Source organism: Williamsia muralis (assembly GCF_051487485.1).
Taxonomy (GTDB): Bacteria; Actinomycetota; Actinomycetes; order Mycobacteriales; family Mycobacteriaceae; genus Williamsia; species Williamsia muralis_B.
On sequence record NZ_JAHVCV010000003.1, the window covers coordinates 1 to 115,343 of the forward strand.

General features: G+C 65.2%; 104 protein-coding genes, 6 tRNA genes and 1 rRNA gene (1 of these 111 running past the window's edge). 57 read left to right on the top strand and 54 right to left on the bottom strand.

Annotated features, from left to right (window positions below; all coding sequences use genetic code 11):
• Window positions 1-26 precede the first annotated feature (26 nt).
• Together rrf and glsA are read left to right on the top strand one after the other, a co-directional pair.
• Window positions 27-143, top strand: a 5S ribosomal RNA gene (gene rrf, locus KXR83_RS08345).
• 103 nt (window positions 144-246) lie between these two features.
• Window positions 247-1,641 (top strand): glutaminase A, encoded by a 1,395-nt coding sequence (gene glsA, locus KXR83_RS08350; RefSeq protein WP_437424476.1) that lies wholly within the window; start codon window positions 247-249, stop codon window positions 1,639-1,641.
• Here the strand turns inward: glsA and KXR83_RS08355 are convergent.
• Entirely contained in the window at window positions 1,638-2,138 is a 501-nt protein-coding gene (locus tag KXR83_RS08355) for an NUDIX domain-containing protein (RefSeq protein ID WP_437424922.1), read from the bottom strand. The genes glsA and KXR83_RS08355 overlap by 4 nt on opposite strands.
• 119 nt (window positions 2,139-2,257) lie before the next feature.
• On the opposite strand from KXR83_RS08355, the gene nucS reads away from it, so the two are divergent.
• Together nucS and KXR83_RS08365 are read left to right on the top strand one after the other, a co-directional pair.
• Window positions 2,258-2,938, top strand: a complete 681-nt coding sequence (gene nucS / locus KXR83_RS08360) for an endonuclease NucS (protein WP_062801296.1) — start codon at window positions 2,258-2,260, stop codon at window positions 2,936-2,938.
• A 13-nt stretch (window positions 2,939-2,951) separates the two neighbouring features.
• A complete protein-coding gene (locus KXR83_RS08365; RefSeq protein WP_247208429.1) occupies window positions 2,952-3,194 on the top strand; it encodes an ATP/GTP-binding protein in 243 nt (80 codons plus the stop codon).
• A 53-nt stretch (window positions 3,195-3,247) separates the two neighbouring features.
• On the opposite strand, the gene KXR83_RS08370 is transcribed toward KXR83_RS08365, so the two are convergent.
• Complete coding sequence (locus tag KXR83_RS08370; RefSeq protein ID WP_437424477.1) at window positions 3,248-4,288, bottom strand: hypothetical protein; 1,041 nt, start codon at window positions 4,286-4,288, stop codon at window positions 3,248-3,250.
• A 133-nt stretch (window positions 4,289-4,421) separates the two neighbouring features.
• Window positions 4,422-4,901, bottom strand: coding sequence for a methylmalonyl-CoA epimerase (gene mce, locus KXR83_RS08375; protein WP_437424478.1), 480 nt, complete (start codon window positions 4,899-4,901; stop codon window positions 4,422-4,424).
• 68 nt (window positions 4,902-4,969) lie between these two features.
• On the opposite strand from mce, the gene KXR83_RS08380 reads away from it, so the two are divergent.
• The 4 genes from KXR83_RS08380 (at window position 4,970) to trxA (ending at window position 8,738) form a co-directional block, all read left to right on the top strand.
• Window positions 4,970-6,157, top strand: a complete 1,188-nt coding sequence (locus tag KXR83_RS08380) for an acetyl-CoA C-acetyltransferase (RefSeq protein ID WP_437424479.1) — start codon at window positions 4,970-4,972, stop codon at window positions 6,155-6,157.
• Complete coding sequence (locus KXR83_RS08385) at window positions 6,154-6,489, top strand: DUF3817 domain-containing protein (protein ID WP_437424480.1); 336 nt, start codon at window positions 6,154-6,156, stop codon at window positions 6,487-6,489. Before KXR83_RS08380 ends, KXR83_RS08385 begins: the two co-directional genes overlap by 4 nt.
• A 50-nt stretch (window positions 6,490-6,539) precedes the next feature.
• Complete coding sequence (locus tag KXR83_RS08390) at window positions 6,540-7,739, top strand: MFS transporter (RefSeq protein ID WP_437424481.1); 1,200 nt, start codon at window positions 6,540-6,542, stop codon at window positions 7,737-7,739.
• A 69-nt stretch (window positions 7,740-7,808) separates the two neighbouring features.
• Complete coding sequence (gene trxA / locus KXR83_RS08395) at window positions 7,809-8,738, top strand: thioredoxin (RefSeq protein WP_437424923.1); 930 nt, start codon at window positions 7,809-7,811, stop codon at window positions 8,736-8,738.
• A gap of 10 nt (window positions 8,739-8,748) precedes the next feature.
• Here the strand turns inward: trxA and KXR83_RS08400 are convergent, their stop codons facing one another.
• From KXR83_RS08400 to KXR83_RS08425, 6 genes are all read right to left on the bottom strand, one after another.
• Window positions 8,749-10,206 (bottom strand): hypothetical protein, encoded by a 1,458-nt coding sequence (locus KXR83_RS08400; RefSeq protein ID WP_437424482.1) that lies wholly within the window; start codon window positions 10,204-10,206, stop codon window positions 8,749-8,751.
• Between the two features lie 28 nt (window positions 10,207-10,234).
• Entirely contained in the window at window positions 10,235-12,463 is a 2,229-nt protein-coding gene (gene glgB, locus KXR83_RS08405; RefSeq protein ID WP_437424483.1) for a 1,4-alpha-glucan branching protein GlgB, read from the bottom strand.
• Window positions 12,460-14,466, bottom strand: coding sequence for a maltotransferase domain-containing protein (locus KXR83_RS08410; protein ID WP_437424924.1), 2,007 nt, complete (start codon window positions 14,464-14,466; stop codon window positions 12,460-12,462). The genes glgB and KXR83_RS08410 overlap by 4 nt, the downstream gene beginning before the upstream one ends.
• A gap of 105 nt (window positions 14,467-14,571) precedes the next feature.
• Window positions 14,572-16,650 carry an ATP-dependent DNA helicase gene (locus KXR83_RS08415; RefSeq protein WP_437424484.1) on the bottom strand — a complete coding sequence of 693 codons (2,079 nt, stop codon included), beginning with the start codon at window positions 16,648-16,650 and terminating at the stop codon, window positions 14,572-14,574.
• A gap of 43 nt (window positions 16,651-16,693) precedes the next feature.
• A complete protein-coding gene (locus tag KXR83_RS08420) occupies window positions 16,694-17,290 on the bottom strand; it encodes an isochorismatase family protein (protein ID WP_437424485.1) in 597 nt (198 codons plus the stop codon).
• 10 nt (window positions 17,291-17,300) lie between these two features.
• Window positions 17,301-18,602 carry a nicotinate phosphoribosyltransferase gene (locus KXR83_RS08425; protein WP_437424486.1) on the bottom strand — a complete coding sequence of 434 codons (1,302 nt, stop codon included), beginning with the start codon at window positions 18,600-18,602 and terminating at the stop codon, window positions 17,301-17,303.
• A 33-nt stretch (window positions 18,603-18,635) separates the two neighbouring features.
• Between KXR83_RS08425 and clpS the strand changes: the two genes are divergently transcribed.
• The 11 genes from clpS (at window position 18,636) to KXR83_RS08480 (ending at window position 26,251) form a co-directional block, all read left to right on the top strand.
• Window positions 18,636-18,971 (top strand): ATP-dependent Clp protease adapter ClpS, encoded by a 336-nt coding sequence (clpS, locus tag KXR83_RS08430; protein ID WP_437424925.1) that lies wholly within the window; start codon window positions 18,636-18,638, stop codon window positions 18,969-18,971.
• Between the two features lie 5 nt (window positions 18,972-18,976).
• Complete coding sequence (aosR, locus tag KXR83_RS08435) at window positions 18,977-19,558, top strand: oxidative stress transcriptional regulator AosR (protein ID WP_437424487.1); 582 nt, start codon at window positions 18,977-18,979, stop codon at window positions 19,556-19,558.
• A gap of 33 nt (window positions 19,559-19,591) precedes the next feature.
• Complete coding sequence (locus KXR83_RS08440) at window positions 19,592-20,686, top strand: P1 family peptidase (RefSeq protein ID WP_437424488.1); 1,095 nt, start codon at window positions 19,592-19,594, stop codon at window positions 20,684-20,686.
• Window positions 20,687-20,711: 25 nt separating this feature from the next.
• Complete coding sequence (locus tag KXR83_RS08445) at window positions 20,712-21,122, top strand: Mov34/MPN/PAD-1 family protein (RefSeq protein WP_437424489.1); 411 nt, start codon at window positions 20,712-20,714, stop codon at window positions 21,120-21,122.
• Between the two features lie 50 nt (window positions 21,123-21,172).
• Complete coding sequence (locus KXR83_RS08450; protein ID WP_023960627.1) at window positions 21,173-21,445, top strand: MoaD/ThiS family protein; 273 nt, start codon at window positions 21,173-21,175, stop codon at window positions 21,443-21,445.
• 9 nt (window positions 21,446-21,454) lie between these two features.
• Window positions 21,455-22,426 (top strand): PLP-dependent cysteine synthase family protein, encoded by a 972-nt coding sequence (locus KXR83_RS08455; RefSeq protein ID WP_437424490.1) that lies wholly within the window; start codon window positions 21,455-21,457, stop codon window positions 22,424-22,426.
• Between the two features lie 24 nt (window positions 22,427-22,450).
• Complete coding sequence (locus tag KXR83_RS08460) at window positions 22,451-23,164, top strand: rhomboid family intramembrane serine protease (RefSeq protein WP_437424491.1); 714 nt, start codon at window positions 22,451-22,453, stop codon at window positions 23,162-23,164.
• The gene (gene murI, locus KXR83_RS08465) at window positions 23,161-23,961 is read left to right on the top strand and encodes a glutamate racemase (protein ID WP_062801263.1); all 801 of its coding nucleotides are present in this window, start codon (window positions 23,161-23,163) and stop codon (window positions 23,959-23,961) included. Before KXR83_RS08460 ends, murI begins: the two co-directional genes overlap by 4 nt.
• Window positions 23,962-24,009: 48 nt before the next feature.
• Entirely contained in the window at window positions 24,010-24,774 is a 765-nt protein-coding gene (locus tag KXR83_RS08470) for a cyclic nucleotide-degrading phosphodiesterase (protein WP_437424492.1), read from the top strand.
• A 74-nt stretch (window positions 24,775-24,848) separates the two neighbouring features.
• Window positions 24,849-25,634, top strand: coding sequence for a ribonuclease PH (gene rph / locus KXR83_RS08475; protein WP_437424493.1), 786 nt, complete (start codon window positions 24,849-24,851; stop codon window positions 25,632-25,634).
• A complete protein-coding gene (locus KXR83_RS08480; protein WP_437424494.1) occupies window positions 25,634-26,251 on the top strand; it encodes a non-canonical purine NTP pyrophosphatase in 618 nt (205 codons plus the stop codon). Before rph ends, KXR83_RS08480 begins: the two co-directional genes overlap by 1 nt.
• 19 nt (window positions 26,252-26,270) lie before the next feature.
• Here the strand turns inward: KXR83_RS08480 and KXR83_RS08485 are convergent, their stop codons facing one another.
• Both KXR83_RS08485 and KXR83_RS08490 read right to left on the bottom strand, forming a co-directional pair.
• Window positions 26,271-26,627: a DUF3817 domain-containing protein gene (locus KXR83_RS08485; RefSeq protein ID WP_023960620.1), complete on the bottom strand. Its 357-nt coding sequence runs from the start codon at window positions 26,625-26,627 to the stop codon at window positions 26,271-26,273.
• Window positions 26,624-27,088: a transcriptional regulator gene (locus tag KXR83_RS08490; protein ID WP_437424495.1), complete on the bottom strand. Its 465-nt coding sequence runs from the start codon at window positions 27,086-27,088 to the stop codon at window positions 26,624-26,626. The genes KXR83_RS08485 and KXR83_RS08490 overlap by 4 nt, the downstream gene beginning before the upstream one ends.
• 59 nt (window positions 27,089-27,147) lie before the next feature.
• Between KXR83_RS08490 and KXR83_RS08495 the strand changes: the two genes are divergently transcribed.
• The 4 genes from KXR83_RS08495 to KXR83_RS08510 all read left to right on the top strand — a co-directional run bounded on the left by KXR83_RS08495 (window position 27,148) and on the right by KXR83_RS08510 (window position 29,101).
• Window positions 27,148-27,232 (top strand) — tRNA-Leu (locus tag KXR83_RS08495).
• A 191-nt stretch (window positions 27,233-27,423) separates the two neighbouring features.
• Entirely contained in the window at window positions 27,424-27,750 is a 327-nt protein-coding gene (locus KXR83_RS08500; RefSeq protein ID WP_437424496.1) for a hypothetical protein, read from the top strand.
• 55 nt (window positions 27,751-27,805) lie between these two features.
• Complete coding sequence (locus KXR83_RS08505) at window positions 27,806-28,765, top strand: serine hydrolase (protein WP_437424497.1); 960 nt, start codon at window positions 27,806-27,808, stop codon at window positions 28,763-28,765.
• Between the two features lie 168 nt (window positions 28,766-28,933).
• Window positions 28,934-29,101 (top strand): hypothetical protein, encoded by a 168-nt coding sequence (locus tag KXR83_RS08510; protein ID WP_400730701.1) that lies wholly within the window; start codon window positions 28,934-28,936, stop codon window positions 29,099-29,101.
• 112 nt (window positions 29,102-29,213) lie between these two features.
• Here the strand turns inward: KXR83_RS08510 and KXR83_RS08515 are convergent, their stop codons facing one another.
• Window positions 29,214-31,004 carry an AMP-dependent synthetase/ligase gene (locus KXR83_RS08515; RefSeq protein WP_437424498.1) on the bottom strand — a complete coding sequence of 597 codons (1,791 nt, stop codon included), beginning with the start codon at window positions 31,002-31,004 and terminating at the stop codon, window positions 29,214-29,216.
• A gap of 187 nt (window positions 31,005-31,191) precedes the next feature.
• On the opposite strand from KXR83_RS08515, the gene KXR83_RS08520 reads away from it, so the two are divergent.
• From KXR83_RS08520 to KXR83_RS08530, 3 genes are all read left to right on the top strand, one after another.
• Entirely contained in the window at window positions 31,192-32,967 is a 1,776-nt protein-coding gene (locus KXR83_RS08520) for a DEAD/DEAH box helicase (RefSeq protein WP_437424499.1), read from the top strand.
• Between the two features lie 225 nt (window positions 32,968-33,192).
• Window positions 33,193-33,534, top strand: a complete 342-nt coding sequence (locus KXR83_RS08525) for a rhodanese-like domain-containing protein (RefSeq protein WP_062801248.1) — start codon at window positions 33,193-33,195, stop codon at window positions 33,532-33,534.
• A gap of 128 nt (window positions 33,535-33,662) precedes the next feature.
• Window positions 33,663-37,826, top strand: coding sequence for an AAA domain-containing protein (locus KXR83_RS08530; protein WP_437424500.1), 4,164 nt, complete (start codon window positions 33,663-33,665; stop codon window positions 37,824-37,826).
• Here KXR83_RS08530 and KXR83_RS08535 read toward each other — a convergent pair.
• Together KXR83_RS08535 and KXR83_RS08540 are read right to left on the bottom strand one after the other, a co-directional pair.
• Window positions 37,823-38,593 (bottom strand): SIR2 family NAD-dependent protein deacylase, encoded by a 771-nt coding sequence (locus KXR83_RS08535; RefSeq protein WP_437424501.1) that lies wholly within the window; start codon window positions 38,591-38,593, stop codon window positions 37,823-37,825. The genes KXR83_RS08530 and KXR83_RS08535 overlap by 4 nt on opposite strands.
• Window positions 38,586-39,020, bottom strand: coding sequence for an HIT family protein (locus KXR83_RS08540; protein WP_437424502.1), 435 nt, complete (start codon window positions 39,018-39,020; stop codon window positions 38,586-38,588). The genes KXR83_RS08535 and KXR83_RS08540 overlap by 8 nt, the downstream gene beginning before the upstream one ends.
• A gap of 456 nt (window positions 39,021-39,476) precedes the next feature.
• Here KXR83_RS08540 and KXR83_RS08545 point away from each other — a divergent pair, with 456 nt between their 5' ends.
• Together KXR83_RS08545 and acpS are read left to right on the top strand one after the other, a co-directional pair.
• Window positions 39,477-48,698: a fatty acid synthase subunit beta domain-containing protein gene (locus KXR83_RS08545; RefSeq protein ID WP_437424503.1), complete on the top strand. Its 9,222-nt coding sequence runs from the start codon at window positions 39,477-39,479 to the stop codon at window positions 48,696-48,698.
• Window positions 48,695-49,105 (top strand): holo-ACP synthase AcpS, encoded by a 411-nt coding sequence (gene acpS / locus KXR83_RS08550; RefSeq protein WP_062797664.1) that lies wholly within the window; start codon window positions 48,695-48,697, stop codon window positions 49,103-49,105. Before KXR83_RS08545 ends, acpS begins: the two co-directional genes overlap by 4 nt.
• A 16-nt stretch (window positions 49,106-49,121) precedes the next feature.
• Here the strand turns inward: acpS and KXR83_RS08555 are convergent, their stop codons facing one another.
• Window positions 49,122-49,820 carry a TetR/AcrR family transcriptional regulator gene (locus KXR83_RS08555; protein WP_437424504.1) on the bottom strand — a complete coding sequence of 233 codons (699 nt, stop codon included), beginning with the start codon at window positions 49,818-49,820 and terminating at the stop codon, window positions 49,122-49,124.
• A gap of 18 nt (window positions 49,821-49,838) precedes the next feature.
• On the bottom strand, window positions 49,839-50,312 hold the full coding sequence (bcp, locus tag KXR83_RS08560; RefSeq protein ID WP_437424505.1) for a thioredoxin-dependent thiol peroxidase: 474 nt from the start codon (window positions 50,310-50,312) through the stop codon (window positions 49,839-49,841).
• Between the two features lie 144 nt (window positions 50,313-50,456).
• Here bcp and KXR83_RS08565 point away from each other — a divergent pair, with 144 nt between their 5' ends.
• On the top strand, window positions 50,457-50,678 hold the full coding sequence (locus tag KXR83_RS08565; RefSeq protein ID WP_437424926.1) for a DUF3618 domain-containing protein: 222 nt from the start codon (window positions 50,457-50,459) through the stop codon (window positions 50,676-50,678).
• 14 nt (window positions 50,679-50,692) lie between these two features.
• Here KXR83_RS08565 and KXR83_RS08570 read toward each other — a convergent pair whose 3' ends face one another.
• On the bottom strand, window positions 50,693-52,102 hold the full coding sequence (locus tag KXR83_RS08570) for a chloride channel protein (RefSeq protein WP_437424506.1): 1,410 nt from the start codon (window positions 52,100-52,102) through the stop codon (window positions 50,693-50,695).
• A gap of 339 nt (window positions 52,103-52,441) precedes the next feature.
• Here KXR83_RS08570 and KXR83_RS08575 point away from each other — a divergent pair, with 339 nt between their 5' ends.
• Entirely contained in the window at window positions 52,442-53,263 is an 822-nt protein-coding gene (locus KXR83_RS08575) for a tyrosine-type recombinase/integrase (protein ID WP_437424507.1), read from the top strand.
• On the opposite strand, the gene KXR83_RS08580 is transcribed toward KXR83_RS08575, so the two are convergent.
• The 22 genes from KXR83_RS08580 to KXR83_RS08685 form a co-directional block, all read right to left on the bottom strand.
• The gene (locus tag KXR83_RS08580) at window positions 53,260-53,751 is read right to left on the bottom strand and encodes a hypothetical protein (protein WP_437424508.1); all 492 of its coding nucleotides are present in this window, start codon (window positions 53,749-53,751) and stop codon (window positions 53,260-53,262) included. The two genes, KXR83_RS08575 and KXR83_RS08580, sit on opposite strands and share 4 nt — an antisense overlap.
• Complete coding sequence (locus tag KXR83_RS08585) at window positions 53,748-54,533, bottom strand: phage upper tail fiber protein (protein WP_437424509.1); 786 nt, start codon at window positions 54,531-54,533, stop codon at window positions 53,748-53,750. The genes KXR83_RS08580 and KXR83_RS08585 overlap by 4 nt, the downstream gene beginning before the upstream one ends.
• Window positions 54,534-54,544: 11 nt before the next feature.
• Window positions 54,545-55,975 carry a hypothetical protein gene (locus KXR83_RS08590; RefSeq protein ID WP_437424510.1) on the bottom strand — a complete coding sequence of 477 codons (1,431 nt, stop codon included), beginning with the start codon at window positions 55,973-55,975 and terminating at the stop codon, window positions 54,545-54,547.
• A 7-nt stretch (window positions 55,976-55,982) separates the two neighbouring features.
• Window positions 55,983-57,914, bottom strand: a complete 1,932-nt coding sequence (locus KXR83_RS08595) for a hypothetical protein (RefSeq protein ID WP_437424511.1) — start codon at window positions 57,912-57,914, stop codon at window positions 55,983-55,985.
• A gap of 132 nt (window positions 57,915-58,046) precedes the next feature.
• Window positions 58,047-58,502: a hypothetical protein gene (locus KXR83_RS08600; RefSeq protein ID WP_437424512.1), complete on the bottom strand. Its 456-nt coding sequence runs from the start codon at window positions 58,500-58,502 to the stop codon at window positions 58,047-58,049.
• Window positions 58,503-58,506: 4 nt separating this feature from the next.
• Window positions 58,507-58,872, bottom strand: coding sequence for a hypothetical protein (locus tag KXR83_RS08605; RefSeq protein ID WP_437424513.1), 366 nt, complete (start codon window positions 58,870-58,872; stop codon window positions 58,507-58,509).
• 7 nt (window positions 58,873-58,879) lie between these two features.
• Window positions 58,880-59,344 (bottom strand): hypothetical protein, encoded by a 465-nt coding sequence (locus KXR83_RS08610; protein ID WP_207779592.1) that lies wholly within the window; start codon window positions 59,342-59,344, stop codon window positions 58,880-58,882.
• A 9-nt stretch (window positions 59,345-59,353) separates the two neighbouring features.
• Window positions 59,354-59,683 (bottom strand): hypothetical protein, encoded by a 330-nt coding sequence (locus KXR83_RS08615; protein WP_116915577.1) that lies wholly within the window; start codon window positions 59,681-59,683, stop codon window positions 59,354-59,356.
• Window positions 59,680-60,039 carry a hypothetical protein gene (locus KXR83_RS08620; RefSeq protein WP_437424514.1) on the bottom strand — a complete coding sequence of 120 codons (360 nt, stop codon included), beginning with the start codon at window positions 60,037-60,039 and terminating at the stop codon, window positions 59,680-59,682. The genes KXR83_RS08615 and KXR83_RS08620 overlap by 4 nt, the downstream gene beginning before the upstream one ends.
• Window positions 60,039-61,721, bottom strand: a complete 1,683-nt coding sequence (locus tag KXR83_RS08625) for a hypothetical protein (RefSeq protein WP_437424515.1) — start codon at window positions 61,719-61,721, stop codon at window positions 60,039-60,041. Before KXR83_RS08625 ends, KXR83_RS08620 begins: the two co-directional genes overlap by 1 nt.
• Window positions 61,718-62,107: a hypothetical protein gene (locus tag KXR83_RS08630; RefSeq protein WP_437424516.1), complete on the bottom strand. Its 390-nt coding sequence runs from the start codon at window positions 62,105-62,107 to the stop codon at window positions 61,718-61,720. The genes KXR83_RS08625 and KXR83_RS08630 overlap by 4 nt, the downstream gene beginning before the upstream one ends.
• Before the next feature lie 109 nt (window positions 62,108-62,216).
• Window positions 62,217-62,915, bottom strand: coding sequence for a M15 family metallopeptidase (locus tag KXR83_RS08635; protein ID WP_243404337.1), 699 nt, complete (start codon window positions 62,913-62,915; stop codon window positions 62,217-62,219).
• Window positions 62,916-62,959: 44 nt separating this feature from the next.
• A complete protein-coding gene (locus tag KXR83_RS08640) occupies window positions 62,960-64,042 on the bottom strand; it encodes a phage portal protein (protein ID WP_437424517.1) in 1,083 nt (360 codons plus the stop codon).
• A 219-nt stretch (window positions 64,043-64,261) separates the two neighbouring features.
• Window positions 64,262-65,671, bottom strand: a complete 1,410-nt coding sequence (locus tag KXR83_RS08645) for a hypothetical protein (RefSeq protein ID WP_437424518.1) — start codon at window positions 65,669-65,671, stop codon at window positions 64,262-64,264.
• The gene (locus tag KXR83_RS08650; RefSeq protein WP_437424519.1) at window positions 65,646-66,041 is read right to left on the bottom strand and encodes a hypothetical protein; all 396 of its coding nucleotides are present in this window, start codon (window positions 66,039-66,041) and stop codon (window positions 65,646-65,648) included. The genes KXR83_RS08645 and KXR83_RS08650 overlap by 26 nt, the downstream gene beginning before the upstream one ends.
• Window positions 66,034-66,360: a helix-turn-helix domain-containing protein gene (locus tag KXR83_RS08655; RefSeq protein ID WP_437424520.1), complete on the bottom strand. Its 327-nt coding sequence runs from the start codon at window positions 66,358-66,360 to the stop codon at window positions 66,034-66,036. The genes KXR83_RS08650 and KXR83_RS08655 overlap by 8 nt, the downstream gene beginning before the upstream one ends.
• 184 nt (window positions 66,361-66,544) lie before the next feature.
• Window positions 66,545-66,817 (bottom strand): HNH endonuclease, encoded by a 273-nt coding sequence (locus KXR83_RS08660; protein ID WP_437424521.1) that lies wholly within the window; start codon window positions 66,815-66,817, stop codon window positions 66,545-66,547.
• Between the two features lie 20 nt (window positions 66,818-66,837).
• A complete protein-coding gene (locus tag KXR83_RS08665) occupies window positions 66,838-67,140 on the bottom strand; it encodes a WhiB family transcriptional regulator (protein ID WP_437424522.1) in 303 nt (100 codons plus the stop codon).
• 154 nt (window positions 67,141-67,294) lie between these two features.
• Window positions 67,295-67,549, bottom strand: coding sequence for a hypothetical protein (locus KXR83_RS08670; protein ID WP_437424523.1), 255 nt, complete (start codon window positions 67,547-67,549; stop codon window positions 67,295-67,297).
• Window positions 67,546-67,923 carry a hypothetical protein gene (locus KXR83_RS08675; protein WP_437424524.1) on the bottom strand — a complete coding sequence of 126 codons (378 nt, stop codon included), beginning with the start codon at window positions 67,921-67,923 and terminating at the stop codon, window positions 67,546-67,548. Before KXR83_RS08675 ends, KXR83_RS08670 begins: the two co-directional genes overlap by 4 nt.
• 768 nt (window positions 67,924-68,691) lie before the next feature.
• Window positions 68,692-68,898 (bottom strand): MerR family transcriptional regulator, encoded by a 207-nt coding sequence (locus tag KXR83_RS08680; protein WP_116915564.1) that lies wholly within the window; start codon window positions 68,896-68,898, stop codon window positions 68,692-68,694.
• 370 nt (window positions 68,899-69,268) lie between these two features.
• Window positions 69,269-69,341: transfer RNA gene (locus tag KXR83_RS08685), tRNA-Lys, on the bottom strand.
• 236 nt (window positions 69,342-69,577) lie between these two features.
• On the opposite strand from KXR83_RS08685, the gene KXR83_RS08690 reads away from it, so the two are divergent.
• A complete protein-coding gene (locus KXR83_RS08690; protein WP_437424525.1) occupies window positions 69,578-70,756 on the top strand; it encodes a L,D-transpeptidase in 1,179 nt (392 codons plus the stop codon).
• Window positions 70,757-71,223: 467 nt separating this feature from the next.
• Here the strand turns inward: KXR83_RS08690 and KXR83_RS08695 are convergent.
• The 7 genes from KXR83_RS08695 to KXR83_RS08725 all read right to left on the bottom strand — a co-directional run bounded on the left by KXR83_RS08695 (window position 71,224) and on the right by KXR83_RS08725 (window position 76,550).
• Window positions 71,224-71,299, bottom strand: a tRNA-His gene (locus KXR83_RS08695).
• A gap of 85 nt (window positions 71,300-71,384) precedes the next feature.
• Window positions 71,385-71,984 carry an oligoribonuclease gene (gene orn, locus KXR83_RS08700; RefSeq protein ID WP_023960479.1) on the bottom strand — a complete coding sequence of 200 codons (600 nt, stop codon included), beginning with the start codon at window positions 71,982-71,984 and terminating at the stop codon, window positions 71,385-71,387.
• A gap of 64 nt (window positions 71,985-72,048) precedes the next feature.
• Window positions 72,049-72,852 (bottom strand): mycolate reductase, encoded by an 804-nt coding sequence (gene cmrA / locus KXR83_RS08705; RefSeq protein ID WP_437424526.1) that lies wholly within the window; start codon window positions 72,850-72,852, stop codon window positions 72,049-72,051.
• Window positions 72,853-72,879: 27 nt separating this feature from the next.
• The gene (locus KXR83_RS08710) at window positions 72,880-73,386 is read right to left on the bottom strand and encodes a nitroreductase family deazaflavin-dependent oxidoreductase (protein ID WP_437424527.1); all 507 of its coding nucleotides are present in this window, start codon (window positions 73,384-73,386) and stop codon (window positions 72,880-72,882) included.
• 24 nt (window positions 73,387-73,410) lie between these two features.
• Complete coding sequence (locus KXR83_RS08715; protein WP_437424528.1) at window positions 73,411-75,456, bottom strand: FAD-dependent oxidoreductase; 2,046 nt, start codon at window positions 75,454-75,456, stop codon at window positions 73,411-73,413.
• A 42-nt stretch (window positions 75,457-75,498) separates the two neighbouring features.
• Complete coding sequence (locus tag KXR83_RS08720) at window positions 75,499-76,056, bottom strand: PadR family transcriptional regulator (RefSeq protein WP_247208461.1); 558 nt, start codon at window positions 76,054-76,056, stop codon at window positions 75,499-75,501.
• Between the two features lie 95 nt (window positions 76,057-76,151).
• On the bottom strand, window positions 76,152-76,550 hold the full coding sequence (locus KXR83_RS08725; RefSeq protein WP_437424529.1) for a DUF6188 family protein: 399 nt from the start codon (window positions 76,548-76,550) through the stop codon (window positions 76,152-76,154).
• Window positions 76,551-76,651: 101 nt separating this feature from the next.
• On the opposite strand from KXR83_RS08725, the gene KXR83_RS08730 reads away from it, so the two are divergent.
• Window positions 76,652-78,016 carry a hypothetical protein gene (locus tag KXR83_RS08730; protein ID WP_437424530.1) on the top strand — a complete coding sequence of 455 codons (1,365 nt, stop codon included), beginning with the start codon at window positions 76,652-76,654 and terminating at the stop codon, window positions 78,014-78,016.
• Window positions 78,017-78,037: 21 nt separating this feature from the next.
• Here KXR83_RS08730 and KXR83_RS08735 read toward each other — a convergent pair.
• Window positions 78,038-78,111: transfer RNA gene (locus tag KXR83_RS08735), tRNA-Arg, on the bottom strand.
• A gap of 89 nt (window positions 78,112-78,200) precedes the next feature.
• Between KXR83_RS08735 and KXR83_RS08740 the strand changes: the two genes are divergently transcribed.
• From KXR83_RS08740 to KXR83_RS08760, 5 genes are all read left to right on the top strand, one after another.
• On the top strand, window positions 78,201-80,327 hold the full coding sequence (locus KXR83_RS08740) for a cytochrome c oxidase assembly protein (RefSeq protein WP_437424531.1): 2,127 nt from the start codon (window positions 78,201-78,203) through the stop codon (window positions 80,325-80,327).
• A gap of 141 nt (window positions 80,328-80,468) precedes the next feature.
• Window positions 80,469-80,912 carry a single-stranded DNA-binding protein gene (locus KXR83_RS08745; protein ID WP_437424927.1) on the top strand — a complete coding sequence of 148 codons (444 nt, stop codon included), beginning with the start codon at window positions 80,469-80,471 and terminating at the stop codon, window positions 80,910-80,912.
• Window positions 80,913-81,069: 157 nt separating this feature from the next.
• Complete coding sequence (gene ettA / locus KXR83_RS08750; RefSeq protein WP_030163760.1) at window positions 81,070-82,743, top strand: energy-dependent translational throttle protein EttA; 1,674 nt, start codon at window positions 81,070-81,072, stop codon at window positions 82,741-82,743.
• Window positions 82,744-82,795: 52 nt separating this feature from the next.
• Window positions 82,796-87,634 carry an NAD-glutamate dehydrogenase gene (locus tag KXR83_RS08755; RefSeq protein ID WP_437424532.1) on the top strand — a complete coding sequence of 1,613 codons (4,839 nt, stop codon included), beginning with the start codon at window positions 82,796-82,798 and terminating at the stop codon, window positions 87,632-87,634.
• On the top strand, window positions 87,634-88,326 hold the full coding sequence (locus tag KXR83_RS08760) for a hypothetical protein (protein WP_437424533.1): 693 nt from the start codon (window positions 87,634-87,636) through the stop codon (window positions 88,324-88,326). The genes KXR83_RS08755 and KXR83_RS08760 overlap by 1 nt, the downstream gene beginning before the upstream one ends.
• A 15-nt stretch (window positions 88,327-88,341) precedes the next feature.
• Here the strand turns inward: KXR83_RS08760 and KXR83_RS08765 are convergent, their stop codons facing one another.
• On the bottom strand, window positions 88,342-89,925 hold the full coding sequence (locus tag KXR83_RS08765) for a glycoside hydrolase family 13 protein (RefSeq protein WP_437424928.1): 1,584 nt from the start codon (window positions 89,923-89,925) through the stop codon (window positions 88,342-88,344).
• Between the two features lie 129 nt (window positions 89,926-90,054).
• The gene (locus tag KXR83_RS08770) at window positions 90,055-90,507 is read right to left on the bottom strand and encodes a globin (protein ID WP_051721101.1); all 453 of its coding nucleotides are present in this window, start codon (window positions 90,505-90,507) and stop codon (window positions 90,055-90,057) included.
• 298 nt (window positions 90,508-90,805) lie between these two features.
• Between KXR83_RS08770 and KXR83_RS08775 the strand changes: the two genes are divergently transcribed.
• The 3 genes from KXR83_RS08775 (at window position 90,806) to KXR83_RS08785 (ending at window position 92,138) form a co-directional block, all read left to right on the top strand.
• Entirely contained in the window at window positions 90,806-91,333 is a 528-nt protein-coding gene (locus KXR83_RS08775) for an HNH endonuclease (RefSeq protein ID WP_051721100.1), read from the top strand.
• A gap of 93 nt (window positions 91,334-91,426) precedes the next feature.
• The gene (gene ctaJ, locus KXR83_RS08780) at window positions 91,427-91,678 is read left to right on the top strand and encodes an aa3-type cytochrome oxidase subunit CtaJ (RefSeq protein WP_437424534.1); all 252 of its coding nucleotides are present in this window, start codon (window positions 91,427-91,429) and stop codon (window positions 91,676-91,678) included.
• Window positions 91,665-92,138, top strand: a complete 474-nt coding sequence (locus KXR83_RS08785; protein WP_030163749.1) for a DUF5130 family protein — start codon at window positions 91,665-91,667, stop codon at window positions 92,136-92,138. The genes ctaJ and KXR83_RS08785 overlap by 14 nt, the downstream gene beginning before the upstream one ends.
• Window positions 92,139-92,204: 66 nt before the next feature.
• On the opposite strand, the gene pepN is transcribed toward KXR83_RS08785, so the two are convergent.
• On the bottom strand, window positions 92,205-94,772 hold the full coding sequence (gene pepN, locus KXR83_RS08790) for an aminopeptidase N (RefSeq protein ID WP_437424535.1): 2,568 nt from the start codon (window positions 94,770-94,772) through the stop codon (window positions 92,205-92,207).
• Window positions 94,773-94,939: 167 nt separating this feature from the next.
• On the opposite strand from pepN, the gene KXR83_RS08795 reads away from it, so the two are divergent.
• Window positions 94,940-95,551, top strand: coding sequence for a mycothiol-dependent nitroreductase Rv2466c family protein (locus KXR83_RS08795; protein ID WP_062797686.1), 612 nt, complete (start codon window positions 94,940-94,942; stop codon window positions 95,549-95,551).
• On the opposite strand, the gene KXR83_RS08800 is transcribed toward KXR83_RS08795, so the two are convergent.
• Window positions 95,539-96,585, bottom strand: a complete 1,047-nt coding sequence (locus KXR83_RS08800; RefSeq protein WP_437424929.1) for a M48 family metallopeptidase — start codon at window positions 96,583-96,585, stop codon at window positions 95,539-95,541. The two genes, KXR83_RS08795 and KXR83_RS08800, sit on opposite strands and share 13 nt — an antisense overlap.
• A gap of 88 nt (window positions 96,586-96,673) precedes the next feature.
• Here KXR83_RS08800 and KXR83_RS08805 point away from each other — a divergent pair, with 88 nt between their 5' ends.
• From KXR83_RS08805 to sthA, 4 genes are all read left to right on the top strand, one after another.
• Window positions 96,674-97,147 (top strand): ribose-5-phosphate isomerase, encoded by a 474-nt coding sequence (locus tag KXR83_RS08805; protein ID WP_437424930.1) that lies wholly within the window; start codon window positions 96,674-96,676, stop codon window positions 97,145-97,147.
• 15 nt (window positions 97,148-97,162) lie between these two features.
• Window positions 97,163-97,960, top strand: a complete 798-nt coding sequence (locus KXR83_RS08810; protein WP_437424536.1) for an Fpg/Nei family DNA glycosylase — start codon at window positions 97,163-97,165, stop codon at window positions 97,958-97,960.
• 64 nt (window positions 97,961-98,024) lie between these two features.
• Window positions 98,025-98,873, top strand: coding sequence for a PE-PPE domain-containing protein (locus KXR83_RS08815; protein ID WP_437424537.1), 849 nt, complete (start codon window positions 98,025-98,027; stop codon window positions 98,871-98,873).
• A gap of 105 nt (window positions 98,874-98,978) precedes the next feature.
• Window positions 98,979-100,415: a Si-specific NAD(P)(+) transhydrogenase gene (gene sthA / locus KXR83_RS08820; protein WP_437424538.1), complete on the top strand. Its 1,437-nt coding sequence runs from the start codon at window positions 98,979-98,981 to the stop codon at window positions 100,413-100,415.
• A gap of 66 nt (window positions 100,416-100,481) precedes the next feature.
• Here sthA and KXR83_RS08825 read toward each other — a convergent pair whose 3' ends face one another.
• Window positions 100,482-101,159, bottom strand: coding sequence for a L,D-transpeptidase (locus tag KXR83_RS08825; protein ID WP_437424539.1), 678 nt, complete (start codon window positions 101,157-101,159; stop codon window positions 100,482-100,484).
• 260 nt (window positions 101,160-101,419) lie between these two features.
• A tRNA-Gly gene (locus tag KXR83_RS08830) sits at window positions 101,420-101,493 on the bottom strand.
• A gap of 180 nt (window positions 101,494-101,673) precedes the next feature.
• Here KXR83_RS08830 and KXR83_RS08835 point away from each other — a divergent pair.
• The 5 genes from KXR83_RS08835 to clpX all read left to right on the top strand — a co-directional run bounded on the left by KXR83_RS08835 (window position 101,674) and on the right by clpX (window position 106,096).
• Window positions 101,674-101,747: transfer RNA gene (locus KXR83_RS08835), tRNA-Pro, on the top strand.
• A gap of 31 nt (window positions 101,748-101,778) precedes the next feature.
• On the top strand, window positions 101,779-103,143 hold the full coding sequence (tig, locus tag KXR83_RS08840; protein ID WP_437424540.1) for a trigger factor: 1,365 nt from the start codon (window positions 101,779-101,781) through the stop codon (window positions 103,141-103,143).
• 161 nt (window positions 103,144-103,304) lie between these two features.
• A complete protein-coding gene (locus KXR83_RS08845) occupies window positions 103,305-103,910 on the top strand; it encodes an ATP-dependent Clp protease proteolytic subunit (RefSeq protein ID WP_062798500.1) in 606 nt (201 codons plus the stop codon).
• A 73-nt stretch (window positions 103,911-103,983) separates the two neighbouring features.
• Complete coding sequence (locus tag KXR83_RS08850; protein WP_030163730.1) at window positions 103,984-104,613, top strand: ATP-dependent Clp protease proteolytic subunit; 630 nt, start codon at window positions 103,984-103,986, stop codon at window positions 104,611-104,613.
• Between the two features lie 205 nt (window positions 104,614-104,818).
• Window positions 104,819-106,096, top strand: a complete 1,278-nt coding sequence (clpX, locus tag KXR83_RS08855; protein WP_437424541.1) for an ATP-dependent Clp protease ATP-binding subunit ClpX — start codon at window positions 104,819-104,821, stop codon at window positions 106,094-106,096.
• 9 nt (window positions 106,097-106,105) lie between these two features.
• On the opposite strand, the gene fdhD is transcribed toward clpX, so the two are convergent.
• Window positions 106,106-106,927: a formate dehydrogenase accessory sulfurtransferase FdhD gene (gene fdhD, locus KXR83_RS08860; protein ID WP_437424542.1), complete on the bottom strand. Its 822-nt coding sequence runs from the start codon at window positions 106,925-106,927 to the stop codon at window positions 106,106-106,108.
• Window positions 106,928-106,994: 67 nt separating this feature from the next.
• On the opposite strand from fdhD, the gene mobA reads away from it, so the two are divergent.
• From mobA to KXR83_RS08895, 7 genes are all read left to right on the top strand, one after another.
• Window positions 106,995-107,624 carry a molybdenum cofactor guanylyltransferase gene (gene mobA / locus KXR83_RS08865; protein ID WP_437424931.1) on the top strand — a complete coding sequence of 210 codons (630 nt, stop codon included), beginning with the start codon at window positions 106,995-106,997 and terminating at the stop codon, window positions 107,622-107,624.
• Window positions 107,625-107,676: 52 nt separating this feature from the next.
• Window positions 107,677-110,352 (top strand): valine--tRNA ligase, encoded by a 2,676-nt coding sequence (locus tag KXR83_RS08870; RefSeq protein WP_437424543.1) that lies wholly within the window; start codon window positions 107,677-107,679, stop codon window positions 110,350-110,352.
• A complete protein-coding gene (gene folC / locus KXR83_RS08875) occupies window positions 110,349-111,761 on the top strand; it encodes a bifunctional tetrahydrofolate synthase/dihydrofolate synthase (protein WP_437424544.1) in 1,413 nt (470 codons plus the stop codon). Before KXR83_RS08870 ends, folC begins: the two co-directional genes overlap by 4 nt.
• Window positions 111,758-112,174 (top strand): DUF4233 domain-containing protein, encoded by a 417-nt coding sequence (locus tag KXR83_RS08880; RefSeq protein WP_030163723.1) that lies wholly within the window; start codon window positions 111,758-111,760, stop codon window positions 112,172-112,174. Before folC ends, KXR83_RS08880 begins: the two co-directional genes overlap by 4 nt.
• 139 nt (window positions 112,175-112,313) lie before the next feature.
• Window positions 112,314-112,700: a hypothetical protein gene (locus KXR83_RS08885; RefSeq protein WP_023960389.1), complete on the top strand. Its 387-nt coding sequence runs from the start codon at window positions 112,314-112,316 to the stop codon at window positions 112,698-112,700.
• 35 nt (window positions 112,701-112,735) lie between these two features.
• On the top strand, window positions 112,736-113,149 hold the full coding sequence (gene ndk, locus KXR83_RS08890) for a nucleoside-diphosphate kinase (protein WP_030163720.1): 414 nt from the start codon (window positions 112,736-112,738) through the stop codon (window positions 113,147-113,149).
• A gap of 342 nt (window positions 113,150-113,491) precedes the next feature.
• Window positions 113,492-115,343: the 5' portion of an Rne/Rng family ribonuclease gene (locus KXR83_RS08895; protein ID WP_437424545.1), read on the top strand. Its footprint extends 1,595 nt past the window's final position; the window shows 1,852 of its 3,447 coding nt (coding positions 1-1,852); it begins with the start codon at window positions 113,492-113,494; its stop codon lies beyond the right edge, outside the window.

Genomic DNA, 115,343 nt, shown 5'->3' on the forward strand with positions numbered 1-115,343 from the left:
AGACGTGTGTACTGGTTTCATAAAGTTACGGCGGCTATAGCGGAGGGGAAACGCCCGGCCCCATTCCGAACCCGGAAGCTAAGCCCTCCAGCGCCAATGGTACTGCACCCTAATCAGTGTGGGAGAGTAGGACACCGCCGAACACAACTTACTGAAGCCCCCCGCTTACGCGGGGGGCTTCAGTGCTTTCTGGGTACATCCACGTCGAGCAGGCTCCGTGGAGACGGTCTTTGCTTAGATGAGTCCATGGCATCCCTGGTCACCGGCCCGTCGCTGGTCGAGTCGTATCTCCAGCACATCCACAGCTCTTGCTACGCCGGCGGCGGCGGCGAGCTGGCGGATTACATCCCGGAACTGGCCCAGGTGGACCCGAACCGGTTCGGGCTGTCCCTGGCCCTGCACGATGGCTACGTCTACTCGATCGCCGACGCAGATGTCGGCTTCACCATCCAGTCGGTGTCCAAGCCGCTCACGTATGCGCTTGCGTTGACCCACAAGGGTTTTGATGCGGTCGACGAACGAATCGGTGTCGAACCCTCAGGTGAGGCGTTCAACGAGATCAGTGTGGATTCTCGTCGGCGGCCGAGGAATCCGATGATCAATGCCGGGGCCATTCTCTCCGCTTCTCTGCTTCTGGAGACTCAACCGGACGTGGACAAGGCGTTCACCGAACTACTCGAGTTCTACTCGGCGTGTGCAGGCAGGCAGCTCGCACTCGACGCCGACGTCTACGCGTCCGAGATGCGGACCGGCGCACGTAATAGGGCAATTGCCTATATGTTGCAGAGTTTTGGCATGCTTCGGGCGGCGCCCGAGGACGCGATTGATCTGTACTTCAGGCAGTGCTCTTTGATAGTGACGACCGACGACCTCGCGACGATCGGGGGAACGCTTGCCAACGGCGGCGTCAATCCGCGCACGGGTCGACGGGCAGTCGGGCAGGCGGTTGTTCAGCGGGTACTGAGTGTGATGACCACCTGCGGAATGTACGACGGAGCCGGCGACTGGGTGACCACCGTAGGGCTACCTGCGAAAAGCGGTGTCGGGGGCGGAATCATGGCCGTCCTGCCCGGACAGTTGGGGATCGGTGTCTACTCGCCTCTGCTCGACGAGCACGGCAACAGCGTCAGGGGAGTGAGCGCGTGCAAGCGCTTGTCGTCCGACCTCGGGTTGCACATGTTCAACGTCGCTCGGGAAAGCCGGGTGACCATCCGTTCGTTCTATTCGGCGCGGGAGATCGACATCTTGTCCGACAGGTCCGACCACGAACGGCGATATCTGAACGGGCAACGAGATCGCATCCGGATATACGAGCTCCAGGGTGACCTGACCTTCTCGGGGACGGAGAGCGTACTGAGGCGACTGCGTTCAGCAGTCGCGGAGTTCGAGGTCGCGATCCTGGACATGAGCCGCGTCGACCACGTGGACCAGGTATCCCGCTCGATGCTCTCCGGTGCCAGCGAGAACATCAAAGGTGTCGCGCGGACGGCAGTGATCGTCGATCCCGACGGAGTGGTGGTACGGCGCAATGCGCACGTGGCCGAGCCGAGTCCTGGCGCGGAGTATGTGGTGACCACGATGAGTGAGGCAATCGCGCGCGCGGAAGATTTCCTGCTGAAGGTCGCGGTCGACCGTACCTAGGCGGTGGTGTCTCCCGAATCATGCAGGGACAGCAAGGTGAGTGCCGCGAGAGTCTGTCCATCGCAGATCTGGCCGGCTCTCACCGCTGTCCGTACCTCGGCGACTGTCCACCATCGCGCGTCCATGTCCTGCTCTTCGTGCTCTCGCGCGGCTGCTCCCGCGTGTAGGCCCTCGGCGAGAAACACCACTTGCCGCTGACTGCTGAATCCTGGCGCCACGTCCAAGACCCCGATCTGGGTGAGCCTGTCGGCCACCAGACCCGTCTCTTCCGCGAGCTCGCGAGCAGCAAGATCCGGCGGCGGAACGTCTGCTCGATCCGGTGCGGTACCCGCGGGGAACTCCCAACGCCGCGCGCCGACCGCGTACCGGAATTGTTCGACGAGAAAAAGCCGGTCGCCATCCCGGGGGATCACCACAACGCCTGTCGGCTTGTCGACCACGCTGTAGATCCCAGGGCTGCCGTCGGCCCTGAGTATCTGATCCTCTCTCAACGACATCCAGGGGTTGGCATAGATCTCCGAGGAGGAGACTCGTTTGATCGACACATGAACCACAATATGGCCGACCCCGGCACGGCGTGGAGGACGTGCGCTCGTGCGCGCCTAAGGTGGACGTCGTGCGTCTAGTTATCGCGACATGCCAGGTGGACTATGTGGGCCGGCTGACAGCCCATCTTCCGATGGCCCGTCGGCTCCTGCTGATCAAATCCGACGGGTCGGTGAGCATTCATGCCGACGATCGTGCGTACAAGCCACTCAACTGGATGAGTCCGCCGTGCTGGCTGGTGGAAGAAGATCCCGCCACCTCTGAAGGGCCGCGGCTGTGGGTGGTGACCAACAAAGCCGGTGAAGAGCTCCGGATCACCATCACCGACATCGAGCACGATTCCAGTCATGAACTCGGTGTCGACCCCGGTCTGGTCAAGGACGGCGTAGAGGCGCACTTGCAGGAGCTTTTGGCCGAGCACGTGGAAACGCTCGGCAGCGGGTACTCCCTGGTGCGGCGCGAGTACATGACCGCGATCGGTCCGGTCGACCTGCTCTGCCGAGACGCCGACGGTGTGTCGGTGGCAGTGGAGATCAAACGCCGCGGGGAGATCGATGGAGTGGAACAACTGACCCGCTATCTGGAGCTGATGAATCGCGACCCGCTGCTCGCTCCCGTGCAAGGGGTGTTCGCTGCCCAGCAGATCAAACCGCAAGCGCGGACGTTGGCCACCGACCGCGGTATACGGTGCGTCACACTCGATTACGACAAACTCCGGGGGACCGAGAGTACCGAGTTCCGGCTGTTCTAGGACAGGCGCGACGGTGCTGGAGCGGATCGAACCCGGGCCTGATGGCACCGACTATTACGTGCGGCCCATCTCCGGGCAACGTGCGGTCAAGGACTATCGCTGCCCGCACTGCAGTCAGGTGATCTTCGTGGGTACACCCCACGTGGTTGCCTGGCCGGTCGACGACTATGGCGGGCCGGACCGCATCGATGACCGCCGCCACTGGCACACCGGATGCTGGCGCAGACGCATCCACAGGCGTCGTCCAGCCAGGTGAAGAGCAGTGGTCGGGAAAGTCGCGCTGGGCTGACCTCGTCAACCGTCACGTGATCAGCGGTACGAGGCGCTGACCGTGTTGTTGTCGGCGGTTGTTGACCCGTCTGTGTCGCCATCGTGCTCGGCGGCGTCGGCGGTGTCCGCGGACTCTTTCGAATCCCGTTCGCCGGCAGCTTGATTCGGCTGATCGAGCCGCGCGTTCTCGGACAGGTCTTTGTTCAGCAGGCCCTTGGTATCCGGGTCGAGTAGTTCGGGCTCGTTCTCGACCTCGGCGAGCAGCTGTGGCACATCGTCGAGTTGGCTGCGCACCTCGGCCAGCTGCGCCAGCATGCGAGCCCGCAGTGTCCGGATCTGCTCGGTGACTTCCTGTGCCCGGGTGATCCTTTCGGTGGCCGCCGAGGCTGCACGCTGACGGGTGCTCTCCGCTTCTGCTCGCGCGGTGTCCAAGCGCTCTTTCGCCTCTGCCTTGCTGGTGGCTTCGAGCTGCTTCGCCTGCTCGAGGGCTTCCTTGCGGCGGGCGGCCATCGTTGTGTCGAAATCTTCTTGGATACGCTCGCGATTGCTCTGGGCCCGGGCATCGAGTTCCTCGGCCTTGGCTTTGGCGTCGGCGACGATGCGCGCTGCCTCCTCGTGCGCGGCATGCATGGTCCCCTCGTGCTCGGCGTTCATCGCCTCGCGACGCTCGTTCATCTCCTGCGTCTGCCTGGCGATCTCTTGGCGATGTTCTTCGGCTTCTTGCCTGGCTATCGAAAGAGTTTCCGCCGCTTCGGCTTCCGACCGCGCGCGGATCTCGGACGCCTCATCGGACGCAAGTCTCAACATGCTCGAGACGCGCTCGCTCATGCCTTGCACCGTGGTCGGGGGTACCGAGAGCTTGTTCACCTCACGGCGAAGCTCTTCGATCTCCTCGCGTGCCAGTTCCAGATTGTCGGCGAGTTCGCGCGCATTTGCGGTGGCAGCGTCACGATCTGCGGCTATGACTCGCATCTCGGCGTCGAAACGACGAAAGAAGTCGATGACCTGATCACGGTCGTAACCGCGCATGACCGTGGCAAAAGGCAGTCCGGACGCAGATGTGGCCTCGTGAGATGGCATGGCCGCAATTTTACGCTGCACCGACGCCAAAGCGGTTCAAGCCGGCGGGCAGCGTGAACTGTGTTACCGCACTGCAACGCTGGGCCACTGCCGGCCAGGCGAGCCAGTCGTGAAGGTGAAGAACGGGACCGACTCAGTGAGCGGCTGCAGGCTCCACCAGTTCGAGGAGGACACCACCGGCATCCTTGGGATGGATGAAGTTGATGCGGGAGTTCGCGGTGCCGCGGCGGGGTGCGTCGTAGAGCACCCGCAACCCGTTGGCGACGAGCCGCCGGGTGACCTCTTCGACATCGGTGACACGCACGGCCATCTGCTGCAACCCCGGGCCGTTGCGGTCGATGAACTTGGCGATGGTGGAGGTCTGGTCGATGGGGGAGAGGAGCTGGATCAGTGCGTGCGACTTCTCGGCGCCGGCAGGCCCGACCATCGCTTCGACGACGCCCTGGGCTTCGTTCGTCTCCTCGTGCAGGCACACCAGGCCGAGGTTGTCGAGATACCAGGCCTTGGCTGCCTCGAGGTCGGGGACGGCGATACCTACATGGTCGATTGCGGTGACCAGTTCGCCGATGGATGTCAGTACCGCTGACTGGGGGTTCTGTTCCGGAGCACTCATGGTCTAAAGGTAGCGTTGTGAGTGGTTGCGCCACCATTCAGCCAGCTTTGACGAGAGGTCAGAAGTAGATGTCGACATCGGTAATAGTATCCGGAGCCCGCACCCCGATCGGACGATTGATGGGTTCGCTCAAGGATTTCAGCGCAGTGGACCTGGGCGCGATCGCCATCCGCGGCGCCCTGGAAAAGGCCAAGGTTCCTGCCTCCGAGGTCGAGTACGTGATCATGGGCCAGGTTCTTGGCGCCGGAGCCGGTCAGATGCCCGCCAAGCAGACCGCCGTCAAGGCCGGGATCGGCTGGGACGTCCCGGCCCTGACCATCAACAAGATGTGTCTGTCGGGGATCGACGCGATTGCACTGGCCGATCAACTGATCCGCGCCGGTGAGTTCGACTGCGTGGTGGCCGGCGGCCAGGAGTCGATGACGCAGGCGCCGCACATCCTCCCGGGTAGCCGTGGCGGGTTCAAGTACGGCAACACCGAGCTGGTCGACCACATGGCCTTCGACGGTCTCCACGATCCGTTCACCGATCAGCCGATGGGCGCGCTGACCGAGCAGCAGAACGACGTCGAGTCGTTCACCCGCGAACAGCAGGACGCGTACGCGGCAGAATCCCACCAGCGTGCGGCCGCGGCTTGGAAGAACGGCCTCTTCGCCGACGAGGTGGTCCCGGTGAGCATCCCGCAGCGCAAGGGCGATCCGATCGAGTTCGCCGAGGACGAGGGCATTCGCGCCGACACCACCGCAGATTCGCTCGCGCGGTTGCGTCCGGCGTTCCGTAAGGACGGCACGATCACCGCAGGCAACTCGTCGCAGATCTCGGACGGCGCCGCAGCGGTCGTGGTGATGAGCAAAGACAAGGCAACCGAGCTGGGACTGGAATGGCTGGCCGAGATCGGGCCCCACGGCGTGGTCGCCGGACCGGATTCCACGCTGCAACACCAGCCGTCGCGGGCCATCCTGAAGGCCTGCAAGCGTGCCGGCATCGAACCTGCCGACCTCGATCTCGTCGAGATCAACGAGGCGTTCGCCGCAGTGGGCCTGGCGTCCACCGCCGAGCTGGGACTCAGTGACGACAAGGTCAACGTCAACGGCGGTGCGATCGCCTTCGGTCACCCGATCGGTGTGTCCGGCGCACGGATCACCTTGCACCTTGCCTTCGAACTCGCCCGCCGCGGCGGCGGCACCGGAGTCGCAGCGCTCTGCGGAGCCGGCGGTCAGGGCGACGCGCTGATCATCAAGGTGCCCGCGAAATGATCTCCACCGACCTCACCGCAAAGATCTTCCGTGTTGTCGCCATCGCTGAGGCCGTGACCTGGCTGGCCCTGCTGATCGCCATGTTCTTCAAATGGGTCCTCGGCCATGAAGAGGCGGTAGCCATTCCGGGCATGACGCACGGGGTGGTCTTCGTGGCCTACATCGTGGTTGCTCTGTTCACTGCGTGGCGCCTGCGGTGGAGCCTGGTCACGACCGGGCTCGCCCTCGTTGCGAGCATCCCGCCATTCGGCACCCTGATCTTCGAGATCTGGGCCAAGCGGAACGGGCATCTCGACGGGACCGGCGCCCAGACCAGGGCCGCCACCTCCTGACAACGCACACCGCCGCCACCGTCCACGCGTCACGTGCCGTACGCGTGGCGGTGTCCGGCATCTTTGCTTTGAACGGACTGTTGGCATCGATGTGGGTCGCCCACATCCCGGTGATCCAGGACCGGACGGGCGTCGACAACGCGACTCTCGGTGGGTTGTTGCTGGCGTTGGGCGCATCGGCGTTTGTCGGCATGCAGTTGCTCGGACCGCTGATCGACCGTTTCGGTTCGCGAGGCCCCACTGTGATCAGCGCGATCGCGCTGGCTGTTGCGATCGTTCTGCCGGGCCTGGCCACCGGACCGATCACCCTCGCGGCGGCAATGGTGATTTTCGGATTCTGCAATGGTGCCCTTGATGTCTCCATGAACACGCAGGCCGTGCTCATCGAACGGATCTACGGTCGCCCGATCATGTCCTCGATCCACGGGTTCTTCTCGATCGGCGGATTGGTCGGCTCAGGGGTGGTCGCCGCCACCCTCGCGCTCGACGTACCGCTGCTGGCCACGTTGGGAACCTGCTGCGCACTGGCGATCTGCTGCGCCCTGTTGTTGTCGAACACCCTGATCACCGGCTACGCCGACGACGAGCCAGGCGAATCCGGCGAGACCGGGAACGCCGCCGCGTCGCGGCCGTGGGGAAGGATCGCCCTGCTGGCCGCGGTTGCCTTCGGTCTGATGCTGGCCGAAGGAACCGCCTACGACTGGAGCGCGCTGTACCTGGTGGAACGTTACGACCAGCCCGAGGCCGTCGGAGCAATCGCGTTCGGCGCGTTCAGCGCCACGATGGTCGTCGGCCGGTTCTCGGCCGACACGGTGAGTGCACGGCTGGGACCGGTTGCGGTGGTGCGCCTGGGATCTGCGATCGCCATGGTCGGTATGACGTTGGTGATCTGTTCGCCGACACCGGTGCTCAGTGTCATCGGTTGGGCGATCTTCGGCCTCGGGGTGGCAGGCGGGGTGCCGCAGCTGTTCACCGCGGCAGGCAACATCTCCAGCCGGTCCAGTGGCCAGACCATCTCACTGGTTGTCGGGTGCGGGTACGTCGGAATGCTGGCCGGACCCGCGGTGATCGGTCCGGTGAGCAGTTGGTTCTCCCTCGGCACCGCGCTCTGGATCGCTGCAGCCGGCATGGCGTTCGCGTTCGTGGCGGCGCCGGTGGTCCGACCGCGTGCGGGTGACGCCGGGTCTGTGCAGAAAGCTGCGTCCGCTGCTGGCGAACGCGGGCGGACCGGGGCACCACACGGTCTCTGAGCGTGCCAGACTGGACGGGTGAGCAGACCGCAACCACGTCAACAGGCTGCTGCCCGAGCTGCAGCGGCGATGTCCGGGGCAGTGGACCTGTCCGTTCTCAAAGAGCGGGCCGATGCCCAACGCGCACAACCCAACCGGCCGGCGACGCCGCCCGCGTCGGGCCCGCCCACCTCGGCGGCACCCGTGCCGGCAGGTGGCGCCTTTCCTGCCGTTTATGACGTCACCGAAGCCGATTTCGAGTCCGATGTAGTCGCACGTTCGGAACAGGTGCTGGTACTCGTCGATCTCTGGGCAACTTGGTGCGGGCCCTGCAAACAGCTCTCTCCGACGCTCGAAGCCCTTGCCCAGCAGTCGGGTGGCAAGTGGGTGCTGGCCAAGGTCGACGTGGACGCCAATCCCCGCATCGCGCAGCTGTTCGGCGTTCAGTCGATCCCGACCGTGGTGGCGATCGCCGGTGGCCAGCCGGTGTCGGCGTTCGCCGGCGCACAGCCGGCCGCCCAGATCCAGGGGTGGGTCGACGATATCTTGGCCAAGTACGGACACACCTTCACCGGAGCTCCGGCGGACGACTCCGATGAGCCGCAGCCCGAACCGGTCGATCCACGGATGGCCGCGGCCGAAGACAAGCTGAACAGTGGCGACATCGATGGTGCTCTCGCCGACTACAAGGACATCGCGGCGTCCGAACCCGACAACGTCGAGGCCGCATCGCTTGTCCGCAACCTCGAGTTCGTATCGAGGGCACAAGGCCACGATCCCGCGTCGCTGACGGACCTCGAGGCCGACGACGTCGATGGCCATCTGGCGGCCGCGGATGTCGAACTGCTGAATCAGCAGCCGGAGGCAGCCTTCGACCGCATAGTTGCGGTGATCGCGAAGACCAGTGGCGACGAGCGAACCAAGGCAAGGACCCGGCTGCTGGAACTGTTCGAGCTGTTCGACCCGGCGGAGCCGTTTGTGGTTGCGGCCCGGCGCAAGCTGGCGACCGCCCTGTACTGACCATCGAGACCTACGGGTCGTAGCGGGCGCAGCCCTTCTCGTCACCGAAGTAGCCGGCCGAGAAGGCTGCGATCCGCGAGAACCCGCTCGGCAACGACCGACCTTCCACATCGCTGGCGACCGCGCCACTCACGAGTAGACCCGACACCAATTCATCGAGGTCGCCTCCGCGCAGCGTGAACGTGCCGGAGTCCGCTGTCGACCGTGCCCACCGGCCGGTGAAACAGGCAGCCCGGGCCGCGGTCACCGGCTGATCCAGCACTTGGCCTCGCGCGCGCTGTGTAGCCAGTGAATACCGCGAGGCGACAAGCGAATACGCACTGAAGTCCCCGCCGATGAAGCTCGGCAGGCCAGACGGCCCGCTGGTTCCGTTGGTCGCGATCAGGGCCAGTTCATCAGGGTCCATCGAGACGGTGTTGGTGTCCGGGCAGAAGGCGACAGGCAGCGCGGCCTGTTGGTCGGGCGTCCCACTGCACGGTTGCTCGATCCGGTCGGTGACCACCGACGGCCGGGCGGTGTCCGGCAGGTCGAAGAATGCCTCGACCGACTGCACCACCGACTCCAGGCCGGCTTCGGTGAACGGGGAGGTGTCGATGGCCCCGGCATTGTCGAACCTCGGCGGCATCTGGTCACGTAGGTCGTCGATCGTCAGTTCAGTGATCGCTGCACACGTTGCCGGGCCGGACCGAAAACCCTTCTCGAACGCGAGGGCCCGCTCGAAGGCGGTGCCGTGATCGGATCGGCCCCGGCGGCTGTCGCGTGCGGAGATCAGCGCGGCCACCGCGGTGTTGAGCCCGTCCCCGGTGTTGATCTGAAGGAACTCGCCGTTGCCTTCGGCGATCCATCGGATGAAGTTCCCGGAGAGACAGTCGGCCTGCTGCTCGCTGACAATGGGCGAGGTGTCTTTGTCGAAACCGCCGATCATCTGGATGTAGTGGCCGTATTCGTGCGCGATCACCGTGACGGGCGCCATCGGGCCGAATGCGTCCGCCAACGCCGGCATCAGAACTCCCCGGTCCCAACCGATCTCATCGCGGGTGGGGCAGAAGGCTGCATTGACCTGGCCGAAGGTCGGCTCGTTGCAGAACAGCACGGACCGGCTCTGGGGAGACTCGGCATCCCACGAGACGAAGGACAGGCCGGTTTTGAAACTCGTCTTGAAGGCGGGCTCGAATGCCTGCTTCCAATACGTCTCCAGGTCCGCCAGCGCGGCAGCCATCAGGTCGTCGATCTCGCCGTCGTCGCCCCCGCGGATGTCGAGCGCGGTGTCCGCCGCGTCATCACGGAGTCCGTTGGGCCCGTCTGTGACGGGAAGCCCGGCGACGGTGAACGGGTCGGAGTACGCCGACACCGCTTCACCGCTGACCACCTGACGCTCCTCGCGCGTGGCGCACGCCGAAACGAGCAGCAGGCAGGCTCCCACCAGCGCACCGATCAGAACCGGCGTTCGCCGGGAGCTATGGGCCACGACCAAACTCTAGCCGCGCCGATCCGTGCTAGTCGGTGGCGGCTGCCGGAGTGAGCCAGATGGCACCGTTCGCCGGAAGCGTCAGGCGAGCACAGGCCGGCCGGCCATGCCACGATTCTTCCTCGGCGATGACCTGCCCGAGGTTGCCTTCCCCGCTGCCGGCGCAGGACGGCGCATCAGTGTTCAGCACTTCGTCCCACGAGCCGGCCAGCGGTAGCCCCACCCGGTAGTCGGTGCGAGTGGTACCGGAGAAGTTGAACACGCAGGCCATCACCGAACCGTCGGATCCCCACCGCAGGAAACTGATGATGTTACCCGCGGTGTCGTTGGCGTCGATCCAGGAGTACCCGTTCGGCGTGATGTCCTGGCTGTACAGAGCCGGGTGGCGTTTGTAGACGCTGTTGAGGTCGGAGACCAGTGACTGGACTCCGTTGTGCAGCTCACCTTCCCAGCCCTCGAGCTGCTCCCAGGCCAGGCTGCGTTCTTCCGACCACTCAGGGGTCTGAGCGAACTCCTGACCCATGAACAACAGTTGCTTGCCCGGGTGGGCCCACATGTACGCGAGCAGCGCGCGGACCCCTGCGGCCTTGGTCCTGGAATCTCCCGGCATCCGCGACCACAGTGTGCCTTTGCCGTGTACCACCTCATCGTGGCTGATCGGCAGCACGAAGTTCTCGCTCCAGGCGTACATCAGCGAGAAGGTGATCTCGTGGTGATGGAAGCTGCGATGGATCTGGTCACGCCCCAGGAACCCGAGCGTGTCGTGCATCCAACCCATGTTCCACTTCATCGAAAAGCCGAGCCCACCGAGGTTGGTGGTGCGGGTGACGCCGGGCCACGACGTCGATTCCTCGGCGACGGTGACCACACCGGGGTGATGCTTGTGGACGGTGGCGTTCATCTCCTGGATGAACTGCACGGCCTCGAGGTTCTCGCGGCCGCCGTGGATGTTCGGCGTCCAGCCACCCTCGGGCCTGGAGTAGTCGAGGTACAACATCGACGCGACCGCGTCCACCCGTAACCCGTCGATGTGGAATTGGTCGAACCAGTAGAGCGCGTTCGCGACCAAGAAGTTGCGGACCTCGTTGCGCCCGAAGTCGAACACGTAAGTGCCCCAGTCGAGCTGCTCGCCCCGCTGAGGGTCTCCGTGTTCGTAGAGCGCGGTCCCGTCGAAACGGGCCAATGCCCAGGCGTCCTTCGGGAAGTGGGCGGGCACCCAGTCCACGATGACGCCGATCCCGAGCGAATGCAGGTGGTCGACGAAGAACCGGAAATCGTCGGGACTTCCGAAACGTGACGTGGGGGCGTAGTACGAGGTGACCTGGTAACCCCATGAACCGCCGAACGGATGCTCCGACACGGGTAGCAACTCGACGTGTGTGAAGCCGAGTTCGACGACGTAGTCGCCAAGTTGTTCAGCCAGCTCACGATAGGTGAGGCCTTGTCTCCACGAGCCCAGATGCACCTCGTAGACACTCATCGGTTCGATGGTGGCGTCGGACTCTTCACGCTGGGCAACCCATGTGTCGTCGGTCCATTCGAACGACGTCTCGGGGATGACAGATGCGGTCTTGGGCGGGATCTCGGTGGCGCGGGCCATGGGGTCGGCCTTCTCGCGCACCACTCCGTCGTTGCCGGTGATCCGGTATTTGTAGGTGGTACCCGGTCCGATGTCGGGGATGAACACCTCCCACACCCCGCTGGACCCGAGGGACCGCATCGGCGCAGTGTGACCACGCCAGCCGTCGAAGCTCCCGATCACTGTGACGCCCTGGGCATTGGGTGCCCACACGGCAAAACTCGTCCCGGTCACCTCGCCGTCAGGTGTGGAGTACACACGTGATTGCGGTCCGAGGATCTCCCAGAGCCGCTCGTGGCGGCCTTCGGTGAAGAGATGGATGTCGAGTTCGCCGAGACTCGGCAGGAATCGGTAGCCATCGGCGACCACGAACTCCCGGTCGGCCACACCCGACTCGTCGGCGGGATAGCTCACGCGGTATCGGTAGTCGATCAGGTCGGTCAGCGGCACAGCCGCGACAAACAATCCCGATTCCTGGTGTGTCAGTGGGTAGTCGACGCCACCGATCACCGCGCTCACCGACACGGCGTCGGGTTTGAGTGTGCGCAGGATCGTGTGATCGCCGGCCGGGTGCGCGCCCAGTAGGCCGTGCGGGTTGTGATGGGTTCCCGACAGAAGTCGATGCAGATCGCCGTCGGTGACGGCTGCGTCCGGGGCCTCGGAGGCGGCGGCGCTCATGACGGAGTCCGAAACGACAGGGCCGCGCGGGCCTCTTCGGGCATGGGGGGCAACGCGACTACATGGGCCACCTGTCGCCATGGTTCGAGCCGGACGTAATTGGCTTGTCCCCAGTGGAAGTTCTCGCCGGTCACCTCGTCGACTCCGCTGAAGCGGTCCTGCCAGTCATAGCCGAGTGAGGGCATGTCCAACCACAGGGTGGATTCTTCTGCTCCATAAGGATTGATGTTCACCACGACAACCACCGTATCCCCGGTCTTCGGATCGAACTTCGAATATGCAATCAGTGCGTCGTTGTCCAAGTGATGGAATTTGAGGTACCGCAGCTGTTGGAGCGCCGGGTGCCGCCGGCGGATCTCGTTGAGCGAGCGGAGCCAATTCTCCAACGACTCACCCCGGCTCGCGGCACCTTTGTAGTCACGGGGCCGGAGCTGATATTTCTCCGAGTCCAGGTATTCCTCGCTGCCCTCGCGAACAGCCTGGCCCTCGTACAACTCGTAACCGCTGTAGACACCCCACGTCGGTGACAGCGTTGCCGCCAGCGCGGCACGCAACGCGAACATCCCGGGGCCGCCGTGCTGCAGACTCTCGTGCAGGATGTCGGGCGTGTTGACAAAGAGATTGGGCCGCGCAATGTCTGCGTTCGAAGCCAGTTCGTTGCCGAACTCGGTCAACTCCCACTTGGCGGTCCGCCACGTGAAGTAGGTGTAGGACTGCGTGAACCCGAGTTTCGCCAGGCCGTAGAGGCGGGCGGGCCGGGTGAACGCCTCGGCCAGGAACAGTACGTCGGGGTCGCGTTTCTTCACCTCGATGATCAGCCACTCCCAGAAGTCTGGTGGCTTGGTGTGAGGGTTGTCGACCCGGAAGATCTTGACGCCCTGGGCAACCCAGTGCAACACCACCTTGAGGACGCCCCGGAAGATCCCGTTGCGGTCGTCGTCGAAGTTCAGAGGGTAGATGTCCTGGTACTTCTTGGGCGGGTTCTCGGCGTAGCGGATGCTTCCATCGGGTTCGATCGTGAACCAGTCGGGGTGCTCGGTGGTCCACGGATGGTCCGGAGCGCATTGCAACGCCAGGTCGAGAGCCACCTCCATGCCGAGCTCCTCGGCGCGGTGGCGGAAGTAATGGAAGTCGTCGAGGGACCCGAGGCGGGGATGGATGGCATCGTGGCCACCGTCTGCCGACCCGATTGCCCACGGGGACCCGACATCCTCTGGTCCAGCGGTGACGGAGTTGTTCGGACCCTTGCGATTCACCTCACCGATCGGGTGGATCGGGGGCAGGTAGACCACATCGAACCCCATATCGGCGATGCGGGGAAGGTCCTCGGCCGCAGTCAGGAACGTGCCGTGAACTGGATGTCCCTCGTTGTCCCATCCGCCGGTGGATCGAGGGAACAACTCGTACCAGGACCCGAACAGTGCCCTGGTGCGGTCGACCCAGACCCGGTGGGTGCGGCTCTTGGTGATCAATTCCCGAACGGGGTGGTCGGTGAGCAGTTGAGCCATCTCGGCCGAGAGTGCCGGGCCGACACGATCGGGCAGAGCGGCATTGCCATCACGTAAGGAGGCCGATGCGCCTGCGACGACGTCGCGATCGCTCGGGGGGACGAGGTCGAGGGCCCGATCCAAGAGGCGGGCCCCGCGCTCGATATCGTTGGCCAGCTCCGCACTTCCCTGACCGGCGGCGAGCTTCTTGTCCATCGCGTCGCGCCAGGTGCTGAACGGATCACTCCATGCGTCGATGCGGTACGTCCAATATCCGATGCTGGTCGGACTGAAGACGGCGTTGAAGGTATCTGGTTCTGCTGCCGGGACCATCCGGACGTCGATGGTTCCGCCGCGGGCGGGACCTTCCACGTGCAGAGTGGCCGCCACCGCGTCATGGCCTTCGCGCCAGACTGTTGCGGTGACTGGAAAAGTCTCTCCGACAACCGCTTTCGCGGCAAACTGTCCAGAAGAGACTACCGGGGCAATGTCATCGATCCCGATGCGCCCTATCAATGAGTCCGCCACCTTTCGAGAGTGTTGTCGCCCAACGCTGTCATGTCGTCGCGTGCACCACCACCGTAGGCGACCCGGGCCCGATCGGCTCGGGCTCGGACACCCTCACCCGGCGCCGGCGCCCTGCAATCGGGTCAGTGCACCCCGTACCAGCTGGGCATCGGTGGTCCGCCAGAAAGGTGGTAACGACGCGAGTAGGTAGTTTCCATAGCGCGCCGTCGCCAAACGTGAGTCGAGCACGGCCACCACTCCTCGGTCGGACGTGGACCGGAGTAGACGGCCCGTACCCTGCGCCATCAACAGCGCCGCGTGGGTGGCAGCGATGGCCATGAAGCCGTTGCCTCCTCGGGCCGCGACCGCACGCTGACGCGCCATCAGCAGGGGATCGTCGGGTCGTGGGAAGGGGATCCGGTCGATGAGGACGAGGTTGAGCGATGGGCCCGGCACGTCGACTCCCTGCCACAACGAGAGAGTGCCGAACAGGCAGGTCTTCTCGTCGGCGGCGAACTCTTTCACCAAAGCCCCCGTCGCGCCGTCGCCTTGGCAGAGGACCGGGAGCTCGATCCGGGTGCGCACGGCCTCGGCCGCCTCTTTGGCGGCGCGCATCGAGGAGAACAGCCCGAGCGTGCGGCCACCTGCGGCGGTGATCAATTCCACCATCTCGTCCAGCGTGCGGGTGGAGATGCCGTCGCGGCCCGGTGCGGGCAGATGCTTTGCGACATACAGAATTGCGGCCTTCTGGTGGTCGAAAGGGGAGCCGACGTCGAGCCCGTTCCACCGCATCTTCTTCTCGTCGGACGGCGGCGGCTTGCCGATAGCGGTGATGCTCTGCGCCGATTTGGTTGCCTCGGACTCGACGTCGGATCCGGCGTCGCCGCTGCGGTGTGGCGGCAGTCCCCAGCCGGCCGCCAACCCGTCGAACGAACCGCCGACGGTCAGGGTGGCCGACGTCAGGATCACCGTCGCCTTGGCGAACAGTGAGGCACGCAAGAGCCCGCCGACCGACAATGGGGCCACCCTGAGCACGCGTTTGCGTTCACCTCGCACCAGGTCGTCCCCGACCCAGACGACGTCCAGGCGGCGCGATTCGTCGGGATCGTCGAACGCGGCCAGAATCCGTACGGCGGTGTCGTGCATCTCTTCCAGAGACGTGAGCGCAGCCGAGCGGGCGGCACTGGCGTCGGCGTCCACCTCGCCACTTCGCTTCGCTGGCCCGATGGCGGTGTGCGCCTTCCACAGACGGTCACGCAACGACGCGAGCGCCAGCGGCGCGCCGTCGGGGAGCCCGCTCCATCGACCGGGTTCGAGCTGCTCGAGGAGGGACTCGATCAGCTCGCCGCTGCCCTCGATGTCGTCGGCGATCTCCTGGTCGATCAACTTCCCGCAGCGCCGGGCCACACCTGCGATGGAGGTGCCCGAGATCTCGGCGGTGGCCACGGCAGTGATCCGGTCGGCGAGTTCGTGGGCCTCGTCGACCACCACCACGTCGTGGTCGGGCAGGATCGTGGCCTGGCTCATCGCGTCGATGGCCAGCAGCGCGTGGTTGGTCACAACGAGGTCGGCCGCGCCCGCCTTTGCCTTGGCCTTCTCGGCGAAGCAATCGGCCCCGTACGAGCAATTGGTTGCTCCCAGGCACTCTCGCGCACTGACACTGACCTGACGCCAGGCCCGGTCCGATACGCCCGGCTCGAGGTCGTCGCGGTCACCGGTATCGGTGTCCGACGACCATTCGCGCACTCGGGTCACCTCGCGTCCCATCCGAGATGCGGTGAAAGCGTCGAAGAGTTCCCCGTCGGGTTCCTCGATGGTTCCGGCATGGATCTTGTTCAGGCACAGATAGTTTCCCCGGCCCTTGAGGATGGCGAACTCTGGTGCGCGGCCGAGGGGTTTGGTGAGCGCTTTTGCGGTGCGCGGGAGATCGCGGTCGACGAGCTGGCGTTGCAAGGCGATGGTCGCGGTCGACACCACCACCGTGTGCCCGGTGTCCACGGCATGGCGCAGCGACGGCACCAGGTAGGCGAGGGACTTACCGGTTCCGGTGCCGGCCTGCACGGCCAGATGTTCCCCGGAGTCGATCGAATGTGCCACGGCCGAAGCCATTTTGAGCTGACCATCGCGTTTGGCGCCTCCGAGCGCCTGCACCGCGGAGGCGAGCAGTTCGGGTACCTCGGGTATGGACGTCACCGTGATCGTCCACGGCGGCTCAGGTCTGTGTCATGCCACCAGATCATGCGGGACGGTCCGCCGCGGACACACCGGTGATCACGCCGATACCGGCCTCGGTCATCCGGGCTATTGCCGTCTTGGTGGTGTCCGGGCTGACACCGGCGGTGTAGCGCAACAACACCCGTGTGGTGAATCCGGAGGCCTGTGCGTCGAGCGCGGTCGCCACCACGCAGTGGTCGGTTGTCAGTCCCACGATGTCGACGGCGTTGATCTGCTTGTCTCCCAACCAGTCCGCCAATCCGGCACCGGAATCGTCGAATCCCTCGAATCCGGAGTACGCCGCGCTGTACTCACCCTTGCTGAACACGGCATCGAGTGCGTCGGTGGCAAGCGAGGGGTGGAAGTCCACTCCCGGCGTACCCTTGACGCAGTGCCGTGGCCAGCTGTCGACGAAGTCGGGGTTGTCGGAGAAGTGGCCGCCGGGGTCGATGTGATGGTCGCGGGTGGCCACGATCGCGTGGTACCCGTGATCGCGACTGATGTAAGCGGTCACGGCCGCGGCAACAGCACCGCCGCCCTTGACGGCAAGAGATCCGCCCTCACAGAAATCGTTCTGCACGTCGACGATGAGCAAGGCGGTGCGGATGGGTTCGCTCACATCATTCCCCTCACGGTGCGATGAATCGGGTCGGGATGGCGGGATCCCCATGCGAGAGTCCCAGACCTTCCCACGGCAGCGAGACCAGGCCTGCGGCGAGGTGGTCACGCGATTGGGTCAGTGACGGTAGGCCTTCCACCGGTTTACCGCCCCTGACGAGTGGGATCTGAAGGGGGCGGGCAGGCAGATCGAGAATCGGTTCAGAGCTACCGCTCGGGTAGATGACCTCCTCGACGATGGTGCCGGACTGTTTGGCGGTACGGACCGCGGTCTTGGCCCCGCCACGAGATTCCTTGTGACTGGCACGTTTTGCGACCGGGAGTCCATCGACCTCCACGAGCTTGTAGACCATACCTGCTGTCGGCGCACCGGATCCGGTGACCAGTGATGTGCCCACCCCGTAGACGTCGACCGGTTCGGCGCGAAGCGACGCGATCGCGTATTCGTCAAGGTCTCCCGAGACCACGATGCGTGTGCCGGTGGCACCGAGGTCGTCGAGTTGCTTGCGGACCTGCCGGGCCAGCACCCCGAGGTCACCGGAATCGATACGGACGCCACCGAGCTGGGGCCCGGCGACCTCGATCGCGTTGGCGACGCCCTGCGTGATGTCGTACGTGTCCACCAGCAAGGTGGTGCCGACACCGAGTTTGGCGACCTGTGCCGCAAAGGCGGTCTTCTCGTCGGGTCCGTCCGCGGTGGTGTGCACCAGGGTGAACGAGTGTGCGCTGGTGCCGGCGCTCGGTACACCGTGGCGATGGGCGGCTTCGAGATTCGACGTGGCCGAGAGGCCGGCCAGGTACGCGGCTCGCGATGCGGCGACGGCCGCCTCCTCGTGGGTGCGTCGTGACCCCATCTCGATGATGGGCCGCGACCCGGCCGCGGTGACCATCCGGGCGGCGGCCGACGCGATGGCGCTGTCGTGGTTGAGCACGGACAACGCCAACGTCTCGAGCATGACGGCCTCGGCGAATGTGCCGCGGACGGTGAGGATGGGCGAGCCGGGGAAGTAGAGCTCGCCCTCGGCGTACCCGTCGATGTCGCCGGAGAACCGGTAGTCGGCGAGCCACGAGAGCGTCTCGTCGTCGAGGAACTTCTCGACCACCGCGAGCTGTTCGGGTCCGAAGGTGAAGTTGGTGAGCTGGTCGATCAGACGGCCGGTACCTGCGACGACGCCGTAACGACGCCCATCTGGGAGCCGCCGCGCGAAAACTTCGAACGTGCACGTCCGATGGGCGCTCTGGTCTGCGAGTGCTGCGGCGACCATGGTGAGCTCATATTGATCGGTCAGCAGCGCTGTGTTCGAAGCGGTCACTATCGGTACCCTAGGGCCATGCGCGGACAGATGATGACCGCACTTCACCACTTCGGCCCTGTGTCGGCAGCGGGCGACGGTCAGCACGAGGCTACCCCGTCGAGTACCGCCGTCGCCGAACGTGACCAGGCAGTTGATCGGCCCTGGGTGACCATCGTGTGGGACGACCCGGTGAACCTGATGCGATACGTCACGTACGTGTTCCAAAAGCTGTTCGGATACAGCGAGACACGGGCGTCGGAACTGATGATGCAGGTGCACACCGAGGGCAAGGCGGTCGTGTCGACCGGTGACCGCGACAAGGTCGAACTGGATGTCCAGAAGCTCCACGCGGCAGGTCTGTGGGCCACGATGCAGCGGGACAGCTGAGCCGCGTGCGCAATTGGAAGCGGCGTGGTTCCGGCGAACGGCTCCGGATCACCACTGAACTGGACTCTCACGAGTCGGATCTGATCGCATCTCTGGTCACGTCGATGACCGAGTTGCTCGACGAACGGCAGTCCACGGCACCGTCCGACGAACTCGCCGATCTCACCGGGATCGAGGCGGGACACTCCGAACCGCCGTCAGATGTGACGCTGGGGCGCCTGTTCCCAGATTTCCATCGACCCGATCAAGACGAGTCGACGTCGGTGGACGCGGTCACCGGCGATCTGAACGGCGCCCTGCGCAGTCTGCACGAACCGCACATCATCTCGGCCAAACAGCTGGCGGCACAAGCAGTTCTGGACTCGCTGCCCGATGGCGGCGGACCGGTGTCGCTCACCGAGGCCGAGGCCGATCAGTGGCTCGCGGCGATCAACGACGTACGGCTCGCACTCGGCGCGATGATCGGGATCAGCGAGTCGACTCCCGATCAGTTGCCCGAGGGCGATCCGATGGCTGCTCACCTCGACGTCTACCACTGGCTGACGGTTGTCCAGGAACTTCTTGTTGTCGCTCTGATCGGGAAATGATCTCGATGCGGGCCCGTACGTGAGGAACCAGCCATGATCCCGGGGCCGACCGACTCGATCGCCGACGTGCACGGCGTACGAGTCGGACACCATCAGAGGGTCGACGACGAGGTCAGCGTGGCCACCGAGGATCAGGCCGGCGCGGGCTGGGCCACGGGCACCACCGTCGTGCTGCTGCCGGACGGAGCAGTCGCGGCCGTCGACGTACGCGGCGGGGGTCCCGGTACCCGCGAAACCGACCTCCTCGATCCCACCAACACCGTGCAGCAAGCGCATGCCCTGGTCCTCACGGGCGGGAGCGCCTACGGTCTCGCCGCCGCCGACGGGGTGATGACCTTCCTCGAGGAGCAGGGCACAGGTCTGGTCATGGACACCCGCGGGTCGGTGGTCCCGATCGTTCCCGCCGCGGTGATCTTCGACCTCGCGGTCGGCGATTGGTCGGCGCGGCCGGATCGCGAGTTCGGGGAACGGGCGGCCGCAGCGGCGAGCACCGATGTGGCATCCGGTTCGGTGGGCGCAGGAGCCGGGGCGCGCGCCGGCGAACTGAAAGGTGGCATCGGATCGGCGAGTATCCGCATCACCAGTGGGCTGGCCACGGGCATCACGGTGGCGGCGCTGGTGGTGGCGAATCCGGTCGGCGCAGTGATCGACCCTTCCACCGGTGTGCCCTGGGGCGCGGGACCGTCAGAACTCGACTATTACGGGCTGCGTCCTCCCGCACTCGAGGAGATTGCTCAACTGCGTTCGCTAACAACCAAATCGACGGCACTGAACACCACGATCGGGGTCATCGTCACCGATGCCGCCCTGGACCCTGCATCAGCCACACGGGTTGCGATGACAGCGCACGACGGTCTGGCACGAGCCATTCGGCCCGCGCACTCGCCGCTTGACGGGGACACATTGTTCGCGGTGGCCACCGGCGCCGTGACGCCCACCCCGGCGGAGGGCGAGAAACCGGCGATCCCGATTGGGATGAACCAGCAAGCTGCCCTTGTCGCCGTGATCGGGGAAGCAGCTGCCACTGCCGTTCAGCGGGCCATCGTCAAGGCTGTCCTGTCAGCTGATCCGGTTGCCGGAATACCGTCCTACCGCCAGACGTTGCCTTCAGCATTTGCACCTCGGTGACGGGTGCACGACTACGGAGGTGGGAGTGCTCAACATCAGTCGATCGCTGGTGGACCAGATGGTGGCCCACGCACGCGCCGACCACCCCGACGAGGCATGCGGGGTGATCGCCGGACCGGAGGGTACGGACCGGCCCGAGCGGTTCATCGCGATGACAAACGCCGAGCGCAGCCCGACGTTCTACCGCTTCGACTCGGGTGAGCAGCTCAAGGTGTGGCGCGAGATGGACCGGGCCGACGAGGAGCCCGTGGTGATCTACCACTCGCACACCGCGACCGAGGCCTATCCGAGCCGAACCGACATCTCGTTCGCATCCGAACCGAACGCCCACTACGTGCTGATCTCCACCCGCGACGCCGACGGCGAGGAGATTCGCAGTTACCGGATCGTCGACGGCTCGGTCACCGAAGAACAGATCACGATCGACGACCACTAAGCGTGTGCCACGACGCACACCACAGCTCGGCCACACAGAAGGAGTTCGCCATGGCAGTAACCGTTTCCATCCCGACAATCCTGCGTACGTACACCGACGGCAACAAGCGGGTCGAGTCCAGTGGGGCGACGCTCGGTGAGTTGATCGACAACCTCGACGCCAGCCACGAAGGGCTCAAGGACCGTCTGATCGCGTCCGGCAAACTCCACCGCTTCGTCAACGTGTACGTCAACGATGAAGACGTACGATTTTCCGGCGGCCTGGACACCTCCGTGGCCGACGGCGACGAGGTCACCATCCTGCCCGCCGTCGCCGGCGGCTGACCGACCTCGATGACCCGTTACGAATCGCTGATCGACTCTGTCGGCGGCACCCCGCTCATCGGGCTGCAACGGCTGTCGCCGCGCTGGCACGCCGACGACAGCGGGCCGGCAATCCGGCTGTGGGCCAAGCTCGAGGACCGCAACCCGACCGGGTCGATAAAGGATCGACCGGCGCTGCGCATGATCGAGCAGGCCGAGACCGACGGCGTCCTCAAGCCAGGGGACACCATTCTGGAGCCGACCAGCGGCAACACCGGCATCTCGCTTGCGATGGCCGCAAAACTCAAGGGCTACAAGCTCATCTGCGTGATGCCCGAGAACACGTCGATCGAACGACGCCAGCTGCTGACCATGTTCGGGGCGGACATCATCTCCTCACCCGCGGCCGGCGGGTCGAACAAGGCCGTGGCGATGGCGAAGGAACTCGCGGTGGGCAACCCCGATTGGGTGATGCTCTACCAATACGGCAATCCCGCGAATGCGCTCGCGCATTACGAGGGCACCGGCCCCGAGATCGTCGCCGACCTGCCGGAAATCACCCATTTTGTTGCCGGACTCGGCACCACCGGCACTCTGATGGGTGTCGGACGGTATCTGCGCGAGGCCCGTCCCGAAGTCCAGATCGTGGCTGCCGAACCGCGCTACGGCGACGAGGTCTATGGACTCCGCAACATCGATGAGGGTTTTGTGCCCGAGCTGTACGACGAGACGATCCTGTCGATGCGGTATTCGGTCGACAGCTACAACGCCGTTCGCCGCGTCCGGGAGCTGATCGAGACCGAAGGAATCTTCGCCGGCATCTCGACCGGGGCCATTCTGCACGCTGCCCTCGGCGTCGCGCGCAAGGCCGACAAGGCCGGTGAACGCGCAGACATCGCCTTTGTCGTCTGCGATGCCGGATGGAAGTATCTGTCGACGGGGGTGTACGAAGGTAGCCTCGACGAAGCAGGTGAAGGGCTCGAAGGCCATCTCTGGGCCTGATCATCGGACATCGATCGGAGACACATGACCGGATCACTCGGCCCGTACGGCGGTGCCGGTGGCGGACTCACGCCATCGGGTTCCGCTGAGGCCAAGCGAACCTCCTGGCCGTTGTGGCTACGGTCCGCGGTTGTCATCGTCGCGTTGACCGCCCTGCTGTACGTCGTCGAGGCGATCGACGCGGTGAGCGATCACGACCTGGACAGCGCGGGCATCGAGTCGCGTGAGACGGACGGTCTCTCGGGCATCGTGTTCTCGCCGTTCCTGCACGATGGGTGGGAACACCTGCTGGCCAACACTATTCCCGGGATGGTGCTCGGCTTCCTGGTTCTGATGGCCAAGCGGTTCATCGTCACCACACTCATCGTGTGGGTTGTGTCCGGTCTCGGTGTCTGGCTTTTCTCGCCGTCGTATGTCGTCACGGTGGGCGCCTCGGGCATCATCTTCGGCTGGCTCACCTACATCCTGGTTCGCGGCTTGTTCAACCGCGACATCTGGCAGATCCTGCTGGGCGTGGTGGTGTTCTTCGTCTACGGCGGTGTGCTGTGGGGCGTGGTCCCCACCGACGGCCGCGTCTCCTGGCAGGGCCATCTCTTCGGGGCGATCGGGGGAGTGCTGGCCGCCTGGTACCTCTCCGGCAAGGACCGTAAGCGTGATCACGCCACCGCGCCGACTCCCTACGGCGCCAACGGCTTGGGCGCCAACGGCTTCGGGAACAATCGGGGCTCAGCTCTGTGAGCGCGGATGTGGACGCGCCGATCGGCATCTTCGATTCGGGGGTGGGCGGTCTCACCGTGGCGCGTGCGGTCATCGACCAGTTGCCGTCCGAGAACATCATCTACATCGGCGACACAGCCAATGGGCCTTACGGGCCGTTGACCATTCCCCAGATCCGCGCGCATGCACTCGCCATCGGTGACGAGTTGGTCGATCGCGGTGTCAAGGCCCTTGTCATCGCCTGCAACACCGCATCCGCGGCCTGCCTGCGTGATGCGCGCGAGCGCTACCCCGTGCCCGTCATCGAGGTTGTGCTGCCCGCCGTTCGCCGTGCAGTGGCGGCCACGCGATCGGGCCGCATCGGTGTCATCGGCACCGAGGCGACCATCGCGTCACGTGCCTATGAAGACTCTTTCGCTGCTGCCCAGAACGCGGTGATCACCTCGGTGCCCTGCCCACGATTCGTCGACTTCGTCGAACGGGGGATCACCAGCGGTCGGCAGGTTCTCGGCCTCGCCCAGGGATACCTCGAGCCGCTGGCCCAGGCGGGCGTCGACACGGTGGTGCTCGGCTGCACGCACTATCCGATGCTTTCGGGTGTCATTCAGCTGGCCGTGGGTGACGAGGTCACCCTGGTCTCGAGCGCGGAAGAAACGGCCAAAGATGTGTTGCGGGTGCTGACTTCCACCGACCTGCTGCGACCGCCCTCTGACGTGCCCGCCGACAGGGTTTTTCAGGCCACCGGTGATCCCGAGATGTTCGCCCGGCTGGCCACACGTTTCCTCGGCCCGGCCATCGGCGCAGTTCAACACGCCTGATCGCCCGTCCGCCGACGGCAAGGTGAGCCGGCGTGGCAGCATGGCTGCATGCGTTTGACCGTGCTGGGTTGTTCGGGCAGTTTGGCGGGCCCGGATTCGCCGGCGTCCGGATATTTGCTGACGGTCCCTGGCTGCCAACCGGTGGTGATGGACTTCGGCCCCGGCGTCCTGGGTTCGTTGCAGCAGCATGCCGACCCCAACGAGGTCGCGGTGATGCTGAGCCATCTGCACGCCGACCACTGTCTTGATCTGCCCGGTCTGCTGGTGTGGCGCCGCTACAACCCGATTCCCGCCATCGGCAAGGGAACACTCATCGGACCTCCCGGAACAGCTGCCCGGATCGGCGCTGCATCGTCGGAGTATCCAGGGAAGATCGACGACATCAGCGACACGTTCGACGTGTCCACATGGACCGACCAGGAGGAGATCGAACTGGGCGGGATGAGGATCCTCGCCCGGAAGGTGAACCATCCACCTTCGACGTTCGGGCTTCGCATCACCGGCCCAGGCGGAGAGGTGCTGGTCTACAGCGGTGACACAGGCGTCTGCGATGAGCTCGTCGAATTGGCCGAGGGCGCCGATGTGTTCCTCTGCGAGGCGTCGTGGACCCACGACCCGGAGAACAGGCCACCGAACCTGCACTTGTCCGGCAGGGAGGCGGGCGAGGCCGCGGCAAAGGCAGGCGTCAAGAGCCTTGCCCTGACCCATCTTCCACCGTGGACCTGGCCCGACGACATGCTTGCCGAGGCCCGCGAGGTGTACGACGGCCCGATCCGCGTTGTGCGTCGCGACGACCAGATCGATATCGGCTGACGAAGTCCCGGGGTGCTCGGACTAGATATCGGGCACCCGCCCACGGTGCCGGGCGGTGTCGATAGGGTGTCGGTGTGAGTAGACGTGCTGATGGCCGAGTAGACGACGAACTGCGGAAGGTCACCATCACCCGCGGATTCACCAACCACCCCGCTGGATCTGTGTTGGTGGAATTCGGACAGACCCGGGTGATGTGTACGGCCAGCGTCACCGAAGGCGTTCCGCGGTGGCGGCGCGGCTCGGGATTGGGCTGGCTGACCGCGGAGTACGCGATGTTGCCCGCCGCCACCCACGATCGGTCCGACCGCGAGTCGGTCAAGGGCAAGGTCGGCGGACGCACCCAGGAGATCAGTCGCTTGATCGGCCGGTCGCTGCGTGCATGTATCGACCTGGCGGCGTTGGGGGAGAACACCATTGCCCTCGACTGTGATGTGCTCCAGGCCGACGGCGGCACCCGCACCGCGGCGATCACGGGCGCGTACGTCGCGCTCTGCGACGCGGTCACCTATCTCAACGCCGCGGGCAAGCTGGCCGACCCCCAACCGATCTCGTGCGCAATCGCTGCGGTGAGTGTCGGCGTGGTGGACGGCCGGGTGCGGATCGACCTGCCGTACGAAGAGGATTCGCGCGCCGAGGTGGACATGAACGTGGTCGCCACCGACACCGGCACCCTCGTCGAGATCCAGGGCACGGGCGAAGGCGCGACCTTCCCGCGATCGACCCTCGACCGCCTTCTCGACATGGCGATGCTCGGTACCGAGAAGATCTTCGAGGTCCAGCGCGAGGCTCTGGCCCTGCCGTACCCCGGCACGTTGCCCGAACCCGAGGTGCCCGGCAAGCGCAAGGCTTTCGGTAGCTGATGGCTCAGCGTCTCCTGGTCGCCAGCCGTAACAGCAAGAAGCTCGCCGAACTCAGACGAGTCCTCGAGCGTGCGGGCATCAGCGGTCTGGAGGTCGTCGGCCTGGACGAGGTGCCTGAGTACGACGAGGCACCCGAGACCGGCGCCACGTTCGAAGAGAATGCCCTCGCCAAGGCTCGGGACGGGTTTGCCGCCACCGGATTGGCCTGCATCGCAGACGATTCGGGCATCGAGGTGGATGCCCTGCGTGGTATGCCCGGGGTGTTGTCGGCCCGGTGGTCGGGGCGCCACGGCGACGACGAGGCGAACACCTCGCTGCTGCTCGGCCAGATGCGCGACGTACCCGCCGAGCGCCGAGGTGGGGCCTTTGTCTCCGCGTGCGCACTGGTGACGGCCACCGGGGAGGTGGTGGTCCGCGGTGAATGGCGTGGCCGCATCATCGATGCGCCCCTGGGCGACAACGGTTTCGGCTACGACCCTGTTTTTGTACCCGATGACGAGTCGGCGGGTGGGCGGACAGCGGCCGAGCTGTCTGCGTCCGAGAAGGACGCGCTCAGTCACCGCGGTCGTGCACTGACACAACTCGTGCCCGCTCTGCAGGAACTGGCACGGAGCTAGCCGCTCCTGGCCCTAGGGCTCAGACCCCGAACTGTGCCTTGATCTCTTGGGTGCGCTTGTGTTCCACCCAGAACGACAGGAACGGGATGGTGCCGGCGATCAGGGTGTAGACGGCCTTGCCCAGAGGCCAGCGGACCTTGATACCGAGGTCGATGGCCATGATGAGGTACACGAAGTACACCCAGCCGTGAACGATCGGCACGAAGTCGAGCGCGTCGACGTCGAAGCCGTATTTGAGGACCAGCTCGGCCACGAGGAGAAGCAACCAGAGGCCGGTGACCCATGCCATCACCCGGTACCGCAGCAACGCGCCTTTGATCTTGCTCGGCGTCGCCGTGGTTGCAGGCGCGGTCTGTTCGGCCGGGGTCTCGGTCACTGATTGCTCCGTTGCGTGTTGTTCGTGTTCGGGTCGGTGTCGACCATGTCGGGGTCGGGGTCGGTGTCGGGGCCGGTCTGGCGCGGGTCGTTGCCCGCGAGTTCGGCGAGTATCTGGTTGTATTCGGCCAGCTGGCCGCTCTCGGGGCTGTCGTCCGCCGGGGGACTGGCCGGGGCGGGTCGAGGCGGCAGGACTCCTTCTGGAATCTCCGTCATGCCCTTGTTCGATTGCAGCTTCAGGACTTCGACGGGGTCCGACTCGAGCACCACAAATCTGCGGTACGCGTAGACCACGAATATGGCGAAGGCCGGCCACTGGAGTGCGTACCCCAGGTTCTGGCCAGTACCCGAACTCGATTCGAAGCGATCCCACTGCCACCACGCCAGCGCGAGACATGCCAGCGCGGCGACGATCACCAGCACGATGAGTGCTGGTCGATGCCGGTGTTTGATGGGAGCCATATCTTGACGGTACCTAAGTACTGCAACGCGCTGGTCAGCCGGTACGCTGTGCTCTGCACGCGCGAGTGGCGGAATTGGCAGACGCGCTGGATTTAGGTTCCAGTGTCTACGGACGTGGGGGTTCAAGTCCCCCCTCGCGCACCACAGATCTATGCGACCGCTGCCCGGAGTTCCTACGCAAAACACCGGCGCCCGAACGCAGACCGCAGCGAGTTCGCCCACAGCCTCTCCGTTGCCGATAGACAGGGCGGCTCCTCCATGTCCGAAATCCACGTCCACAGGTGACCGCCCCGCCGGGCTTGAGACTAGCACCGATTCGAACGTATGGTCGAACCATGAAAACGGCCGGAATCGGAGGAGACAGCGGACAACCGCGCCGTCCGGCCTTCGTGAAAGTCGACCACATGGCTGTCACGGTCGACCTGATCACGCTGTACGCCTATCAACCCCACCACTCGGGGTCCTATCATCCCGATGGACTCCAATTCCGAAAAAAGACGATGGGAGTGCTCACCGAGTGGGGCATGACCGAATGGGGTGAATGGTTCGGCAAGGTCACCTACACCATCCCGGCCAAGGGGCGAGAGGAGAAGGTGACCCACTGGGTCCCTGGGTGGGCGCTTCGACCCGCGGAAGGGGTTGCCGGCGAACGTAATACGTGAGCACCGCCGTCGCGGGTGGCGGGCCCGGCCGAACCCGAGGACTCTGGAGTGCAATATGTCTGCGCGTCCGTCGACTCTGACCTCCACGCGGCCCGTTCGCATCGTCGTCGCGGTCGCGATGATCGCTGTGCAACTGGTTTTGACGGCATCTGTCGGTGCCTTTGTGTGTGGTGTGGGCAGCGCACGGGATGTGGACCGCCATACGCCGGCTGGATCTGCTGACCGCACCGGTATGGTCGGCGGCTTTGTCGGCAGGGCGGTTGCGGCTGCCGAATCCATTGCGTTGGGCCGGCCGGGGCTCGAATTGGGAATGGCGGTACTAGACACCGGCACCGGGGAGTTGTCGGGTTCGGCCAGTGCCACACCGATGTATGCCGCCTCGCTCACGAAGTTGGTTGTGGTGGTCGACACCGTCGAACGTCGACGTGCTGAACAATTGCCCGTGACCGACTCGGATGTCGCTCTGATCGGGCGCGCACTCGGTCCCAGCGACGACTTCGCGATGAACGAACTGTGGACACGGTTCGACGGGCACGGCGCGGTGTGGCGGGTGATTGAACGACTTGGACTCTCCGAAACCCAACCGCCGCAAGATCCTTCGTACTGGGGCGAGATGGTCACCTCGGCTGCCGATGTCGTTCGGCTCTACGCGCACGTGTTGACAATGCCGGAGTCCGACCGTCAGTTGATCCTGGGCGCCCTGGCGTCGGCACCGGCGGTGGCGGCCGACGGCTTCTCTCAAGACTTCGGTCTGCTCGCCCCCGGCGCGGTGAACACCCCTGTCGTCAAACAGGGGTGGATGTGCTGCTTCGAGCAGACGGCCTACCTCCACAGCGCCGGGTTCGTCGGCCCGGATCACAGATTCGTGGTTGCGCTGCTGAGCCGCCAGCCATACGAGGAGAGTTGGGCGACTTCGCGCGACGGCCTGACTGCCGTGGCGTCGGCGGTCGGCTCCGCGTTGTCTCTGGCAGACAACGACACGATGCAACTCAACTCACAAGGGCAGCTCCACTGATGTGTCTTACAGCGCAACATCTTTCGGCCAGGTCGTGACTGCCGCGGATTGAGCGCGAGGCGTCGGCCAAGGCTGTGGTGTGACGTCGATCGCCACCGGGAACGAAACCGCCGGCGCGGATCGTTTGCCCCACAGACCGAAAAGTGCAGTCTTCGAAAGGTGTTTGTTGTGAGTCCGTTTCCGCCCCCGCCGCCATGGACAAGTGGATTCCGTGCACTCAACAGACCAGAGCCTGAACGGAAGAACAGTGGAGACAAGAACGGCGGCGACAAGTGGGAGTGGCTCATCCTGGCCGCGATCTTGGCGGTTGTCGTGCTGGTGCTCGTCCTGAAGTAGCTGTCGACACGTAGACCTCGGCTGCCCGAGCCATCCAAGAAACGCTCCCGAAAAAACAACGCGAGCGGTTGGCACCTGTGGGTGCCAACCGCTCGCGTTGTTGTTGCTGCCGCTACTTGCTGTAGAGGCCCTCGATCTCGTCGGCGTGGGAGTCGTGGATGACGTTGCGCTTGAGCTTGAGGGTGGGCGTCAACTCGCCCGTCTCGATGGTGAAGTCGTTCTCGATGATCCGGAACTTCTTGATGGCCTCGGCCTTTGACACCTGATCGTTGGCGGTCTTGATGGCCACGTCGATGTCGGCGATCAACGTCTTGTTGTCGACGAGATCCGAGACCGCGGTGTCGGCGGGAAGGTTGTTGCGCTCGAGCCAACCGGGCAGCGCTTCGGGATCGAGGGTGACCAGTGCGGCGATGAAGGGCTTGTTGTCACCGACGACCAGGGCCTGGCTGACCAGCGGATGCGCGCGGATTGCATCCTCCATCTGTGCGGGAGAGACGTTCTTGCCGCCGGCTGTGACGATGAGTTCCTTCTTGCGGCCGGTGATCGACAGGTAGCCGTCATCAAGCGTCCCGATGTCACCGGTGTGGAACCAGCCATCCTTGATGGCCTCGGCCGTGGCCTGCTCGTTCTTCCAGTACCCACCGAAGACCACGGGGCCCTTCAGCAGCACCTCGCCGTCGTCGGCGATGGCGACCGATTGTCCGTACACCGGACGGCCGACTGTTCCGATCCGTTGTGCGCCTTCGGCATTGACCGTGACCGCGGCCGTGGTCTCGCTCAGACCGTAGCCCTCGTAGATGGGGATCCCGATGCCGCGGAAGAAGTGACCGAGTCGGGCGCCGAGTGCGGCTCCGCCGGACACCGCACTCGTGCACTCGCCACCGAGCGCAGCGCGGAGTTTGGAATAGACGAGCACATCGAAGACCTTGTGCTTGGCCTTGAGGACCAGCCCCGCTCCGCCGTTCTCCAGTGCCTTCGAGTATTCGATGGCGGTGTCGGTGGCAGCCCCGAAGATCTTGCCCTTGCCGCCGTCTTCGGCCTTCTGCTTGGCGCTGTTGTACACCTTCTCGAACACGCGGGGGACCGACAAGAGGTAGCTGGGCTTGAACGCCGCGAGATCATCGAGCAGCGTCGGGCCCACGGTGGTGTGGCCGAGCTGTACGAGGTGCACGATCGAGGCGACCGAGATGATCCGGGCGAACACGTGCGCGAGCGGCAGGAACAGCAGGGTCGAACTGCCTTCGGACATCAGGTCGCCGAGCGTGACGCGCACGCCGTGGCATTCGTGCAGGAAGTTTGCGTGGGTGAGGGCGACGCCCTTGGGCTTACCCGTGGTTCCGGATGTGTAGACCAGAGTGGCGATGTCGCTCGACAGGGTGTTGGCGAGACGCTGATCGAGCTCGGAATCGTCAACGGATTCGCCACGGCGAACGAGTTCGTCGATGGCGCCTTCGTCGATCACGAGGATCTCTTTGAGGTCGGCGCTGTCGGCGAGTACCGAGCTGTGTTGCTGCTTCTGGGCGGGTGTCTCGACCAACAGAAGGGAGGTCTCGGAGTTCTCGACGATGTACTGCACCTGCGACGGGGCGGAGGTCTCATAGATGGCGACCGTGGTTCCCGCGGCGCGCCACACGGCGTAGTCGAGGACAGTCCACTCGTAACGGGTGGCCGAGCAGATCGAGACCCGGTCGCCGTGGTTGATGCCGGACGCGATCAAACCCTTGGCGACCTTGTCCACCAGGTCGGCGAACTCTTTTGTGGTGATCGGAGTCCAGGAGCCGTCGTCACCGCGACGCTTGAACAGCCCCTTGGTCGGTGACTCGTCGCGGTGCCGCAACATCGAGTCAACGATGGACGCCTTTTCCGGAACGACGAAGTCGGACGGCACTGAAACTTCTTGCACAAGGGCCTCCTGCGGCAGGGGAGTGTCGGAGAGGCGGGTAACCGAGGCACTCGGAACCCGTCAACTGTGGGTTAGGTTACCTTTCGAACCTACTCGTCAGTAGGGCACCCTGACAGCGATTCCCCTGTGGTGGGGTTTTGTCCTGCGAATAACGGATTTGAGCTGTTCACGGCTACAGTAGGTAGTAATGACAGACAGTATTGATGGGCCCCCTGTGCGTGACGCGGCCCTTTTAAGCGAAGACACCGTAACGTTCGCCGACCTCGGGATGGATCCCCGAGTGTTGCAGGCACTCACGGACGTGGGCTACGAGACCCCCTCTCCGATCCAGGCGGCAACCATCCCGCCTCTGCTCGAAGGTCGCGACGTCGTCGGTTTGGCGCAGACCGGCACCGGCAAGACCGCCGCATTCGCCGTTCCGATCCTTTCGGGCATCGACTCGTCGGCACGCAAACCGAAGGCGCTCATCCTGGCCCCGACGCGTGAACTCGCGCTGCAGGTGGCCGAGGCGTTCGGCCGCTACTCAGCACATCTGCCCGGTGTGAAGGTGCTGCCGATCTACGGGGGCCAGAGCTACACCGTGCAGCTGTCGGGACTTCGCCGTGGCGCGCAGATCATCGTCGGAACGCCGGGCCGTGTCATCGACCACCTCGACAAGGGCACCCTCGACATCTCCGAGTTGGACTACCTCGTCCTCGACGAGGCCGACGAGATGCTGAACATGGGTTTCGCCGAAGACGTCGAGCGCATCCTGCGCGATACGCCGGAGTCCAAACAGGTGGCGCTGTTCTCGGCCACCATGCCCAAGACGATCGGCCGGCTGTCGCAGAAGTACCTCAAGAACCCGGTCGAGGTCACGATGAAGGCCAAGACCGGTACCGCGTCGAACATCACTCAGCGGTATCTCCAGGTGTCTCACCAGCGCAAACTGGACGCGCTGACCCGTGTCCTCGAGGTTGAGCAGTTCGACGCGATGATCGTGTTCGTGCGCACCAAGCAAGCCACCGAAGACTTGGCCGAGCGGCTGCGGTCGCGTGGGTTCTCGGCAGCTGCCATCAACGGCGACATCGCCCAGGCGCAGCGTGAGCGCACCATCGCGCAGCTGAAGAACGGTCAGGTCGACATCCTCGTGGCCACCGACGTGGCTGCGCGCGGTCTCGACGTCGACCGGATCTCGCACGTCTTGAACTACGACATCCCGCACGACACCGAGGCATATGTGCACCGGATCGGTCGCACCGGCCGGGCGGGTCGATCGGGTACTGCGTTGTTGTTCGTCTCACCCCGTGAGCGGCACCTGCTCAGGGCCATCGAGAAGGCCACCCGTCAGCCACTCGACGAGATCGGGTTGCCCAGCGTCGACGACGTCAACGCGCAGCGGGTCACCAAGTTCGCCGAATCGATCACCCAAAATCTGAGTTCGGACAACCTCGACCTCTTTCGCAAGCTGATCGAGGACTACGCCCGCGAGAACGACGTGACGATGGCAGACATCGCCGCCGCGCTGGCTCTCGAGACGCGGGACGGCGGGTTCCTGATGTCGCCGGATCCGCCCGCGGGCGAGCGCAAGGAACGCGACCGCAAGGAGCGTTCGGAGCGCTCAGGTCGCGGCGGTGACGTCGAGTTCGCGACGTACCGTCTCGCAGTCGGCAGGCAGAACAACGTGACCCCGGGAGCGATCGTGGGTGCCATCGCCAACGAGGGCGGGCTGTCCCGCGGCGATTTCGGTCACATCAGCATCCGTAACGACCACTCACTCGTCGAACTGCCCCGCAACTTGGATCGCGAGACGCTGACGCGGCTTCGCGGCACGCGGATCAGCGGGGTGCCCATCGGCATCAAGAAGGACGACGGCACACCGCGGCAACGTTCGTCATCGTCCGCCCCGCGTGGTGGTAGTGGAAAGTCGTTCAGCCGTGAACGTCGCGGATCGCAGAAGGTCGCCGGGCGCGCTCGCCCCTGATCATCACTGATCACACGCCTGACCTGCTGGTCTCACCCGACTACACCATGACCTGTGAGCTGCGCAAATCTCGAGTGGAACATCACGTCGATGGCCAGTAACATCCGGCATCGGCGTGACTCTGCGGGGGTCGTGTTCGATTCCCGGCCACCTTCCCGTAACGCCTACGTTGCGGGCGGCGACGTACCAGAGGGACGAGTAGCAGAAAGCATTTAGGAAACGGTGATGAGTCCAGTAGCGATGGCTGATCCGATCTCGGCACAAGAAGCGGCCGAGCATCGCGATCGCGGCGAAGCAGTTGTAGTCGACATGCGGCCCCAGGTGGTCCGACACCAGGGCAGTCTGCCCGGGGCTGTGGTGGTGGAGCCGAGCGAGCTCGCCACCGCATTCAGCCCGGATTCCGACAAGCGAATACCTGCCATCCGCGGACTGGACACCGAAATCGACGTGGTCTCGGTCAATTCGCAAGCTGCGCGCATCGCCCAGCAGATCGCCGCGATGGGCTACACCAACGTCCACTATGTCGACGGTGGATTCAGGGCGCTGCAGTCGGCCCTCCCGCGCTGACCCGTCCGGTTTACATGCCACCGAGATCTGTCCGGGACAAACGACGCTCAAATTGTGAAGCTCGTGGCCGCAACGGGTAGCGTTCACGTGAACAAGAGTGTCAACCTGAGGCTGAACTCGAGGACGTGATGACCGAATCGGTGCCCGGCGACGACCGGCGTGCGCGAGTGCTGCGCCTGCTGCAGTTCCTGCACGAGCTGATTCGCGCCAAATCCACGGTCATCCGTGATGTGTCGGACCATGCCGCCACGGTCTGGCTCGGCGATGACCACGACATCCCGATCATCCGTGACGCCGCGGTCGGCCAGGTGATCGTGGAACTCTCCCGCGACAACGCGTTGCAGAACAGCGGATACGACGCGCTGGCCCAGGCAATCGACGAACTCGCCGAACGCCCCGAATCGCTTGAGCTTGTCATCGCATCTGGACTACTCGCCGTGCAGGCGCCGGTATCGATCCGGGAGCACCTTGTCACTCAGGCGGTCGTCGCCGAACACGATCACGCCGCGGGCATCATCCGGGTGACACTCGCGGGCGAATCGCAACCCGAGCTGCACGCGGGACACCTTCTCACCGGTGTCGACGGTTTTGACCTGGCTAATTCGGCCGATTTGGCCGAGCAACTCGCAACCACGCGGTCCCCGGTGGCCGATTCCATCGAGAAGTTCTTCACCAAGTGGCGTCGCGGGGTGGTCGACGACCCGGCTTCGGTCTCCATCGACCTCGCGCCCGCCCTGGTGCTGCGCCGCCGTGGCTCAGCACCGCTGCTCGACTACTACGAGGCGATGATGGCCGCCGTTCGCGACGAAAAGAACGACATCCCGATCGGACTGGCGCAGCTGGTCGAGCCTGTCGAAGCCTCCGAGCGTGTGCTGCGATTGCACGAGAGTGGCGCGATGTCGGCAGAGGAACTCGTCGAGGACGCTCTGTACCCGTTGCCGTCCAACGTCGAACAGCGCGACATCCTGGCTCAGCTGGGGCTCGACAGCGGTGTTGTGGTCGAGGGCCCACCCGGCACCGGCAAGACGCACACGATCGCCAACCTGATGTCTGCGCTGCTGGCCAAAGGGCAGCGCGTGTTGGTGGTCTCGGAGAAGGCTCAGGCGCTGCATGTCTTGCGGGACAAACTGCCCGCCGAATTGCAGGAACTCGCGGTATCCATCACCGATGTGACCAAGGACGGTTCGCAGTCGCTCATCGACAGCGTCGAAGCGATCGCGAACCGCAAGGGCAGTTTCCAGTCCCGGGTCGCGACGAGCGAGATCAAGAACGTGCGGTCCAAACGCGATCAGGCGAGAGCCAAGCGGGAGCAGATCCTTCGCGAGATCTGGCAACTGCGCGAGTCGGAGACCGAGAAGCACGAGTGGGTTGCCGCTGGGTACAGCGGGACGGCGGCCGAGATCGTCCGTCAGTGCAATGACGTTGCCGCGGAATATGATTGGCTGCCGGGGCCGTTGCACAGCGCCATCTCGCCGCTGGAACCGAGCGAGTTCGAACGGCTCCTGGACCTCCTCCGCAAACGTGGCAAGAACTGGTCTGACCGACTTGCCCAGCATCTGCCCGACCTCGACGACGTGCTGCCCGACACCGTCGAGCTCGAACGGATCTGCACGCGCGTCCGTGACCGTCCGTCGGAGGAAATGGTCGGCAGTGGTTCGCTACTGGCAATTCTGGCCGACGTCGACAGCGCCCGCCTGCTGCGGGTGAAGACTCGGTGCGACCGGCTCGGTGCCGCCGTCCGCGAGGTGCGCACCTTTCCGCCACATCTGCAGCAGATGGCCCAACGGCTGCTCTCTGGCGAGGCGTCGTACCTGTGGAACAGGGTGACGGCGCTGTCCGAGGTGATCGACGACGCGACCGAACGCGACAAGAGGATCGGCACCCACACGGTCGAGGCGACCGGCGCGAACACCGGTGACTCGTTGGTGTTCGAGAAAGCTGCCGACTACCTCGATGCGGGTGGTCAGTGGCGCGGTCGCTTCCGGAAGGCGCCCGAGCAGAAGGCGGTCGAAGAGCTGCCTGGACAGTACCTGGTGGACGGCCGGCCTCCGACCGACGCCGCGTCGATGCGCCTGGTCGCCGACCACCTCGGTGTACTGGACGCCGTCGCACGCGTACAGGCGATCCTTGCCGAGGTGAACGTACCGATGGACACCACCGGTACCCGTTCGGTGCAGCTCGGTCGACTCGTGCAGCTCGACGGTCAGCTCGCCTGGGTGTCCGAATTGCTCACCGGCCGCGACCAATTGGTCCGGGAACTCAACGCGATCAGTCCCGGGGGTCCGCGACCGAAGAGCATCGACGAAGTCGAGGAGGTCGCCCGGCAGGCCGGTGCCATCGCCGCAGCCAACGACGGCACATTGGCCCGTCGCGAACTCGACGACATCGCCCGAGCGCTCTCCACCGAGATCGAGAAGGGTCCCTCGCCGGAAGGCGATGCGCTTCTGGCCGCGGTGCGTGCCGCCGACCCCGACGCAATCCTGGAGACCCGTCGCGCCTGGCACACCGCGAGTGCCGAGCGGGAAAGTCAGGGCGCGCTGGATCTGCTGGAGCTTCGGCTCAAGCAGAAGGCGCCCGCTCTGGTCAAGCTCCTCGAGGAAACAGCCGACGACCCGGTCTGGGACGAGCGGCTGGCCGAGCTGGACGCGGCGTGGTCGTGGCGACGCGCTTATCAGTGGGCGCAGGACCGCAGCGACCCCCACCGGGAGACGCGGCTCGAAGCCGACCTCGACGAGGTCGAGGCAGACATCACCCACTTCACCGCCCGGCTCGCCGCCGCCTGTGCGTGGCGTGAATGTCTCGAGCACATGACGGTGAGTCAGGTGCAGGCACTGCAGTCCTACCGCGACCACATCACCAACATCGGCAAGGGTTCGGGTAAGCACGCCGAGCGGTTCAGGCTCGCGGCCCGATCCGCCATGGCGCAGGCACAGACCGCGGTCCCGGCGTGGATCATGCCGATCTCCCAGGTACTCAGTTCGGTTGCGCCGGCGCAGAATTCGTTCGACGTGGTCATCGTGGACGAAGCGAGCCAGGCGGACATATCGAGTTTGTTCCTGCTGTGGCTGGCGCCACGGGTGATCGTGGTGGGCGACGACCGCCAATGTGCACCCGGAGGTTTCGGCGGTTCCGGGATGGACGAGGTGTTCACCAAACTCGACACCTACCTGCCGGACATCCCGCAATACATGCGGGACAGCCTCACGCCGCGGTCGAGTTTGTTCTCGATGCTCCGGACGCGATTCGGCCATGTGGTCCGGCTTCGCGAACACTTCCGGTCGATGCCCGAGATCATCGAGTTCTCCAGTCGGCAGTTCTACCCCGATTCACCTCTGATCCCGGTTCGTCAGTTCGGCGCGGACCGCCTGCCGCCGTTGCGTACCCACTTCGTCGAAGGTGCACGCAGTTCGGGATCCAACTCGTCGTTGGTCAACGCCGACGAGGCCGGTGCATTGGTGGGACTGCTGGCCGGATGTATCGAGGACCCCCGGTACGACGGGATGTCATTCGGGGTGGTCGTGCTGCAGGGCCAACGTCAGGTGGAGCTGATCTCCCAGGCCCTTCGTGAGGCGCTGGATCCGCAGGTCTGGCGTCACCGCAATCTGCGCGTCGGAACACCCCCGGATTTCCAGGGCGACGAACGGCACGTCATCTTCTTGTCGATGGTGGTCTGTCCCGACACCAACGTGAACGCGTTGACGCGCAGCGAATCCCAGCGACGCATCAACGTCGCGGCGTCACGGGCCATGGAGCAACTCTGGCTTGTGCATTCTGTGCAACCCGATGACCTCAAGACCAACGATCTCCGGTACTCACTGCTGACCTACATGCAGAAAACCGAAGGCGCGCTGGTGGATCCGGTCCCAGTCAACGTCAGCACCACCTCTCGTACCGAACCCTTCGATTCGCTGTTCGAGCAGCAGATCTTTGTCGAACTGGTGGATCGCGGGTACTACGTGAACCCGAAGGTGGTGGTGAACAACCGCACGATCGATCTGGTGGTCACCGGTAGCGACGCAAGGCTGGCCGTGGAGTGCGACGGTGACGAGTTCACCAGCACCCCGGAGCAGGCCCGTGCAGACATGGAACGCGAACGCGAGCTCCGCCGGTGTGGGTGGCGTTTCTGGAGGGTGCGCGAGTCGGAGTATCTGCTCGACCCGGTACATGCTCTCGACGGTCTGTGGGAAGAGCTCGATCGGCGAGGGGTGCAGCCGAACTCGGTCGGTCCGGACTTGGCGGGCCAGGAATCTGCTGAGCCCTGGACGCCGGTGGCTTTGTCCGGCGCGGACTAGGAGTCGTCTGCGATCACACCCAGTAACGCGGGCAGTCCCACCGCCGCGGTTGTCTGAAGGAAATGAGTGACGTTGCGGCTCAACGGTGTTGGCGCAGGGTTGATCTCGATCACCGGAATCCCCGCTGCCAGAGCGCGTTCGGGGAGTGAAGCTGCCGGATACACCATGTTCGACGTGCCCACCACGATGAGGAGGTCGCAACCGGCGCTCGCGTCGGCTGCCCGCTCCCATGCGTCCTGGGGTAGTGACTCGCCGAACCAGACCACTCCGGGTCGGACGGGGGAGAGGCAGTTGGGGCAGATGGGCGGTTCCACCCGTAGGGTCTCGGTGGCACTGTCCGGATCGGCATCGGTACCGGCGTAGGGCAGTCCGCAATGCGAGCAGCGGGGTTCGAAAAGGCTGCCGTGCAGATGGGCGGTCACGTCGCTGCCGGCCCGTTCGTGTAGATCGTCGACGTTCTGGGTGACCACCATCACTGTTCTGTGCCGACCCCATTCGGCCACCGCGTGGTGCCCGGGATTGGGGAGCGCGCGCCGCACGAGATGGGCACGCCACTGATACCAGGCCCACACGAGAGCCGGGTCATCCGACCACGCTTCGGGGGTTGCGAGAGTGGTCGGATCGAAACGTTCCCAGAGGCCCGTTTCGGCGTCGCGGAACGTCGGCACATCACTCTCGGCGGACATGCCCGCCCCGGAGCACACGGTCACCCACTCGGCGCTGCGCACCAAGGCCACCAAATCGCTGTGCAGGTGGAGGTCACTCATCGGCGGCGTGGTCCTTCAGCTGTGCCCGCAAGATGGCCGCAGTGCCGGGCAGATCGTTGTCGCGCCTGGTGAGGAGGCCTTTTGCCAGCGTCAGCTTGTCTCCGTGGTGCCGCGGAACCACATGAAGATGGGAATGGAACACAGTCTGGAATGCGGCACGGCCATCGTTGACCAGCAAGTTCACGCCGTCGGCGGCAATGGTGGATGCGCGCTGAGCGGCTGCAACGAGTTGGCCCGCCCGGAACAGTTTGGCGCCCTGCTCCGGTGCGAGTTCCGACAGGTCAGCGGCATGACGCTTGGGTATGAGCAGTGTGTGGCCGGGCCGGACCGGGCGGATGTCGAGGAAGCCCAAGATGTCGGAGTCCTCGTAGACGACATGGGCCGGTGAGGTCCCAGCGACGATGGCGCAGAAAATGCACTCGTTCATGCGGCAAGCGTAGTGGGCGCGCAAGAGTCGGCCAATTTGAATGTAACAATTCCATAACGACTCAAATCGGTTGCTCAACGCTTGGGTGAGCGTTCGTTCGGGGCGTCTGAGCAGGCGTTTGGCGGCGAGGCGTCACGAAGTGGGAGTTCGGTGTTGCGGCGGCTCCGGGGGTTACTCGCCGGTATACCCGCGGGTCACCTCGAAACATGAGGAAAACCTCATTTTCGTGTGCAAACATGGTCATCGTGCGCATCAGGAGACCGCGGCATCGACGCCGCGCGTCCGGGGATGAAAAGGAGTGCGTCGCAGCGTGATTCGAAAATCGGATCACCGCGACCGCCAACGGGTGGACTCCAGACGTCCACGCGCCGCCACAGACATCGAGTGGCCGACGAAGACCTACCGCGGTGTCACGCCCGCCGACCGACGAACACCACAGCTACATGAGGGAGCCTCGTGACGATTCACCAGTTCCGCACCGGATCCGAAGAAAACTCAGCGTGGGCCGCGCGCCCCGACGGAATCCTGATCGACCGACTGCGAGAAGGTGAGCCGTACGCGGTCAGCTTCGGGGGACAAGGTGGACCCTGGCTGCCGATCCTTGCCGAACTGGTCATCGACGCAGACCTCGACCGCAGCATCGCCAACATCGTCGATGCCGCCGAGCGGCTCATCGAGCCGGTTGCCGACCGCCTCGCCGCGGTCCGGCCCGACGGCTTCCACCCACTCAGCTGGGTGCACGCACACAACGCCGAAGAATCCGTACCTGCCGACAATGCTCTCGCGGCGGCGCCGGTGTCGGTGCCTGGCATTCTGCTTGCTCAGTTGGCGGCCATCAGCGCCACTCGCAAGCAGGGACTCGATCTCGGCGAGCTGACCCCTGTCGCGGCGATCGGGCACTCGCAGGGCGTGCTGGGCACCGAGGCCATCAAGGCCGCAGCCGAAGACGGCGGTCTGGGTGACGGCGCACTATTGGCCGTTGCGCATCTCATCGGCGCAGCGGGTGCTTTCATCGCCCGTCGACGAGGCCTCACCTCCGACGCTGCCGGGAGCCCGATGCTGTCGGTCGCGCAGGTCGATCCGGCCCGCATCCAGACACTCGTCGACGACTACGCGTTGACGCTGCGCGAATCGGACCGTGAATCGGCGCCCGTGCTCTCGATCGTCAACGGACGACGCTCCGTGGTCCTCTCCGGAGCTCCCCGCCATCTGTCGGCGTTTGTCAGCCAGTGCGAGACGCTCGCCGCCGCAGAAGCCGCCGAACGCAAGAAGAAGACGACCGGCGGCACCGCCTTCGCGCCGGTCTTCGATCCGCTGTCGGTGTCGATCGCCTTCCACCATCCGGCGCTCGATGCCGCTTGCGATCTCGTCTCCGACTGGGCTGCCGTGTGCGGCATCGACCCCGTGGCCGCACGGCGACTCGCCGCGGCGGTGCTGGTCGACAAGGTCGACTGGGTCGATGCCCTCGACGACGTCGTCAGTGCCGGCGCCAAGTGGATCCTCGACCTGGGCCCCGGCGACGTCGCCACCCGGCTGAGCGTTCCCGTGGTCCGCGGGCAGGGCGTCGGCCTGATCTCGGTGAGCCAACGTGGTGGGCAGCGCAACCTGTTCGCGCCCGGAGGCATCCCCGATGTCCAGCGCCCGTGGAGCACTTACAGTCCCAAGATCGTTCAGCTTCCCAACGGTCGCCACGTGGTGGAGACCGCGTTCACCCGTCTCACCGGGCGATCGCCGATGCTTCTCGCCGGAATGACGCCGACAACGGTCGACCCCGCAATCGTCGCCGCGGCCGCCAATGCCGGGCACTGGGCCGAGCTGGCCGGTGGCGGACAGGTGACCGAGGGCATATTCGCCGACAACGTCGCCAAGCTGACCGAACTTCTCGAGCCGGGCCGTCAGGCGCAGTTCAACACACTCTTCCTCGACCCCTACCTGTGGAAGCTGCAGATCGGCGGCAAGCGCCTCGTGCAGAAGGCACGTGCAAACGGCGCGCCCATCGACGGTGTCATCGTCTCGGCTGGTATCCCGGAGCTCGACGAGGCCGTGGCGCTGGTGTCCGAACTCGCCGACGCTCAGATCCCGTACATCTCGTTCAAGCCCGGCACCATCGGACAGATCCGTTCGGTGATCCGCATTGCTGCCGAGGTACCGCACTACCCGGTGATCGTCCAGATCGAGGGGGGCCGCGCAGGAGGCCACCACTCCTGGGAGGATCTCGACGACCTCCTGCTGGCCACCTACGCCGAGCTGCGCGCCCGCCCCAACGTTGTAATCTGTGTCGGCGGCGGAATCGGAACAGCCGAGCGGGCCAGCGAATACCTCACCGGCGTCTGGTCAGCAGCCCACGACTACCCGCTCATGCCGCTCGACGGCATCCTGATCGGCACCGCCGCCATGGCCACCAAAGAGGCCACCACGTCGCCGGCGGTCAAAGAACTCCTGGTCAACACCCCGGGCTGCGACGAATGGATCGGCGCAGGTTACGCAACAGCCGGCATGGCCTCGGGCCGAAGCCAGCTCGGCGCCGACATCCACGAGGTCGACAACGCGGCGTCGCGATGTGGCCGACTGCTCGACGAGGTGGCCGGTGACGAAGAAGCCGTGCAGGCTCGTCGCGACGAGATCATCGAGGCGCTCACCGGAACCGCGAAGCCGTATTTCGGCGATGTGGCGCAGATGACCTACCGCCAGTGGCTCGAGCGTTATGTCGAACTCGCTGTCGGTGAGGCCGCCGGGGCGGCGACATGGGCCGACGTGACGTGGCGTCAGCGTTTCATCGAGATGCTGCAGCGCGCCGAAGCCCGCCTCAACGATGCCGACCGTGGTCAGATCCCGACGCTCTTCGGTCACACATCGGCCACCGACAATGCCGGCGCAGCCATCGATGCGCTGGTCGCGGTGTACCCGGCTGCCGACACCGACGTTCTGCACCCGGCCGACCTGATCTTCTTCCTCGACCTGTGCCGCACCCCCGGCAAGCCGGTCAACTTCGTCCCGGTCATCGACAAAGACGTGCGCCGCTGGTGGCGCAGCGACTCCCTGTGGCAGGCCCACGATCCGCGCTACGGCGCAGACGAGGTGTGCATCATCCCGGGGCCGGTCGCCGTCGCAGGCATCACCCGCGTCGACGAACCGGTCGGCGAGTTGCTCGACCGCTTCGAAGCCCAGGTGGTCACCGATCTCCACGGCATCGGCGTAGAGCCCTTGCCGGTCAGCGCGCGGCTCCGTGCGGGTCTGGTCGACGTGGAAGGCGTGCTCGGCACCGTTGTCGAGTCACTCAGCGTGCAGTGGTCCGGGCGCCTCGTCGCGAATCCCGTTGCGCTGCTGGGTGACCGGGATGCGTGGGAGTTCCCCTCCACCGAGCGTGGCGAGCACGAACCGACCGGGGCCGTCCTCGAGCGCACCTCCGACGGAGTTGTCCTGACCGTCCCGATCGGCAAGGCCACCGTTGCCATCCCGATGACCGTCGACGAGTCGATCCTCGACGGTGGGTCGCCCAAGGTCACCATCGAAGGCGCCGCAGGCGCCATGCGTCAGATCCTCGCGGTCGCAGCCGGTGGTTCCCTGGCGTCGGTAACGGATGGCGCCGCCACACGCACCATCACGTGGGACCCGGACCTGGTCGCCGACCATGCCGCGGTCACCGCGTACACCCTTCCCGAGCATCTGAGTGCTTCGGTCCCGCAAGGCGTCACCGGGTTCGCCAACCCCGACACGCTGGTCGGATTGTGCTGGCCCGCCGTCTTCAGTGTCATCGGATCAGCGACGACCCAGGCCGGCGAGCCTGTGGTCGAAGGCCTGCTCGATCTGGTCCACCTCGATCATGTTGCGTCCACCGTCGGTGAACTGCCGCGCGTGGCAACAGATTTGACGGTCACCGCAGCGCTGTCGGGTGTTGTCGACACCGACCTCGGCCGCGTGGTCACCGTGGTGGTCACCATCTCCGACGCCGAGCGCCAGATTGCCGAGATGACCGAACGGTTCGCCGTACGCGGACGCACCGGCGACGGCGAGTTGACCGATCCGAGCCGGGCCGGTGGTGCACTGAGCGCCAAGTCAGGCGAGGCGACCCGCAAGAAGATCCGCGAAGTCACCATCGCAACCCCGTCGCGGATGCACGGATTCGCCCTTGTCTCAGGCGATCACAACCCCATTCACACCGACATGTCGGCAGCGAAGATGGCCGGTCTGGGCAGCCCCATCGCTCACGGCATGTGGCTGTCTGCGGCCGCGCAGCACGTCGTGACCGCCACCGACGCCAAGAACCCCATCCCGGTACCTCGCGCACTGCTCGGCTGGACCGCTCGATTCCTGGGCATGGTTCGCCCGGGTGACGAGGTCACCATCCGCGTCGACCGCGTCGGTATGGACGCCGGCCGCGACGTCATCGAGGTCAGCGCGAAGGTCGGCGACCTGCTCGTGATGAACGCCACCGGCCTTCTCGCGCCTGCCAAGACCGTCTACGCGTTCCCCGGGCAGGGCATCCAGAGCAAGGGCATGGGACTCGACGCACGGACGCGCTCCAAGGCTGCCCGCAAGGTCTGGGATCGGGCGGACAAGCACACCAGGGATGCTCTCGGCTTCTCGATCCTGGCCGTGGTCCGCGACAACCCGACCACACTCTCGGCAGGCGGCACCACCTACCACCACCCCGACGGCGTGCTGTTCCTGACGCAGTTCACACAGGTGGCCATGGCCACTCTGGGCGTTGCGCAGATCGCCGAACTCAAGGAGTCGGGTGGTTTCGTCGAGAACGCCATCACCTGTGGTCACTCGGTGGGCGAGTACAACGCGCTCGCCGCGTGCGCCGGAGTGCTGCCCCTGGAGGCAGTCCTCGAGGTCGTGTTCCAGCGCGGCGAGGCCATGCACCACCTGGTCCCGCGAGATGCCAAGGGCCGCAGCGATTACCGCATGGCCGCGATCCGTCCGAGTCAGTTCGGACTGGCCGACGCCGACGTCATGGACTGGGTGTCCCAGGTCGGTGAACGCGCCGGTGAGTTCCTGGAGGTCGTGAACCTCAACCTGCTCGGCTCGCAATACGCGATCGCAGGCACGGTCCGAGGACTCGAGGTTCTCGAGGAGGAGATCGAAGAACTCCGTGCGAAGACGGGCGGCAAACGCTCGTTCATCCTGGTTCCCGGGATCGACGTCCCGTTCCACTCCACCGTGTTGCGTGCGGGTGTGCCCGACTTCCGGCATCGTCTGCAAGATCTGCTTCCCGAGCACATCGACCCCGACATCCTCGTGGGCCGCTACGTACCGAACCTCGTCCCACGCATGTTCAACCTGGGCCGCGACTTCGTCCAGGAGATCGCCGACCTGGTGCCGTCCGAACCGCTCGACGAGGTGCTGGCCGACTGGGATACCTGGAGTACCAAGCCCGGTGAGCTGACCCGCGTGTTGCTGATCGAGCTGCTCGCATGGCAGTTCGCCAGCCCGGTGCGCTGGATCGAAACACAGGATCTGCTGTTCACCCCGGTCGAGCGTGGCGGAGCCGGAGTGGAGCGGTTTGTCGAGGTCGGCGTGAAGTCTGCTCCCACACTCAGTGGCCTGGCCGGCAACACCCTCAAGCTCGACGACTACCTTCAGTCCGCCGTCCAGGTGCTCAACATCGAGCGTGACTCCGACGTCATCCTGGCGAAGGACAGCGCACCGGATGTCGAGGAAGACGAAGCACCTGCCGTCGACGAATCGGCTGCCGCTGCGGCGCCCGCTGCCGAAACAGCGGTCGCGGCACCGGCTCCCGTCGCTGCCCCCGCGGATTCGGGTCCCCGTCCCGAGGACATCTCGTTCGGCCCGTCCGACGCGGTCGACGCTGTCATCGCGCTGTGGACGAAGATCCGCATCGATCAGATCGGCGCTGCGGACACCATCGAGGCACTGTGTGACGGTGTGTCCTCCCGGCGCAACCAGCTGCTTCTCGACATCGGCGGCGAACTGGGCCTCGGTGCCATCGACGGCGCCGCAGAGGCCGAGATGCCCGCGCTCGCTTCGACGGTCAACGCACTGGCCCGCGGCTACAAGCCGCTCGGTTCGGTGCTCACCGACGCCGTCGGCGACCAGATCCGCAAGGTGTTCGGACCGGTTGGCAAGCGCGCGTCGTACATCGAAGACCGCGTCACCTCGGTGTGGCAACTCGGCCCCGGCTGGGCGCTACACACCAGTGTTGCAGTCGCTCTCGGTAGCCGCGACGGCGTCAGTGTCCGCGGCGGCGACCTGGGCGACCTGGTCTCGGAGGCGCCTTCGAACGCCGACGGTATCGACGCCCTCATCGATGCTGCGGTCGCGAAAGTCGGCTCCAACAAGGGCATCTCGGTGAGCAAGCCTGCCGTCGGCGGGGGCGGCGGAGGCGGAATGGTCGACGCTGCAGCTCTCGGAGAGCTCACCGAACAGTTCACCGGACGTACCGGTGCTCTGGCCTCGGCGGCGCAGACCATCCTGCAGAAGCTCGGCCTCGTGGACGAGCCGGAAACGGCCGCGCCTGCAGAGGACGGCACCGCCGTACTCGAACGCGTCAGCGCCGAACTGGGATCGGATTGGCTCCGTGTGGTGGCGCCGGCGTTCGACGAGCGCCGCGCCGTGCTCATCGACGACCGGTGGGCCAGCGCCCGCGAAGATCTCGCACGCATCTGGCTGGAAGACGAGCATCTGCTCGACAACGAGTTCTACGACATCAGCGCGCGGTTCGTCGGGGCCGGCGAGACCGTCTGCCATCAGGCCACCTGGTGGCAGGGCAAGGCCCTCGCCAACGGACACCAGGTCCATGCCCGCATCTACGCGCAGATCGCCCATGCGGCCGAGGATCCTCAGCCCGAGACCTACGCCGACGACGTCGCCGTGGTCACCGGCGCCAGCAAGGGATCGATCGCCGCAGCCGTGGTCGAACAGTTGCTCGCAGGTGGCGCCACCGTCGTCGCGACGACGTCGCGCCTGGACGACAGCCGGCTGGCTTTCTTCAAGGCGCTCTACCGGCGCAGTGCTCGCGGCGACGCGGCGCTCTGGGTGGTCCCGGCGAACCTGTCCTCCTACACCGACGTCGACGAACTGGTGGAGTGGATCGGTAGCGAGCAGACCGAGAACCTCGGTGGCAAGACCGGAGTCGTGAAGGCTGCCCTCAAGCCGACCCTGCTGTTCCCGTTCGCCGCACCTCGAGTCGCCGGTGACCTCACCGGCGCAGGCGGGCGCGCCGAACTTGAGATGAAGGTGCTGCTCTGGTCGGTCGAGCGCCTGATCGCCGGTCTCGGCGACATCGCCGCCGACCACCATCTGGCTGCCCGGCTACATGTGGTGCTGCCAGGCTCCCCGAACCGCGGGATGTTCGGTGGGGACGGTGCCTACGGGGAATCCAAGGCCGCTCTCGACGCGCTGGTCAAGCGATGGAGCGCCGAGGACTCGTGGAACTCCAAGGTCACCCTCGCCCATGCGCTGATCGGTTGGGTCACGGGCACCGGGCTGATGGGCCACAACGACGGGCTCGTCGAGGCCGTCGAGGCCGCAGGTGTGAAGACCTGGTCGACGCGCGAGATGGCCACCGAACTTCTCACGGCGGTGACGCCCGAGAGTCGGACCCAGGCCAGGACCGAGCCGTTGCAGCTCGACCTGACCGGTGGACTCGCCGACGCCACGCTCGACATGAAGGCGCTGGCACAGGCCCAGGCCGACGCGCTGGCAGCAGTGGACGAAGACGACGACACGGACGAACCGACGCTCGCCGCCCTGCCCGCGCCGGCACGGGCACCGGAGTCGACCACCCCCAGCTGGGGCAATGTCGATGCACGACCCGAAGACCTGGTCGTGATCGTCGGTGCCGGTGAACTCGGGCCCTACGGCAGCTCGCGTACCCGGTTCGAGATGGAGGTCGAAGACGAGCTGTCGGCGGCCGGTGTTCTCGAATTGGCTTGGAGCACAGGCCTGATCACGTGGGAAGCCACTCCGAAGCCGGGCTGGTACGACGCCGAGTCGGGTGATCCCGTGGCGGAATCGGAGATTGCCGATCGGTATCACGATGCCGTGGTCGAACGATGCGGAATCCGCCGGTACGCCGACGACGGCGACATGATCGACAACTCGTCGCCGCTGCTGACGTCGGTCTACCTCGACAACGATCTGACCTTCTCGGTGGCGTCGGAGGGGGAGGCACGCTCCTTCCTCTCGGCCGCACCGGACAAGACCAAGATCAAGGTCGACCCGGACAGTGGCGAATGGCAGGTGACACGTCAGGCAGGCACCGAGATCCGCGTACCGCGGCGATTCAAACTGACCCGCACCGTGGGCGGCCAGATCCCGACCGGATTCGATCCCACCCGCTGGGGTGTGTCGGCCGACATGGCCGAATCGATCGATCGGGTTGCGCTGTGGAACCTCATCGCCACCGTCGACGCCTTCCTCGCTTCCGGGTTCGAACCGTCGGAACTGATGCGGTGGGTGCACCCCGGCCTGGTCGCCAACACTCAGGGCACCGGCATGGGCGGCATGACGTCGATGCGTTCGCTGTACCTCGACACCTTCACCGGTGAGGCCAAGGCGAACGACATCCTGCAGGAGGCACTGCCGAACGTTGTTGCAGCGCACGTGGTCCAGTCGTACATCGGTAGCTACGGCGCGATGATCCACCCGGTGGCCGCCTGCGCCACCGCGGCGGTGTCGGTCGAAGAGGGTGTCGACAAGATCAAGTTGGGCAAGGCGTTGTTCGCGGTCGCCGGTGGGTTCGACGACCTCGGTATCGAGGGCATCGTCGGGTTCGGCGACATGTCGGCCACCGCCGAGACGGCCACGATGGAAGCCAAGGGCATCGATGCCCGCAGGTTCTCCCGCGCCAACGACCGTCGTCGCGGCGGATTCGTGGAGTCGCAGGGTGGCGGAACGATCCTGCTGGCCCGCGGTGACGTGGCGGCGGAGATGGGTCTGCCGGTTCTCGGTGTGGTCGGCTGGGCACAGAGCTTCGGTGACGGCGTACACACGTCGATCCCGGCTCCCGGCATCGGTGCACTCGGAGCCGCTCGCGGACACCAGGATTCGGGCATCGCCCGGTCGCTCCGCCAGCTCGGTGTCAGTCCGGACGACGTGGCTCTGGTGTCCAAGCACGACACCTCCACCAAGGCCAACGACCCCAACGAGGCGAACCTCCATGAGAGGCTCGCCGAGGCGATCGGTCGCAGCGACGGTGCGCCGTTGTTCGTGGTGTCGCAGAAGTCGCTGACCGGCCACTCCAAGGGCGGCGCGGCAGCCTTCCAGCTGATCGGTCTGTGCCAGGTGTTGCGCGACGGCGTCATCCCTCCCAACCGCAGTCTCGACTGCGTCGACGAGGTGATGGCCGAGCACAAGCATCTGGTGTGGCCGACCGAACCGTTGCGTTTCGGCGAGAGGTTTGCCCTCAAGGCCGGCCTCCTGACGAGCCTGGGCTTCGGGCACGTGTCCGGCCTCATCGCCGTGGTGCACCCGGAAGCCTTTGTGGCCTCGCTTGATCCGGCTGAACGTGAGCGTTACCGCGCTGCGGCAACCGAACGTGCGCGACTGGGGCAGCAGCGTCTGCTCGAGGCCATGTGCGGCGGCAAGCCCGCCTACCAGCGGCCGCCGAACCGCCGGTTCGACGACAGCTCGTACGAGGGCGATCAGGAAGCGGCAATGCTGCTCGACACGGAGGCTCGTCTGTCGACGAACGGAACCTACGGCGGATGACGGTCATCGGAGTGGGGATCGACCTCGTGTCGATCCCCGGCTTCGCCGAGCAGTTGAAACAGCCCGGCACCACATTCGCAGATCGGTTCACGGTGGGGGAGCGGCGTGATGCCGCCTCGGGTACCGGGGACGAGGCGAGGCATCTCGCTGCCCGATGGGCCGCGAAGGAAGCCGTGATCAAGGCGTGGTCGGTGAGTCGTTTCGCGCGCTCGCCCCTGCTCCCGCTGATCCGGCATGGCGACATCGAGGTCGTCACGGATGCCTGGGGTCGGCCGGCGATCCGGTTGGGCGGTGAGATCGGTACGCACCTGGCAGGAACGGTGGTGCACATCTCGCTGACCCATGACGGTGACATGGCGGGTGCGGTCGCGGTGATCGAAGAGGCTCCGCAGTCGCAGACTCAGTAGTTTCTGCGCCTGCGAATCACTTTGCGCTGCGGTTGTTTTCGGGATCCTCAAGGAGCATGTAGCGTCCCAGCATGCGCTTGAGTTCGGTGACCGTCGCGGAGTGGTTCTGACCTTCTTGCACCGAGAAGCTGAGCAGCGAGTACGCCGTGTGCACCAGGAGTTCGGACATCAAGGCGCGGCGCCTGCGGTCGGGGGTCAGTGGAGCGATGATCCGCGCGACCAGTTCCGCCAGCGCACGCTCGTGCACGGTGGCAGTGGCGCGAGTGGCGGGCGTCGACTGCACGGCGAGCCACACCGCGCGGCGGGACGGATCGTCGTGCCACAGCTGCGCCAGGTGGTCGATGAACTTCTCCAGTAGGCGAGGCCAGTCCAGAGACGGAACCTCCGCGGCGAATCTGGCCAGTTCGCTCTGTACCCCGGCAGCGTCTTCGCGATCGAGTTCACAGACCACGACGTACTTGTTCGCGAAGTACTGATAGAGCGTCCCGATCGGGACGTCGGCGCGCTGGGCGATGTGCTCACACGTCAGCGACTCGAAGCCCACCTCGATCAGCAGGTCGCGTGCAGCCGCCAGCATCGCGTCGAACCGCAGTTGGCTGCGTTGCTGTGTGGGCCGTTTGCGCGGAACCAGTGGTTCGGAACTGAGCAACCGAGAGACACCGGTCTTGAGGGCGCCGGAATCCCCGGTGCCGGTACCGGACTGCCGCTGGGCCATGGCCACAGGTCGCTTCGGCTAGACCGAGAGGTCGCGGCGAAGTTTCGCCACGTGCCCTGTGGCGCGCACATTATACTGTGCCACAGCGATTTTGCCTTCGGCATCCACCAGAAAGGTGGATCGGATCACCCCGGTGACGGTTTTGCCGTACATCTTCTTCTCACCGAACGCGCCCCAGGCCGTGAGGATTGCCTTGTCCGGGTCGGACAGAAGCGGGAACGTCAGCTCCTCGGCGTCGCGGAACTTGGCCAGCTTTGCGGGCTTGTCCGGAGATATGCCGATGACCTCAACACCCGCGTCATTGAGCTCGCCCAAGTTGTCACGGAAGTCGCAGGCCTGCTTGGTGCAGCCCGGTGTGCTGGCAGCGGGGTAGAAATAGACGATCACCTGACGTCCCCGATAGTCGTCGAGCGAGACGGTGTTCCCGTCGGCGTCCGGCAGGGAAAAGCCTGGGGCCTTGTCGCCCACTGCGAGTCGTGTGTTCTCAGTCATCGGGTTCAGGCTAGCCGAGGACGCAATTCGTGTGGCGGAACACTGGCAACCCGGACTGTGAACTACCGTAGAGCCCGAGAACTGACCGGCCGCTTCGCGCCTTCGTACAAGCGCGGGGAGTGGACTTCACCGATGGAGGACCTTGTGGGACGCGATACCGACGGCATCGAGCGCGAGATCGAACGGGCCCGCGACGAACTCGCCGAGACCCTGGACGCCCTGGCGACCCGTGCCAACCCCCAGCGGCTGGCCGAAGACGCCAAGGCCACTGCGCTCGTGACCCTCCAGAAGCCTGCGGTCGCGGGAACGCTGATCGCGGTCGGAGTCGTCGTGGTCGCGATCGTCATCAAGAAGATCGTCTCCTGAGTTACTGAGCGGCTTCAGTCGAGCGGTCGGGGCCCCGACCGCTCGACCGCGGCCGCTTCTCGATCCTCGCGTTGAGCGCGGTAGATCGAGTCCCCGCTCCGCAATACCAGCAGATAGGCGACGCCCACGGCGACCATCCCGCCGGGCAGTAGCGTGTAGCCACCGGTCATTTCGGCCACCATCAGCATCACTGCAACAGGCACTCGTGCGATGCTGCCGAAACAGGCCATCATCGCGACGATGACAAACGCCGCCGGAGCATCTGGGACACCAGGTGCGAAGGGCTCCAGCAGTCGCCACAGGGCAGCGCCGACGAATGCGCCGATCACCATGCCCGGACCGAAGATGCCGCCCGCACCCCCAGAACCGATCGACAACGATGTCGCGAGGATTTTGGCGAAGGGGAGTGCCAGCACCACCCATAGCGGCATCGAGGCCAGCGTCTGCGCGCTCATCGCTTCCTGCACCCAGCCGTACCCGCTGCCCAGTATCTCGGGCATCGCCAGGGCGAGCAGGCCCACCAGCAGACCGCCGATAGCGGGTTTGACGATCCGGTTGCCGGGCATGCGGGCGACGACACCGACCGTGCCGTAGAAGAAGCGGCTATACAGGATTCCCACGCCGCCCGCGAGGAGTCCGATCACGGCGAACCAGATGAGCTGGGTGGGTGTCTCGAATCTGTAGTCGTCGGCCACGAATCCGAAGAGTGGTTCGTAGCCCTCGAACGCGCCGAACACGCTGTAGGCGGTGACGGACGAGATCAACCCGGGAATGAGCGTCCGGTACTCGAAGTCGTTGCGGTACAGGATCGCTCCCGACAGCACCGCGCCACCCAGAGGTGCCCCGAAGATTGCCCCGATTCCAGATCCGATCCCGATCGCCACCGCGATTCGGCCATTGTCGTCGGTCAAATTCAGCCATCGCGTGAACAGCGACCCGAATCCCGCGGAAATCTGTGCTGCCGGTCCTTCCCGACCTGCAGAACCACCCGAACCGATGGTCAACGCGCTCGCAATCATCTTCACGCCCACCGCTCGCATCCGGATGCTGCGCGGACCGGAATGGACGGCCTCTATCGCGGCATCGGTGCCATGCCCTTCTGCCTCCGGTGCCAACCGTGCGACAAGAACAGCCGACGCAAGCGCGCCGCCGGCGACGACGAGAGGGATCGCCCAGGGGCGGCTGAAACTGTCCGAGCGGCTCGTGTCGCCGTCGCGCCCAGCCTGGGGAGGTTCGTAGCCGCCGAGGCCTTCCAGCAGTAATCGGCCGGCCAGCTCGAGCAATTCGAAGAAGACCAGCGCGCCGAGTCCGGCGACCACGCCGATAGAGATGCCCAGGACCAGCCATCGGACGGCATAGCTCGAGCGTTCCAGTCGGCTACCGATTCTGGCGCCGAGCGCTTCGACAGCAGCCCCTCGCGTCATTGGGATGACATTAATGGGAGAGCGTGTTCAGGTGTGACCGTTGACTATCGATCACGCGCCACCGGTCAGGTGGCTGTCGATCGATGGAATGATCTTTGGCCGCTGCGGCCCGAGCCGGAATTGAAGTGGTGCAGTCAATCCTAGAAGTGCGCCATCAGGGACTCGAACCCCGAACCCGCTGGTTTGGAGTCTTGCGGGCTGTCGATCAGGCCGTCGAGCTGGCACCGACCGGGTAGATGTGACTTCCCTCACCGTCAACCTGAGCGTTAGCATTGTTATTCAGGCGAATGATCGCGAAAGTCAGATTTGGGCAGTCGTCAAGTGATCGAATTGCCAGCCATGAGCACCCAATGGTCAACGTGGACAGACGGATTCGACGCCGAGATGAGAGCAGCCTCACGACCGGAGAGCACACGCAAGCTACGGCGGTATCACCTGCGCCGGCTTGCAGCGGAGCACCCAGGACGTGAGCCGAGCGACATCACGCGGGCCGATCTGGTCGAGTTCCTGGGGTCTCGGCCGTGGTCGGCGGAGACGCGGCGGTCCTACCGCGCCACCTATCGGCTGTTCTTCCGCTGGGCGCTGGCCGTCAACCTGATCGGCGTCGATCCGGCGGCCACGTTGCCGCCCATCACGCCCCCGCGTGGCGTCCCGAGGCCGGCACCCGACGATGCCGTGCGGGCGGCCATGCGGGCCTCTGGCGAGCGGGAGCAACTCATGGTCGAACTAATAGCAGACACGGGCATCCGGCGGTTTGAGTGCGCCAAGGCGCGCACCGAGCACGTGATACCCGACATTGACGGCGGCTGGTCGTTGTGGGTGCGCGGCAAGGGCGACCGGGAGCGGGCCGTACCGCTGCCCGATGTGCTCGCGGCCAGGATTCGCCGGATGGAGCGCGGTTACCTGTTCCCTGGCCAGATCGACGGCCACCTGTCAGCGCGCCGTGTGGGCGAGCTGGTGGCCGAGGCGCTACCGGGACGGTGGACCGCGCACACGTTGCGCCACAGGTACGCCACGCTGGCGTACCAGCGCACGGGAGACCTGCGGGCGGTTCAGGAACTCCTGGGCCACGCCAAGCCGGAGACGACGGCGCGGTACACGTTGGTGGCGCCGCCGACGCTGCGGGCGGTGGCGTCTACCGTGTGGGGCTCGGCCGCCTAGGCCGCTGGGTCGATCGACAGGTACGTCTCTGAGCCGGGGGAGAGCTGGCGGGAGGTGCTGCCCGTGGAGCCGCTGGATTGCTGGACTTCGGCGCGCACGCGGTCGCCTGGGTTGAACGTGTACGGGATGCTGCCGAACACGACGGTGCCGCCGGTCGATCCGGCCCACACCTGCACATCGTTAACCATGAGCCACCCGTACAGCGTGTACGTCGAGCCCGGCCGCTTCAGGTTCACGGTGATGGTGGACGGCCCACCGCCGGCAACCACGATCTCGTCGTTCACCACTTCGGTGCCCGGATAGAACTCGCTCGGCACCCACGGCGTGACGCGAGTGCGGGCACCGAGGTTCATCCTTGCGCCGAGGTTGACGAACGCCGGCGTGACGGCCGAGGACCACACTTGCGTGGGGCCGAGGTAGACCGCGACGGCCGGCGTCGAGCCGACATACACAGCGCTCGCGTTGAGCGCGCCGGGGCCGAAACTCATGCCGTCACTACGTAGACAGTGGTGGTGGGTTTGGTTGCCAGAGCGTCGAACTGGGCTTTGGTGCCGGTCCACAGGATGAGCTCAGAGGGAACGCCGGCTTGCGATCCTTGGACGCCGCCGGCGGGGCCGGCCGGTCCGGTGGCACCTGTCGCGCCGGTGTCACCCTTCGGTCCGGTGGGGCCGGCGGGGCCTTGGGGTCCGGTCGCGCCGGTGTCGCCCTTCGGGCCAGTGAGCCCGGTCGCGCCGGTGTCGCCCTTGGGGCCGGCCGGGCCGGTTGCGCCGGTGTCGCCCTTGGGGCCGGCGGGGCCAGTCTCACCGATCGGCCCCTGGGGGCCGACGGGGCCGCCGGCGGGGCCGGCCGGTCCGATGTCGCCGGTGTCGCCCTTGTCGCCCTTGGGGCCGGCGGGGCCGATCGGTCCGGTGTCGCCCTTGGGGCCGGTCGCGCCGGTATTGCCTTTGACGCCCTGGATGCCTTGCGCGCCGGTCGCGCCGGTGTCGCCCTTGGGGCCGGTGGGTCCGGTCGCGCCGGTGGGGCCGGCAACGCCCTGGGGGCCGGCCGCGCCGGTGTCACCCTTCGGGCCGGTGAGGCCGATCGGTCCGGGGGTGCCGGCGGGGCCAGCTGCGCCGGCGGGGCCGGTGTCGCCCTTGGGGCCTTTGAGTTCGCCCGAGGTGATGATGGTGTCGAGGCGGTTGGCCAGAGATTGGGTGATTTCCGAGATTCGCCACAGACCATCGGTGGTCAGCAGGTACGGAAGTTTCCATTTAGTCGTTGTTCCGGGCATTTGTTTGTCCTCTAATTCTGACCGTAGACGCCGCCGGCACCGACGTAATACAGATCAAACGGGGTGATGGATTTATCTATGTGCCACGTGTTCGGATTGCCGAGGGTGATCGATTGATTGATCGTGGCGCTGGTGACGGGCGTGTGGTTCGCGGCCAGCGGCATCGACGTGGGCGACAGGTTCATGGTGATATGCCATTTGCCGGCGACGTAGCGCACGATGCCGCCACAGGGGTGCCAGACCGGTGCGTAGTTCGTCGCGGCCGAGAACGGGGAGCCGGCGAGCACCACCATGCGGATGGTTTGGGCGGGCAGGGTCATCGACTCGAACGTCGGCCAGTCGGGAATGTCGCCGGTTTTGGTTGTGTCCCAAACAATTTGTGGATGCGTCGGCCGGGCACCGTCGCCCGATACCATTTTGCGAACGTCCTCGATCACCGGGTCGACATAGATGCCGTCGATAAACCAGCTGTCGAACACCAGGCGCGCCGGTGGGGTCTGGTTCTTTACGTTGACGTTGGTGGTGAAGTCGCCCGGAGGGTTGCCCGGTGCGTTAAACCACGTGCACGCGATATCGGTGATGTCTTGAATCATGTTGGATGACAACGAAATATCGCCAGCCACGTCGGCCGCGCCGATGTATCCGCCCGGATAGGGCTTGGTGTCGATCGGGTCTTCTTTGCCGGTGGGGTCGGTCCAGTTGGGCGGGTAGAGCCGGATACGGTTATCGCCCGTCGAGACACCGAACGTCAGGGAATAGGTGCCCCATTGCGAGCCGGTGGGGATTCGATTGATGACGTTTCGGTTTGGGTTGTACGCCCATTGATCGGCAAACGATTTATACAGTTCGTTCAGTGTGTCGAGTACCGATTTAGATTTGACGTCGACCGCTTTCACCTGGCCGGTTTTGAATCGGTCCTCGAAATAGAATTGGCGAATGCCGACCGGGGCGGCCTGGTTGCGCAACCTGACCGCCCGCTCTTGCATATTTTCCTGCGGCAGTACGCCGGCATACCAATTGATTTGCCCGAGGAACGCCGAGCGATCGCCGGCCTGGACCTGGACCAGAAACCCGTCTGTCATGCCGGCGGCGGTGCGCCGGCGGGCGGCCCGCACGTCCACGTTGGTGGTGAACCCTTGGAAGATGTAGCGCACGCCGGCGTCGTTGCCGCCACGGTCGTAGCCGACCAGGACACCGCGCCGGATCGCGGTCTGGTTCACCACCTTCCCGAGCCACACACCGGGGGCCGGCTCCCACATGGTGAACGTGAGCACGGTCGGGTCGGGCTGGGTCCACTGATCGTCGCGGCCCCACTCGATCGACAGTTCGTTGATCAGGGTCGGCCGGTCGGACGGAAACACCGTGCGGCCCTGGTCGTCAGTCGTGGTCGCGGTCGACAGGTACGCACCATCGCACAGGATCCACGGGGCCGGATTCACCATGACGGCCTCACAGCCGGATCGCCGGGGTGATGCCCCGGGTTTGGTTGTTGCGGGACAGAGCGCCGCGCACAGCGCCGGCAACGGCCTGCGGGTCGGCCACGCCGGTGCCGTCGACGTTGATGTGGGTGGACTGGTCCACGTAGATGGCACCGCCCGAGCCGGCGGCGCGGGTCGCGGCGGCGGTCATGCCGGCACCGGGTGTGTACGCGGCGGCGATGAATCCTGTTCCGCCGGTGGTGATCGTCGGGGCCAGCGCCGAGGCGTCGAACATGCTCGTGAGCCATCCGGGCGGACTCGGAAAGTCGATGCTACTGATCGCGCTGATGAGCGAGTTCACCCAGCCGATCACGGTCTGGATCGCGGATATGAACGGGTTGAGGGCGGTGGCGGCGGTGCTGCCCACGGCAGACACAACCGTGCCGAACGTGCGAATGAGCGCACTGACCACCGACACGCTGATGGACAGTTGGCCGGCGAGCAGGCCGGCCAACATCCCGATCACGCCGGCGGCGGCCGAGATGAGCGGGGTCAGCTGAGTGATCACGTCGACAAACACCGGCATCAGATCGGTGGCGACCTGGGCCAGCGGCGGCACCAACGGGATAAGCGCGGCGACGATCGACAGGATCGCGGCCACCAGGGTCGGGATGATCGGGATGATCGCCTGGATCAGGGCATTGAACACCGGCAGTAGCGCTTGGGCGAGCTGGGCGAACGGCGGGATGAGCGGGATGACCGCGTTGACCACCTGTAGAAATGCGTCGGCAATGATCGGCAGCAGCGGGGCCAGGGCGTTGATCTGGTTCACCAAAACGGTGGCGAGGATTTCGGCGATCTGACCGAGCACCGGGGCCAGGGCTTGCAGCGCGGTGTTGATGGCCGGCATGGCGGCGGCGAGCGCACCGGAGAGGGCTTCGGCGATCGAGGCCAGCGCCGGCGCGACGGCCGAGGCGGCCGAGGCCAGGGCACCACCGATGATCGCGGCCAGCTCGGCGATCGGCCCGACGAGGGGGGCGACGGCGGCGATGATGTCAGCGAACGCCTGACCGATCGGTCCGATGGCCGGCGCGAGCGCGTTCACGGCGGTCACGAGTGCGCCGCCGACCACTTCGGCGACCTGGGTCAGCGGGCCGGTGAGACTGGTGACGACGGGGCCGAGCGCGGCCAGGACCGTTCCCAGGGTGTTACCGAGAGAGGCGGCGAGTTGACCCACCAGGCCGATGAGTGGACCGATGAGCGCGCCGAGCCCGTCGAGGGTGTGGGCGAACGCGGCCATGATGTCCGCAACGGGCAGCTCTGCGAGCGCGCCGGTGATCGACTGGATCAGGTAGCCAAACGATGAGCCGACAGCGGCGGCCTGACTGGCGGCCTGGGCACCGAAGCTGATCAAGTCTTGGGTAGCCATCTTCAGAGGCGGGCCGAGCGCAGCAAAGAACTGGCCCGACCCTTCCGTGAGAGCGATCAGTCCGGCTTGCGAGCTGGTCGCGCCGGCGACGACTTCGGAGAACATCGACGAGAATCCGGTTGCGGCCGATTGCAGCGCCGGGGTGAGCGCGTCGAGTAGGCCGCCGAGCTGTTCGAACGCCGGGGCCATCTCTCGAGCGAAGGTGCCAGAGACCGCCTCTTTGGCTCGATCGAGCGCGGGCGTCATGGCCGAGGCGGCCTGTTTGATGCCGTCGAATCCCAGGGCCACCGCGCCCAGGGCCGGCAAAGCGAGCATGCCGATGCCGGCCAGGCCGATGCCGAGCTGGCCGACCGCGCCGCCGGCGACGGCGGCCACCGACATGATGGCCGACCCGACGCCGGAGATCTTGCTGACCGTGCGGCCGAGCCGGTTGGTCAGCCGGTCGGCGTCACCGGCGGCGCGGGTGAATCCGCGGCTGTCGGCGTCGCTGATGATCCGAACGCGCAGGATTGCCGTCGAGCCGGTGCCAGCCATCGGTGTAACTCCTTGTCAGTCAGGTACTTTCGGCCCGTTCGCGGAGTACGTCGAGCATGGTGGCAACCATCACGTCGTCCTCTTCGAGCAGGGCCGCCGGCGCGATGCCGGTGGCTATGGCCAGTGCGGCGATCAGCCGGCCGGGGTCGTCGTCACTGGTGAGGGCCAGGTCTGCGAGTGACCAGCCTGGATCGCGTTCGGGTCGCCGGTGACGATGGGAGCCGGTTCCTGCGGTGACATCGACGGCGGGGGCGGCGGCGTGGTCGCCGGGGTCGGCGGCGCGGTGACGGCCGGTGTAGGTGGGGCCGGCGCTGGTGCGGCCGGCTCGGTAGGGTCGTCGTCGTCCTCTGCGATCTCTTCGACGGTGCGCACCTGGTCCTGGAAAGACTCGAAGTTGCCGACGAACTTCTGTTCGCGGCGGGCGGCGGCAAACGCGGTGAACACTCCCATCAGTAGCTGGTCTTCGGTCGGTGAGGGCCAGCCGTGTTTCTTCCACACCATCGAGTAGGCGACGGTGTCGGACAGTCGCGGGGTGACCGTCTCGCGGCGGTCATCGACAAACACGATCACAAAACTGTTGCCTTGCATGGGTTTACGCTCCTTGGACTGAGTTGACGAGACGGTCTCGGTGTTCGTTGTAATTGCGAATCCACGCCGGCTCGGTGGCGCGGGCGCTTTGGGAGAGCCACGGCTGAGCCGGGATGCGGCGCGCCGGCCAACCCCAATGGATCGGGCCGGAGTAGGGCACGCGGTTGTTGATCGTGGCCACGCTGGCGTTCGCGCCGGCCACACGGGTGCCGGCGGCCAGGCGGCCGGTGCGCCGAGGGGCACCACGCCGGGACGCCGACACAGTGGCCTGGGCGGCCGATCGGTTGGGGCCGGCCATCTCTGGCGCGCGGCGGGCGGCGCGGCGCAGCGTAGCGCTGAGTCGCGTCGCACCCTCCACGTAGATCGGCACCGGGCGATCAGACCGCCGGCGTGGTGCCGGCGGTGCCACCGCCGGCCGGGGCGAATGCCGGCGTGCCGACGATGGCCCATTCGATCTCACTGGTGTTCTTTTTCTTCACGTCGCCGCCGAGGTCGATCGGGTCGATCTGCACTCGGCCGCTGACCTTTTCGCCGCCCGAGGTCGGGGTGAACGTGAAGTTGGTTTCAGCGCCGGCGTTGCGCCAGGACCAGTCGATGACGCCATCTTTGGCGACATCCTGGAATAGCTCCCCGTTGAGTGTCCAGGCGTAGGTGCGGGCACCGACGACGACGCCGCCCGAGAGCACGGGCGTGGGGTCCTCACTGTCGCCCTTGGCGGCGATCGTGCATTTGGTGACCTGGGCGGACATGTCCAGGCTGACCGCGCCGCCACCGGGGGCCTCGAATGTGAGGGTGCCGGGGCCGAGCTGGGCGAGTGGACGGGCGGGCGTGGGTGCGGTCATTGGTTCTCCTTAGTCGAGCGGAAGTGTTGCGCGCCAACCGATTACCTGGCCGGCCTGGTTGGTGACGGATGCGACGGTCTCCACACCGAGCGCGTCGAGCGCGTCGATGAGGCCCGACAGGTGGGTGTAGACGGTGGGGAAGCCAACGTCGGGCACGAGCAGCGCGAGGCCGGCGACCACCTGGGGCGGGCCGGCCAGTGTCGCGGGGCCGATCGAGTCGAGCTCGACCAGCACGCCGGGGGCGTTGACCTCTGAGACGGTCAGGCTGGCGCTGACTCCTGCGGCGCGGAGTGCGGTCACCAGCGCGTCGAGTCGCTGGCCGATGTTCACCCCGCTCATACGATCCACGCTTCTGCCCAGTTGCCGAACCGCAGGAGCATGGCAATGTCTGGATCGTTGCGGGCGACGTAGAGCGCGCCATACTCACCATCGCCGGCGAGCATTGCATCAGGTGAGTTCTTGCGGCGGTAGAGCCGAGCGGCCAGCATCACCGCGCCGCGATAGAGGTCGGCGGGCCAGTCCTCGACCGCCGGCGCGGCGTCGTCGTCGGGGGCCACCTGCAGACCGTGCCAGCGCCGCATGAGCGCGAGCACGGCCCCGACTGGGCCGTCGAGCTGTTGTTTCTCTGGCTCAGTCGAGAGGGTCAGGTGAGCCGCCACGGCGTCGCGCACCGCGCCGGCGGTCGGGGCCGCCATCAGGGTGCGACGGGGGCAGCGACCGGAGCGGCGAACCGGACCTTGCGCAGCGCTTCGGGCCGGTTCATCAGCTGGGCGGTGTAGCCGAACAGAGCGGCGTCACGGCCACCCTTGGCCAGGTGCTCGGCTTCGGCGCGCAGCGGGGAGCCGCCGAGTTCGTAGAACGTGGCGGCGGTCTTGGACCCGACGAGCGCGGAACCCCGTTCGACGGCGGTGGAGGTGGTCCACTTGCTGGGTGCGCCGATGCCCACGATGTCGCCGTAGTGTGGCGCTTCGAGCATCGAGATGTCGAGCAGGCTCAGCATGTCGTCCGGGTTGACGATCGCGAACGTGGCCGGCTGGCGCACGGTGGAGTCGATCACCAGGCCGCCGGCGGAGATGGCGCGCACCATGTCCGGGTAGACCGTGGCGAGCGGCAGCGCGTTGGTGTCGAGCCAGTCGGCCACCTCCAGGTCGGTTTCCTCGGCGTAGCTCTCGGCCATCGCGGCCCAGTAGGCGGCCAGGTACTCGGTGTCACCGAAGTCGAAGAACGCACGGTCGATGTCGTGGCCGCCGGCCCACCGCTCGGAGTCCATCGAGACCGGCTCGGTGACCGGGGTGTTCGTCGGAATGTCGGCCTTGTTACCGGAGTACTTGCCCACCTTGGGCTTAGTGACCCACTTGTAGCCCACGGCCTTGCGGCTGGTGAGTGGCTTGTTCGTCAAGAGCGGGATGATGCGCCGGGTGTAGGCGACACCGGACCACAGCTCACCGAGCCATGCCGGCGCGGTGATGCCGATCTGGTTGGCCACGGTGATGTCGGCCAGCTCGGCGTGCACTTCGGAGGGCCGGCCGGCGATGCCGTTGCCGATGTGATCGAGCACCTGGCGCAGTGACAGGCCGGTGTTCGCGCCGGCGGCGGGTGCGCCGGTGCGAACGGGCCCGATCGGCTGGGGAGCGACGGCCGGCCGCGGTGCGGTGTAGGCGTACTGCGGCGCGGCGGGAGCCGGTGCCGGCTGCGCGGGCGCGGGCGCGGGCTGGGCCGGTGCCGGCTGCGCGGGCGCCGGCTGGACGGGCGCGGGCTGGACGGGCGCGGGCTGGGCCGGTGCCGGCTGCGCGGGTGCCGGCTGGCCGGGTGCCGGCTGCGCGGGCGCGGGCTGGGCCGGCTCCTGCGGTGCGGTCGCGGCGGGCTGGCCGTAGTAGTGGTGGTGGTGCTGTGCGCCGGGATCGCCTGCGGCAGTGGAGTGTTCGGCGAGAATAAGTTTCTCGGTGTGCTCGGCGTGAACGGTCATGACACGTGCCCTTTCGTAGGCGGGGATGGGAACGAGTGCGACCTTGCGGAGCACTGCGTCTGTGATGAACGGGCCGTTCTGGGCGATCGGCACGGCTTCGATACTGAATCGGTTGCGGACGGACTGGGCCTCGATCAGCGCCTGGTCGCCGGTGGGGGTGTTGGGGATTTCGAACTCTGCGCAGACGAGGTTGTCCTCGACCCACCAGTTCGTCATGACGCCGACCGGGCCGTCTCCGTGGGTGGAGTGGTCGCGGAGCAGCTTGACGTCTGACAAGTCGTTGGGGATGCGCAGCGATCCACGGCAGAACGTGAGTCGGCCGCCGGTGGTCGAACCCTCTTCGTCGTAGGGCAGGATCACGCCGGCGATGATGCGCCGGCGTGGGTCGGCGGCGGCAGCTGCGTCGGTCATCGGTAGTCACCTCGCAACCGGTGCCGGCCCACGTTTTCGTCGGGGTACACAGCGCGGGCGGCTGTCTCGGTTTCCACGGCCGGCATCTGGCCGGTGGTGGCGGTGAACTGTTCTGAGACCTGCGCCAGGGCGGCGGCGAGTTCTTCGTTGCGCTGGGCGAGTTCGTCGTAGTTGCCGTTCACCTTGGCCTGGATTTTGCCCATCTCGACCTTGGCCCCGGACGCGGCGAACAGGGTCACGATGACCGGCGTGGCGAACCCGAGCAGGGTCGGCGCATAGCTGGCCACATCACGGCCGGCCAGGAGCGCGTAGCCCAGGGCGACGACGATCAGCAACACCAGGGCGAGCGCGCCGATGAGCGCAATGGTCTTGTCACGTGCACTCATCGCCGGCCCGCTTTGTGGATGAATCGAGCCACACCGACGCGGGTGTCGAGAATCGCAATGGTGTTAAACGCGGACAGGATCAGCGCACCGAGCCCGATCAGGTCGCCGATCACTGGCCACCCTTGAGCTTGCCCACGTCCTCGCGCAGCTCTGCCACGGCGTCGACCAGGGTCAGCGGCTGGCCCTTGTCGTTGGTGCCGAGCTGCGGCCACGGCCCGAGCTGGCGCAGCACGACGGCCACGGCATCGACCAGGGTCAGCGGCTGGCCCTTGTCGTTCTTGCCGAGCTGCGGCCACGGGCCGAGCTGGCGGGAGACCTCGCGCAGCAGGCGGTCTTGTTCGGGGGTCATGTCGTTCTCCTCTGGTGGGGGTCCGTAGATGCCGAGATATCCGTTGTTGAGTTCGTTGGCCAGGGCCGCGACGCGGGGGTCGTTGGGGCCGACGCCGATCTGGTAATGCATTTCGTCGGCGCGGTCCCACCAGCGGCCCCAGAACACGACGCCGCGAAACTTCTTGAGTTCGGCCTCGACACGGGCGACGCGGGCGGCCGGCATGGTGCGAGCACCCCACGGGTACCACGGCGCGTTGATGTCAATTGCGGTGCCGCTCATGTGGTTTGAGTTCGCCACGTCGTTGTCGGCGGACCATCCCCAAACCTGCGAGCGGATCGGTTCGATGGTGCGGTGGTAGTGGAGCATCCAGGCGACGAGGATCGTGGCCACGTCGCCGGCGCGCAGCGGCACCACGACGGCGGCCGGCACGCCGAGGTCGGCCATGCCGACGCGCACGCAGCGGTCGGAGTTGCACATGGGCCACCCGTTCTCGGATGGAACGCCGGGGCGAACGGGGTATCTCATGCGGGCCTCACAGACGCGAGCGGGGTGACGGGCCGGGACTGGTTGCCGTCGTCGGGGGGTGCCACGTCGCCATCTGCGACGCCGGTCAGCACGGTGGTGTTGAAGGCGAGCGATTGGCCGGCGGGCATCATGTCGTCCATGCCGAGGCGGCCGGCGATCGCGGACATGTACGGGGCCAGACCGAAGTCGACCAGCTCGGCCATGCGGGCGTTGGTGTTCTGGTACGTCATGCCCGATCCGGTGTCGGCGTCCAGGAGCGCGGCGGGGATGCCGGTCAGGCGGGCAATGTCGATCGCGGCAGCGTTGCGGCCCTCGACCAGCAGAGCCGGATCACGCTTGCCTGCCTCGACCACATCGACATTCGCCGAGGCGAAACTCACGCCGTGGTCGGTCTTGCGACGGGCGGCCACAAAATCATCAACCACCGCCTTGCGCTTGTCCGGGGGCAGCGGCTCACCGGAGAGTTGCTTGATGATCGTGTTCAACACCGGCGACCGGGCGGCCTTGCGGGCACCGTCTGCCAGGTCGGCGGCGTGGCCGACCGGATCGGCCCCGTAGGCGAGGATTCCCTCATCGACACCGGGGATCACGATCACATCGGTGGCCGCAACCTCACGGTTGTTCCACAGCACGTGACCGGTGTCCGGGTCAATTGTCCACTGCTCGAACGGGATTCGGTCGGCGGCGATCACCGGGCCGTTGCCGCCGGCGCGGGCCACGGCCCACGCGGACAGACCGTAGAAAAACAGGTCATCGACCGTCCAGAGCATCCGGTGATAGGGCGACCAGGGGCCGTCTGTGCTGTCGATCCACGGGGGCCGGTTCGCGCCGACGAGTTCGGCGGTGCCGGCGTAGGGCACCAGCGGGCAGCGCGGCAGGTTGGTGACGATCAGCCGGCGGGCGCGGACGACGGCCGGCACCCGGAGCGCGGCGCTACGGGTGAGTTTGGCCGGCGCGCCCGGTGGCAGGTCGAAGTGTTCGAGGTGATTTGGTGAGGCCCACGGGCTCTCGTAGGGCACCGCTCGCGACGCCGCCGAGGTCATCGTCACCGCGTCGCGCAATGTCGTCAGCAATCCCATGCGGCAAACGGTAGGACTGGTGTTCACGCGCGGCGGCCGTGAGCGCGGCGCGTAGGGCCTTGCGACCGCCGGCCAGGTCGCCGTGATCGCGGCGCAGATGACGGGCCGCACCCGTCCACACGTGCGCCAAAGACGTTGAGGCTAAACGCCATTCGCATGACTGGCAGAGAGCGACGCGCACCGCGCCGTGATCGATGGTGACGCCGGCGGCGGTGGTGGTCATTGCGACTCCTCAGTGGTGGTGGTGAACACGAACTCTTGTTCTGGCTCGGCGTGGGTGGCGACCCACAGAGCGGCTAGCATCGCCTCGATTTCAGCGATCGAGCCAACCGAGTGTTTGCGCGACAGGACGCGGCCGGCCTCGGCGACGTTGCGCATCACCGCGCCGCGCCAGGCTCGGCGCATCCCTTCGTCGTGGCGCATCATCAGCGTGGGCGGACCCTCACCCTTGCGCGGGTTGATCCGGGCCAGCATGTCGTCGGTAGCGGTCGCCCACTCGCGGCCAGTGGGTGCGCGGTAGTCGACGGTGAGCGTGTCGGCCAGCCGGCCAGACGGGCCGTCCGGGTTGACGCCGACGCCGATCGGCCGGCGAGCGTCGGCGATCGTGTCGACCAGCTCGGCGGCCCAGACGACGCCGGGGGCCGAGTCGATCACCTCGGCCACGTAGCGATCGCCGACCTGGGCCACGACGACGACGGCCGACCAGGAACGGTCGTAGGACGTGGCCGCGCCGATAGCGAACGGGGCCGTCTCGGGGATCGCGTCAGGAACGGTCGCGGTGTCGAGCACCGTCTCAGACAGCAACGGGTCTTTGCTTCCGGTGGGTCGGTTGGCGAATCCACGGATGAACTCAGCCTCGCTCGACATCTGCGAGCGGGCGCGGTGCAGCGCTTCCATGTCCATCGTGTGGCCGAACGCGGGATGGTATTTGGCGATCACGTCAAAGTCGGTGGGGTCTTCGTCGTCGGGCACGCCGAAGTCGATCAGGCACGCGCGTGGTTCCTCGCGAGCGCGTTCGATCATGCCGTCGAGCCATTCCGAATCCGCGGTGCCGCGCGTGGACAGGATGACCGTCTGGGCACCGGGCCAGGGTGCAGCGCTGCGAGTGGACTGGGCCGGCGCGATGCCCGACATGAGCGCGTCGCCCTGGGGCACGGTGTACTCCCACGACTCATCGACCAGGTTCAGGTCGCCCTGTTTTCCGTGCAGTGACCCGGCGGTCGGTGGGTGCGCGCGGAACTCGGAGCCGTTCAAGAACTCCATTGCGGTGTTGGCCGACGCGCGTTTGAGCTCAAAGGTTTTCGCGAGCGGCGATAGCTGCGCCGGCCGAGCCATCTCGAGAAAGTTCGCTCGAGCATCGAGGCCGGTTTGCGCGGTGTACCACACGCGAGAGTTCGGAGTCAGCAGCGAGCGATGAACGCCGGTCGCCAGGTTGCTGATCGTCTTGCCGGCTTGGCGTTGCACGGTGATCACCACCAGCGAGTAGAACAACCGGCCGGTGAGCGGATCAACCTCATTGGCCACAGCGGCCGTGGCGGTCTGCCACGGCATGAATGGGCGGCCGAGCGCGGCGGCGATCTTGCCGATACTGCGCCCGTAGCTTCTACGGCTCGGATCGCGTGGGGTCATGTACCTCGGCGGGGGCATCGTCGGTCGCGCCAAGGTCATTGAGCAGTTCTTTCAGTGAGTCGTCGGTCTCGGTCGCGCGGGAGTCCGGGGTGAGCCGTAGCTCGCGCAGCGCCTCGGTGACCGGCTGTAGCAGCTTGGACGGGCCGTAGGGCTTGTTCTGCGCCTCGAATGCATCGAGCGACCAGGCCGCCGAACGGACCAGCGTCACCAGCGCCTCATCCTCGGGGCGGAGTAGATCGGCGTCGGCGGCGGCCGAGAACGCTCGGTCGACCGCCTTGGAGTGCCGGCCATCGACAGGGCCAGGAACAGGCGCGACACCGAACAAGTCAGCTTGGCCGGCACCGGGTGCGCGGGGATCGGGCCTAGGCACGAGACAACCGGCCGATGAGGTGCTGAATCGCGGCAACATCTTTGTCCGTCAGTGCGGACAGATCGAACTCTGGCCGGCCTAGCAGCTCGCTCGGTTCGCAGTAGAGCGCGGCGGCAAGCGCAGCCAGGTCGTCCACGTCGATCCGGCGTTGATTGCTTTCGAGCTTCTGGATTGCTTCGGCTGTGAACTTGCGCCCTCGGCTGGAGACATCATCAGCGAGCACCTGGCGGGTCCACCCGAACTCTTGCCGGCGGCGTGACACCTCGGCGGCCACGATCTGGGAGACCGGACCGGACTCATTACCTCGTTGGCGTTCCACTCGTATATTCCTCTCGATCACTCCGCATAAGTATGCAGTATGTACCTACCCCCGGATTGTACTGACCAGGGGGAAAATCGGGCAGGCGCTGGGCTTCCGGGGGTCGATCGCGAATCCAAAAACCCTTTGACCTGCGGTTATGCATGAATATGCAACATGCACGCATAACGCATATTCCGCATGATTATTCATCGCTATGAATAGGGCGGGGCTTGGTCCAGTCGAACGATGGTGCGGCGCGGGCGGTGGGCAGTGGATGCAGTGCGAACCACTCATCGAGCGAGCGATTACCACGAGAGCTGTTGCACGACAGGTGCGCCGGCCGCAGGTTGACCAGCGCATCACTGCCACCCTTGGACCTGGGCACCACGTGATCGGCGGTGGTCGCACCCAGCCGACCGCACAGGTGGCACCGCCGGCCGTACGTCGCCAGCACCAGCGCCGTCAGCTCGACCACCCACCGCCCAGACCACGGCCTCATCCCGCCTGCACACCGAGCGCGGACAGCAGACTACCGAGCTTGCCTCGGGTGGTCTCCCGCTTGCGCACGAGCACGGTCGCCGCGCGGATCACGCCCTGGTCGCCGTGCTCGATCGCATCGACCGCACAGTCAGCGATGACCGGGCAACGTAGACACACCGCCGCCAGGTGCGAGGGCACAGTCGTGTGACCGTTCGGCACGACCCACAGTTCGGGGTCGGTGCCGGCGCACGCCGCCCGATCGCGCCAACCAGGGCGAGGCAGCGCCACGCCCTGGTCGGACTCCATCACCTGGGCCATCGCGCCAGCACCTCACAGTCGAACGTTCGCGTGTGCGGCCAGAACCGACGAACCCACGCCGCGTAGTGGTCACCCGCATGGCGATTCGGCCGCGTGCACAGCAACGTCGAGCCGGGGTGTTCGGACTGGTGGCACTTAGGCGACGCCACCTCTGTCACCGCTGCGTCGGCCACAGATCGAGCGGATGTTCGGGGTCCATCGCGTCGATGAGTTCGGCGAGCTGGGAGACGATGCTGGCCAGGAGTAGATGAGTCATGCCCGTGGCGTCATCGAGCGTGGTGGCCAGCCGGCCGTAGGTCTCGCGCAGTTCGGCCACCAGGTCAGCGGTCCGCTCGGTGTCGAGCTTGCGGGCCAGGGTGGCTGTCTCGGGGTCAGTGCGGCGGTGCCGGCCGATGGTCTCGATACTCATGTTTTCCTCTTTCGTCGGTTGCGGGCCTTGGCGGCGTCGCGTTCTCGTTGTGCCTCTTGCGCCGCGACCGTGATGGCCGCGTGCGCGCCGTGGCATAGGACATGGCCGAGGACGCCGCCGGGTCCGTACATGAGGCGGTCGCCGTTGCTGATCGGGGCGTTGCAGAACGCGCATCGCCCGCCGGATCGGTGTGCAGTGAATCCCGGTGCGTGGTGCTCGGTGCGACCACGCCGGCCTTCTAGACGGATGTGCGTGTTGTTGACGGCCTGCAGCAGGATCGGTGCGTGTGTCTTGAGTAGGTAGACGTACTGACGGATGTGCATCCAGTCAGGGCACAGATCGTGGTCGGACAGGTCAGCCAGCTTGTGTTTCACATCGCCTCCAGAAGGTTGATTAGGGATCGCTTGGGGTGGCGGTCGTCCTCCACCCCATAAAGGCACCCCGGAAAATCGCCAGATATCCGTTCTCCGCCGTTGCTTGGGGCCGCCGTGTCGGAGGGCAGACTTTCCTCTTCTACGGCGGAGCAGCGGTTTAACTGTCCCAAACGGCCACATTTGAGACAGCCAGCACATGCCGGGAGTTGTGCTGTTGCGTTACCGGCAGGCGGTCGGTTTACGTCGGACCCACCCCAGAGCGACGGTCGAGTTAGATCAGGCGTCACCGCCGTTGGGGCCGAACAGGTTTGGGTCGAACAACGTTGGACCGGGCGGCCTGGTGGCCTCATCGCGACAGTCGCGGCATGTCAGGTTGCCATCGGTGGGCAGGTGGCCGGCGGCGAACACGCGCTCACAGACCTTGCAGTAGAGACCAGACGGCGATGGGGTATCGACCCACGCCGATGACGGTTTCAGCTTCTTACCGGCGGGATGACGAGACCGAGAGCCAGCCTCATCCGGCGGCAACGGCCGGCCCTTGCGCCAGCTGACTTGGCCCCACGGGCCTTGGACCACCTCACCCACGTCGGCACGTCTTCCAAGCCACATAGCCCTGGTGCTTGTTCACGTAGCCAATGCCGAGCACATGCCCACACGAGCTACGCAGCACGACCAGGCGAGGCCGCTTGGGTGGGTGGGCCACGGAAGTGCGGTACGCGATGGGTTTCATCCATCTCGCGCGATGAAGGGGCGGGCCGCTCTGTGGCGTCAGCATCCCAAATCACCGGATTCATGGCTGGAGTCCTCGCGGGACGCCAGGGCATCGACATCGGCAACGGAGTACCGCCGATGTCCACCTGGGGTAGTCACGACAGGCACGAGAACGCCCGTCAGCGCCCAGCGGCGAACGGTTTCGCGAGAGACGCCGAAGCGCTCAGCGACTACAGAACTGCCACATAACGCGACTTGGGCCATGTGGGAGACACAACCACACGTATGTAATTCGCGTCAAGCACGAGTTCCGTGCCGCGCTGGATCATGCCCTGATCCTTATGCCATAATTCGCACATGACGCAAGCAACCGATGAGCCGAATTGGGTACCGACCACTGCCACATTTGCCTCGCGCCTCATTCTGACGCGGCACAAGATGGGCTGGAACGCAAAAGAGGCCGCTCTAGCGTGCGGGATCACGCAGGCGAGCTGGCGGGAGTGGGAAACGTTCGGTCGGCTACCGCGCGACCTGGCGGGCGTGTGTAACAAGATTCACGCTCGCACGGGAGTCAACGCGGTTTGGCTGATGACCGGCGTTGACTTAGGGCCGACCGACGGTGGGCCGGGTGTTGTGCGCCATCAGGGACTCGAACCCCGAACCCGCTGATTAAGAGTCAGCTGCTCTGCCAATTGAGCTAATGGCGCGCGTTGTTGCGACTTGGAACGTTAGCAGGACTCATACGGAAAACGAAAATCGCGTGGTCGCAGAGGTGAAAACGGTCTGTTTTGACCGCTCGTCGCGTTTCCTGTCCGTCACACATTGCCCGTAGACTCTCCTCAGTTGGTTGGTGCCCACTCGTTGGGCTTTAGGGGATGTTTGGAGTGTGATGGGGTTCACGCAGACCTCGGTAGGACAAGGGGCTCGAAAGTCCACTGTTTTCATGGTTTTCCTGATCGCACTCGCCGCCGTGGTGTCGGCGTGTGCCTCTGATGCCCCAACGCCCAAGTACAGCGATCAGGTGGTCAGCACCACACCGTTTGACGATCTCCTGCAGCCGGCGGTGAAGATCACCGGTTTTGCGGACAAGCCCGTGGTCGACGGTGATGTCGGGTTCTCGCCCGGTGCGCCCGTGAAGGTCACCGCGAGCGACGGGCGTCTCACCAACGTCCAGATCACCAACTCGGCGGGCGCACCGGTCCCGGGCAACCTCTCGCCGGACAAGAAGAGCTGGACCGTGGCCCCGGGTTCGTTCGGCTACAACAAGACCTACACGCTGACGGCTGACGCCAAGGGCATCGGTGGCAGCACCAAGGCGACCACTTCGTTCACCACGAGTTCGCCCAACAACCTCACCCAGGCCTACCTACTGCCAGAGGACAATTCGACTGTTGGCGTCGGGATGCCGGTGTCAATCCGATTCGATGAGGCCATCCCCAACCGCAAGGCTGCGCAGGACGCGATCACGGTCCGTACCGACCCACCTACCGAGGGTGGCTTCTACTGGCTCAGTGACACCGAATTGCGTTGGCGCCCGGCGCAATTCTGGAAGCCTGGCACCAAGGTTGATGTCGCGGTCAACACCTATGGGATCGATCTCGGTGACGGTCTCTTCGGCCAAGAAAACCTGAAGACCAACTTCACGATTGGTCGCGAGCTCATCGCCACCGCCGATGACAACACCAAGACCATCACCATCACGGAGAACGGCAAGGTCATCAAGACGATGCCGACGTCGATGGGCAAGGATTCCACGCCCACCGACAACGGCACGTACATCATCGGTGATCGTCTCGACCGCATCGTGATGGATTCGTCCACCTACGGTGTCCCCGTCAATTCGCCGGCCGGGTACCGGCTGGATGTCGACTACGCCACCCAGATGTCGTGGAGCGGTATCTACATCCACTCCGCGCCGTGGTCGGTGTACGCGCAGGGCAGCGAGAACACGAGCCACGGATGCCTGAACGTCAGCCCGGAGAATGCGCTGTGGTGGGTTCAGAATTCGTTGCGAGGCGACGTCATCACCGTGAAGAACACTGTGGGTCCCGATCTGTCGGGCACCGACGGCCTCGGTGACTGGAACATTCCATGGGAAACCTGGAAGCAGGGCAACGCCTGAGGTTTGAGCGTCCCCGTCATGGGACATCGGGGGTCTTCTCCGGGTCGTGAGCCCGGCCTCGTGGGCGGTTTGCACGCGGAGTAGTCCAACGCGGCTGCGTCGTCGGAGCCGCGTAGAGCCCCGCCCTTGCAACGGCTCGCCCTTGTTGCTGGCCGTTTCCGTCCCCCGGCCGAATGATGCGGCCCCTGTCCTCCTCCGAAGCGCAATTGCGTACGTGAGAGGCCGACCCACGCCTTCTCACCCTTTTCTGGGCCCGTATCGCCCCGCTGTGCCGTCAGCGTCCGTCGGGCGCATCCACGCGCCAGCGAGATGTCGTGCCGGACAGGCTGTGTGATGAGGCAAGCGGGAAATAGATTGCGCGGCGAAGGTCTGGTCGCCCGATGGAGCGATGTCGGCAGCAGTCCAGAAAGTCGCGAAACGACAAAGGCCGGTGCTTGCGCGATCAGCGCTCACACCGGCCCTCGTGTTGGGGTGGACGACGGGACTCGAACCCGCGACAGCCAGAATCACAATCTGGTGCTCTACCAACTGAACTACGCCCACCATCGGATCCGCGTTAGCGGAACCAGGGACTTACTCTAGCGGCTCGCCGGTCCGGAATTCCAATCGGTTACCCAGCCTGTCGCCATCAGGCCGGACCGAGCGTTTTGGTCACTTCCTCGATGGCCGACGATTCGGGCCCAGGAGGGGCGACAAACGCTGTTGCCCGGTAGTACTTGAGCTCCCTGATCGATTCCCGGATGTCGGCCAACGCACGGTGTGCCAGGCCCTTCTCGGGCTGCCCGAAGTAGATCCGCGGGTACCACCGGCGACACAGTTCCTTGATGGAGCTGACGTCGACCATCCGGTAGTGCAGGTACGCGTCGAGTTCGGGCATGTCCCGGGCGATGAAGCCGCGGTCGGTGGCGATCGAGTTGCCGGCAAGGGGTACCGCGCCGGCGGTGTCGATGTGCTTGCGCAGGTAGTCGAGGACCTGCTTCTGCGCCTGCTCGATGGTCACCGTGGACGCACGCACTTCTTCGGTGAGTCCGGACGCTGCATGCATTTTCTTCACCACCGCGGGCATGGCCGCCAGGGCGTCGTCGTCGGCGTGGATGACCACGTCGACGCCGTCACCGATGATGTTGAGTTCGCTGTCGGTGATCAGGGCTGCGATCTCGATGAGCTTGTCGCTGCGCAATTGCAGCCCGGTCATCTCGCAGTCGATCCACACAAGTTTGTCTTGCACCCCACAACCCTAGTTGAGCGGTCTGTGGTGCCACGCCCTGACCTGGGCCCGCCAGGGGGAGACCCTAGTCGCCGAGCTTGCGGTAGAACGAGCCGACGATCGGCGCGGTGAACTTGCGGGGGGTGTAGCCACCGGCAACCGACATCGCCTTGGACAGTGCCCCGGGAACCACACGCATCTTGTTTCGCTCCAGTGCGTCGAGACTGAGCTTTGCCACCGACTCGCTCGAGTTCCACATGAAGTCGGGGACCACACGGTCGACGATGCTTGCCTCTTCCGGCGTCGGAGTGTGGGTACGCACAGGTCCCGGCGCCAGCAGAGTTACGTGCACGCCTTTGTCGGCCACCTCACCCCGGACCGATTCGGAGAGGGTGTTCACAAACGCCTTCGTTGCCGCGTATGTCGCGTTGTTCGGAATCGGCATGTTGCCCGCCGCCGATCCGACCATGAGGATGCCGCCGGCTTTGCGTTGAACCATCTGGGGCAGAACCGCGAGTGTGAGGTCGTGCACCGCAACGGTATTGAGCCTCACCTGTGCTCGCTCGTATTCTGGGTCCAGCTCGGACAACGGTCCGAAGGTGGCAATGCCCGCGTTGTTGCACAAGATGGAGATCTCGCGGTCGCGGAGCTCGTTGCAGAGGGTGTCGGTCGCGGTCGGATCAGAGAGGTCGGTGGCACGCACTTCCGCCTCGATACCGAACGTTGCGCTCAACTCGGTCGCGGTCGCGGTCAGGATCTCCTCGCGGCGGGCAACCAAGATCAGGGAGTGCCCGCGTCGGGCGAGCTCGGTCGCGAGTGCTGCGCCGATACCCGACGATGCGCCGGTGACCACTGCCCTGGCTGACGGTGTCGGATGGGGGATAGGCATGGCGCCGATCGTATCGGGAGGACGCCCTCAGGTGGCCGACAGCCGGAACATGCGGATGTCTCGCGAGGTCTTGCTGCGATAGATCGCGTAGTTGTGTGCCACCTTCTCGAACTCGCGATAGAGGCGTTCCTTTTCGCTGCCCTCGACAAGAGTGGCAGTCGCCGCGACCTCGGTTCCGTCGATGTTCACCCACGCCGCGGGGTTTGCGAGCAGATTCCCGGTCCAGGCAGGGTGGTGGGCCTGCCCGAAGTTGGACCCGACCACGTAGAGGTCGGGGTCCTCGCGGTGGTACAGAAGGGGCGATACGCGGCGTTGCCCGCTCTTTGCGCCGATCGTCGTCAGCAACATGGTGGGGGCCCCGACCGGACCGGCGATGGTGAACCGTCCCCTGCTACGGATCAGAAGTCGCCGGTCCAGCGGAATCATCTTGCGTGCCAACCAGGTTCCGGGTGAGGTGGCCGCCACCGCGAACATGACCCGGTTGAGCGGCGAGCTACTCGAGCCCCAACGCCTGTCGGGAAATGGTGCGGTCACGGCTCCACCCTTCGTGGTTCGGCTTCAGACGATACTTGCGGCGACCTCGGTGCCCTGGCGGATCGCCCGTTTCGCGTCGAGTTCGGCGGCCACATCGGCGCCGCCGATGACGTGGGTGCTCACACCCGCGACGGTCAGCGGGTCGACGAGCTCGCGCACCGACTCCTGACCAGCACACACCACCACGGTCTCGACGTCGAGCACGCGCGTGGTGCGCTCGCCGCCTTCCTCTTTCGGAGCGAAACTCAGGTGCAGACCTGCATCGTCGATCTTGTCGTAACTGGCTCCGGAGATCTGCTCGACGCCTTTCATCTTGACGGTCGCTCGGTGCACCCAGCCGGAGGTCTTGCCCAGCGATTTACCCTGCCGGCCCGTTTTGCGCTGCACGAGAAACACCGTGCGGGCAGCGGGGGTGGGACGCGGTTTACCGACAAACCCCGGTACGCCCAGGTCGTCGGTGATGCCCCATTCCTCTGCCCATTCCTTGACGTTCAGGGTGGGGGAGTCGTCGACGGTGAGGAATTCGGTGAGGTCGAAGCCGATACCGCCGGCCCCGATGACTGCAACGGTCTTGCCGATCTCCCGGTGGCCGAGCACCGCCTCCGCGTACGACATCACCTTGGGGTGGTCGATACCGGGGATGTCAGGCATACGAGGGGTGACGCCGGTCGCCACGACAACATCGTCGAACTTCTCGTCGATCAGTTCTTCGGCGCTGATCCAGGTGTTCAGGTGGACGTGGACACCGGTCGCCTCGAGCTGAGCTGTGAAGTACCGGATGGTCTCGGAGAACTCTTCTTTACCGGGAATCCGCGCTGCGATAGAGAACTGACCGCCGATGTGTTCGCCGGCCTCGTACAGGTGCACCTCGTGCCCCCGCTGTGCCGCGGCAACAGCGGCCGACAGGCCCGCCGGTCCAGCCCCCACCACCGCGACGCGCTTGGACTTACGGGTGGTGCCGAGCGTGAGCGTGGTCTCGCGTCCTGCGCGGGGATTGACCAGGCACGACACCTTCTTGCCGACGAAAGCATGGTCGAGGCACGCCTGGTTGCAGGCGATGCATGTGTTGATCTCCGCGGCCCGCCCGGCCTCCGCCTTGTTGGCGAACTCGGGGTCGGCCAGTAGAGGACGCGCCATCGAGATGGCATCGACTCGTCCACCCTCGAGGATCTGCTCGCCGAGTTCGGGGGTGTTGATGCGGTTGGAGGCGATGAGCGGAATCGACACCTCTTCGCGCAGGCGCTCGGTGTAACTGACAAACGCCCCGCGAGGAACGGACGTCACGATGGTGGGCACCTGCGCTTCGTGCCATCCGATGTCGGTGTTGATCGCGTCGACACCGTGCTCTTCGAGCTTGCGTGCCAGCAGGGCGATCTCGTCCCACGTCTGGCCGTCTTTGACGAGATCGGCAATGGATTGGCGCATGATCACCATGAAGTCGGGGCCGACTCGTTTGCGGATCTCTTTGACGATCTCCACAACGATGCGCTGGCGGTTCTCGGTGCTACCGCCCCATTTGTCGGTGCGGTCATTGGTGCGCTTGCACAGGAACGTGTTGAGCAAATAACCCTCGCCGCCCATGATCTCGATACCGTCGTACCCCGCCTCGCGCGCGAGCTTCGCGCAGCGCCCATACGACCAGATCGCATGCCTGATGAGGGCATCGTTCATCTTGATCGGCTGAAATGGGTGCACTGGCGACTTTTCCCAGCTGACACTGAATTTGAACGGTGTGTACCCGTACCGGCCGGCGTACAGCACCTGCATCGCGATTTTGCCGCCCTCTTTGTGGACCGCACTGGTGAGGCGTCGGTGGCGGATCACGTCGAGCTTGTTGGTGAGCTTGCCCGCGAACGGCGACAGCAGGCCCGCGCGGGTTGGTGCGATTCCTCCCGTGATGATCAGTGCCGCACCGCCTTTGGCTCGCTCGGCGTAGTAGGCGGCGAGCTTGTCGACGTCCCAGAGGCGATCCTCCAGACCGGTGTGCATGGAGCCCATGATGACGCGGTTCTTGAGTTCGACCTTGTTGATGGTCAAGGGCTCGAACAGTTTTGGGTACGGATTGGTCATGGGTGGAACCTTTCTTGTCACGGGGGCTGGCCGCGACGCTTTTCAGTTGCTGGGTGGTTCGTCGAGCTGAGCGCTCAACGCGCCGATCACTTCGTCACACCACTCGATGAACCCCATCTCGATACGCACTCCACCGCGCAAGACCAGGTATTGCTTGAGCTTGCGGAAGTTGAGGGCGTCGGGGTCGGGGTAGTCGTTCTTCTCGAATTCCTGGTACAGCCTCAGTCGGCCTTCGTGCAGGTCGCGATGGCGCTTCAGCTCGGCGATGAGTCCGGGTAGGTTGCCGAACTCGGCGGCCCTGATCTTGACGCCCAGTTCGTCGCGCAGCTGCTGAGGTTCGGTGGGGGAGCTGACCCACTCCCTCAGCGCCACACGCCCTTTGGCTGACAGCGTGTAGACCTTCTTGTCCGGTCGGCCGTCTTGCGCAACGGATTCGAAACTCACCAGACCGTCGGTGTGCAGCTTCTTGAGCGTCCGATAGATCTGCTGATGTGTGGCCGACCAGAAATGGCCGATGGACCGGGTGAACTGTTGCCCGATTTCGTAACCGGTGCCCGGACGCTCGGCGAGCGAGGTCATGATCGCGTGTTCGAGTGCCACGCCAGCACCATACCTGTGCAACTGCGCGCTATGCAACAGTGTTTATATGCCAGTTTCTACTAGCTGTGACCTGCGAAACGGGCGATGCTGCCGGTTCAGTGGGCGGCGTGATGGTGCTCGATCACCCGGATTTCACCGGACCGCTCGCAGGTGGCGTACCCCTGCCGTTTCGCGAACAGCTCCCACGACGGCCCTTCCGGGTCTGCCGGAACGTCGATGCTGCTGCCGTCGCCGAACTCCATGTGCAGGTCCCCGTCGTCCGTGCATTCGGCCACCGCGCATCTGCTGCCCAGCATGGTGAACAAGGGGCGTTGTTCGGGGATCACGTTGGCCGGATCGATGTCGTCGTGGTCGATCCCGCGTCCTCCGATGGGTGGTGAGGTCAGTGAGAAAGGCGACCACAAGACCAGCTCGCAGTGACCGTCGAAGAAGAACGTCAAGTTGTCATCGAACGTGAGTCGCTCGACGTGATGGCCTTGTATCCACAGGTGCACGGCAACCTCCAAGTGGTGTACGTCACATTCGACTGTCGCGCACAAACGCGAGTTAGGCAAGAAGAACGCCGGTCAGCAGTTGCTCGTGACAGTGTCGATTCGTGACTGAGCTGGACGACGATCTGAAGGCATTGCAACGGGCCATACGTGATGCGGCGCGTGAAGCGCCCTGCGGGATCGACGAACGACAACGGCGACGGCTCGACGAGCTCGTCGCCCACGTCCGGCAACACTCGCCGTACTTCGGCCGGCTCTACCGGGATCTTCCCTGGTCCGGTGCGACGATCACGGACTTACCGATCACGTCGAAAATCGAGCTGATGGACTCCTTCGACGAATGGGTGACCGATCCGCGGGTGACGCTGGATGGCGTACAGAGATTTGTCGGCGACCAGGCCTCGGCAGGTTCGGCGTTCCTCGGCGACTACCTCGTGACGACCACGTCGGGCACCACCGGGCATGTCGGCTATTTCGTCACCGAGGAGTTCGCATTCCGTGTCACGCGGGCCCTGGGCACGCGGGAACGCAGGATGTCGGTGGTCGAGACCGCGCAGTTCCTCAGACGTGGCCGCCGCACAGCCGTGATCGCGGGGACGAGCGGTCACCACATGGCCCGGGCCCTGCTCGCCCGTCAGCAGGTCCAGACCGGACAGAGGCAGTTGGCGAGATTGCTTCCGGTGGACACACCCATCGGTGAGCTCGTCGACCAGCTCAACGCCTTCGATCCCGCTGTGCTGAGCGGTTATTCGAGCACGTTGTTGCTCCTCGCCGAAGAACAGGCTCGACGACGATTGCACATCAGGCCGGTCATCGTGCGTCCGATTGCCGAGGGGATGACTCCAGAGATGGCGAAGCGACTTCGGGAGGCCTGGCAGGCGCCGGTGGTCAACAGTTACGGGGCCAACGAATGCATGTTCATCGCGCGCGAATGCGACCTGGGCTGGCAGCACCTGAACGCCGACTGGGTTGTTCTCGAACCGATCGACCGAGACGGGGGACCCACGGCCCCCGGCGTCGCATCGCGCTCCGTGTTGCTGACGACCCTGTTCCGTCGGGTTCAACCGATCATCCGGTACCAGCTGGGCGACAGCATCACCATGAAGTCGGATGCGTGTGAGTGCGGCAACCGCCTTCCGGCGTTTCGGGTGTCCGGCCGCGTCGCCGAGTTCCTGCATGTCGAGTCTTCGGCCGGGGTGAGGGAGTTCGCCCCCTCGGAGATCGGCGCTGCACTCGGTGCCGTGACCCGCTGGGCCCAGTACCAATTCGTCCGAGAGTCTGCGACCAGGGTCGGGGTGCGTGTTCGCCCGGTCGCGGGTGATGACCGTGCGGTGGTCGCTGCGGAGATGGTGGCCGGCCTGACGACATTCTTCGTCGACCGGGGCGTTCCGGGAATGACGGTCTTCGACACCGGAGAATCGCCGCAACAGAGCCCCGGGGGCAAATATCTGCGAGTGGTGTCGCACTGACCATGCGACGTCGGATCTCGGTGCCCCCGGCAGGACTCGAACCTGCGACCTAGAGATTAGAAGGCTCTTGCTCTATCCACCTGAGCTACGGAGGCGTGCCGACTTGTCGGCGCAGGCGAGTATATCGGCCGGTGCAATCGCGGGCGGACGCAGCTCACACCCGTGTGGTGCCTACCCTGGTGGGATGAGTACGACTACAGCCGATTCGATCGACATCCGCCGCAGCGGGGCGGCGAGCATCGGCTGGGTTCTGTCCTGGGTCGCGGCGGCTGTGGCCATCGCGGTCACGGCCATCTCGGCGAGTGTTGTGCTGGATCTGGCCGGCGTCGGTGATCCCGGTGCGCTGACCCGGTACGGGCTGCCCACCGTCCAGACGATCGGCGAGATCGGCGCCGTCGTGGCTGTGGGCGGCACGTTGTTCGCGGCATTCTTCGTCCCCCCACAATCGGACGGGGTACTGGACGTCGGTGGCTACCGCGCCATCCGATTCGCCGCGGTCGGGGCCCTGGTGTGGGCGATCGCGGCGTTGCTGATGATCCCGCTCACCGTCTCGGACACCTCGGGATTCCCGCTGTCGGAAACGATGTCCATCGACCGATTGATCACCGCCCTCGACCAGATCGCCGACGCGCGTTCCTGGCTGTGGACCGCGATCTTCGCGTTGATCTGCGCCGTCGTCGCCCGCATCGCCCTGCGCTGGACCTGGACGCTGATCGCATTGCCGCTGGCTCTGCTCACACTCATGCCCACCGCTCTTGCCGGGCACTCGTCGACCGGCGGCAGTCACGATTACGCCACCAACAGTCTGATCCTGCACATCGTGGGTGCCTGTCTGTGGATGGGGGGACTCTTCGCGGTCCTCGTCTATGCGCGCGGAGGCGGTCGTCACACGGCCCTGGCAGTCCGGCGATACTCGCGCATCGCATTCTGGTGTTTTGTTGTCGTCGGTGCCAGCGGAGTGATCAATGCGTTGATCCGAGTGCACCTCGATCAGCTGTTCACCGAGACATACGGCCAACTCGTCGTGGCGAAGACCGTCGCACTGGTTGTACTCGGCGGCTTCGGGGCCTGGCACCGACGTCACACGATCTCGACATTGTCGGCGACGGAGGACCGGACACCCTTGATCCGGTTCGCCCTGGCCGAGTTGTTCGTCTTTGCGGCGACCTTCGGCCTCGCGGTCGGACTGTCCCGCACGCCGCCACCGGCCAACGTCAACCCGGCTGACATGCCGGCCACCGAGTTGATCCTGGGCTACCGACTGGATGAAGCCCCGACCATCGGTCGGATATTCGTCGACTGGCGCTTCGATCTGCTGTTCGGCACGCTCGCCATCGTCATGGCGGTTGTGTACCTGCGAGGGGTGTACCGACTGCGCAAACGCGGCGACGCGTGGCCGATCGGGCGGACAATCGCTTGGATGCTGGGGTGCGCAGCATTCCTCTTCGCCACGTCGTCGGGCCTCGGAAAATATGCGCCGGCGCTGTTCAGCGTCCACATGGTGGCGCACATGATGTTGTCGATGCTGGTACCGGTGCTACTGGTTCTCGGTGGCCCGGTGACACTGGCGTTGCGAGCCATACCGCCCGCGGGCAGGACTGCTCCTCCAGGGCCACGCGAGTGGATTCTCGCCGTCCTGCACAGCCCGTACTCGCGCTTCCTCACCCACCCGCTGGTCGCGTCGGTGCTGTTCGTCGGTAGCTACTACGTGCTGTATCTCGGCGGCCTGTTCGAGATGTTGGCCGAGTATCACGCGGCGCACGTGGCGATGAACTTGCACTTTTTGGTCAGTGGCTACCTCTTCTACTGGGTGGTCATCGGCATCGATCCGTCGCCGAGGACCCTGTCACCGGTGGCAAAACTGGCCATGGTCTTCGGGTCGCTCCCGTTCCACGCCTTCTTCGGTGTCGCCCTGATGAGCACCGACAACGTCATCGCGCGGCCGTACTACAACAGCCTTCTGTTGCCGTGGAATCCCGATCTGCTGAGTGATCAGCGGCTCGGTGGGGGCATCGCCTGGGCGGCCGGCGAGATTCCGCTGGTGCTGGTGATGTTGGCGCTGCTGGTGCAATGGAGCCGTCAGGACCAACGTCAGGCGACTCGGTTCGACCGACGGGAAGATCGCGACCACGACTCGGAGTTGGCCAGCTACAACGCGATGCTCGCCCAGCTGGCCGGTCAGCCAGGTGGGTCGGGGCAAACCGGGGCGGAGACGACAACCGCAGTGGCGAATGACCATGACATCGAAGCGGACGGCGACGAGGTTGTCGACGTGGACGCGAGCGAGACAGGTCCCGGCGCCCGCAAGTGACGAATTTTCCGCCGGTTGTCCACAGCAACGGAATGCTCCACAGGTAGGTGCTCGAGACCCGGTGACGTGTCCGCTCGGTGGCACATGCTGAACCCACAGAGATCCGCGCCGTTCTTCGGCGCCCATCATCAGGGGGAGAACATGTACGAGACCTACACCACCGTGATCGGGACCGCGATCACGAACCCGCGCCGCCGACAGACCGCGGCCGGCGAAGATGTGCTGTCGTTCCGGATGGTGTGCAACCCCAGACGCGTTGACAAACGAAGTGGCGAATGGGTGGACGGGCCCGCGTTGTATCTGACGGTCAGTTGCTGGCGCCGACTCATCGACGGGGTCGCGCCGGTGGTCGCCAAAGGCCGGCCGATCATCGCGCACGGTCAGCTCAAGACAAATGAATACGTGTCGGAAAACGGCGAACGGCGGTCAGACCTGGAAATGACCGCAACGGCGGTTGGGCTCGATCTGACCCGCTGCCGGGTCGCGTACGAGGGATCGTCAAGGGTGACGAGATCCACCGATGCGCCCCAGGCCGGGGTGACCGTGCCGACAACAGGCGATTCGGGGGAGGCGGCTGCGGCTTGAGCTGCCTCGGTGCCGCGCAGTACGCCGAGAAGGGTCGCCGCGACCGACCGGAGATCACCGACCCACTACGCTGGTGATGTTGCGGACGGCCTTCTCGGCGGCCGACCGGCGAGAAACCGCGGTGGACACCTGCGAGCACAGTGAGAGAGGCCAGAGCGTGCCAGAATTTATCTACACAATGAAGAAGGTGCGTAAAGCGCACGGCGACAAGGTGATTCTTGATGACGTCACCATGTCCTTCTACCCAGGCGCCAAGATCGGTGTGGTCGGGCCCAACGGCGCCGGCAAGTCGTCGATCCTGAAGATCATGGCGGGCATCGATCAACCGTCCAACGGCGAGGCGTTCCTCGATCCCAATGCGACCGTCGGCATCCTCATGCAGGAGCCCAAGCTCAACGAAGAGAAGACGGTTCGGCAGAACGTCGAAGAAGGCATGGGCTTGATCAAGGAGCAGCTCGACCGCTTCAACGAGATCGCCGAGCTCATGGCCACCGATTACTCCGACGAGCTCATGGAAGAGATGGGCAAGCTGCAGGAGGCGCTCGACCACGGTGATGCGTGGGACCTCGACTCCCAGCTCGAGCAGGCGATGGACGCACTGCGCTGCCCGCCGGCCGACGAACCGGTCACCCACCTGTCCGGTGGTGAGCGTCGCCGCGTAGCGCTGTGCAAGCTGCTGCTGCAAAAACCCGACCTGCTGCTCCTCGACGAGCCCACCAACCACCTCGACGCAGAGAGTGTGCTCTGGCTCGAGCAGTACCTCGCGGCGTACCACGGCGCCGTCTTGGCCGTCACCCACGACCGGTACTTCCTCGATCACGTCGCGCAGTGGATCTGTGAGGTCGACCGCGGCAAGCTGCACCCCTACGAGGGCAACTACTCCACCTACCTGGAGAAGAAGGCCGAGCGCCTCGAGGTCCAAGGCAAGAAGGACCAGAAGCTGCAACGCCGCCTCAAGGAGGAACTCGCCTGGGTGCGGTCGGGCTCCAAAGCGCGCCAGACCAAGAACAAGGCCCGTCTCGGCCGCTACGAAGAAATGGCTGCCGAGGCCGACAAGATGCGCAAGCTCGACTTCGAAGAGATCCAGATCCCGACCCCGCCGCGCCTCGGCGACGTGGTGGTCGAGGTCAAGAACCTCGACAAGGGCTTCGACGGCCGCGTGCTGATCAAGGACCTGTCGTTCACGCTGCCGCGCAACGGAATCGTCGGCGTCATCGGCCCCAACGGTGTCGGTAAGACCACGCTGTTCAAGACGATCGTCGGACTCGAAGAACCGGATTCCGGCATCGTGAAGGTCGGCGAGACGGTCAAACTGAGCTACGTCGACCAGAACCGCTCGAACATCGACCCGAAGAAAAACGTGTGGGAGGTCGTGTCCGAAGGACAGGATTTCATCACGGTCGGCCAGAACGAGATGCCCTCACGTGCCTACGTCAGTGCATTCGGCTTCAAGGGTCCTGATCAGCAGAAGAAGGCAGAGGTGCTCTCAGGTGGTGAGCGCAACCGCCTGAACCTGGCCCTGACCCTCAAAGAGGGCGGCAACCTGATTCTGCTCGACGAGCCGACAAACGACCTCGACGTGGAGACGCTCGGTTCGTTGGAAAACGCACTCGAGTTGTTCCCGGGTTGTGCGGTGGTCATCTCGCACGACCGGTGGTTCCTCGACCGCACCTGTACCCACATCCTGGCGTGGGAAGGCAACGTCGAAGAAGGCAAGTGGTTCTGGTTCGAAGGCAACTTCGAGGCCTATGAGGCGAACAAGATCGAGCGCCTCGGCGCGGACGCGGCCCGACCTCATTCGGTCACCCACCGAAAGCTGACGCGCGACTAGAGTTGTTTCATCGCCCACCGCGGTATCCGCAGAACTCCGAGAGTGACGGCTCATGACCGGATCAACAAAAACGGACCTGACGGATTCGCGGGGCGACGATTCCTCGAAAGCGATCAAAGCGCTTCTGCCGCAGGCTGTGGCCCCCTACTTCCACGGGCCCGGCAGTTTCGACGAGACCACATGGGATGAGCTGGGGCCGGATCAACGGTCCCAGCTCAGCGCCCACGTGAAGATTGCTCACACGCGGGCGGACGGCGTTGCGGTGACCGACGTCGCGTTCGACGGCAGTGCGGTGTCGGTGTCGATGGTCACCGATGACATGCCGTTGCTGGTCGAATCCGTGGTCGCAGCACTCGAGGCCTCTGGACTGATGGTGGTCCGCATCGACCATCCGATCATGCTCGTCGTCCGCGACGGCCACGGTGAGCTGCAAGAGATAGTCGATTCCGACAAGCCCAGCGACACGGTCCGAACCGGCCAGCAGGTCGAATCATGGATCCATGTCGATGCTGTCCCACGGGTGTCGCCCATCGACATCGATGTGGTGAGAACCGAACTCGACACCGTGATCGGCCGCATCGCCGATGTGCACGACGACCGCGCACCGATGCTCGATCTGCTGACCGGGCTGGCCGACACCTACTCGTCCTATCTGACGACAACCCTTCCCGACGGGCTCGACCGGGCCGCGGGAGAAGACTTCGCGCGTCTCTTGCGGTGGCTGGTGGAGAACAATTTCACCCCGTTCGGTTACCTGCATTGTGACGGGGCCGGGCGCGACCGCACGCCACACCGGTCCTCCGGCCTCGGCGTCTGGCGCACCGCGGACGTCGAACACAAGGCGACCCAGGGAGCAGGTGCTGTCGCCGTGCAGCAGCTGTATCTGCCTACTCGCATACAGCGGTCCAACTTCCCGAGTTTGATCCAGATCGACGACTACGACGACAACGGCATCCGCGTCGGCGAACACGTCTTCGTGGGCAGGTTCACGCCAACGGCTCTGCACGAGAACATCTTCGACATCCCCGTCCTGGACACCAAGGTGGGCGAGGTGTTGGCGGCCGCCGAGGTCGAGGCCGAGTCGTACACCGGTATGGCGATGCTCGAACTCCTGCAGACTTTCCCGCGATCAGAGCTGTTCTCCCTGCAGGCGGGCGAGCTCGCCCGCACCCTTACCGAGGTGCTCGAAGCCGTCCCCAATCGCCAGCTCCGGGTATTTCTCCGACCGGACCCGGCCGGCGAGATCGTCTCTGCCCTGGTGTATCTGCCCAGGGACCGTTACACCACGCGGCTGCGAGAGACGTTGCAGAACGAGCTGTTGAGTGAGTTGGGCGGCGACGCACTGGAATACACCGCCAGGGTCAGCGAATCGCCGTTGGCGCTCCTGCATGTGGTGATGCGCATCTCCACGTCTGCGTGCGCCGAGCTCGGGGATCTGGCCGTCGGATCGCCGGGTCAGGTGGCCATCCAGGACAAACTCATCGCAGCCGCGCGAGGCTGGGACGAACGGCTGAGGCAGGTGGCGGCGAACCGCTCAAGCACCGTCGGACCAGAAGTGGTCGCGTTCTATGCAGCCACCCTCGCCGACAGTTACAAGGACATCCGTGCCCCTTCGGAGGCATACACCGATATCGACGTGGTGCAGGGCCTCGACGACGGAGCGTTCGAGGTGAGGTTGTATCGCCCGGTGGGCGAAGACGCCGAGCTGGCGGAAGATGCTGCAGCGCAACAGCAGTGGCGGTTCGCTTTCTATCTGTGCGGACGGTCGGCGACGCTGACCGAGGTGTTGCCCGTGCTGCACAGCCTCGGTGTCAACGTTCTCGACGAACGGCCGTATGAACTACGACGTCCTGATGGCCAGACGTGCCACATCTACGAGTTCAGTCTCTCGCTCGCCGAGGGTATGGCGGTCGACGAACAGACCACCGACGACGTCGAACATCGATTCACCGACGCATTCGCACAGATCTGGCGCGGTGATGCAGAGGTGGACGACTTCAACGAACTCGTATTTCGCTGCGGCCTGACCTGGCGCGAAGCGGCAGTTTTGCGTGCCTATTCCAAATATCTGCGTCAGTGCGGTTCGTCCTACAGCAACAATCACGTGGCGTCGGTTATGGGCGCGCACCCGGCGATCACCAAGGCGCTCGTCGAGTTGTTCGCGGCGTCGTTCGATCCCGACGTAGCTGACGATGACCGGCGGTCGGAGGTGCTCGACGGTCTGTCGGCCGACGTCCGGTCGATCATCAGCCTCGACGTCGATCGCATCATCAGCGCCTACATCTCGGTGATCTCGGCGACCGTGCGTACCAATTACTATGTCGCCGCCGAACACGGTTCTTCGCGGAACGTCCTCGCTTTCAAGTTGCGCCCCAGAGACATTCCGCAGACACCGGAACCACGTCCGCTGTATGAGATCTACGTCTACTCACCGCGGGTGGAGGGCGTCCATCTGAGGTTCGGGTCGGTGGCTCGCGGCGGATTGCGTTGGTCGGATCGGCGTGAGGACTTCCGGACCGAGATCCTCGGGTTGGTCAAGGCGCAGGCAGTGAAGAACGCGGTCATCGTGCCAGTTGGTTCCAAAGGTGGATTCGTGGTCAAGCGGCCGCCGTTACCGACGGGGGACGCCGCCGCGGATCGGGACGCCTACCGTGCAGAAGGAGTGGAGTGCTACCGCCACTTCATCTCCGGACTGCTCGACCTCACCGACAACATCGACCAGAAGTCGGGGAACGTCACCGCGCCCACCCGGGTGGTACGCCGCGACGATGACGATCCCTACCTGGTGGTCGCCGCGGACAAGGGCACCGCCACGTTCTCCGACATCGCCAATGATGTTGCGGGGCAATACGGGTTCTGGCTCGGAGACGCGTTCGCCTCCGGTGGTTCGGCCGGATATGACCACAAGGCGATGGGCATCACGGCCAGAGGCGCCTGGGAGGCGGTCAAACGCCACTTCCGAGAGATGGGCATCGACACCCAGACCGAGGACTTCTCGGTGGTGGGGATCGGCGACATGAGCGGCGATGTCTTCGGTAACGGCATGCTCCTGTCGGGCCACATTCGATTGACCGCTGCGTTCGACCACCGTCACATCTTCATCGATCCCGACCCCGATGCGGAGAAGTCGTTCGCCGAACGACAGCGTCTGTTCGAGCTGCCACGTTCGTCGTGGGCCGATTACAACACCGAGTTGATCAGCGAAGGTGGCGGCGTGTGGTCGCGCGACCGCAAGTCCATCGACATCAGCCCTCAGATCGCGAAGGCCCTGGGAGTGCCCGAGGAGGTCTCGAGGCTTTCACCCCCGGAACTGATCCGCGCCATCCTGCTCGCTCCCGCCGATCTGCTGTGGAACGGCGGCATCGGAACGTATGTGAAGGCGAGCACCCAGTCGCATGAAGCGGTGGGGGACAAGGCGAACGACGCGATCCGCGTGGACGGGAACGAGCTGCGGGTCAAGGTCGTCGGCGAGGGCGGCAACCTCGGAGTCACCGAACTGGGTCGGATCGAGTTCGATCTGAGCGGTGGACGCATCAACACCGATGCGATGGACAATTCGGCGGGCGTCGATTGCTCCGATCACGAGGTGAACATCAAGATCCTGCTCGATTCCCAGGTGTCGGCCGGTGAGTTGGCTGCTGAGGATCGAAACCCGCTGCTGGAGTCCATGACCGAAGAAGTCGGCGACCTCGTCCTGGCCGACAACGTGTCACAGAACGCCGAGTTGGGCACCAGCCGATCCCAGGCCGCCGAGGCGGCCGAGGTCTACGCGAGATTGCTCAAGGAGCTCGCCGGCCGTGGGGTCAACCTGAAGCTCGAGGCCCTCCCTCGTCCGGCCGAGCTGATCAAGCGCGGTGAGTCCACCGGGCGTCATGGTCTGACGTCACCGGAGCTGGCGACGTTGATGGCGCATGTGAAGTTGGCGCTCAAGTCCGACATGCTCGACGGTGACCTGCCGGACAATGACGTCTTCGCGCCACGACTGATGACGTATTTCCCTGTGCCACTGCGAGAGCGGTTCGCCGAAGGGATTGCCAACCACCCGCTGCGTCGCGAGATCGTGACGACGGCAGTGGTGAACGACCTCGTGGACAACGCTGGAATCACCCATGTGTTCCGACTGTGTGAGGGGAGCGGATCGACGTCGCTCGACGTGGTGCGCTCATTTCAGGCGGTCACGCAGATCTTCGGTTTGCACGCATTGTGGCAGGACATCGCGTCGGCGCCCTGTTCTGTCCCGACCACCGACGCCATGATCACCTACGCGCGACGGCTGCTTTTTCGCGCGTCACGCTGGATGATCGCGGGTCGGCCGCAACCTCTTGCGATGGCAGCCGAGGTGACGCGCTACGCCGCACTCGTCGCCGAACTGTCGCCCCAGTTGCCGGGTTGGCTTCGTGGCAGTTCCGCCGACGGGGTCGAGCGTCGCGCCCAGCGCTTGCGCGATGACGGTGTGCCCGCCGAGATCGCCGAGGCCGTCGCCGTCAGCCTGCACCGGTTCTGCCTTCTCGACATCATCGACGCGGCCGAGATATCGGACCGAGAGCCTGCCGAGGTCGGGGAGTTGTACTTCGCGGTGATGGATCATCTCGGCGTCGAGGATCTGTTGACCGCGGTGTCCGAGCTGGACCGCAAAGACCGCTGGCACTCGCTCGCCCGGCTGGCGTTGCGCGACGACCTGCACAGCACGCTGCGATCGCTCTGTCTGGTGATCCTGGATTCGGCCGAGCCCGACGAGTCGCCTGCCGAAAAGATCGCCGACTGGGAACTCAGCAACTCCTCGCGCCTCGCCCGCGTGCGGACGACGCTGTCCGACATCGCCGAATTGGGCGAACTCGATCTCGCGACGCTGTCGGTGGCGGCCCGTCAGCTCAGGAGTTCGATCCGCTGATGGCAACGTTGACCCTGGCGGCCCGCGACCGCACCGATCTGGCCGTGTTCGCCGGCCGGGCTCTGCGCGCCGACGATGTCGCGGTTCTCCGCATCAAGAAGCGTCCCGATGGCCTGCTGGGAATCTGGGTGAACACCGGCTTCGATGTGTTGGCCACCCGGGTGGTCGCGGGATCCATCGAGGGTGACGACGTGGTTTGCGGCGCAACCGAATTGCGCAGCGCGCTGAGGCGGGAGGCGGACAACCCGGAGACCGCGTCGGTGGACACCGGATTCCCTCTCGACAGCGCTTGGCGCGGTGCCCTGCCCGCCGTCGACGGATTCGTCCACGTCGATGACGTTCCGGCCCGGGTACTGATCCAGCTGTCGCGTACCGGGGCGGAGGTGGCCCGCACCCAAGGCAGCGGCCACGGACCGCCGACCTCACTGCTCGACCAACAGGTCCTCGACGTGACAGGGGAGACGACAGACGAGGTCGTCAACGTATCGATGCGCTCGATCTTTGCTCTGACAGCAATGGGTTTCGTGCGGCAGGCCGACAACCACGACGTCACCGAGACGTCAGACCTCGAACTCATCGACGCCGACGAAGTCGTGCGAGTGCGTTGCACCGCGGTGTGGGCGCGACTCGACGCCCGATTCGGGTCCGTCTATCAGCGGCGCACGATGGCGTTTTCGCTCCAGGTCAACTGAGCCCGGCGGGTCGGGTCAGACCAGCCACGCCGCGGCGTTCGGTGGGAGCTTTCCGTCGACCAGGGGACTGCTGCTGAGCAACAGTTCACCGGGTGGTAGTCCGATCGGGTCCGGCCCGGCGTTGAGAGCACACACCAGCTTGCCGAGCGACCGGCGAAACGCCAGGCATCCGGGAGGTGCGCCGTACCATTCGATGCTCTCTCCGGCGAACTCCGGACGGGTCTTGCGCAGGTCGATCGCCAGCCGGTAGAGCGACAGCGTCGAATCCAGATCTTCGAGTTGCGACTCGACGGTCAGGGTCGACCACTCCGGTGGGATCGGCAACCAGGTCTTGGTGTTGCTGGAGAATGCGAAGGGCGGTGTCTCGCCCTCCCAGGGCAGGGGGATTCGGCAGCCGTCTCGACCACGCTCGGTATGGCCGGAACGTTCCCACACCGGATCCTGTAGTGCCTCGTCCGGCAGCTCGGCATTCGGCAACCCGAGTTCGGCACCGTTGTAGATGAATGCCGCACCCGGCAAGGCCAGCTCGACAAGGATCATCGCGCGTGCACGGTCGAGCCCGGCGCGTGGATCGGTGTCGTGGGAATACCTGGTGACCTCACGCTCAACATCGTGGTTCGACAACGTCCAGGTGGGTGTGCCGGACACTGTTGCAACGGCTTCGAGGGAATGCTCGATGGCTTCGCGGATCTCCTCGGAATCGAAACCCACCTTTGCCAGGCGGAAGTTGAAGCCGAGGTGGAGCTCGTCTGGGCGCACGTATTCGGCGAATCGGGTGTTGTCCTTCACCCAGATCTCGCCGACGGTCATCGCATCGGGGTAGTCGTCGAGCACTCCGCGGATCTGGCGGTGGATGTCGTGCACACCGTCGTTGTTGAACCGCGGATCGTCGTCGTCGTTGGTGAGCAGGCCAAAAGCTTCGTGGTCCATGTCCGGGAGGCCGTCGGGTTTGGCCATGCCGTGTGCCACATCGATCCGGAACCCGTCCACTCCACGGTCGAGCCAGAACCGCAGCGTGCGCTCGAGGTCGGCGAACACCTCTGGGTTGTCCCAATTCAAGTCCGGTTGTTCGGGTGCGAACAGATGCAGATACCACTGTCCGGGCTCCCCGTCGGGCCCGGTGGTGCGTGTCCATGCCGGGCCGCCGAAAACGCTGGGCCAGTTGTTGGGCGGCTCGTCGCCGTTCTCTCCCTTGCCGTCGCGGAAGATGTAGCGTTCGCGCGCCGGGCTCCCGGGCTCAGCGGCAAGGGCTTCGACGAACCAGGCGTGCTGGTCGCTGGTGTGGTTGGGAACCAGGTCCATGGTGATCTTGATGCCCCGCCCGTGGGCCTCGGCGATGAGCAGGTCGAGGGCTTCGAGTCCGCCGAACAGCGGGTCGACATCGCGCGGGTCGGACACGTCGTAGCCGTGGTCGGCCATCGGTGACTTCATGACGGGGCTGAGCCAGATGGCGTCGATGCCCAGCAGTTCGAGGTAGCCGAGCTTGTCGATCACACCGGCCAGATCGCCGACACCGTCTCCGTTGTTGTCCGAGAACGAGCGCGGATAGATCTGGTAGAAAACCGCGTTCTGCCACCACAGTGGATAGTCCGACTGCACATGCTGCTGAACCTGGTGTGGCGCACCGGTTTCAGCGGCGGAAAGGTCGTTCTTCTCGTCACTCACCCGCATCATCTTGCCTCACGATCGTTGTTTGCCCGCGATCACGGGGCCGCTCCGCGAGCCAGGTCAGATAGGTGTATTCACCATGGACTGGGCCGCCATCTCCATGTACTCGGTGAGCGCCTGCCGGTGAGGCGGGTCGAGCCGGGTGGAATCGATGGAGGCGATGGCTGTGTGCATGCATCTGAGCCAGGCGTCCCGTTCGAGTGGGCCGACACGGAAGGGGTTGTGTCGCATCCGCAGCCGGGGATGTCCGCGCTCGTCGGAGTAGGTGCGGGGCCCGCCCCAGTACTGGATGAGGAACATACGCATTCGGCGTTCTGCCGGGCCCAGGTCTTCCTCGGGGTACAGCGGCCTTAGGATCTCGTCGGCTGCCACTTCCCGATAGAAGCGCGCCACGAGGTCGACGAACGTCTGCTCGCCGCCCACCGCGTCGTAGAACGTGCGGACCGGCTCCGTCTGCGTGGAACCGGCATCGCCGGCCGGGTCCGTCTGCGATGAATCAGTCACGGGAACCATTGTTCCAGAGCCGGACCATCATGCGCATATCCCGCGATACGCAGAGTTCACGCAAAAGACCAGCTGCAGCTGGTCTTATTGTCGTGCATTTCTGCGATATCCGTGTTGAACTGAATCGTTCCCATCGAGGTCGGTTGGTTGGCCGGGAGGTTAGATGTCGCGTACGAAGTCGCAGCGGGAAAAGGTCCACGCGGGGTCTGAACGCGTGCCCCTTCACCCCGGTAGCTCGTCTGTGACCACCTTGACGCCTGGCTCTCGGGGCACCGCGGTGGATGCCATCGGCGGGCCGCCTGCGCGGATGAACACACGGTGGGGAAAACACCGGGTACTCCTTCTCAATGCCACCTACGAACCCCTCGCGGCGATCTCGATACGCAGGGCGATAGTCCTGGTGCTGCGCGAACGGGCCGACGTCATCCATGAGGATGGTGCCGGCCCTCTCATTCATTCGGCAGAGATGGCGCTCGCGGTGCCCTCGGTGATCCGGCTCCGCAACTACGTGCGGGTGCCGTACCGGGCGGTGGTCCCGATGACCAGAGCAGCATTGATGCAGCGCGATCGCTCCCGCTGCGGCTATTGCGGCGGTAAGGCGGACACGATCGATCACGTCGTCCCACGGAGCCGGGGGGGTACGCACACGTGGGACAACTGCGTCGCGTGCTGCGCCTCCTGCAACCACAAGAAGGCGGATCGGCTGCTCGGCGAACTCGGCTGGACCCTCAAGGCAACTCTGAGCGCACCCAAGGGACGCCATTGGCGTCTTCTCGCCACCGTCAAGGACTTCGACCCCGCTTGGTCCCGGTACCTGGACTCGGGTGCCGCGTAGGAGTCCGACGCGCCACTGCGACCTCGGCGAGGCGTCCGGGAGCGGCGTCCGCTAAGTTCTCAGATGAAAGACGACTGCTGAAGGGCGGATGTGGTGGAAGACCTGATTGTGGCGATCGGTTTACCGGTCGTCATCCTCACTGTGATCTCGGTTGTGCTGGTGATCGGTTCGATGACCCTCACTTTTGGTGTCAAGTACCCGAAGGTGCAGCCCTACACGATCGACCAGAAGTGGGAGCACGAACCGCTGCTGTTCAGCGCCACCGACGTCACACCGGTTGCGCCCGGGTACCACGGGCATGGACATGACGATCTGATCGGAGGCTCGGCAAGTGGCAAGTGGTGAAATCGTAAGGGCGAACATCGACCCTGACACCCTCCCGATGGGTGCCACGGTGACCGGCAGCGGGCGCGTCTCGGCTGCCCGGTTCCCCGGCGCCGCACCGGCCACGCCGCCGTTTCGGCGTGACGAACTGGTTGCTCTCGACGATGCGCTGTCGGACGCCACGGATCGGACGGGCATCCGCTTCTCGATCTACATCGGTGACCTCGGACCCGACGCATTCGCAGGCGCATCCGCGGTGCTGCCGAGCGTGCCCGAACCCGAACACGCAGCGTTGATCGCGGTCTCGCCGAACACCAAGGACGTGGTGGTCATCTCCGGTCGGGAAGTCGCTCCGCGGCTCAACGACCGGGTGGCTCAGCTGGGCGTGACGGCCGCCATCGCCGGTATCCGCGCGGGCGATCTCGTCGACGGACTGATCTCGGCGGTCCGAGTCATCGCTTCGGCGGTCACGATCCGCTGATCTGATACCAACACAAAAGGCGGGGCAACCACTGTGGTTGCCCCGCCTTTGTTGTCTGTGACCGTCTCAGCTCCTGTCGAACTCCCGTGCGCGCAGGGCCCGCGCCACGGTGTCACGGCCTTCGGAGATCAGTCGACGCAGGGCCGGAGGATGGTCAGCGGCCAGCAGCTCGTCGGCCAGTGCCAAGCCGTTCTCGTCGGCAGCCCAGTTCGGGTACAGACCGACAACCACCGTCTGGGCGACCTCACTGGAGCGTCGTTGCCACACCTGCGGGACCGCCTCGAAGTACTTCTGGGTGTACGGCGCCAGCAGCTCACCCTGCCCCGGACGCACGAAGCCGGCGATCACGGACCGACCCAGAGTGTTCGAGAGCGTGTCGTCCTCGACAGCCTTGGACCAGGCGTCGGCCTTGGCCTGGGCGAGGGGACGGGCCGCCCGGGCCTTGGCTGCCTGCCGTTCGCCCGCCGATGTGTTGTCTCGTTCGAGTTCTGCATCGATGACAGGGGTCGTCGACGGATCGGTGTCGATGGCACCGGCGGTGGCCAGGGCGTTCACGATCGACCAGCGCAGGTCGGTGTCGACGGTGAGACCGGGTAGTCCTTGGTCTGCGGGGTCCGAGTCGAGAAGCGACTTCACGATCTCCGCCTGGCCAGGCGCCAGGACGCCCGCGAGCAGTGTGTTGACGAAGGCCAGTTGATGGTCCGAGCCGGGTTCGGCAGCGCGCGCGAGTTCCAGCAGTCGCGCGCTGAAACCCGGCCAGCCTTCCGACTTCGCCCAGTGCGGGTCTGCGTAGGCGTCGATCGCGGTCTGCGCTTGCAACAGAACTCGCTGCACCACACCGATTTCGGTCTCCGAGCCGATACCCTCCTGGACCAGTGCCACGAACTCGCGCGCTCGCATCTCCGCCTGGCGGGTCATCTCCCACGCTGCCGACCACACCAGTGTGCGCGGCATGGATTCGCTGATGTCGCCCAAACGGCTGGTGGCCGTGGCCAGTGAGTCGGGATCCAGCCGCACCGAGCAGTACGTGAGGTCGTCGTCGTTGAGCAGGATCAGCCGACCGCGATCAACGCCGATGAGGTCGTCGACCGTCGTGCGGCCACCCTCGACATCGAGTTCCACTCGCTTGGTCCCGACCAGCTTCCCGTCGACGTCGTCGTAGATGCCGACAGCCAGTCGGTGCGTGCGGGTCTCGCCGGCGCCTGGCGCGGCACCATCCTGGATGATCTCGAAGCGGGTGAATGCGCCGGAATCGTCGAGGTCGAAGTCGGGCCGCATCACGTTGATGCCGGTGGTCTTCAACCACTGCGACCCCCAGTCGGAAAGATCCCGACCAGAAGACTTCTCGAGCGCACCGAGAAGATCACCGAACGTCGCGTTCCCGAACTTGTGAGCCTGGAAGTAGTCGCGGAGACCGGCGAGGAAGTGGTCGAGGCCGACGTATGCGACAAGCTGCTTGAGCACCGAAGCGCCCTTGGCGTAGGTGATTCCGTCGAAGTTCACCTCGACGGCAGCGATGTCGGGGATGTCGGCTGCCACCGGGTGTGTCGACGGCAGCTGATCCTGTCGATACGCCCACGATTTCTCGACGTTGGCGAAGGTGGTCCAGGCGTTCTTGTACTCAGTGGCCTCGGACTGGCACAGCACTGATGCGAATGTGGCGAATGATTCGTTGAGCCACAAATCATCCCACCACTGCATGGTGACGAGATCGCCGAACCACATGTGGGCCATCTCGTGCAGCACGGTCTCGGCGCGCCGCTCGTACAGATACTTCGTGACCTTGGAGCGAAAGACATAGTCCTCGAGGAACGTGACCGCGCCCGCGTTCTCCATCGCGCCTGCATTGAACTCGGGAACAAAGAGCTGGTCGTACTTGCCGAACGCGTAAGGAATGCCGAAGTTCTTGTGATAGAACGCGAATCCTTGCTTGGTCTCGGTGAACAGGCGCTCGGAATCCATGAACTCGGCCAGGGAAGATCGGCAGAAGATCCCGAGGTCGATGGTGCCGTGCTCATCGGTGAACGAGTCGGTCCACTGCGCATAGGGACCCGCGATGAGCGCCACCAGGTACGTGCTCAACAGGGGCGTCGTGGCGAAAGTGTGCTTGCCGGGCGCTGTCTCGGTTCCCCCGCCGTTGGAGATCACCTTCCAGTCCTCGGGCGCGGTCACCGATACGTCGAACGTCGACTTCATGTCGGGCTGATCGAAACACGCGAACATCCGTTTGGCGTCGGCTGTCTCGAACTGCGAGTACAGGTACACGGAGTTGTCGGTGGGGTCGACGAAGCGGTGCAGACCCTCTCCGGTGTGCGAATAGACACAGTCGGCCACGACTTCGAGTGTGTTCTGTTCCGCCAGTTGGGGAAGCGCGATGCCGTGCTCTTCGGTGTACGCCGTCAGGTCCACCGACTCCCCGTTGAGGGTGGCACTGTGCACCTTCTCGGCGATGAGGTCGACAAACGATGAGGACCCGGGCTCGGCCGAGAATGCGATGGTGACAGACGAACGGAACGTCTTCTCACCCGGTTTACCCGAACCGTCCGTGAGGTCGAGGTCGATCGCGTAGTTGGAGACCGAGATGTTCGCCGAGCGCTCGCTCGCAAGATCACGGGTCAAGTTTGGTGCCGCCACGTTGCCTCGCCTTTCCGTTGCCGATGTGTACTCACCCACCGTATGGCCTGTCCGTGTGGGGACGCGCGACCACGGGCGGGAATGCGAGCGGACACCGGTTGTTGTCACCTGCAGGTGGTTAATCTGCTGACGAACCGACTGTCCCCTGATGAAGGAGTGATCTGCGCATGACCGACTCGACTGATCGTGTTGACTTCTGGTTCGACCCGTTGTGCCCCTGGTGCTGGATCACCTCGCGCTGGATCCTCGAGGTGGAGAAGGTTCGCACCATCGAGACCAGCTTCCACATCATGAGTCTGGCGGTGCTGAACGAGGGCAAGGACATTCCCGATGAGTACCGCGAGGGGCTCAAACAGGCGTGGCGTCCCGTGCGGGTGATCGCCGCGGCGCAGGCCGAGCGCGGCGACGAGATCCTGGCGCCGCTGTACACCGCCATGGGGACGCTCATCCACAACAAGGGCAACAAGGACTTCGACTCCGTGATCGCCGAATCGCTGGCCGAGGTGGGCCTTCCCGCGGAATTGGCGGCGGCCGCCGACGAGACCACCTTCGACGACGCGATCCGTAAGAGTCACCACGCCGGCATGGACAAGGTGGGAGACGACGTGGGAACGCCGACGATCCACATCAACGATGTCGCCTTCTTCGGCCCGGTGCTCTCGCGGATCCCACGCGGGGAAGATGCGGGCAGGGTCTGGGACGGTGCGGTGGCGCTCTCGAGCTACCCGCACTTCTTCGAACTCAAGCGCAGCAGGAACGAAGACCCTCAGTTCGACTGAGGCGCAGGGCCCTCTTGGCGGGGCTGTTGGTCGATGTCGTCCTTCGGGAGGCCGGCCGGCGGTCCCGCCGGTGTTTGGAATGGGGGATATCCAGGGGGACCTTGCACCACGGGCGGGTGAGGCCCGGGCGGTGGCAGCATCTGCACATGTCCGCTGCCGATGCCCCGGACGAGGTGTTTCGGACGAAAGAACATCCGGCCGGGCGCGGTCCGGTTCCGCAGCGCGGCGGCGCGCCAGGTCAGCACGGGATGGCTGGAGCGCAGGTTTGTCAGCCAGGTGAAAAAGCCTTTTTCGTGGGTCGCCCGATCGGCGAACTCATCGAAGTCCACCGAGGTCAACATGTACTTGCCTGCGGCGAGCACACCGATTGCGCCTGGCGAACCCGACGGCTGGTTGTAGTACCCGTGGTTGTCGGCCGTGTACTCCATCGATCTCGACAGGGCCTGCCCGAGGATCGGGATGTTCATCCCCACAATCGACCCGAGTTGACGCCAGTAGGACACGTGGCCTGCGGCGATGTGCCCGACCTCATGGCCGATGATGAAGCGCAGCGACTCGGGGCTGCGCGCCTGACCGCCGATCTCGAAAAGGTCGGAGTACACCACCACGAAGCGCCGGAAACCATGACCGGATGCGTAGGCGTTGATGGTTCCGTTGCCGAGGACCACGTAGGCGTCGGGTACGTGTTCGAGCCCGAAACGGCGCGCGGCATCGACCACCATCTGGTACCCCTCCGGGAACTGGGTGGGGCTCATCTTCACGCCGTTGACGCGCGGCATCGCGTACGTGAGGCCACGGATCAGATACAGCAACAGCGGCGCGACGAGGATCAGGATGAACCAGGTGTCGAGCGAACCGCCGGCCACGAGCACAACACCGATCACATAGGCGCCCACACCGATGACGAGGATGAGGACCAGCATCGGGATCTCCCACGGATGGCGCCGCGGCTGACCGGCGTATGGCGCGGGCGCCAGCCAGTGGGTGACGGGCTGCGGCGGCGCCGGAAACTGCGGTGGATACACGAGACCAATCTAGGGGAATGCGGCCTATGCGATGGCGACCGTGAACGATCTGTGGTCGGGCACAGATCCGGTGGTGGACTCTGACAGACTGTTCGCCATGCGCGTGTATCTAGGTGGCGACCATGCCGGCTTCGAACTCAAAGGCCAGATCTCTGAACACCTGACGTCCGGTGGGCACGAGGTGATCGACTGCGGGGCGCACGAATACGACGCCGTCGACGACTACCCGGCGTTCTGCGTGGAGGCCGCCCGCCGCACCGTCGCAGACGAGGGGAGCCTCGGCATCGTCCTCGGCGGCAGTGGCAACGGCGAGCAGATCGCGGCGAACAAGGTTCCCGGTGCCCGATGTGCACTGGCCTGGAGCGTGGAGACCGCCCAGCTGGCGCGGCAGCACAACAACGCTCAGCTGATCGGCATCGGCGGCCGCATGCACAGCAAAGAAGAGGCGTTGGCGATCGTGGATGCTTTCGTCAGCACGGAGTGGTCCGGCGAAGAACGTCATCAGCGACGGATCGACATTCTCTCCGACTACGAGCGCACCGGCACCCCACCGGCCCTGCCTGCCGACTGACCGCAGGGGCGGGCCGTGCCGGAAGGGCATACGCTTCACCGTCTGGCGCGACTGCACCAGCGGAAGTTCGCCAGGCGGACGGTCACTGTCACCAGCCCGCAGGGCAGGTTCGCCGCCGCAGCAGCCCGACTCGACGGACAGGTGTTCTCCCGGGCAGAGGCGTGGGGCAAGCACCTGGTCCATCGCTACGCCGGTGGAGAACTGGTGCACATCCATCTCGGTCTGTACGGGTCGTTCTCCGACGGCCCCTCCCCGTTGCCGCCGCCGGTCGGTCAGGTCCGGATGCGGATGGAGACCGACGAGTACGGAACCGACCTTCGCGGGCCAACCGCGTGCGAGCTGTTCACGCCGGCCGATCTGGCTGCATTGACGTCTCGGCTCGGACCGGACCCTCTGCGCAAAGATGCGGACCCGGAACAGGCATGGAACGCGATAGCGAAGTCACGCAAGCCAATTGGTGCACTGCTGATGGATCAGAAAGTGCTGGCCGGGGTGGGGAACGTCTACCGGGCCGAAGTGCTGTTCCGTGCATCGATCAACCCGTTTCGCGCCGGCAACGATGTGTCCCGCGACGAATGGGATGCGATATGGGCGGATCTGGTGACCTTGATGACCGTGGGAGTGCGGCGAGGCAAGATCCACGTCATCCGGCCCGAAGACGACCATGGCGCACCGTCGTACGGCCCCGACCGACCCCGGACGTACGTCTACCGCCGTACCGGTGAACCCTGCCGGATCTGCGGCACACCGATCCTGATGACCGACATGGCCGCACGCAAGGTCTACTGGTGCCCGGTCTGCCAAGCCGACTGAGCGTCGCGGACCCGAATCGGTGCCGACACAGCAAGGCCTCAGGTTGACCCGGCACGATGGGGCGATGACCACTGTGACGCTCCTGGCGGTCGGGGGTACGGGCGAGACTCACCGGAAGGACCCTCGTACGGCGGTGTCCGGAATGCTGGCCCAGGTGACAGATCGACTCGATGAGCGGTTCGACTGCCGGTGGGTCCGGTACCCGGCCAGTTACGGACCGGTGCCACGACGTAACGGGATCAGTTATCGGGAGAGCGTTGCTGCCGGTGTCGACAATTTACGCGCCGAAATGGCGCGGGCGTCCGGACCGGTGATGCTCATCGGCTACTCGCAGGGGGCGGTGGTCGTCCGACAATTGTTGGCGACCACACATGCAGATGTGGCCGCTGTCGGTTTCGTCGCCGATCCGTATCAGCCGCCCGGCGTCGTCGCGGGCTGCGATGGCTTTGGTCTGGCCGGTCACGGGCCAGATCTGCCCGAGGGCCTACCAGCGCTCTGGATCGGCCATCCGGGTGACGTGATCTGTAATGCAAGCGACGACTCGTTGCTGCGCGACCTCGCCGATCTGACCGCGACGTTCTCGACGAGAGATGTTCGGGGCTGGTTCGGTGGGTTGTGGCAAATATTGCGCAGCAACAGTTTTCAGAACGCGGCAAAGACATCGCTGCATCCTCGTCAGTGGCGACGAGACCTCCGACGGCTGCGTGCCTTGGCAGTCGAGTTGGCCGGTTACCTACCGACGCGGGTGCGTCTCGGGAGGCTGGTCATCGCCAATCGGCGAGGGGGACGCCACATCGCCTATGGCTTCGAGCCGTTCGATCCCGACGGGCTCACCGGGTGCGAGATGCTGAGTCGTTGGCTTCAGGTTCAGGCCACTTTCGTGCCTGACACCGTTCGTCACGACGTCGCCTGACTGCAATCCGGGGACGCACCGCCATAACAATTCACTCGTCTGAAATGTGCAGGGGCCCGAGGTGGGCGACACTGATCCCGACGTACCAACGCTGGGAGAAGTCACGTGGACCATTACGACCTTGTTGTCATCGGCTCCGGCCCGGCTGGGCAGAAGGCTGCCATTGCCGCAGCCAAACTCGGTAAACGCGCGGCGGTGATCGAACGCCGCAACATGGTGGGCGGAGTGTGCATCAACACCGGCACCATCCCGTCGAAGACGCTGCGCGAAGCGGTCCTCTACCTCACCGGCCTGAACCAGCGTGAACTGTACGGCCAGTCGTATCGGCTGAAGACCGACATCACCGTGGGCGATCTGTCGGCCCGCACCGCCCACGTCGTCGGTAAGGAAATCGACGTCATCCAGAATCAGTTGTCGCGCAACAGGGTTGCGTTGTTGCTCGGTAGTGCGGCCTTCATCGGCCCGAACGAGATCGAGATCACCACCGGCGACGGTGACCACAAGAACGTGACGTTCGACCACGCCGTGATCGCGGTCGGTACCCGTCCCGCGCGCCCCGACACGGTCGAGTTCGACGGCGTGACCATCGTCGACTCCGACCAGATACTCGGGATGGACCGGGTCCCGACCTCCATGGTGGTGGTGGGCGCCGGGGTCATCGGCATCGAGTACGCGTCGATGTTCGCGGCATTGGGCACCAAGGTCACCGTGGTGGAGCAGCGTTCGAGCATGCTGGACTTCTGTGACCGTGAGGTGGTCGAGGCCTTGCAGTACCAGATGCGTGACCGCGGCGTCACGTTCCGTTTCGGCGAGACCGTGCAGATGGTCGAAAAGCACAAATCGGGCAGTGTGACCGTTCTGGCATCGGGCAAGAAGATCCCGTCCGACACCGTGCTCTACTCGGCGGGACGTCAAGGTGTCACCGACGAACTCAACGTGGCCGCAGCGGGTCTCGAGGCCGACAAACGTGGCCGCTTGACGGTCGACGGTAGCTTCCGGACAACGGTGAGCCACATATACGCGGTGGGAGACGTGATCGGCTTCCCGGCACTTGCCGCGACCGCGATGGAACAGGGGCGGCGCGCCGCGTACGACGCGTTCGGGGAGCCGGTCGGCGAGACCGATTCATCGAAGCACCCGATCGGCATCTACTCGATCCCCGAGATCAGCTACGTCGGCAAGACCGAAGACCAACTGACCGCGGCGAACGTTCCGTTCGAGGTCGGTGTCGCCCGATACCGCGAACTCGCGCGCGGAACCATCATGGGCGATGCCTACGGGATGTTGAAGCTCCTCGTCGACGCCCAGGACCGCAGTATTTTGGGGGTTCACGTATTCGGTTCCAACGCAGCCGAATTGGTCCACATCGGCCAGACGGTCATGGGTTGCGGTGGCACCATCGATTACCTCGTGGATGCAGTCTTCAACTACCCGACCCTCGCCGAGGGGTACAAGGTTGCCGCTCTGGATGCGGTGAACAAGATGCGGGCCATCGCGCGTGTCACCGGCGTTGGCAACGGGTACGAGCTGGGCGCGGAGTAACAGGCCGGCACAACAAAACCGGCGCCGAGTATGTTCTCGGCGCCGGTTTTGTCGTATCAGAAAGGTCTAGCTGCCGGGGACGTACTGCCCGCCGATGGTGCCCTGCACCACGATCGGGGTGCCCTCGGGGAAGTTCTCGTACACGAACTGCGCATTTTCCGGGCTCAGGTTGATGCAGCCGTGGCTCACGTTGGTGTTGCCCTGCTGAGCGACCGACCATGGCGCGCCGTGGATGAAGATGCCGTCCCACGACATGCGGATCGCCCACTCGACGTAGGTGCGGTAGCCGTTGGGGGAGTCGACCGGAACGCCGTACGTGGACGAGTCCATGTACATGTCCCGGTACTTCTCCTTGGTGTAGTAGGTGCCGTTCGGAGTCGGGTTCTCGTTCTTACCCATCGAGATCGGCATCTTGCGTACAACCTTGCCGTCGTGCCAGACGGTGAGTTCGTGCGTGGCGTCGTCGGCGAGGGCGACCCAGCCGGTCTGGGTGGCGACCGGGGGAGCAGGCTCTGCGGGCGGCGCGGGCGCGGGTTCCGGGATCGGTTCCGGCGCGGGCGGCTGCGGAGCGGGAGTGTAGATACCGGGGATGGTCGGCAGCGGCACGCCGGGCAGGCCCGGAATGGTCGGAGCCGGCTGCGCCATTGCGGTGGCCGGAATCATCAGCGCCATGACGATCACGCCGACAACGGCGGTCAGGAGGCGGATGACGCTGCGCCCGGAGGCGAACTTACTGGTCGACACTAGTTGGACCCTAACTTCGGCGACAGGCTTATACGCTCCCCGAAAGCGCGGATTAATAGTTGCACGCATAGGACGGCCAGCCAAACGCAAAAGGCCTAGTTGTGGCGCGTGTCTACCGGTGTGGCACAAGTGAATGTGGTGTGCCTCACTCGGTACTCACCCGCACCTCGACCACACGGCGGCGGCGCCGCGTTCGCCGAACCTGGTGCTCGAACGACAGAAGCCCTCGTCAGCAACGCGCTGACCAGGGCTTCTGAGGGTGGAGCGGGTGACGGGAATCGAACCCGCGTAGCTAGTTTGGAAGACTAGGGCTCTACCATTGAGCTACACCCGCGTGCATACGATTTCGGCGGGATCGCCACCGTCGTCGTCTGCGAAAAGGACTGTACCGCCTCCGGCCCGCGGATCGAAAATCGCCTCGCCGCCATCACCGGTTTAGGTGGAGACCGACACGGCACGTAGTATTTGCGTTCGGTTCCGCAGGCGGTGACAGACCCCTGCGGGCGGACCTACACGGGATGTGGCGCAGCTTGGTAGCGCATCCGCTTTGGGAGCGGAGGGTCGCAGGTTCAAATCCTGTCATCCCGACTCACGTGAGAAGGCAAGACAAGGGAGTCAAGTGAAGAGCACCGTCGAGCAGATCAGCCCGACGCGGGTCAAACTCAACGTCGAGGTCCCGTTCGCGGAACTCGAACCGGATTTCGCCCGCACCTACAAGACGCTGGCCCGCGACATCCGGATCCCCGGATTCCGGCCCGGCAAGGCCCCGGCCAAACTGATCGAGGCCCGAGTCGGCCGCGACGCAGTGCTCGCCCAGGTCGTGAACGAGGCGATCCCGGGCAAGTACAGCGAGGCCGTCGCCGAGACGGAGATCAAGGCGATCGGTCAGCCCGAGATCGACCTCTCCGAACTCGCGTACGGCGAGAGCATCACGTTCACCGCCGAGGTCGACGTGCGCCCGGACATCGATCTGCCGGATTACTCGACCCTCGAGGTCGAGGTCGAACCGGTCAAGGTCGACGACGAGGCTGTCGATGAGCAATTGCAGTCCCTGCGCGCACGTTTCGGCACCCTCACCGGTGTGGAGCGGCCCGTCGCCGACGGCGACTTCGTGTCGATCGACCTCTCCGCCACCATCGACGGCAAAGAGGTCGAAGAGGCAGCCACGAGCGGTCTGTCGCACGAGGTGGGCTCCGGTGAGCTCATCGACGGACTCGACGAGGCCCTCATCGGCCTGAAGGCCGGCGAAGAGAAGACCTTCACCAGCACTCTGGTCGCCGGTGAGCACAGCGGCGATCAGGCCGAGGTCACCGTCAAGGTCCTCACCGTCAAGGAACGCGAGCTGCCCGAGGTCGACGACGAGTTCGCCCAGTTGGCGAGCGAGTTCGACACCGTGGACGAGCTGAAGGCGGATCTGCGCGAGCGTGTCGCACGGTCGAAGAAGATGGAGCAGGCCAACGCGATCAGTGAGGCGCTCGTCGCCAAACTGACAGAGTCGGTCGAGATCCCGCTTCCCGAGGCAGTCGTCACGGCCGAGGTCGACGGACAGGTCCACCAGGTGGTGCACAGCCTCGGACACGACGAGGCGGCGTTCGAGCAGTTGCTCGAGGCGCAGGGCACCACCCGCGAGAAGTTCGAGGCCGAGACACGTGAGGCGGCCGAGAAGTCGGTCAAGACCCAGCTGTTGCTCGACGCCATCGCCGACCAGCAGGACACCGAGGTCGGCCAGGACGAGCTGATGCAGCAGATCATGTTCCAGGCTCAGCGTTACGGCATGCAGCCGGCGGAGTTTGCGCAGCAGCTGCAGCAGGCCAATCAGGTGGGCGCGGTGTACGCCGAGGTCCGCCGGAGCAAGGCGCTGTCGTCGATCGTGCACCTGGTGACCGTCAAGGACACCGAGGGCGAGACCGTCGACACCGAAGAGTTCTTCGGTAAGCCGACGTCCGACGAGGACGCCGACGCGTCGGCATCCGATGAGTCGTAGCTGGTAAAACGCCAGCACAATTTCTGCTGTCAGCGAATAGGGGCGACGCCGGGCCATCGGCGTCGTCCCTATTCGTTAGGGTCGAAGACAGCAATCAAATGACTGTGAGTCCGTTGAACGAAAACCCCGGAAGTCTTTCCGGGACGTCGAAGGTAGGTACCGTGACTGAGCCGAAGATCCACACGCCCGCGCTCTCCGGAGCAACCGCGAGTTCGGGTATCGGTCTGAACTTGTCAGACTCGGTCTTCGAGCGTCTGCTGCGCGAGCGGATCATCTTCCTGGGTACGCAGGTCGATGACGAGATCGCCAACCGCTTGTGCGCGCAGATCTTGCTGCTGTCGGCAGAAGATCCGACCAAGGACATCAACCTCTACATCAACTCGCCCGGCGGTTCGGTCACCGCGGGCATGGCGATCTTCGACACGATGCAGTTGGCACCGTGCGACATCTCCACCTACGCGATGGGCATGGCGGCGTCGATGGGGCAGTTCCTGCTCGCCGCGGGCACCAAGGGCAAGCGCCACGCCCTGCCGCACGCGCGCATCATGATGCACCAGCCGTCGGCCGGTATCGGCGGAACAGCAGCCGATATCGCCATCCAGGCCGAGCAGTTCGCGTTGACGAAAAAAGAGATGAACAAGCTCAACGCCGAGTTCTCCGGGCAGACCCTGGAACAGATCGAGGCGGACGCCGATCGCGACAAGTGGTTCACCGCCGAGCAGGCCAAGGAATACGGGCTCGTCGATCACGTGATCACGCGCGCCTGATCGTGTCCATGGCCGAGCTCCGCTTCGCTACGGCTCCGGCCCCTCGCACACTCATCGGAAAGAACTTGGAACCATGAACAATCTTTCACCCCAGTCGCGGTACATCCTGCCCTCGTTCATCGAGCACACGCCGAACGGCGCTCGCGAGTACAACCCCTACGCAAAGCTGTTCGAAGAGCGAATCGTGTTCTTGGGCACGCCGATCGACGAGACGGTTGCCAACGACATCATGGCCCAGCTGCTGGTGCTCGAGTCGCAGGATCCGGACCGCGACATCATCATGTACGTCAACTCACCCGGCGGCAGCGTGCCGGCGATGCTGGCCATCTACGACACCATGCAGTACGTCCACTGCGACATCGCGACCGTCTGCCTCGGCGAGGCGGCCTCGGCTGCGGCCATCGTCCTTGCCGCCGGAACGCCGGGTAAGCGTGCGGCGCTGCCCAACGCCACCGTTCTGATCCACCAGCCCCGCACCGGCGGTGCATACCAGGGCCAGGTGTCCGACCTCGAGATCCAGGCGGCCGAGATCGAGCGGATCCGCAAGCGACTCGACGACATCCTCGCCGGACACACCGGGCAGCCGGCGGACAAGATCCGCAAGGACACCGATCGCGACAACATCCTGACCGCGCAAGCGGCCAAAGAGTACGGGATCATCGACGAGGTTTTCGAGTACCGGAAGAAGTCAGGAAAGAAGTAGCGCCGCGCGCTCGGCCCGCCGTCCTCGGCGGCGGGCAAGAGCGGTCGTGGGCAGGCAAAAAGGCCCGCGACATTTGGCTTTATCGGTCGAAGTTCCGCCGACGTACGGGTACGGTCGTGGTTACTGTGCTCCGCATGGGCTGGGGCGGACCACCGGACTTCACGTCTTTGGAGCATCAGGGTAAGGGAAGTAGGTACAGCGACAGATGGCACGTATCGGAGATGGTGGCGATCTGCTGAAATGTTCTTTCTGCGGAAAGAGCCAAAAGCAGGTCAAGAAGCTGATCGCTGGCCCCGGCGTGTACATCTGCGATGAGTGCATCGACCTGTGCAACGAGATCATCGAGGAAGAGCTGGCCGAGACCAGCGATGTCAAACTCGATGAACTCCCCAAGCCCATGGAGATCCGGGATTTCCTGGAGAACTACGTCATCGGTCAGGACACCGCCAAGCGCACCCTGGCGGTCGCGGTCTACAACCACTACAAGCGCATCCAGGCCGGCGACCGTAAGGACTCGCGCGGCATGGAGCCCGTAGAACTCGCGAAGTCGAACATCCTGATGCTCGGTCCGACGGGCTGTGGAAAGACCTATCTCGCTCAGACCCTGGCGAAGATGCTGAACGTTCCGTTCGCCATCGCCGACGCCACGGCGCTCACCGAAGCCGGCTACGTGGGCGAGGATGTCGAGAACATCCTGCTCAAGCTCATCCAGGCGGCCGACTACGACGTCAAGCGGGCCGAGACCGGCATCATCTACATCGACGAGGTCGACAAGATCGCCCGCAAGAGCGAGAACCCGTCGATCACCCGGGACGTCTCGGGTGAAGGCGTGCAGCAGGCACTGCTCAAGATCCTCGAGGGCACGCAGGCCTCGGTACCCCCGCAGGGCGGTCGCAAGCACCCCCACCAAGAGTTCATCCAGATCGACACCACAAACGTGCTCTTCATCGTGGCCGGCGCATTCGCCGGACTCGACAAGATCGTGTCGGATCGAATCGGCAAGCGCGGCATCGGATTCGGCACGGAGGTCGCCAAGAACGACGACGACAGTGCTGACCACTTCGCCGAGGTCATGCCCGAGGACTTGATCAAGTTCGGTCTGATCCCCGAGTTCATCGGCCGCCTACCCGTGATCGCATCGGTGACAAAACTCGACAAAGACTCTTTGATCAACATCCTGTCGGTGCCGAAAAATGCGCTGGTCAAGCAATATGCACGACTGTTCGACATGGACGGTGTGGAACTCGAGTTCACCGACGAGGCGCTCGAGGCCATCGCGGAGCAGGCCATCCACCGGGGTACCGGTGCCCGTGGTCTGCGCGCGATCATGGAAGAAGTTCTGCAACCGGTGATGTACGACATCCCCAGTCGCGACGACGTCGCCAAGGTGGTTGTCACCGAGGAGACGGTTCGCGACAACGTTCTTCCCACCATCGTTCCCCGCAAGCCGCGGCGCGACGAACGGCGCGACAAGAGCGCTTGAGCCGCTGGGCTATTCGAGAACGCGGTGACCGGCCGAGTACACGTTCATCGATTCTCCGCGGAGAAATCCGACGATCGTCAGGTCGTTGTCGTTGCCCAGATCCACCGCCAGTGACGACGGCGCGGACACTGCCGCGAGTATCGGTATCCCGGCCATGACGGCTTTCTGCGCGAGCTCGAAAGACGCGCGGCCGGACACCATCAACACTGTTGCGCGTAGTGGCAGCAATCGTTGTGTCACAGCCCATCCGATCACCTTGTCGACGGCGTTGTGTCGACCTACGTCTTCGCGAACCGCGAGGAGTTCGCCGTCGGTGGTGAAGAGGGCAGCTCCGTGTACTCCGCCGGTCGCGTCGAACGTCTTCTGTAGCGACCTCAACTGCTCTGGCATGGTGAAGAGCGTGTCGACGTCCACGGTCGAGGGGTCGTGCTCCAACCGGTAGTTGGATGCCAGTCGAACGGCGTCGAGGGATGCCTTTCCGCACACACCGCACGATGAGGTGGTGTAGAAATTTCGCGTCGCGCCGGCGGGAAGCGGCCGGTCGCCGCGCAGGCTGACGTCGAGGACGTTGTAGGTGTTGCGGCCTTGATCGTCCACGCCGTCGCAATATCGGATGGCGCTGATGTCGTCCGCACCGTCGATGAGTCCCTCGGTCATCAGGAACCCGTGTGTGAGATCGATGTCGGACCCAGGTGTACGCATCGTGACCGAGAGCGCTTCTCCGCCAACACGAATCTCGAGGGGTTCCTCGACCGCGAGGGAGTCGGCCCGCGAATCGGTGTTGCCCGGTCGGATCCGGCGGACCCGCGTACGACTGGTCACTCGTCCCATGACGACCATCATCACCCTGTGCTCCCGTTTTCGCCCACGCGCCCCCGTGCTCGCGTTAACTGTCTCCATGGAGCATGAGCGAGTAGCCGCAGTTGTCCTGGCCGGTGGCGCATCCAAGCGGATGGGCAGCGACAAAGCAGCACTGGAATGGAACGGCGAATCGATGCTCGGCCGGATCACCCGGATCGTGGGGGAGCGATGCGACCCGGTGCTGGTGCTCGCCCCGGAGGGATCGCCCGCCTATCAGGGCCTGCGGGCCGGCAATGATGGTGTCGACGGCACCGCTGACAGCGGCTCCGCGGACGTCACATGGGTGACCGGTGAGGCCGAAGGTGCCGGCCCGCTCGGTGGTCTCGCCACCGGATTGGCCGCAGCCGCCGAACGTGGCCGCGACATCGTCTTCGTCTGCGCCACCGACATGCCCCTTGTCACCGCTGAAATGGTCGATGAACTGCTGCGTGGGCTCACCGACGCCGACGATGCCGCCATCGCCGTCGACTCGCAACGGGCTCATCCTCTGGCCGGGGTGTACCGCACCCGTGCGGCGGCCACGCTGGACGAGTTGGTGCAGGGAGGCGAACGCCGGATGCTGGCTGCAGTGGACGCTCTGCGAACCAATCGGGTGACGCTGAGCGATCCGACTTGGCTGACCAACGTCAACGCCCCCGAAGACCTGCACCGATTGCGTGTTCCCTGAGCAGGAGACCTGCACTTTCGTCTCTTCACCACCGACTGCCTAGAATTGGCCGGTGACCGAATCGTCCCAGCACTCCGACAGCACTCCCGAAGCCCTGCCCAAGACCTGGGACCCGGGCGTACACGAGGGACGGCTGTACCGGAACTGGGTAGAGGCCGGATACTTCACCGCGGACCCGTCCAGCGACAAGCCGCCGTTCTCCATCGTCTTGCCGCCACCGAACGTGACGGGTTCGCTGCACATGGGGCACGCCCTCGACCACGTCCTGATGGACGCCATGTGCCGCCGTCGGCGGATGCAGGGGTACGAGGTGCTCTGGCTTCCGGGCATGGACCATGCCGGTATCGCGACGCAGACCCTGGTCGAGCGTCAGCTGACGGGGCAGGGCATCGACAAGAACGACATCGGGCGCGACGAGTTCATCGACCGGGTGTGGAAGTGGAAGGCCGAATCCGGCGGCGCGATCGGTGCCCAGATGCGCAGCCTCGGCGACGGCGTCGACTGGAGCCGTGAACGCTTCACCATGGACGACGGACTGTCCCGGGCCGTGCAGACCGTGTTCAAGAAGATGTTCGACGAGGGATTGATCTACCGCGCCGAGCGACTTGTGAACTGGTCGCCCGTGTTGCAGACCGCGATCAGCGACATCGAGGTGAAGTACTCCGACGTCGAAGGCGAGCTCGTCAGCTTCAGGTACGGCTCCCTCGACGACAACGAACCCCACATCGTCGTTGCGACCACGCGAATGGAGACCATGCTCGGTGACACCGCGATCGCGGTGCATCCGGACGACGAGCGTTACAAACATCTGGTCGGCACCGAACTGGACCACCCATTTGTCGATCGCCGCATCCCGGTTGTCGCGGACGATTATGTCGATCCCGAATTCGGAAGTGGCGCAGTCAAGATCACGCCCGCGCATGACCCGAACGACTTTGCACTCGGGGCCCGACACAACCTGCCGATGCCGACGATGATGGACGAGTCGGGTCGAGTCGCGGGTACCGGAACGCAATTCGATGGCCTCGATCGCGCCGAGGCACGGGTCAAGGTCCGTGAGGTGCTGGCCGAACAGGGCCGCATCGTCAAGGAGGTGCGCCCGTATCTGCACAGCGTCGGTCACTCCGAACGAAGCGGCGAACCGATCGAGCCACGTCTGAGCATGCAGTGGTGGGTGCGGGTGGAGTCGTTGGCCAAGGCAGCCGGCGACGCGGTACGCAACGGCGACACCGTGATCCACCCTGCCTCGCTCGAACCGCGCTGGTTCGCATGGGTTGATGACATGCACGACTGGTGCATCTCGCGCCAGCTGTGGTGGGGGCATCGGATCCCGGTCTGGTACGGCCCGGACGGCGACATGGTGTGCGTGGGCCCGGGGGAGTCGGCGCCCGAAGGGTACGTGCAGGACAACGACGTCCTCGACACCTGGTTCTCGTCCGGATTGTGGCCCTTCTCCACGATGGGGTGGCCTGAGGAGAGCGCCGAGCTGGCCAAGTTCTATCCCACGTCCGTCCTGGTCACCGGGTACGACATCCTGTTCTTCTGGGTCGCCCGGATGATGATGTTCGGTACGTACGTCGCCGGGGCCATCAGCGAGCAGATCGGTGCGGACGCTCCGGTCCCGTTCCGGAACGTCTTCTTGCACGGCCTCGTTCGCGATGAGCACGGCAGCAAGATGTCGAAGTCGAAGGGCAACGGGATCGACCCGCTGGACTGGGTGAACCAGTACGGCGCCGATGCGCTGCGGTTCACACTCGCGCGAGGCGCGAACCCCGGCGGCGACCTGTCCGTCGGCGACGATCTCGCGCAGTCCTCGCGCAATTTCGCCACCAAGTTGTTCAACGCCACCAAGTTCGCGTTGATGAACGGGGCGAAGGTCGGGGAGCTGCCGCCGCGCGCAGATCTGACCGACGCAGATCGATGGATTCTCGGGCGGCTCGACGAGGTTCATGCCGAGGCGGACGCGGGTTTCGAGGCCTACGAGTTCTCCAAGGCCTGCGAGGCGCTGTACCACTTCGCCTGGGACGAGGTGTGCGACTGGTACCTCGAGCTGGCCAAGGTGCAATTCGCTCGCGAAGACGAAACCGTCTCGGCCACAACAAAGATCGTCCTCGGAACCGTGCTCGATTCGCTGCTGCGAATGCTGCATCCGGTGATGCCGTTCGTCACCGAGGTTCTGTGGCAGACCTTGACCGGCGGCGAATCCGTGGTCATTGCCGACTGGCCCACCACATCTGGTGAGCCGGTCGATCGCGACGCACATCACCGCATCGAGGACACCCAGCGATTGATCACCGAGATCCGCCGGTTCCGTAGCGATCAGGGACTCAAGCCGTCGCAGCGAGTCTCCGCCGAACTGATCGGACTCGAGGCCGCTGACCTCGTCGCACAGCGCGACTACATCGACTCACTGGCACGACTGACCAGAGCCGAGCCGGGCTTCGCGGCGACGGCGACCATCGAGGTGCGCCTGCGGGCGACGACGGTCACGGTGCAGATCGACACCTCCGGCACGATCGATGTGGCTGCGGAGAAGCGTCGTCTGGAGAAGGAGTTGGCCGCAGCGGAGAAAGAGCTGGCCACCACGACCGCAAAGCTGGCCAACGAGCAGTTCATGGCCAAGGCGCCCGACAATGTGAAGGCGAAGATCCAGACCCGGGCGCAGGTGGCCGAAGAAGAGATCGTCCGCATCAAGGCCAAACTGGCCGAACTGGATTCGCGGTCGTGACGGGCCCCCAGGTACCGACCGCGGAGGACCTCGCCGAACTCGGTGAGGTGGAGGCGCAGCTCGACACCCGCTGGCCCGAGACGAAGATCGAACCGAGCTTGGCCAGGATCTCCGCTCTGATGGATCTGCTGGGGTCGCCGCAACACGGCTATCCGGCGATCCACGTGGCCGGCACGAACGGCAAGACCTCGGTCACCAGGATGATCGACGCGCTGCTCACCGCTCTGCATCGGCGTACCGGCCGGATCACCAGCCCGCACCTGCAGTTGGCCACCGAACGCATCTCCATCGATGGGGAGCCGATCTCACCGCGTGTCTACGTCGACACCTACCGAGAACTCGAGCCCTACATCGACATGATCGACGATCGGTCACTCGCGGCCGACGGGCCACGGATGAGCAAGTTCGAGGTCCTCACTGCGATGGCCTACACGGCCTTCGCCGAGGCGCCGGTGGATGTGGCGGTGGTCGAGACAGGCATGGGTGGCCGGTGGGATGCCACCAACGTGATCAACGCTTCGGTGGCCGTGATCACCCCGATCGCGATGGACCACAGCGACTATCTGGGTGACACCCTCACGGCCATCGCGGGGGAAAAGGCCGGGATCATCAAGAAGGCCCCGGATGCCCTGGTGCCGACCGACCCGGTGACGGTGCTCGCCGTCCAGCAGCCGGAGGTGGCCGACGTGCTCCTGCGCGCCGCGGTCGAGGCCGACAACTTCGTGGCCCGTGAGGGCTCGGAGTTCGCAGTGCTCGAACGCCGGACCGCGGTGGGCGGACAGATGCTCACGCTGCAGGGCCTGGGCGGCGAATACACCGAACTGTTCCTGCCTCTGCATGGCGCCCATCAGGCGTCCAACGCGGCGCTCGCACTCGCGGCGGTCGAGGCCTTCTTCGGCGCCGGTGCCGACCGGCAACTCGACATCGAGGCGGTGCGCGCCGGCTTCGCTGCGGTCACCAGTCCCGGACGGTTGGAGCGGGTGCGTTCGGCGCCGACTGTCTTCCTTGACGCGGCGCACAACCCGCACGGTGCCGCTGCGTTGGCGGCCGCGTTGGACGAGGAGTTCGATTTCCGGCGGCTGATCGGCGTCATCAGTGTGATGGCGGACAAGGACGTCGCAGGATTGCTCACCGCATTCGAGCCGGTCTTCGACGCCATCGTGCTCACCCACAACGGATCCCCGCGGGCGATGGATCCGGAACAACTGGCCGACGTGGCCATCACGATCTTCGGCGAGGATCGGGTTCAGGTTCGCGGCTTCCTGCCCGATGCGGTCGAGGCCGCCATCGAACTGGCCGAGGAGAACCTCGACGAGGCCGAGGGCATGTCGGGAACCGGCGTGGTGATCACCGGCTCGGTGGTGACTGCGGGCGCCGCTCGCACCCTCTTCGGCAAGGATCCGGCATGAGCCCTCAAAACCCTGACCCGCCAGCGCGATTCACGCCGCCGACGGTTGATCCGTGGCGTGGTCTACGGGGTGTGATGGCCGGAACGCTGATCCTGGAAGCAATAGTGGTGATGCTGGCCTTTCCGATCGTCGTCCGGGTCGGCGGCGGACTGACGGCGTGGTCGGCTGTGTATCTCGGTGTGCTGACGCTCGCTCTCATCCTGGGTTCCGGGCTGCAGGGCAGGAGCTGGGCGCTTCCGTATGACCTTGCGCTGCAAGTGATCACCGTGGCCGGGTGGATCGTCCACTGGTCCATCGGAGCCGTCGGCGTGGTGTTCCTGCTGGTGTGGTTGTACATCGCCTACATCAAGCGGGACGTTCGTCTTCGAATGGAACGCGGCTTGCTGAACGGGCAAGAGCCGATCACCGACTGAGGCAGGTCAAATCGTGTTGTCCGGTAACGATTTTTGTTGTTGCCGGAACGTGACCTGAAAACTCGCATTTCGGGTTCCGTGGAGCCATCGACGCTGACAAGATCGCACACACACGTAACCGTCGAAAGGCCCATCTTTTATGTCTCGTCTCGCATCCGTTCCTGCCGTACTCGCAGCCGGCGCCGCCTGCATCGTCGCGGGGACTGCACTCGGTGCGGGCTCGGCATCGGCCGTCGCGGGCCCACCTATGCCGGTGGGTGGCAGTCAGTTCAGTTACACCGCGACGCATGCTCTGACTCAGCGGGCCGCAGACATGGACCTGCCGGAGTTCGTGGCGTCGCTCCCGGTGCCCGCCGAGTACAAGCCGGCGAACCTGGCACTGGCCGCACGTTTCGACGTCGCGGTACAAGAGGCGCTTGCGTCGCCGGGCGGCTGCATCCAGGTGGTCATCGATCCGGCGCCCACCACGGGTGGCGTGTTCAGCTACGGGTTCTTCGGAGTCGACGGCGCGTACTGCCAGCCGTAGGGCAGTGCCGTCGACCGGCGGGCTAGGCTGACCGGGTGACTGAACGGACTCTGGTACTCATCAAGCCCGACGGTGTGAAGCGCGGCCTGGTCGGCGACATCATCGGCCGCATCGAGCGCAAGGGCTTGACCCTGGTGGCTCTGGAACTCAAGACCGTCAGCGACGACGTCGCTGCGGGACACTACGCGGAGCACGAGGGCAAGCCCTTCTATCCTTCGCTGCTCGAATTCATCACGTCAGGCCCCCTGGTCGCGGCAGTGCTCGAGGGCCCGCGCGCCGTGGCTGCCTTCCGGCAGATCGCCGGCGGAACCGATCCGGTGGAGAAGGCCGTACCCGGGACGATCCGTGGCGACTATGCGCTGAGCACCCAGTTCAATCTTGTACACGGGTCGGACTCGCCCGATTCGGCCGAGCGCGAAATCGGTCTCTGGTTCCCTGACCTCGGCTGATCGGACTCGCTGTCGGCCTGTGCGCCGGCGATGTCGGAGGTCTGGACCGCCGGGCCACAGTTGTGTGGGATACTGACAGAGGTTGTCGAGCCCTCGCGGGCGCCGACTGCCAGATGATCAGCTCGGGTGCTCGGTCCCCACTCATGTGGTTTTCACATGGCGTGGTGTGGACATCGTGGCGCTCGACATCAGTCAGTCATCACGCCAGGCATCGCCGGTGAACGCGGGGTCATCCCGCCGACATAGGGCGAAGCGAGACCTACAATCCCGGCGCAGTCCGGGTAAATAGCACAGCCCTCGCGTGGCCGCGTTTATCCGCGCCCGGGGGCTTGAGGAGAATACGTGGCCGACACGCAGTCGCCGGACGAACTGAACAGCACAGGTTCGGCGCAAGAATTTCCGCACAAACTACGAGTGCACGCGCTGGCCAGAATTCTTGGCCTCAGTAGCCGCGAGGTGCTCGCGCATCTGGCTGAGCTGGGTATCGCGGCTCGCAGCCCACAGTCGAGCATCGTGCGCAGTACCGCCATCGCGGTACGCGACCGAATCAATCCGCCACCCGCCGACGAGTCGGTGGAGGGCGACGACGCCATCACCGCCGGTGCCGACGCGCCGCCGGCCGACCCGCAGTCGGCCGACGTGCCGGTCGAGGCCGAGCAGTCGGCGGAGTCGACTGCGCCTGTCGCCGAGCCGGCACCAGAGAATGTCTCCCCGCCCCAGGATGCCGAGGGCGCTGCGGCGGCAACTACACCCAGTGAAGATGCGCCGGCCGAGGCCGAGCCCGCTGACAAGGCACCGGAGTCGGCGCCACTCGAGAGGTCGATCCCCAGTCTTTTCTCCGCGGTGGAAGAGGAGCAGCCTCGGCACACGCCGACAACCTCTGCCGGGGCCGGGGCAGGATCGCCGTTGTTCCTGTCGGCAGAACAATCAGCTCCCATCCCGAAGGACACCAACGACTCGGTCGACGCTGACGCCGACACCGATACCGACGATTCGGACGACGAGAGCGAGTCGGGTTCGCGGAAACGGCGTCGCGGTCGTCGTGGTCGCGGTCGTGGACGCGGTGACCAGGCGGGCGGTGACTTCGGCGACGACGATTCGGACACCGACGCCACCGATTCGGGCGGAGAGTCGGCTCGGGAAACCCAAGACGGCTCCTCGGCAGACTCCGACGACGCCTCCGACACCGACGACGAAGCCGCGAAGCCCGAGACGAAATCGGGGAACAGGCGAAAGCGGAGCAGGCCGAAGAAGGCCCGGCCCGACTCCGAAGGCGACAACGAACAGGGTGCAGACAGCTCGCCGTCCGATGCCCCCGCCGACGAAACCGCCGGTGGCGATGACGACGACTCCGACCAGTCGGCCGAATCGGACTCCTCGGACTCCGATGATCAGGACGACTCGGGCGACGGCACCTCGGCAAATCGCAGACGTCGTCGCAGGCGTCGCCGCAAAGGCGGAGAGGGCGACGAACCGCTGCCTGCCGACGACCCGCCCAACACGGTGGTGCACGAACGCGAGCCACGGAACAAGTCGCGCGGCCGTGATGAGGTGCAAGGCATCTCCGGGTCCACCCGTCTCGAGGCCAAGCGCCAGCGCCGCCGGGACGGCCGCGACGCGGGACGGCGTCGTCCGCCCATCCTGAGTGAGTCGGAATTCCTGGCCCGCCGCGAAGCGGTCGACCGGGTGATGGTTGTGCGCGAACGCTCAGGTGTGGCCGCAACGGTCACTCATGGAGATACGCACTCCGACGGCAACGCCGATTCTTCGAACCAGCAGACTCGCGACTACACACAGGTCGCGGTGCTGGAAGACGGCGTCCTGGTCGAGCACTTCGTGACCACGTCCAACTCCTCGTCGATGGTGGGCAACATCTACCTCGGTCGGGTGCAGAATGTCCTGCCCGGTATGGAAGCTGCCTTCGTCGACATCGGGCGGGGACGCAACGGCGTCCTCTACGCCGGTGAGGTGAACTGGGACGCAGCCGGTCTCGATGGCGGATCACGCAAGATCGAACAGGCCCTGCGTCCCGGTGACCAGGTCTTGGTCCAGGTCAGCAAGGACCCCGTCGGGCACAAGGGTGCCCGTCTCACCACGCAGATCTCCCTGGCCGGCCGGTACCTGGTGTACGTGCCGGGCGGCGGTTCCACCGGGATCAGCCGAAAGCTCCCCGACACCGAGCGCAAACGCCTCA

What these genes read in the sequence shown, in the direction of transcription:
- glsA (WP_437424476.1), top strand. Translation starts at nt 247, where the DNA reads ATGGCATCCCTGGTCACCGGCCCGTCGCTGGTCGAGTCGTATCTCCAG.
- KXR83_RS08355 (WP_437424922.1), bottom strand. Translation starts at nt 2,138, where the DNA reads ATGTCGTTGAGAGAGGATCAGATACTCAGGGCCGACGGCAGCCCTGGG.
- KXR83_RS08370 (WP_437424477.1), bottom strand. Translation starts at nt 4,288, where the DNA reads ATGCCATCTCACGAGGCCACATCTGCGTCCGGACTGCCTTTTGCCACG.
- mce (WP_437424478.1), bottom strand. Translation starts at nt 4,901, where the DNA reads ATGAGTGCTCCGGAACAGAACCCCCAGTCAGCGGTACTGACATCCATC.
- KXR83_RS08380 (WP_437424479.1), top strand. Translation starts at nt 4,970, where the DNA reads ATGTCGACATCGGTAATAGTATCCGGAGCCCGCACCCCGATCGGACGA.
- KXR83_RS08385 (WP_437424480.1), top strand. Translation starts at nt 6,154, where the DNA reads ATGATCTCCACCGACCTCACCGCAAAGATCTTCCGTGTTGTCGCCATC.
- trxA (WP_437424923.1), top strand. Translation starts at nt 7,809, where the DNA reads ATGTCCGGGGCAGTGGACCTGTCCGTTCTCAAAGAGCGGGCCGATGCC.
- glgB (WP_437424483.1), bottom strand. Translation starts at nt 12,463, where the DNA reads ATGAGCGCCGCCGCCTCCGAGGCCCCGGACGCAGCCGTCACCGACGGC.
- clpS (WP_437424925.1), top strand. Translation starts at nt 18,636, where the DNA reads ATGACCGCACTTCACCACTTCGGCCCTGTGTCGGCAGCGGGCGACGGT.
- KXR83_RS08440 (WP_437424488.1), top strand. Translation starts at nt 19,592, where the DNA reads ATGATCCCGGGGCCGACCGACTCGATCGCCGACGTGCACGGCGTACGA.
- KXR83_RS08450 (WP_023960627.1), top strand. Translation starts at nt 21,173, where the DNA reads ATGGCAGTAACCGTTTCCATCCCGACAATCCTGCGTACGTACACCGAC.
- KXR83_RS08455 (WP_437424490.1), top strand. Translation starts at nt 21,455, where the DNA reads ATGACCCGTTACGAATCGCTGATCGACTCTGTCGGCGGCACCCCGCTC.
- KXR83_RS08460 (WP_437424491.1), top strand. Translation starts at nt 22,451, where the DNA reads ATGACCGGATCACTCGGCCCGTACGGCGGTGCCGGTGGCGGACTCACG.
- KXR83_RS08470 (WP_437424492.1), top strand. Translation starts at nt 24,010, where the DNA reads ATGCGTTTGACCGTGCTGGGTTGTTCGGGCAGTTTGGCGGGCCCGGAT.
- KXR83_RS08480 (WP_437424494.1), top strand. Translation starts at nt 25,634, where the DNA reads ATGGCTCAGCGTCTCCTGGTCGCCAGCCGTAACAGCAAGAAGCTCGCC.
- KXR83_RS08490 (WP_437424495.1), bottom strand. Translation starts at nt 27,088, where the DNA reads ATGGCTCCCATCAAACACCGGCATCGACCAGCACTCATCGTGCTGGTG.
- KXR83_RS08500 (WP_437424496.1), top strand. Translation starts at nt 27,424, where the DNA reads ATGAAAACGGCCGGAATCGGAGGAGACAGCGGACAACCGCGCCGTCCG.
- KXR83_RS08505 (WP_437424497.1), top strand. Translation starts at nt 27,806, where the DNA reads ATGTCTGCGCGTCCGTCGACTCTGACCTCCACGCGGCCCGTTCGCATC.
- KXR83_RS08520 (WP_437424499.1), top strand. Translation starts at nt 31,192, where the DNA reads ATGACAGACAGTATTGATGGGCCCCCTGTGCGTGACGCGGCCCTTTTA.
- KXR83_RS08525 (WP_062801248.1), top strand. Translation starts at nt 33,193, where the DNA reads ATGAGTCCAGTAGCGATGGCTGATCCGATCTCGGCACAAGAAGCGGCC.
- KXR83_RS08530 (WP_437424500.1), top strand. Translation starts at nt 33,663, where the DNA reads ATGACCGAATCGGTGCCCGGCGACGACCGGCGTGCGCGAGTGCTGCGC.
- KXR83_RS08535 (WP_437424501.1), bottom strand. Translation starts at nt 38,593, where the DNA reads ATGAGTGACCTCCACCTGCACAGCGATTTGGTGGCCTTGGTGCGCAGC.
- KXR83_RS08540 (WP_437424502.1), bottom strand. Translation starts at nt 39,020, where the DNA reads ATGAACGAGTGCATTTTCTGCGCCATCGTCGCTGGGACCTCACCGGCC.
- acpS (WP_062797664.1), top strand. Translation starts at nt 48,695, where the DNA reads ATGACGGTCATCGGAGTGGGGATCGACCTCGTGTCGATCCCCGGCTTC.
- KXR83_RS08555 (WP_437424504.1), bottom strand. Translation starts at nt 49,820, where the DNA reads ATGGCCCAGCGGCAGTCCGGTACCGGCACCGGGGATTCCGGCGCCCTC.
- bcp (WP_437424505.1), bottom strand. Translation starts at nt 50,312, where the DNA reads ATGACTGAGAACACACGACTCGCAGTGGGCGACAAGGCCCCAGGCTTT.
- KXR83_RS08570 (WP_437424506.1), bottom strand. Translation starts at nt 52,102, where the DNA reads ATGACGCGAGGGGCTGCTGTCGAAGCGCTCGGCGCCAGAATCGGTAGC.
- KXR83_RS08575 (WP_437424507.1), top strand. Translation starts at nt 52,442, where the DNA reads ATGAGCACCCAATGGTCAACGTGGACAGACGGATTCGACGCCGAGATG.
- KXR83_RS08580 (WP_437424508.1), bottom strand. Translation starts at nt 53,751, where the DNA reads ATGAGTTTCGGCCCCGGCGCGCTCAACGCGAGCGCTGTGTATGTCGGC.
- KXR83_RS08585 (WP_437424509.1), bottom strand. Translation starts at nt 54,533, where the DNA reads ATGCCCGGAACAACGACTAAATGGAAACTTCCGTACCTGCTGACCACC.
- KXR83_RS08590 (WP_437424510.1), bottom strand. Translation starts at nt 55,975, where the DNA reads ATGGTGAATCCGGCCCCGTGGATCCTGTGCGATGGTGCGTACCTGTCG.
- KXR83_RS08595 (WP_437424511.1), bottom strand. Translation starts at nt 57,914, where the DNA reads ATGGCTGGCACCGGCTCGACGGCAATCCTGCGCGTTCGGATCATCAGC.
- KXR83_RS08600 (WP_437424512.1), bottom strand. Translation starts at nt 58,502, where the DNA reads ATGCAAGGCAACAGTTTTGTGATCGTGTTTGTCGATGACCGCCGCGAG.
- KXR83_RS08610 (WP_207779592.1), bottom strand. Translation starts at nt 59,344, where the DNA reads ATGACCGCACCCACGCCCGCCCGTCCACTCGCCCAGCTCGGCCCCGGC.
- KXR83_RS08615 (WP_116915577.1), bottom strand. Translation starts at nt 59,683, where the DNA reads ATGAGCGGGGTGAACATCGGCCAGCGACTCGACGCGCTGGTGACCGCA.
- KXR83_RS08620 (WP_437424514.1), bottom strand. Translation starts at nt 60,039, where the DNA reads ATGGCGGCCCCGACCGCCGGCGCGGTGCGCGACGCCGTGGCGGCTCAC.
- KXR83_RS08625 (WP_437424515.1), bottom strand. Translation starts at nt 61,721, where the DNA reads ATGACCGACGCAGCTGCCGCCGCCGACCCACGCCGGCGCATCATCGCC.
- KXR83_RS08630 (WP_437424516.1), bottom strand. Translation starts at nt 62,107, where the DNA reads ATGAGTGCACGTGACAAGACCATTGCGCTCATCGGCGCGCTCGCCCTG.
- KXR83_RS08635 (WP_243404337.1), bottom strand. Translation starts at nt 62,915, where the DNA reads ATGTGCAACTCCGACCGCTGCGTGCGCGTCGGCATGGCCGACCTCGGC.
- KXR83_RS08640 (WP_437424517.1), bottom strand. Translation starts at nt 64,042, where the DNA reads ATGGGATTGCTGACGACATTGCGCGACGCGGTGACGATGACCTCGGCG.
- KXR83_RS08645 (WP_437424518.1), bottom strand. Translation starts at nt 65,671, where the DNA reads ATGACCCCACGCGATCCGAGCCGTAGAAGCTACGGGCGCAGTATCGGC.
- KXR83_RS08665 (WP_437424522.1), bottom strand. Translation starts at nt 67,140, where the DNA reads ATGGCCCAGGTGATGGAGTCCGACCAGGGCGTGGCGCTGCCTCGCCCT.
- KXR83_RS08670 (WP_437424523.1), bottom strand. Translation starts at nt 67,549, where the DNA reads ATGAGTATCGAGACCATCGGCCGGCACCGCCGCACTGACCCCGAGACA.
- KXR83_RS08680 (WP_116915564.1), bottom strand. Translation starts at nt 68,898, where the DNA reads ATGGCCCAAGTCGCGTTATGTGGCAGTTCTGTAGTCGCTGAGCGCTTC.
- KXR83_RS08690 (WP_437424525.1), top strand. Translation starts at nt 69,578, where the DNA reads ATGGTTTTCCTGATCGCACTCGCCGCCGTGGTGTCGGCGTGTGCCTCT.
- cmrA (WP_437424526.1), bottom strand. Translation starts at nt 72,852, where the DNA reads ATGCCTATCCCCCATCCGACACCGTCAGCCAGGGCAGTGGTCACCGGC.
- KXR83_RS08715 (WP_437424528.1), bottom strand. Translation starts at nt 75,456, where the DNA reads ATGACCAATCCGTACCCAAAACTGTTCGAGCCCTTGACCATCAACAAG.
- KXR83_RS08740 (WP_437424531.1), top strand. Translation starts at nt 78,201, where the DNA reads ATGAGTACGACTACAGCCGATTCGATCGACATCCGCCGCAGCGGGGCG.
- KXR83_RS08745 (WP_437424927.1), top strand. Translation starts at nt 80,469, where the DNA reads ATGTACGAGACCTACACCACCGTGATCGGGACCGCGATCACGAACCCG.
- KXR83_RS08755 (WP_437424532.1), top strand. Translation starts at nt 82,796, where the DNA reads ATGACCGGATCAACAAAAACGGACCTGACGGATTCGCGGGGCGACGAT.
- KXR83_RS08760 (WP_437424533.1), top strand. Translation starts at nt 87,634, where the DNA reads ATGGCAACGTTGACCCTGGCGGCCCGCGACCGCACCGATCTGGCCGTG.
- KXR83_RS08770 (WP_051721101.1), bottom strand. Translation starts at nt 90,507, where the DNA reads ATGGTTCCCGTGACTGATTCATCGCAGACGGACCCGGCCGGCGATGCC.
- KXR83_RS08775 (WP_051721100.1), top strand. Translation starts at nt 90,806, where the DNA reads ATGAACACACGGTGGGGAAAACACCGGGTACTCCTTCTCAATGCCACC.
- KXR83_RS08795 (WP_062797686.1), top strand. Translation starts at nt 94,940, where the DNA reads ATGACCGACTCGACTGATCGTGTTGACTTCTGGTTCGACCCGTTGTGC.
- KXR83_RS08805 (WP_437424930.1), top strand. Translation starts at nt 96,674, where the DNA reads ATGCGCGTGTATCTAGGTGGCGACCATGCCGGCTTCGAACTCAAAGGC.
- KXR83_RS08815 (WP_437424537.1), top strand. Translation starts at nt 98,025, where the DNA reads ATGACCACTGTGACGCTCCTGGCGGTCGGGGGTACGGGCGAGACTCAC.
- KXR83_RS08850 (WP_030163730.1), top strand. Translation starts at nt 103,984, where the DNA reads ATGAACAATCTTTCACCCCAGTCGCGGTACATCCTGCCCTCGTTCATC.
- clpX (WP_437424541.1), top strand. Translation starts at nt 104,819, where the DNA reads ATGGCACGTATCGGAGATGGTGGCGATCTGCTGAAATGTTCTTTCTGC.
- fdhD (WP_437424542.1), bottom strand. Translation starts at nt 106,927, where the DNA reads ATGGGACGAGTGACCAGTCGTACGCGGGTCCGCCGGATCCGACCGGGC.
- mobA (WP_437424931.1), top strand. Translation starts at nt 106,995, where the DNA reads ATGGAGCATGAGCGAGTAGCCGCAGTTGTCCTGGCCGGTGGCGCATCC.
- KXR83_RS08880 (WP_030163723.1), top strand. Translation starts at nt 111,758, where the DNA reads ATGAGCCCTCAAAACCCTGACCCGCCAGCGCGATTCACGCCGCCGACG.
- KXR83_RS08885 (WP_023960389.1), top strand. Translation starts at nt 112,314, where the DNA reads ATGTCTCGTCTCGCATCCGTTCCTGCCGTACTCGCAGCCGGCGCCGCC.